The following is a 115,343-nucleotide window of genomic DNA, read 5'->3' as shown; positions in this document are numbered from 1 at the left end:
TTGAATGAAATCATACATCAATTCGAAGTGATATTTTTGGGCAATACCTTTACACATTTTAAAAGCAGTAAACATCATAAATGAGCGCATGTATTTATCGAGTGCTGCACCTAAATCGTCAAGAAGAGCAAGTTGTTGATAACGAGCTTCGGCCTGATCCAGCTTGATTAAGGTTAAACGCATAATCTCATCAGTGAGTACGGTATCTGCCGGATAGTCCTCAAGAAGTTGCATTGCTACTTGCTCATCAAGTTGAGTTGCAAGTACAGCTAAACTTACCGATTTAGTGCCTGTTTTAATTGCATTTTCAGGTAAGACTTTTTCGGCTTTATGCGCATATTTCAATAGGCGTTCAATTTGAGCTGCTAAAGCATCAAACTCTGGACCGCCATATAAACGATTTAAAAAATACTCTGACATGAGCTTGTGCGCTGGCAAATTAAAAAAGTCGTGATGCGTATCTTTCATCCGCTCTTTTAGCCATGTTTGTACATCTTGCAAACGTTGGGCAAGCACAGGATTATCGTGATAATTAAATGTTTTATATTGTTGTAAAAGATCATCAAAAGCAGCGAGTTTAGACATTTAAGGCTCTAATATTGGGCTATTTGCAAAAAATCATAAAAGGCATTGTAACCTTGTACTATGGCGAGTAGATGTAAAAAAAATGATTCATGCGTCAATTTTTAAACAGAATTTTGTCGCAATGACATAATTTGTATAGCAATTCATCATTTAACCGCATAAGTTAAAGATCATCGAAATTAAACAATAAAAGATTAGAGCCGTGGACTATGAGTGAACAACAACCAAAATTTGAGATTCGTGATGAAGAACAGCTTTCAGTCGATTTGATTGAAGCACAATATGCGTTAAAAGAAAGTCGGGGCAAACCCAACGCTAAAAGCACACTGATATTAATGAGTGGTATTGAACTGGCTGGAAAAGGCGAGGCCGTTAAGCAGCTTCGTGAGTGGCTAGATCCACGATATTTACGAGTCAAAGCAGACGCGCCACGTGTGCTGACAGACACAGAAGCATTTTGGCAATCTTACTCGGAGTTTATTCCGACTGAAGGTCAAATCGTGGTGATGTTTGGCAATTGGTATAGTGATTTGCTCGTCACCGCAACGCATGTTTCCGAGCCTTTAGATGATTCTCGCTTTGATGAATATGTTGAAAATATGCGGGCATTTGAACAAGATTTAAAAAATAACTATGTCGATGTGGTTAAAGTCTGGTTCGATCTATCATGGAAATCGCTGCAAAAACGTTTAGATAAAATAGATCCGTCAGAGCAACACTGGCATAAGCTGCATGGTCTAGACTGGCGTAATAAAAAACAATATGACACTTTGCAAAAGTTACGCCGTCGTTTTACCGATGATTGGTACATTATTGATGGCGAAGATGAAAAGCAGCGTGATCAATTTTTTGCTCAATACCTTTTACAACACATGCGTCAACTTCCAGAGCATGAAACTGAAGTTAAAGGAAAATGGCAGCAAGCTAAAATTCCAGAGAGTTTATTAAAACCTTCTAATGAACCACTTGAAAAAGCTGAATATAAAAAAGAGCTGGATAAGCTGAGTAAGAAAATTGCCGATGCCATGCGTTTTGATAAACGTAATGTCGTGATTGCTTTTGAAGGCATGGATGCAGCCGGTAAAGGTGGGGCCATTAAGCGAATCGTTAAAAACTTAGACCCACGTGAATATGATATTCATTGTATTGGTGCACCTGAACGCTTTGAAGCACGACATCCTTACTTATGGCGCTTTTGGAACCGCATTAATGAAGCTGAAAAAATCACGATTTTTGATCGGACTTGGTATGGACGTGTGCTTGTTGAACGTGTCGAAGGTTTTGCTTCACCTTTAGAATGGCAGCGTGCCTATGATGAAATAAACCGCTTTGAAAAAGATTTATTTGATAGTCAAACGATTGTAGTAAAAATTTGGCTAGCGATTAGTAAAGATGAGCAAGAGCAGCGTTTTAAGGCCAGAGAAGAAACACCGCATAAACGTTTTAAAATTACCGCAGAAGATTGGCGTAATCGTGATAAGTGGGATGATTATTTAAAGGCAGCAGCCGATATGTTTGAGCGAACCAGTACTGAATATGCACCTTGGTATATTGTCGCAACCGATGATAAATATACGGCACGTTTAGAAGTGTTGAAGGCCATTTTAAAACAGCTGAGAGCAGACTAAGCTCTCAGCTACAAGGCAAACATTAATTTACAATAGTGCTACGGCTTTTTTGCTGAATACGTTTTGCAAGGTTATAACTATCATTCAGATGAGTTTCTGCTATTTTTTTCATCATGAAATAGCCCAAACTTGCTGCTACAATTTGCCCACCTAGTGGTATAAATTTAGTCACCTGTTTCGTTACGATTTTGCCAAGAAAGCCATTAAATGTTTTTTTAACTGTAGTACGCGCTACTACAAAGCCTGAAAATTCAAAACCGCGTTTACGTAGTTCATCCCAATGAATTGTTTTAGTTTTCGGGTCGTAGACACTCACGTGTTCAGGTGCTAAGCCAAAACGGGAATTGATATCTGGAATAAGGTACGACAAAATTCCCAAATCGACTGCCACGTCAAAAAAAGGAATCGGTACAATTGCCGCTCCTGCTGAGACGTAAGCTCTTTTTTTGATGAGATCATGACACTCATCGCGAATTTGTTCCAGATTTAGGCTAGGATCAATATAGTCAGGAATCTTGTCAATTTTCATAATGTCTACCTGTATAAGTTTCTTGATGGCGTCATTTAAACCAAGTGTAAGTGACACCTAAAGTTAAATTATGCTGTGTTTAAACCAACGTGACATAGTCAGATTCAGTTGTATAGTAATGAATGTTTATGATTTTGTGCATAAATTATGCAAGCAGGATATGAAATAAATGGGGATTCATGTTATTCAAAGTCAACGTATTGATGTGTTGTTGCAAGGTGTATTGACGTCTACATCTCAAGCTTCAACGCATCCATTACAGGTTTTGAAAACCCAGCATTTTATTGTTCCAAGTCCTGCGGTCGAGCAGTGGCTGATACAAAAACTTGCAGAACAACAAGGCATGAGTGCCAATTACCAGTTTCACCAACGGGTACGAGGTTTCCAATGGTTTGCCTATCAGCAAGTTTTAACTGCGCATAAAGAGCAGGTTCGTAAAGCGAACATCCCGCGTTTGATTTTTAAATGGCGGGTGCATCAGGCTTTGCACGAATTTATTCAACCTGACACGATAAGCATCGATACGTCGCATCCTTTACGTTCTATTGTTCAGCGTATTTATGACAGCGCAGATCGACTCGAACAAGGCATAGACAAACAATTAAAAAAACAAAAAATGCTGTATTGGGTCGCTGAGCAGGTTGCTGATCTATTTAGCAACTATATGATTTATCGTGGACAGTGCCAGCGTGGTTGTGAAAATAGTTGTACCTGTCCGGAAAACTGGTTGTCTGCTTGGGGACAGGGCCGAGCACTCGATATTGAAAAATATATTGTGCAAAAAGATGATGAAGTGACTGCTTTTGCATTACATCAAACTGAGGAGCTAGAGCGTTGGCAGCGTTGGTTGTGGCAGCAACATTTTCATGATGACTTTTTGCAAATGCAGCAAATTGACGCGTTGTTTTGGCAAGAGTTAGATCATCCAGACCGTGGTAAGCGTGCTATTTCAAGATTACCTAATCAAGTAGTGATTTTTACATTATTAGATTTGCCGCCAAGCCAGTTACAGTTTTTGCGCCGTTTAGGCCAATATATTGATGTCTTGATTTTGCACTATAACCCTTCACAAGAATATTGGGCCGATAGTGTCGATCCACTGTGGAAGCAGCGTTATGACTTAGGGGTAAAAGAGCGTTTTATTGCGAAAAATCCAAAGGCTACTGATGCTGAAATTAGTGATTTCTTTAATAAATTTACACTCAACTTTAATGCTGAAGCGCGTGAGTCTAGACATCCGCTTTTAACCAGATTGGGTAAACAAGCCCGCGACCACTTTTCGCTATTATCAAATTTGTCCACGGGTGAAGAAGGTAAGTGGGTGGATGCTTTTGTGGATGATTTTCCTGAAAGTTTACTCGGTAAAGTTCAGTCAGATATTTTGCATTTAGTTGAACCTCAAGCTAAGCAATATGAGCTTGTTCCAGACGATGACTCGATTCAGATTCATGTTTGTCATTCGACTTTACGTCAACTTGAAGTTCTAAAAGAGCAATTGATTGGCTGGTTGGCTAAACCGCATGAGCAGCCGCGCCGACCAAACGACATTTTAGTTTTAGTTCCTAATTTGGCCGACATAGAGCCTCTAATTCGAAGTGTATTTCCCGCTACTGCCACTGAGCAAGGTGTACATTTGCCAGTGAAAATTGCAGGTGTTGCATCACTTGATGCACTTAATGCTTGGCGTGCCGTAATTGGGCGTATTCAACTGATGCAGGGCCGTTTTAGCTTTGATGATTTTGCTGACTGGTTAAGCTTGCATGCGACCCAGCAACGTTACGAACTTGAGTATGTTCAGGTCGAGCGGATTTTAAATTTGCTTGCCGATGCGGGTTTTAAACGAGGGCTTGATGCAGAGCATCTCAAGCGCAGTTTGTGTGACGGTGATGATGATTATCGATATAGCTTTAAATTTGCCTTAGAACGATTGGCTCTTGGCATTGCCGTGCCTGTACATGCGACGTTTAATCAGGTGTTGAGTTATGCCAAAGTTCAACCGAGCGATTTCGAGCTGATTGGTACACTCATTCAGATTTATCAGGATTTGAACGAGCGCCGTGATTGGCTGACTCTGCATGAACAAGGAAAAGTCTATACCGTTGAATATTGGCTTCAGGTACTAGGCAAAGATATTGTTGAATTTGAGCAGGTTGGTGTTGCTGCTCTAAAAGCTGTGCGTGAAATTGTTAAAAAACAAGAACGAATGTTGACGCTCGCAAGCTATTACGCCGAGACAGAAACAGGAACTTTGCGCAAAATTACTTTGCCTCTGCCTTATATTATTGAAGAAATTCAACGGACATTAGAAAGCCAAAGTGCACAAGCTGAACCGACAGGGCAAATTACCTTTGCCCAAATTGGACACATTCGGCCGTTACCTTATCGTTTAATGGTCATGCTAAATCTTGATGCCGGACAATTTCCAAACCGCGATACCCATGTTCCATTTGATTTGATGGATGCACTGCGTCAGCAGTTAGGCGATCGCTCTCGACTTGAAGATGATCAAGGTGCTTTTTTAGATGCTTTATTATTAGCCCAAGAAAATTTATGGCTGTTTTATAACGGCTTTGATGTGAACGATGGCGAGGTGCGCGAACCTTCCAGTATTCTTCAAGAGTTTCGTGAACATCTTGCGTTGATTGTGAAAGCTGAAGATGGTGAACCTGAAAGTGTCGTTATTGAAGGAATTGAGATTCCATCACAGTTAAAACAACTCTATCACTTACATGATTTACAGCCCTTCGACCCGAAAGGTTTTACTGTAGAAAAAAGTGTTATTCGCTACCAAGATCACTGGTTTAAGGTCGCTTCACAAATTCAGCAAGTTTCAGGAAGCCGTCAACCTTGGGCGAATACGACCTATCCGCTACAAGCACCTGACATGCTGGTTTTAGAGAGCCAGCATTGGATACAGGATGTGACGTTCCCTGCACGATTATATTTGAAAACTTTAGGGGTAGAAAACTTAGGAAGTGTCGGAGTGCTCGACCAAAATGAACCTTTATTATTAGATGGTTTAGGGCGCTATGCGATCCGACATTTTTTACAACAATCTGAACAGCAAGCACAACCTGAAGTATTAATTGATCAGTTGCCTGTAGGTAAAGTCAAATATAGTGCATGGCAACAAGGTGTGTTTGAGCAAGAATGTTTGCTTGAGCGCCTTCACCGTTATGCACCAGCAGTGACACAAACAACTCAGCGTATTTGGCGAATTGCTAAACAGCTTCATATGAATATTACAATTCCGAAGTCTGAAACTCGGGACTGGGTGAGTATGGAACCTTCAAGCGCTCGGGCAAAAAGACGCGCTAAAGTCTGGTTAGAATATCTACTCTGGTTAGCTTATTTGAATGAGGGAAGTGCAGGAGCTGAAAAGCGCCGTATTGTGGTTTTTAGTGATCAAACTGTGATTTGTAGTGGCGTAAGTTCTGAGCAAGCTCGGCAATATTTGCAGCCATGGTTTAAAATCTGGCGTCATGCACAGCAACAACCATTGGTTTTACCAGCAGCCTTATTATTAAAGCCGCTAGAAAAAGCTAAAGCATATCAGTGGGAAACAACAAATCAGACAGAAAAAGCAAAACTGGATGAGAAGAGCTATGCTGAGCTGCTAAAATACTGGAATGAAACAGGGTCATTTACCACGATGGATATGACTCAAAATGAAGCTTGTAAGTTGCATCAAGACTGGAGCTTTATTTTACAAGAACAAGATGCGCAAGCTTTGCTTCAACATGCTTGTGATGAGTTTGCGTATGATTTGTATCATCCGGTTTTTCAATTTCAACATTCGGAGTAAGGCATGAACTCAAGAGTACAGGTGTCTTATCAACCTATTATTGATATTGAATTTAGTGGCTTGCACTTAATTGAAGCTTCGGCAGGTACAGGAAAAACCTATACCTTATCAAGTTTGATGGTCCGTATCTTTCTTGAAAAATATTTGCCTAGACAAGTCATTGCGACCACGTTTACCCGTGCTGCTGCTGCTGAGTTAAAAAGCCGTATTCGTGCACGTTTGGTTGAAACGTACCGTTATTTAGATGCCAAGCGTAGTTTTACAGAACAAGAATTACTTACGCAGGCAGAGCAAGAACCTGACTTATTACTCCAGCATATTCTAAAGCATTTTGCGACGCGTATTGCCTATGCGTGTGAACGTTTAAAATTGGTTATAGATCAGTTAGACGAGTTATTTGTCGGAACACTCGATAGCTTTAGCCAAAAACTATTACGTGAGTTTGCCTTTGAGAGTGGCAAAATTGAACGCGCTCAAATTACCGATGATGCTAAAACTTATAGTCGACAACTGATTCATGATGTTTTGCGTGAATGGATACAGTCTCAACCTCAGACCGTGATTGATGCGTTGTATCTGGCAGGTGAGTTAAAAAGTGTCGATAGTTTTGTCAAACTTGTTGAAGACTCACTTAACTTTAGTTCTGCTCATTTTAAACTTCCTGAAAAACCAACCATTCAATTTGAAGAACTTACGCAGCTCAAACAATTAGCGACAGAAATTGATATCAGTCTTTTAGAAGCATATTACTTGCTTGATGGAGAGCACTATAAACATGTGAGCGGGACAGTATTTAGAAATAGGGCATTTAATAAACTATTTAGTGAATGTTTGCCACAGCTTCTACAAGTTCTAAAGCAAAGCGACAGCATTTTGGTTTTTGACGGTTCGTTGGCGGTACAGCGAGAACTTGTTTTTAAGTTTTTAGGTCAACTTGCTGATCAGAAAGTTTTTAAGAAATGTCCTGCTGAAATTTCAGATGGTTTCTATCAGCATCCTTGTATTCAGCAGATTCAGAAACTGTTTGGTGTGCTGAAAAACTACGCCGAGCAGTTCGATCAACTTCATATTTATTTAAAAGCCTATTTATGTGTAGAGGTGAAAAAACGTTTACCTCAGGTTTTGCAAAATAAAGGTGAAACTACTTTTTCTCAGCAAATTCGTACACTTTCTGAAGCTTTAAAAGGTGAGCAGGGGCAACGTTTTGCTGTATTTGTGCAGGCTCGATATCCCTTAATTTTGGTTGATGAATTTCAGGACACCAACCAAGATCAAGACGACATGCTGGCGAGCATTTGGCGCCATCCAGAGCGCTACCAAAAAGGCTGCATGATTATGGTGGGCGACCGTAAACAGGCGATTTACGGCTTCCGTGGTGGGGATATGCTCACCTTCTTAAATGCCTATAAAGATATTCAAGCCAAACATGGTCGTGAATATAAGTTAATTCATAACCATCGTTCTGTTGCTGATCTGGTTGATGTGGTCGACGCCTTATTTCAACGACAAATTGATTTTGGTGAAGAAGTTCAATATGACCCAATTCGAGCAGGCACTCGGCCTCATCCTGTACTGATTGAGCAGAACAATCATAATCCTCACCCTTTGCGCTGGTTAATGCTCAAAGATAAAGAAACAGAGGCTCAGCAAGTTGCTTGGAAGATTCGAGATCTACTTAACCAGTCACATGCCGGACAACTATATTTTCAAAAAGATGCGCAGACTCAAACCTTAAACGAAGATGATATTGCGGTATTGTCCCGTAATCATGATGGACTTGATAAAGTTCAATTTGAGCTAGAGCGTTTAGGAATTCGGGTTAACAGACCATCAAAAAGAAGTGTTTTCGATTGCACGATTGCTCAAGACGTTGGTGCTTTGTTGACTGCCATACTTCATCCTTACGATGAGGCAAAAATGAAGCGAGCTTTAATTAGCCGTCTATTTGCCATGGATTTAAAACAACTCTTGCAGCTTGAGCAGACAGCCGAAGGGTTAAGCCAGTTTATGACTGGTTTTGACACGATTAGAGAGTTGTGGTCCACTCAAGGCTTTTTAGTGGCATGGCAACAATGTCTCATCCAGTTTGATATATGGCAAAATTTGGTTGTTGCCCAAAGTAAAGATAATGAACGGGTTGTGGTGAACTTGCGTCATTTAACTGAAATTCTGAGTCAGCATAGTGAAAAATACTCAGGTGCTCAGAACCTTTATCACTGGTATCTCAAACAGTTGCGTTCTCCTCTTGACCGTGATTGGGAGTTAGAACGTAAATTATCGAGTGAAGCTGGTGTTCAGCTCATGACCATTCACCAGTCCAAAGGATTGGAATTTAAGATTGTATTTTTATTAGGTGCAGACAAGCCCTTTCGAGAAAATAATAAAACACTCAATTTTTCGACCCAAGAGGTCGTCAAGCCAGACATAAGTCAGACCTTGACTCAACGTGTCGTTGCGATTGCTGATAAAACTTATTTGAATGAAATTGAACTTAAGCAGCACGAAGAACGAGCGCTCGCTGAACAGAATCGACTTTGGTATGTCGCTTTAACGCGAGCAAGCCACCGCGTCTATGCTGTCCTACAAGATCTTGATGGCAAGTCAGTATCAGGTCTCGCTTTTTGGAAAAATAGAGCTGAACCTTTTCAACACCGTTGCTGTACGGATGAAGTGGTTTTAGAACAGATTCCACAGGCAATTCATTTAGCCAAGCAAACCAGTATTATTGAAATACAAGCACAACGATTCCCTGAACAACGTTTTTATTCGAGAGGGAAAACCAGTTTCAGTTACTTGGCACAGCATTTAAAACATAAGGCTGGCACAGATTTATTGGCCAGCCAGAGCAATGATGCTGTATTAGCAGAAGATGAGTTAGACTTAATCAATACTGCTGAAGCAATCAGTGCTCAGCCGATTGACTGGATAAAGAATAATTTTCCTAGAGGAACGCTTGCCGGTAATTTCTTGCATGAAATATTTGAACATATTGATTTTCAATGTTCAGATGACTGGGTCATAGAAATACGTCGTCGTTTTAAAAATGACTATAGTAGCCTTTGGCAAGATTTACTCAGTAAATATAACGAGAGCTTCCCAGAAGAGGAAGATGCAGAAAATCTGCTTTACCAGTCAGTTGCAGAGTGGTTAAAAGATATTTTGCGAACACCGCTTTCTCAAGGCTTTCGATTAAACCAGCTCCAACAAGATCAGTATTTGTCAGAGTTTCCTTTTTATTTGGCACTCTCAGATCGGGTTTTAGCAATGACACGTATTCAGCAGCTCTTCGCTGAGTATGGGTTGAATATGCCGGAGTTACTTGAGGCTCGTTCAGCGCGTTACCTTAATGGTTCTATCGATTTGGTTTATTTTGATGGTCAGCGTTACCACATTGCCGATTATAAAAGTAATTACTTAGGGGATGATCTTGCAGATTATCGTAGTGATAGCATTGCTCAAAGCATGTCTTTGGCAAGTTACTGGCTACAAGCAGGTTTATATCTCGTTGCGTTACATCGCTATTTGCAAGTCAAAATGCAGGATTACCAGATTGAGCAACACTTAGGTGGGGCAACTTATCTTTATTTACGTGGCATGAATGGTGAAGCAGAGCAGGGGTACTATTATTGGGAACCTAGCGTCGAGTTTATTCTTCGTCTTGATGCCATTTTGGGGTATTTTGCTGAGGATAAAATAGCATGAAAAATGCTGATAAAATGCGTAATCTGAAGATTAACAAATACTTGGCATGTGGATAAGCCTGTCTATAACCATGTGGACAAGCGTGTGGAAAACTAGGTGGATAAGTGTGTGGACAATCTAAATAGCTCTGAACAGGCCGATTTAAGCTGGTTAACAACGTGGAGTAACTTCTTAAATCAGGCTCCATTTACTGAGCAATCGCAAGTGTCAGAAGCCACTTCTTACTTGCGGCAGCTTATTGAAGCGAGCTTACAAGGCGATAGTTGTATCGATATCAGTTCAGAGCAAATTGCAGCACTTGGTCAGCTTGCTATATCTGCCGATCAAGCAACCTCAAAAGTTGCGCCGTGCGTCTACGATGAGCAGGGGTTGGCATTATACCGATATTGGCACCTAGAGCAACGACTTGCAGAACAAATTTGTCGATTAAAGCAACAATTAATTCAACCTGTCTCTTGTGATGACTATTTAGACCTGCTTACCGATGCTCATCAACAGGCAGCTTTACAAATGGTTGCTCGGCAGAGCCTGAGTATTATTACGGGTGGACCGGGTACAGGTAAGACTTATACGCTGGCACGTATCATTGCTGTACTTAGCCAAGCTATTCCACATATTCGTGTGGCGATGGCTGCTCCAACAGGTAAAGCCGCACAGCGCATGCAAGAGGCCTTACAGAACTCGTTTAATGACCCTAAATTGCTTGAGTCTGGATTAGTGAGTGAAGAGCTAAGGAATCAGGGAACACAAACAATTCACCGATTATTGGGGATGGGACATAGCCAGACACCACGGTTTAATCAAAAACAGCCTTTGCCTTATGACGTGATTGTCGTGGATGAAGCTTCCATGCTGGATTTAAATCTGGCTACTCTTTTATTTGAAGCTGTGCCTGAGTCTTGTCGAATTATTTTATTAGGAGATGCAAATCAGCTTGCTTCCGTTGATGTCGGGGCGGTTCTTGCAGATTTGCAGCAAATACAGGCGTTGGCTGATAACCGAGTACAATTACAAACCAGTCGTCGTTTTGCTGAAGGTGCATTGATTGGACAAGTGGCCAAATTTATTCAGGCACAAAGCTATCAACAAGACCATGTAGAGGTTTTGCAGCGGTTTGAAGTTGATATTGTTCAGGTTTCAGAATTAAAGCCCATACTTTTACAAAGAGATATGCCTGATGTTGTTCAGCTTGAATATTTACCAGAAGGGAATCTATTAGACCTAGATACCTATTATCAAAAGCTAATGCTCGGTTTCCAAGGGTATGTACAGAGTCTAAAAAATTATTTAAAAGAAGAGCGCTCGATTGAACAGGTCCAAAATGTAGTAAAAGCATTTGATGACTACCGGATTTTAACCGCGGTTCGGCATGGCCCGTTTGGGTTGCAGCAGTTAAACCAATATGCGCAGCGTTGGTTGCAGCAGCAACTTTCAATAGTGACTCTTGGAGGATGGTACGTGGGTCGTCCTGTAATGATGACTTATAACGATTATCAACTCGGTATTTCAAATGGAGACATTGGTTTGTGCTTTGAGCACAGGACTCAGCCACAGCAGTTTGAAGTATATTTTCCAAGTTTGAATAAATGGGTCGCTGCAAATCGATTACCTAAAAGTATTCAAAATGCGTTCGCTTTAACGATTCATAAATCGCAAGGGTCTGAATTTACACACACTGCTGTCGTTTTAGATCAGGCTGCCAAGAACTTATTAAGCCAAGAACTTATTTACACTGCGATTACACGAGCTAAGAAAGTAGTCAGTCTTTTAGTGCATCAAGAGGCTTTATTACAAGCATTTACAGTTCGTACTACACGAAAAAGCGGTTTAGTTCAAAAAGTTAATCGGTTAGTTCGTTAAGACAAACTTAATATTTTTACCCTTGTAAGAAAAAGCTTACATAGATTCGAGATATTTGCTGCTAGAGTACACCCCGTGTTTTTGAGATTATAAACGCACAACGAGCTTGGCACGGAATGTCGGGCAAAATCGCACAATAATAATAACTTAAGTCGAGAGACTGCGAACTTACAATGAAGTAGGTGTATAAAGAGGAAACTTACAGCCGCTAAGCCTTGTAGTTTTGGGAGAGACTACAGGGCTTTTTTATATTCTACTTTTCACCATATTCCAAAAAGCATTCGCACATTTCGTTTTTAACACTATCTTCACTCTGTTTTTGTCTAAAGATTTAAATCAATAATATCAATATATTTATCTATAATATGATTTCAAAACAGGCATTTTTCCTGTGAATTGTTAAGTTATATGTTATACAGAACTGTACGTTAAAGGTAAAAATGGCTATTTACCAAATATTATACAGACCTGTACGTTTTCACTTACATGATGATAAGAAAAATACTACTTTTCTTCATAATTGGATATGTCACAATACATCACATAAGGAAATAGAAACAAAAACATCGGAAGTGAGTTAAAACAACAAGAAGGATGTGACTAGCATCTCACCAACGACAATAAAAACAGCAATAACACGATAAACAAAAACTACAGCGCAAAAAACCCAAGCAGAAATGCTTGGGTTTTTTATTTGCTTCTACACTAAGTCAGTCTCATGAGAATCACTACCAAATAACGAACGGCGTTGATCTCTCGGTATACGTGGACATTGGGTTGAGATTTGATAGAGCACTTTAGCTAAAGCAGGTAGGTGAGTACCCACTACAGATTTACCAGTTGTTAATAGAGACACACTGATATCTCTTTCAGGGTCAGCCCAGCATAAAATGTTGGAGAACCCTAAATGACCAAATGCTTGTCCTGTCATTGGGCCAAAAAGGCCTACAGGGTTGCTACCTAACATTGGTCCTAAAGCATAGCGCATTGGAATTAACAAAGTACGGTCAATGTTAATGCCTGTGGTTGGCAGTGTTGCTCTGAAAATTGTTTTCTCACTAAAGATTTGCTGACGGCCGTAGCTTCCACCACTTAAAAGCATTTCAAAGAAGCGGCCGGCTTGTTCTGCACTGGTATAGATGTTTCCAGCTGGGCAAATGGTGTCCATAAAACGACTATCGTTAGTCACATCAACTGCAAGTTGTAAACCGCCACCTAACACATGATTCAGGTAGTGATCGGTACCAAGGCGAGGGTGCAGACCTGTTGCACAGTTTAAGGCGACTTCTGAACGGTATTCTGGTTTTAAGCCATAATTGAAATAAGGCATCCCCATTGGTTTTTCGATAGTTTGATGTACAAATTCACGTAAATCCTGCCCAGTCACCCGTTCAATGACTTCTCCTAAAATATAACCTGCCGTAACAGCATGATAGGCAAGGTGATTGCCAGCAGGAGACACAGGTCGGGCAGCATATAAACGTTTTAAAATTTCGTCTTTATCAAATAATAAATCTGGTGTGACATCGCCATCAATATAAGGAATGCCACCACGATGTGCTAATAAATGAAAGATCGTTGCACGGCGCTTACCGTTGACACCATATTCAGGAACATAATAGCTTACAGGATCAAGCAAATTGATTTCGCCTTTTTCATCTAATAGATGAATCAACATGGCTGTAATCATCTTTGATGCTGAAAATAGGCAAACAGGTGTATCAGGTGTTGCAATCAGGGCATTTTCTTGAAGTCCTGCCGGAGAGTTCCCTTGGGCATATCCAATGCTCCGATTCAGCAAAATTTTACCTTGCCTGCGTAAACAAAAGGTAATAAGTGGATAGTTTCCGGTTTTATATAGTGCTTCTATACTGTTCCAGATTTTTTGAATCTGGCGCTCAGTCATTCCACCCTGTTCAGCAGCAACTTCATCTTTTTGTCGAATGACTTGCTCAATATTGTCCGGTACTGGACAAGTGTTGGTTGAAAAAATTTTCACACGTCCCTCGCGCTTCTTTCTTTTTATTCGAGGCTAGTGTGCAGGGTTAAAGTCTTCATGTCAGTGTCTAAAATGACAAGTTACTGAAAACTATTTTGCAATCCACCTATAGATACCTTAAAATAGGCGACTTGCTGTAGTGATGCACGGCAGTCAGTTGCCTCAACTGATTCATATCGTTTACTTTTTTAAGCATCTCGGAGAAATCGAATGGCTTTAACTAATGCAGACCGCGCAGAGATCATTGCTAAATTTGCTCGCGCTGAAAATGACACTGGTTCACCAGAAGTACAAGTAGCTTTATTGACTGCTCAAATCAATGATTTACAAGGTCACTTCAAAGCTCACAAACACGACCACCACAGCCGTCGTGGTTTGATCCGTATGGTTAACCAACGTCGTAAATTGCTCGACTACTTAAATGGTAAAGACCACGGTCGTTACACTGCTTTGATCGGTGCTTTAGGTTTACGTCGTTAATTCGATTTTCACTTTGTTTTCGCTATTTCGCATGTCGCAATGCTTTATCGCTGAAAAGAGAGTTTCACTTAATGTTAGGTTAAGTGATTTTTAGAAGGGGCGCTTGTGCGCTCCTTCTTTGCGTTTAACTTATTTTAAATAATTGATCTAGTGTGATGGCTTCTAAGCTTTGTCATTTATCTACCAATCGGTGTAGTCTGAATGCCAAACCTTAGGGGTCTCACTAGAATAAAATTAGGAAAATACAATACATGTCAATGTTTAATATCGTTCGTAAAGAATTCCAATTCGGTCAACATCAAGTCGTTTTAGAAACGGGTCGCGTTGCACGTCAAGCAAACACAGTTTTAATCACTATGGGTGGCGTAACTGTTTTAGTTGCAGTTGTTGCTCAACCTAAAGCAAAAGCGGGTCAAGACTTCTTCCCGTTAACAGTTAACTATCAAGAAAAACAATATGCAGCTGGTCGTATCCCTGGTGGTTACGGTAAGCGTGAAGGTCGTGCTTCTGAAGCTGAAACTTTAATTTCACGTCTTATTGACCGTCCAATTCGTCCGTTGTTCCCAGAAGGTTACTTCAACGAAATCCAAGTAACAGCAACTGTTGTTTCTTCTGACAAAACTATGGATGCTGACATTGCAGCAATGCTTGGTACATCAGCAGCATTGTCTATTGCTGGTACTCCTTTCCGTGGTCCAATTGGTGGCGCACGTGTTGGTTTAATCAACGGTGAATATGTTCTTAACCCGAACTTCGAACAGTTGAAAGAAAGTGACCTTGACCTTGTGGTTGCTGGTACAGAATCTGCTGTATTGATGGTTGAATCTGAAGCGAAAGAACTTTCAGAAGACCAAATGCTGGGTGCTGTTCTTTTCGGTCATGACGAAATGCAAATCGCAATTCAAGCGATTAAAGAATTTGCTGCCGCTGCTGGTGCTGTTGAGTCAACTTGGGTTGCTCCAACTAAAAACGAAGCTCTTCTTGAGCAATTAAAAGCAGCTTTCGAAGCGAAAATTTCTGAAGCATATACAATTGCGGTTAAACAAGATCGTTACGCAGCACTTGATGCACTTTATGCAGAAGCTGTAGCTCAGTTCGTTCCAGAAAATGATGAAACTGGTATTGCTGATGAAGTAAACGAATTATTCGAAGACCTTAAATACCGTACAGTACGTGACAACATCTTGTCAGGTAAGCCACGTATTGATGGTCGTGATACTAAAACTGTTCGTGCTATCGATGTTCAAGTTGGCGTATTAGATCGTGCACACGGTTCTGCATTATTTACACGTGGTGAAACTCAGGCGTTAGTAACAACAACTTTGGGTAATACTCGTGATGCGTTAATGGTTGATACCCTTGCTGGTACTAAAACTGACAACTTCATGTTGCACTACAACTTCCCTGCATACTCTGTAGGTGAAACAGGCCGTGAATCTGGTCCTAAGCGTCGTGAAATTGGTCACGGTCGTTTAGCACGTCGTGGTGTTCAAGCAGTTCTTCCTGCTGCTGACCGCTTCCCGTATGTAATTCGTATTGTATCTGACATTACTGAATCTAACGGTTCATCTTCAATGGCTTCTGTATGTGGTGCTTCATTATCACTTATGGATGCAGGTGTTCCGCTTAAAGCTCCAGTTGCGGGTATCGCAATGGGCTTAGTGAAAGAAGGCGAGCGTTTCGCAGTACTTTCTGACATCTTGGGTGATGAAGATCACTTAGGTGATATGGACTTTAAAGTAGCAGGTTCTGCAAACGGTATTACTGCGCTTCAAATGGACATCAAGATTGAAGGTATTACCGAAGAAATCATGGAAGTTGCATTAAACCAAGCATTTGCTGGTCGTATGCACATCCTAAACGAAATGAATAAAGTCATTTCACGTGCTCGTGCTGAAATCAGTGCTCATGCTCCGACGTTTGAAGTTATTAACATTAACCCAGACAAGATCCGTGATGTTATTGGTAAAGGCGGTGCAACTATCCGTCAAATTACTGAAGAAACTAAAGCTGCAATTGATATCGAAGACAACGGTACTGTTCGCGTATTTGGTGAAACTAAAGCTGCTGCTAAAGCTGCAATTGCTAAGATTCAAGCAATTACTGCTGAAGTTGAACCAGGTAAGATCTATGACGGTAAAGTAATCCGTATCGTAGAATTCGGTGCGTTTGTAAACATCATGCCGGGTACTGATGGTCTTCTTCACATTTCGCAAATTTCAAATGAACGTATTGCGAACGTAACTGATGTTCTTAAAGAAGGTCAGGAAGTGAAAGTACAAGTTGCTGATGTTGATAATCGTGGTCGTATTAAATTGACTATGAAAGACATTGAACAAGCATAATTGTTCTAGTGACATGAAAAAGTCCGCTTGATGCGGACTTTTTTTATGGCATGATGCAAGTAATACAAAAACAGATCATTGTGGTATGCAGGTTTATTACTTTTATCGCCATCAAGCTGACGGTTATGTCTTTTTAAGCCGTGAACAGCATAATGAACACATTCTGGAGTTTTTCTGGATTGATAGTGTCAGAGCTGATGTGGTGAACCATAACGAAGAATGGCAACAAAAAATTCAGCAGCTTTCAGGCGTGGTTATTAATGAATTTCATATGCGAGATATTGCGAATATTGAGCATCCTTGTGCATTTGATACGCTTGAAGAATATGACCTGCTTATTTTTAGAAAGCTCGTTACACCTGATGATGAAATTAAAAATGGGGAATCCCACGAGAGTGTATTTGGCCTAGCAACTACGCCGATTAGCTTTGTTTTTACCCCTAAAGTTCTGATTAGTGTTCGTGAGCAGGGCAATAAGTCGATTGAAAACTATATTCAACGTCTCGAAAATATTTTATGTAAAACTTTGGAAGAACAAAACAAAACCCGTAAGCTTCCTAATTCACCTGTAGATTTATGTTTACGACTGCTTAATAGTATGGTGGATGGCTACCTTGATATCCGTTCACCTTTGACTAGAAGGGTCGAGCATTGGCAACAGCAATTGCTGCAAGGTAATCGTCGTTTTAAACAATGGCATCAGTTGTTTCATGAAAACATGGCCTTTCAGCAAGTTGAAAATTTATGCGAAGAGCAAATCGAAACCTTACAAGAGTTTCGAGATGAAATTGTAGAAAACTATCATCATGTTATTGGTGAGAAGACGCATAGTTCTCAAGACCTTCTGTTAGTTCGTTTGAATGATTTAATGAGTCATGTCGAACGTATTCAAAAACATACTTTACGTTTACGTAGCGCTATTCAATCAGCGATTGATTTGCATTTCTCGGCAATTGCAAACCAGACCAATGAAAATATGCGTATTCTTGCCATTATTACTGCTGTCTTTGCACCACTTACGCTTTTAACGGGTATTTATGGAATGAACTTTGAGTTTATTCCAGGGCTTAAATCACCAGTAGGTTTCTGGATTATGCTTGGTGTCATGCTGCTCAGTACTGTTTTATTACTGTACTATTTTTATCGACAACATTTGGTCGGCCGCGGTGAAAAAAGTGTGATTGATTTATTGGCTCAACAACATCGCCAAGATCGGATGAATTTGTTCTGGTTTTTGGAGTATGAACCGATTAAGCAGACTTTGAAGGAAGTAGAAAAGATTACTCGATTAAAATAAATTTTTATTTTTATACGACGGAGTCTTCTCATTAATATATCAAATAGTTATAGCTAATTCGTTACTTTGGTTTCGCCCAAAGTAACCAAAGGCATTTGTCATCCTTAGAACCTGTTCACTACCAGCATTTAACTAATTTTATTGCAAAAACAATACTATTTAGATAATTGGCAGGCCAAGGATGACTTTTAGCTCAAGCTATACCTCGGAAAATATGATTTCAAAAAAACTCAATGAAAATGCTTCAACTGTTTTCTAAGTTGTTGCACTTCATCAATCAAATCTAACATTACTGCAACTGCCGCCAAACTTGCGTCAAAGTCACGTTGTAAACGATAAGCTTTACGTGCACGTGCGACATCTCCGCCCATAAACTGGTGTGCTTCAGGTTTATTTTCGACTGATAAAATGTCATATTCAATGAGCTGAAGAATCCAGTCAGGACTTTGGCCACAAGCTTGGGCAAATTGTTGTAAATCAAATGTCGATTGTTCATCAACGACCTCTGCACTAAAGGTATGGCCGTCATATACAATTTCTCGATAGTGAATGGTTGTCATGATCTTGCTCCCTAATGAGATGAACGAGGTTCGAATGAAGCAAATGCTTCTGCCAGTTGCTGATACGCTTCTTTTTCTTTTTCAGAATTTGCAGGCGGGAATACAATATTTAAAATTAAATACAGATGGCCTGGCGTTTTATTTGGTATCCCTTTGTCTTTTAAACGTAGCTGTTGTCCTTGTTTTGCATTTTTAGGTAAATTTACATGTAAAGATCCTGCTGGTGTTTTCACTTCAATACCTTGGCCTAATGCTGCTTCCCATGGAGTTACATCTACAGTCAGATATACGTCACTGCCTTCGACATGAACACGGTCTGTATCTTTATACTGGATTTCAATATAAAGATCGCCGTTAGCACCACCATTAATCCCACTTTGGCCTTGTCCAGTTAAGCGGATTTGCTGACCTTCTTTCATGCCTTTTGGTATTTTTACCTGTAAGGTTTTGCGTTGAACTTCAGGCTCACCATAAGCATTCATGGTTGGAATTTGCAGAGTAATTTGCTGGGTTGAACCATGATAGGCAATATCAAGATCAACCTCTATGCTGGCATGTTGATCTTCACCGCGATAACTACGTTGTTGTCTTTGATATTGTTGTTGGCCACCGCCAAAGCCTGCACCAAAGCGACCAAATAAATCTTCAAAACCGCTAAAGTCTGCTTGTTCACCGCCTGTAAAACCTTGACGATAAAACTGTGCTCCATCAAAGCCCCCTTGTGCAGCACCTTGACCAAAGTTATTAAAACCTTGAGGATGATCTAACATTTGGTCATATTCAGCTTTTTTATCTGCGTTGCTTAATGTGTCATAGGCAACATTAATGGCCTGCATTTTTTCTTCTGCATCTTTTTCTTTGCTGATGTCGGGATGATATTTACGGGCTAATTTTCGATAAGCTTTTTTAATTTCATCAGCAGAGGCTTTGCGTGTAACCCCTAATTCTTCATAATAATTTTTTGCCATAATGTTTTATCACGATGGTGTTGTTTATTTCATTATGAAACGATTTTTAGAGTTTTCAATAAGCTAGATTGTATAAGAGTTGTTCTATTACGAAATAAAGAGGTATAGAAAAATTAGACTATACCTCTAATGAATTAGATGAAACTCTGATATAAGCCGTACAGAGCAATAAGTAGAAGTAATAAACCGCAGAGGCCTAATATTTTTGGATATAAATGACTATTAGAAAGGCGGCGGAAAAAGATATAAACCAAAGATAGTGTGAGGAAGTCTAAAACAATCCATGTCAGCGTAAGTAAGGTTAAACTTAAATTTAATTGAGGGGTAATAGAGACGAATTGCGGAAAGAAAGCCGAGAAAAATATAATATCTTTTGGGTTTGAAATACCGACAAGAAAACCTTTTTTAAAACCACCATTTTGTGCTGAAACTGTTTGTATCGCTTCTGGGTGAGGAGCCTGAATAACTTCTTTGAGAATACTAAAACCCAAATAACCAATATATAGGCAGCCTAAAATACGAATGATATTGAGGTAACTATCATTAACACTTAGTACTCCTTTTAAAACCAGTACTGAAGTAAAAATTAAAACAAGGGATGCTAGGTTTGTACCAAAAATGGTTTCTAGTGCTTTTTTATAGCCCCCTTTAAGTCCAGCGCTTGCAACTAAAATCATGACAGGGCCAGGGGTCGCAATCATGATAACTACACTAAAAATAAAGAGAAAATAATCAAAATAATTCATGGTATTTAGGTATCTTATTTATTAGGCTATAAAGTAGCCTTATATTATCCTATTTAAATTAACATGTTGAAAATTATCATCAAAAAATACAGGTAAATAAAAAGGCGGTATAACCGCCTTTTTATAAAGTTAAAATATTAACTTAAATGTTCACCAAATAACGCTAAAGCTTCTTCAGCGGTAAAGGTATATTGCGTATTACAGAACTGACAGTCCATACGAATTGGGTTCTGCTGTTCTAGAGTTTCATGAACAGCGTCTACACCAATTTGAATCAGGGCATTTGCACAGCGTTCTTTTGAACATGTACAGCCAAATTTTAATGCTTCAATTTCTGGTAAACGAACTTCTTCTTCGTTATATAAACGATATAAGATTTCATTTGCATCTAAATTGGTAAGCTCTTCAGCTTTTAATGTTTCGGTCAACATCGTCAAACGTGGCCATAAATCTTCATCGACCAAGTTTTGCTCTTCTTCATCATGACGTGGTAAGAGTTGAATCAGTAAACCGCCAGAACGCTTATCTGTACTTGCTAACACAATACGAGTTGGAATTTGTGCAGATAAATCATAGTATTGCATCAAGCAACCCGCTAAAGTCACTTGATCAAGCGGCACGATCCCTTGATAACGTTCGCCAAATTCCGGTTCAATGTTAATAAATAAAACTGGATTAACTAAAGCGCCAAGAACTGTACTACTGTCTGTTGCTTCAACAAAGCGAGGGTCGGTTTCATAGTCCGCTAAAGCACGAACCTCTCCTAAATGGTTACATTCAGCCATCGCCCATTTGAAGGTGCCGCTAGCCTGGATTTGCAAGCTGATACGGCCTTTGATTTTTAGTGTACTTGCAAGTAATGCAGTCGCACTCAACATTTCACCTAGCAGAATTTTAACCGCAGGCATATAGTCACGTTGAGCTAAGATAGTTTGTAGGGCTTCTTCTAGATGAACTACTTCTCCACGTACTGGAAAGTTCTCTATATAAAAGCGTTGGCGTAAATCAGACATAATATTCTCCAGGGCCCTAAGCAGAGTATAACTATTTCGTTTTAATCAAGCTCAGGAAATGCAGCTAAGCCGCAAGCCGGACAGGGGCAGCTTTGTGCCCATTGTCCAATTATTTAGGCAATGTGAATAAGTCCTTAATATAGCCATTTTCTGAAATCTCAAGTTATTCTAGATGATCTCTTGTAATGTCGATGCGATTTGGTTGTAAATGACGCTTTAAATTAACATCATGTTTTGATGTAGCCTGTTGCTGCGCATCACTTTCAAACAAATGTTCAAGCTCGGCTAAGGCATTACGATGTGTTTCAAAAATCTTCTGTTCATCAGTATAAATACTTTGCTGCTGTATGAGCAATTTCTCATCATAATCCCGAAAGATTTCGATATTGTTATAGGCTTGTTCATCAGAGATTCCGAGTTCTCTTAAAGCGCGATAAGCCATACCTAATGAAGATAAATACGTTTCACGCCAAATGTATTCAACACCTAAATCTCTTAAAAGATGGACATGGTGGCGGTCACGAGCACGAGCCAACAGCTTTAAGTTTGGATAATTTAATTTAAGATGACGCGCGACATTCATAGAGTCTTCAACATCATCAATCGCTAAAATAAATACTTTAGCTTTTTCAATACCGGCAGAACGCAGTAAATCGGGCTGGGTTACATCGCCATAATAGAGCTTGCCGCCGTAGCGACGAACAAAGTCCACTTGATGAAGATTGTTGTCGATTGCAGTAAAGCCTAAATGCTGTAGGCGGGCAATACGCGCGATGATTTGTCCAAATCGACCAAAGCCAGCAATGATAATCGGATTATCCTGCTGTGGAATTTCATCATACTCAGGTGGACGTTCTTTATTAAACAGGGGAATGATCTGAGTTGCCATAATCCAGTAAATTACTGGAGTAAGTACCATCGACAACGTTACGATCAGCGTCACTGGTTCTAATATAGCTTGAGTTAAAACCTTCTCACTTTTTGCAAGACTCAAAATCACAAAAGCAAATTCTCCGCCTTGTGCCAAGCAAGTACCTAAAAGCAAGCTGTTATTCCAACTGTATTTTTTATAGCGGGCGATGGCGGTCAATATCAGCGTTTTGATGAGCAATAAGCCGACTGCACCACCAATAATAAGCAAAGGCATTTCAATGAGCAGTGACAGCTGTGTAGTCATGCCGACGGTCATAAAGAATAAGCCAAGCAATAAACCTTTAAACGGTGCAATACTCGCTTCAACTTCATGGCGAAATTCTGAATCTGCTAATAATACACCTGTAAGGAATGCACCTAATGTGGTGCTAATTCCTAAAGTATCCATAAGCAAGACAACAGCAAGAATAATAAATAATCCTACTGCTGTAATAAGTTCAGTCGCTCCACTTTTGGCAACAAAGCGGAAGAATGGACGCATCACATAGCGACTAAACAGAAACAGACCCGTAAAGGTTGCAATGATAGCCGCAAAATAAGCCACCCCATGATGGGTTGATTCTGTTCCTGCCAATAATGGAATGATGGCAAGTAAGGGAATAGCCGCTATATCTTGGAAAAGTAAAATGGAAAAAGACTGCTGACCATAAGTCGTATTGAGTTGCTGCTTTTCGGTCAGAAGTTGTAATACAAAAGCGGTAGAAGAAAGCGCAAGGGCAAAACCAATGACAAAGCTGACAGAAAGCTGCTGTTGAAAGAGTAATAGTACGATCAGCATAAGAATAGCCCCACTAATGAGGACTTGCAGACTTCCCATTACAAAAATAGAGTCACGCATTTCCCATAAACGTTGTGGGCGCAACTCTAAACCAATCAGGAACATTAATAAGATAACGCCAAATTCGGCAAGTTCCATAATCGCTTCAGGGTCATGTGCAATATTTAAAACACTAGGACCTAGAAGTATTCCTGTAAATAAATAGCCTAAAACTGTTGCTATCCCTAGGCGTTTGCCAAGAGGGACTAAAATCAGAGAAGCTCCAAGAAAAATTGTTGCTTGCAGTAAGAATGACATTCATTGCCTCGAATGTATTAGTCTCTTTTAAGTGTAAAGCCAAAAAGACTTCTTCACACCATGATATTCAAGCCATCTAATTAAATTCTTGCGGATCAACATCAATTGATAATCTGAGTTGATGCTGGCGCGGCGCATGAACCAATTGTGACCACCATTGCCTTAAGTAAAAATGTAGGCGAGCACGGTCAGCAGATAAAATCACCATGTGGGCGCGGTAGCGCCCAGCTTTACGTTCCATCGGTGCTGGAATCGGACCCCAAATATCAACAATTTCACCTGCAATTTGGCGTAATTGTTCCGCCGCTTCATTTAAAAAATGTAAGGTATAGTCACGATCTTTAGATTCTGCACGTATCAGTACTGCATAACGATAAGGTGGCAGCAATGCGACTTTACGTTCCGCAAGAGTTTGTTTGGCAACCGCCCGATAATCTTTTTCGATGAGCGTGGTGAGTAAAGGGTGATCTGGTCTTAGGGTTTGTAAATAAACATGGCCTTTATGTTCACCACGACCTGCACGACCAGCGACTTGTACAATCAGCTGCGCCGTACGCTCTGGCGCACGGATGTCGACACTAAGTAACCCAGCATCAATATCTAAAATGGCAACTAAAGTGACGTGTGGAAAATGATGGCCTTTTGCCAACATTTGAGTGCCCAGCAAAATTGTTGGTTTGTTTTGATGAATACGGTCATAGATTTTTTGCCAGCTACCGACACGACTGGTGCTGTCACGGTCAACCCGAATCACATCATAGTCTGGAAATAGTTCTTGTAAGTGCTCTTCAACCTTAGCTGTTCCAGCACCTAGGGTTTTTAGGCTTTTTTGCTGGCATTCAGGGCAGTGATCGGGTAAGCGATGAACAGTACCGCAGTGGTGGCAGTGTAAATAAGAATAAGGCTGAGTGTGCAACGTAAAATGTGCATCACAATGTGGACAATTTGCTTGCCACCCACAACTTTCACAGACCAGTACAGGTGCATAGCCACGACGGTTTAAAAAGATTAAAACCTGTTCTTTTCTAGCTAGGGTATTGTTAATCTGTTCTATTAAAGGCTGGCTAATTCCATGCTGTTTTTTGACAATTTTAAGGTCAATCAAATGCATTTTAGGTAAAAGCGCATGGCCTGCACGTTGATTAAGTTGCAGTGAAGTTAATTTACCAGTTTCGACCAAATAATAACTATCTATGCTCGGTGTTGCTGAACCTAAAATAACAGGGCAATTTTGCAAGTGGCCTCGGTACAATGCGACATCACGTGCATGGTAGCGGAAGCCTTCTTGCTGTTTATAAGACAGGTCATGCTCTTCATCTAAAATGATGAGACCTAAACGTGGCAGCGGCGTATAAATGGCTGAGCGTGTTCCTAAAATAATAGATGCTTTGCCCGTCTGAGCCTGTTGCCATGCCTGCAAGCGTTTGGAGTCATTTAAGCCAGAGTGTAATAGAGCAATATCACAGTTAAAACGCGATTTAAAACGAGAAATCGTTTGAGGGGTTAAACCAATTTCTGGGACTAACACCAGTACTTGTTTACCTTGCTTTAGCACTTCGTGCATGATGTGCAGATAAACTTCAGTTTTACCACTTCCTGTTAAACCATCTAATAAAAAGGCTTGGTATTGATGCTGTGCGTTTACGACGTGCTGGGTTGCTTTCTTTTGGTCTTCATTTAGCGTGAGCGGCATTTGTGCCAATTGAACAGGCGATGGGCTAAAGTCGTGCGGTTCAAGCGTACAGTCAACCAGTCCTTTCTTTTGAAGTGCTTTAAGCGTAGCCGTTTCTACACCACTTAAATTAAGAATATTCTCTGTAGTTCCGGCAGGGTGTAATTTTAAAATTTGATACGCGTCTTGTTGCTTAACAGAGCGTTTAAGAAGTGCTTCAACATTATCACATGGTGTGATTTTCCAAAGATGGAACAAAACATCCATCGGTTTGCCCTGACGCAATAACGCGGGTAGGGCAGTTTGCATGACCTCACCAATTGGAAATTGGTAATATTGCGCGGACCATGTCAATAAACTTAAAACTTGTTCATCTAAAATTGGTTCTTCATCTAAAAGGTCAGAAATGGCTTTAAGCTGAAAGGTGCCTGTAAATGATTCACTTGGATCAACTTTTTCAGTAATGATGCCAATCAGGTTTTGGCGCCCAAATGAAATAGCGACGCGTGAGCCTACATGAGCCCGTTCATATTGTGCTTGGGTGAGTGTATAGTCAAAAGTGTCGTACAGATGTACAGGTACGGCTACACGCACACGATAAACAACTGAATCAGGCTTTGGCGTTATGGTCATAGAGGCTCATTTCGTCAATTTTAAAAAACGGCATAGCGTCGTGAAGAGGACTTGGGTATTCTACACAGGCTATAGAATGAATATGAATGATTGCGTAGCATAGATGCAACAGCAGCGACTATTATTTTTGGAAAATTAGAACATTACCATGCCTGCATATCAATTTACTGCCATTGATGCTTCAGGGAAGCAGCAAAAAGGGGTGCTTGAGGGAGACTCAGCGCGCCAGATTCGCCAACAATTACGCGATAAAGCATGGACACCAATTAGTGTTGACCCTGTTGAACAAAAAGATAAACATCAGAGTCAGGGATTATTCCAAAAAAAGTTCAGTGCTTACGATTTGGCACTCATGACCAGACAACTTTCGGTCTTGGTTGCTGCTGCTATTCCACTTGAAGAAGCTTTGCGCGCCGTGAGTAGGCAAAGTGAAAAAACACATGTGCAAAATCTTTTATTATCTGTGCGTTCTCGAGTCTTAGAAGGCCATTCACTCGCACAAGGTATGCAGCAATCTGGACGGTTTCCTGACCTTTATATTGCAACGGTGGCTGCTGGCGAGCGCTCGGGACATTTAGATCTCATTTTAGATCAGCTATCAGACTACACCGAGAACCGGTTTGCCATGCAAAAGAAAGTTCAGGGCGCCATGATTTATCCAATCATTTTAATGCTGATGTCTTTCGGTATTGTGATGGGTTTAATGACTTATGTTGTGCCAGAGATTGTAAAAACTTTTGATCAAAATAAAGATGCTTTACCGTGGATTACAGTCGCTTTAATGAAAGCCAGCGATTTTATTCGACATGCGTGGGTGTTTATTATTCTTTTTGCGGTGGTAGGTGTTATCGCATTCGTTCGGTTTTTAAAAACCACTGCTGGACATTATGCTTTTGATCGATTAACACTCAAATTGCCATTATTCGGTAAACTGTCACGTGGTATTAATGCTGCACGATTTGCCAGTACCTTATCTATTTTGACCCGTTCAGGTGTCCCTTTGGTGGATGCCCTAAAAATTGGTGCTGCTGTGACCAACAACTGGGTCATCCGAGATTCAATTGCCCACGCAGCTGAGCGTGTGACCGAGGGCGGTAACTTGGGTACGCAACTGGAGCGCAGTGGTTATTTCCCACCAATGATGGTACAAATGATTCGAAGTGGAGAGGCATCAGGCGAGCTTGACAGAATGTTAGAACGAGCATCGACCATGCAAGACCGTGAGGTGACGACATTTATTTCAACCTTACTGGCATTACTTGAACCGCTTATGCTGGTTTTAATGGCAAGCATTGTACTGGTTATTGTAATCGCGGTTATGCTGCCAATTGTAAATATGAACAATATGATTTAATAACTTTGATATTAGAGATAATGATGAAGATGGTCATGAAACAAAAAGAGCACGTTAAGGATGCTCAAAAAAACTCAAGCGTAGCTTTCGGACTTGCGGCACGTTCGAGCGGTGCTCGAATGAAGCGTGCCTCAGGCTTTACCCTCATTGAAGTCATGGTCGTGATTGTAATTTTAGGTGTGTTAGCAGCTTTAATCGTACCAAATGTCATGGGGCGTAGTGAAAAAGCTAAAATTGATACGACTCAAATTGCATTAAAGGGTGTGGCGGGTGCTTTAGATCAGTACAAGCTAGATAATGGCCATTTCCCAACCATGCAGGAAGGTGGGCTAGATGCTTTGGTTAACCAGCCAGCTACAGCGAAAAACTGGATGCCAGGTGGCTATGTAAAAGGTGGTTATCCTAAAGATAGTTGGAAAAACGATATTCAATATGTCATTCCTGGGGCAGATGGTCGAGCTTTTGACTTGTACTCATTTGGAGCGGATGGCAAAGAAGGCGGTGAAGGTAATGATGCAGATATTTATTATCAACCTTAATTAAAATGTAATGGAGATTATCAATTCAGTTAAACGGTTAAAATGATAATACGAATTGATAATCTCTCTCAATCAGAAAAATATAATAAATAATTGAAAATTATAAACTAAAATTAATATTGATATTTGAGATTTATAATAAGAATTATTCCCATATTTAATAGTTACAAGAAAGTTAAAATATAGAGAAAAATAAGCTATATATTTAAATGAAAGCTTTGCATAATAAATAAAAAGCACTTTATTCAATTAAAAGGAGAGATTAAATGAAAGCATTTCTCATAGTAGATGAACTGACTCAGTTTCATTGGGTAATGCTCAAATCTGTCCTATTGATTTTGGGTTTATTGCCGATTGCTGAAGTTTCATTAAAGTTATGGCTGAGTACAGAGGGAAGTAGCCAAATCATGATTGGTTTCTTCGCGTTAAGTATTGCGAGTGCATGGTTAATGGTGAGCTTCTTTGCTGCATTAAAAGCGAGCGTGTGGCAAGCTAAACAAATATCTACTCAATATGAGCAATTCCTTTTTAAAGCTTATCGTTATGTACCTATGGTCTTTTTATCGAGTTTAGTTGCATATTTATCTCTGCAATTATCAATCGCTTTTTAATAATATTTTAAAACCAAATTTTTAGATAAAACGTAGACTCAACATCTACGTTTTATTTTTTAACTGGACTTAAAAAACAGGGTGTTTCTTCATTTGTACATATTATATGCTTCAAATCAGCAATTTAAGAAAATGAGAAATATGAAATGGAACAAATCGAGTGGAATGATTTTTTAAAAGTAGAGCTTCGTGTTGGTAAAATTATTCAAGCTGAGGTTTTTGAAAAAGCGCGTAAACCTGCTTATATTTTACATATAGATTTTGGTGAAGAATTGGGTGTGCGTAAATCAAGTGCGCAGATTACCAAGCTTTATCAGCCACAAGATTTGGTGGGTAAATTAGTTGTTGCCGTAGTGAATTTCCCTAAAAAACAAATCGGACCTATCCAGTCGGAATGTTTAGTGACAGGGTTTCATAATGCAGATGGTGATGTCGCACTTTGTATCCCAGAGTTTGAAGTGCCTCTGGGTACAAAGTTGTTGTAAATTAGCGACGAGATTTAAAAGAAACGTCAACTTTACGCGGACGATAAACCCAACCTAAAATCAGCAGTAAGACTGCAAATCCTAAAATTGGATAATCACCTAAACGGTTATAAAGAGTTTGGCCTTGCATGGCTGGTAAATCACCTCTCAAGACAAACTCTTTATCGATAGGTGCTTGTTCAGTGATATGACCATTTTGATCAATAAACGCTGTTACACCTGTGTTGGTTGCACGAATAAACCAGCGGCCATTTTCTTTCGCCCGCATCTGCACCATTTGTAAATGTTGCCAAGGCCCAGCAGTACCCGTAAACCAAGCATCATTCGATACAGTCACCAAGAAGTCGCTATCTTCTGCATTACGTCTTGTCAGGTTTGGGTAAGCCACTTCATAACAAATTGCAGCAGCAAGTGCATGCCCTTTAATTAAGAGGGGCTTCTGGTCACTCTCACCACGTGTAAAACCGCTCATGCTGATATCATTTTGCATGGCTGGTAACACCCAAGAGAGTAAACCTGAAAGAGGGATGTATTCACCAAATGGAACAAGACGCTGCTTTTTATAGAGTCCACTTGAATCACTGCCAGAAGCCATAATACTGTTGTAATACAGTGGGCTACCAACTTGATGTGATTTCGCAACATCCCAGTAGGGAATTCCGGTTACCCAAGCTGTATGGTTCTTTTTCGCTTGTGCATCCATTGCATCCAAAAACGGTTCAATGTCGGTTTGGAAGAGCGGAATTGAAGACTCAGGCCATACAATCAGGTCACGGCCCCATTCAGATTGTGTCAAGCCAGCATAAATTTCTAATGTTCTAACTTGATATTCAGTCAGCCATTTTAAATCTTGTGGAATATTACCTTGAATGAGTGAAACGCTAAGTGGTTTAGCAGTTTTAGGTTTTACAAACTGTATATATGATGCTCCCCATGCACCCAAAACCAATAGGGCAGAAGGGATAACCCAAAAAATACGTTTACGAAGAACTTCGACTAAGGCACATGCTAATACAATGACGACGAAGGAAATTGCATAAATACCAAATAGCGGTGCATAACCATCGAGTAAGCGTTCAGTAAAAGCGTAACCTACAAATAACCATGGGAAACCTGTAAATACCCAAGTTTTTGCCCATTCGAAAACAATCCAGAGCGGGGCAAAAGTAAGTGGTGTTTCAGGGAAGAATCGTCGGTAAACCCATGTCTGAAATGCCGTAAATAGACCCATCACAAGGGCCATAATAGCAATCATACATACGCTTAGAAACGCATTGGTATCGCCATATACATGGATGGAAGTGTAGAGCCAGAAAGCGCCTACAAACCATAAGCCAAAGCCATAGCTCCAACCAATCGCAAAGGCTTGTTTAGCTGAGCGCTTATGTAATGTTGCATAGAGTAGGGCTGGAGATAAAATTGCCAACCACCACCAATAATAAGGTGCCAGTGAAAAACTGAACACGGCACCTGAAAATAAAGCAATGAGTAAAGGAAAAATTAAAGGAAGCTGTTTTTGTTGTTGCGAAGAATCTAACAGCTTTTCAAAGTATGCTCTCATTGACGTACAGCTCGAATCAGATGAATAGTGCGGGCATCTGCTTCAACGATTGTAAATAACCAATTTCCAAGCTCAACAGTTTGACCTTGTAAATCACTTACCAGACCAATCTCTTGAAGCAATAAACCGCCGACAGTTTCTACTTCATCGTCAGAAAAATCAGCATCTAAAACAGTATTGAAATGTTCGATTGGTGTAAGTGCTTGCACCATCCACGCATTTGCTACCGTATGGTCATTGTCAGGAACAATGTACTGAGCATCTTCATCGACCGTGTCGTGCTCATCTTCAATTTCGCCAACGATCTCTTCAAGAATATCTTCGAGCGTAACAAGACCGGCTGTTGAGCCATATTCATCAATCACAATCGCAATGTGAGTCTGAGTATGTTTCAACATGCGTAGAACCTGATCGGAACGCGCACTTTCTGGAACAAATAACGGTTGACGCATAAGAACTCGAATATCAACTTTGGTATTCGGTTCAGTTAGAAACGGCAACAAATCTTTTGCGAGCAAAATCCCGACAACATTGTCTGGCTGATCGGCAGAGAAGACTGGAAAGCGTGAGTGAGCAGACTCAACCAGTACATCAAGAATATCAAGTAATTGATCATCTTCTTGTAAACTGATCATTGCTGTTCGTGGCGTCATGACTTCACGAATTTTTGTAGCTGGAAGGTCAAGAACGCCTTCAAGCATAGCAACAGTATCTGGTTCTAAAAAGCGGCGTGAATTTTGGACTAATTTTAATAATTCATCACGGGTTTCTGGCGCTGTACCTAACCATTTTCGTAAGCCTCGCATTCCCCACGACGGACTTGGTTCCTCTTGCATGATCTTTCCTAAAGACTCAATGTATCAAATGAATACACAGATCATACCGAAGAAAAGATGCTTATGCATCTATAAAACAAGCTAAAAGACAAAACGTATATTGTTATGTAAAAGCCAGTTACAGTTAACAGCTCAGTAATTTGTTTATGCTAAAATGTGAAAATTCTATTTGTTCGAGTTTGTTATGTCAGAGCAACCCATTTCACCTACTGTACAACTCAATACGCGTGGTTTACGTTGTCCGGAACCTGTCATGATGTTGCATCAAGCCATCCGCAAATCTAAGTCTGGGGATGTGGTTGAAGTCTTCGCAACAGATAATTCGACCTCGTGGGATATTCCTAAGTTTTGTATGCATTTAGGACATGAGTTGTTGTTGCAAGAAGAACGCTTAGATGAAAATGGTCATAAAGAATTTCATTACTTAGTGAAGAAAGGTTAATAGAATAATAAGGCTTCTAATAAAGATGATTAGAAGCCATGAGTAATTCAACTTTAATTTGAAATGATAATTTTTTACAAATAAGAATCGTTATATAATTTATAAAATTAAGTATATAAATGACGTATAAAAATGAATGATTATTTTGTGAAAAGAAGCTTATTAATCTGTCTTTGGTTTTTTACTATTGCTGGTTTATTACATTTAGAGATCTCTTGGCTGTCTGAAACTGTTGCTATCATTATTAAATCTATTCTTATTATTTTAGGTTCAATTCTACTCGGTTATAGAAATACATATTTTGCTCCTGAACCAAAGATAAAGATGAGTTTGATCTTGCATACAAGGTTTCTCGGGCTGATGTTAATTCTTGATTTATTATTTGGTAAATCGGTTTGGTACTACGATTTAGCGCGGAACTTTGGTTTTCTTGGCTTATTTTTATTAGGCACATTTATTTTCTATAAAAAGAATTTTAATTTAAACGTAGCAAAAATACCGCCTTTTCAATAAGTGAATACTAATAAAAAAGCCCCGAATAATCGGGGCTTTTTTATTACATATTAGGATAGTTTGGACCACCGCCGCCTTCAGGCGTTACCCACGTAATGTTTTGAGATGGGTCTTTAATATCACAGGTCTTACAGTGAACACAGTTCGCTGCGTTAATCTGAAAGCGTTTAGAACCATCATCATTTTCCATGATTTCGTAAACACCAGCAGGGCAATAGCGCTGTGCAGGCTCATCCCATTTCGGTAAGTTCACATTCACTGGAATTGAAGGATCAGTAAGCTTCAAGTGAGCTGGCTGGTTTTCTTCATGTACAGTGTTTGAGATAAATACTGAAGACAAACGGTCAAATGTAAGTTTGCCATCCGGTTTTGGATAGTTTGGCTTAAAGCTTGTTGCATCAACAGTTTTCAATGCAGCAAAGTCTTGCTTCAAGTCATGTAAAGTGAATGGCACTTTAAAGACATTCTGGTCGATAAAGTTAAATGCACCACCCATCCATTGACCAAATTTATGCATCGCTGGGCCAAAGTTACGAGAGTTATAAAGTTCTTCTTTTAACCAGCTGTTGTTAAATTTGTCAGTGTATGAAGTCAATTCTTTAACGAATAAGTCTTCGCCTTCAGTAACACGTGCAATCGCAAGATCACCGCCTTTTTCTACACCCGCAGCAATCGCTTCAAATACAGCTTCACCACATAACATGCCTGATTTCATGGCAGTGTGTGAGCCTTTGATTTTTGCAAAGTTTAAGAAACCTGCATCATCACCAATCAAGCAACCGCCCGGGAAAGTTAATTTAGGAAGAGAGTTGAAACCGCCTTTCACTACCGCACGTGCGCCGTAAGAAATACGTTTACCACCTTCTAAATACTGTTTAATTAGTGGGTGAGTTTTCCAGCGCTGCATTTCCATAAATGGATACATGTGTGGATTTTCATAAGACAAGTCCACAATCATGCCCAAAGTAACTTGGTTGTTTTCAGCGTGGTATAACCACCAGCCACCTGAAGAAGCTGTTTCTGCTAAAGGCCAACCTGCACCGTGCATGACTAAGCCCGGTTTATGTTTTGCTGGGTCAATTTCCCAAAGCTCTTTAATCCCGATACCGTAGTGCTGAGGATCAGCATCTTTATCAAGGTTGTATTTCGCAATTAGGCGTTTTCCTAAGTGACCACGGCAACCTTCAGCGAAGAGGGTATATTTAGCGTGAAGCTCATAGCCTGGAGTAAAGTTATGCGTTGGTTCGCCATCTTTACCAATACCCATGTCACCTGTTTGAATACCTTTTACAGTACCGTCTTCATGGTAAAGCACTTCAGATGCAGCAAAGCCAGGGAAGATCGAAACTTCTAGCTCTTCAGCTTTTTGACCTAACCAGCGAACCACGTTACCTAAAGAGATCACGTAGTTACCGTCGTTGTGCATGGTTTTAGGAACCATCCAGTGAGGAACTTCTTTTGAGGTGGTGTCTGAAAGTAAGAAGAATGTTTTGTCTTCAGTTACAGGGACATTAAGAGGCGCGCCTTCATCTTTCCAGTTCGGGAAAAGTTCATTGATGGCACGTGGCTCAAGCACAGCACCAGACAAGATATGCGCACCTACTTCAGAGCCTTTTTCAACTACACAAACAGAAAGATCGGGTAAGTTTTTTTCAATCGCTAATTGACGGATCTTAATCGCAGCAGATAGACCTGCAGGTCCTGCACCTACGATGACAACGTCAAACTCCATCGATTCACGTTCGATGTGTTCCATGTAGGACTCCTCAATACTTAAAGGTGGCAACCGTCATATTCAGATAATTCGGTGCTGCCGTGAGTGTTTTAATCCATAGGCGCAAATATGCTATTGTGCCGTTTATCGTTTGGGCTAGTATAGTTTTAAACCATGATCTAGCCAATTGGCTGAGTCGTAACATTTTTTCGTCAGCAAGGCATAAACTATGGTAAATCAAAATAATTCACCATCGGATATGGGAAAAATACCGTTATCTGATGATAAAAACTTAATGAACATTGCACAATACTTAAAAGGTGTACAGCAAAGTCACAAAAGGTCAATTCCACCTTTAGAGCAGTGGCATCCAAAGCATTGCGGCAAAATGGATTTGACAGTGAAATCCAATGGAGAATGGTGGCACGAAGGTCAATTAATCAAGCGCCAAGCTCTATTAGATCTGTTTACCAAAGTCCTATGGAAAGAAGAAGGCAAATTCTACCTGAAAACCCCTGTAGAACAAATTGAAATCGAAGTTGAAGATGAACCTTTATTAGTCAATCAGGCAGATCAGGTCGAAATTTCAGGTGAGCAGTTTTTACAACTGACCACCACTAACCAAGATGTAATTTTGGTTGATGCAGAACATCCTATTTTTATGCGTGAATATGCAGGAGAGTTGCGTCCTTATGTGCATGTCCGTTTTGGGATTAATGCGCTGATTCAACGTCAGGCTTTCTATCATTTGGTGAACTATGGAACACTAATTGAAAACGATAAAGGTGAAACCATTTTAGAGCTAAAAAGTGGTAATTTGCTCTTGCAATTAGGCACTTGAGGTTTAAGCTTTAGGGAGTGAAATTTTCTGACACTTCAGTACAGCTATGACCGCCATACAACCTTTATTTTCCGAGCTAGAACCTATGCCTAAAGCATCAGCAGATGCCCCAATTGGTATTTTTGATTCGGGAATTGGAGGGATGTCAGTTGCAGCAGAAATTGCCAAATATTTACCAAATGAACGTATTGTGTATTATGCCGATACTGCCTACGTTCCTTATGGACCACGCTCTGATGAAGAAATCAGAGAACTCACGGCTCGAGCAGTCGATTGGCTATATCGTCAAGGTTGTAAAATTGCAGTCGTAGCTTGCAATACGGCTTCCGCATTTAGCCTTGATCATTTGCGTGAGCATTATGGAGAACACTTTCCAATTGTTGGATTGGTTCCAGCATTAAAACCTGCTGTATTACAGACTCGTTCTAAAGTGGTTGCTGTTTTGGCAACGCCTGCTACTTTTCGCGGCCAGCTTATTAAAGATGTAGTCGAGAAGTTTGCTGTTCCGGCGGGCGTTAAGGTGATGACTTTAACCAGCCTTGAACTTGTTCCCTGTGTCGAGGCAGGCCAGCAAATGGGTGAGGCATGTTTAAAGGCATTAAAAGAAGTTTTACAGCCCGCCGCTGAACAAGGTGCCGACTATTTAGTGCTCGGTTGCACGCATTATCCTTTCTTAAATCAAGCAATTCATCATCTTTTTGATAACCAATTCACACTGGTTGATTCTGGATTGGCAGTTGCCCGACAAACAGCCCGTATTTTAATAAAAAATGAGTTATTATGTGACCAAATAGGTCAGAATGTTGCACGTATTGAATGTTATGTCAGCGGTAATAATGCTGAGGCACTGCAACCTGTTTTACAACATATGATTCCACAAGAGTTAACTTGGACACTTCATAATCTGAACTGATCTTTTAGCATTATTTAGAAACTAGTGTTTTTTAGATTTATTATTTTATTTGGGGCGGTTCATGATCTTGGCTGATATTAAGTCACGGACAGATCATGGGGCGAAAGGGTATTGTTATGCTCGATACACGCTATCAGATTTTTATTTCAACATCCGGCCGCGATATGCAGCCAGAGCGGATGGTTCTGTCTCAAACCTTGGTAGGGATGGGCTTCTTTGCTTGGGGATTAGAACAACGAACACCCCTAACCACTACGCTTGCTCGTCGACAAATTGATGAATGTGATTATGTAATCCTACTTTTAGGCAGCCAGTATGGAGAGCAGTCGATTTCTGGTGTGAGTTATTTATCTTTAGAATATGAATATGCGTTAAGTCAGGCTAAACCTATTATTGTGTTCATGCATGAGCAGCCCGAAAGTCGTGAAATACGTTTACAAGAAACACATCCACAGCTTAAAGATAAATTTCTCGCATTTAGAAAAAAGTTACTACTTGATGTAAATCATATTTTTTACTTTAAAACTCCACGTGAACTAGAGTTGGCTATCCGTTTAAATATGCCTTTAATGGTTGAACAGCATATGGGACAAGGTTGGGTTCCTGCTCATCAGGCTCATCACTTAGAAGATGAAATTAAGTTATTAAAAAATAAAATTTTACAGTTAGAACAGCAATTAACAGAGTCATCAGCTCAAGTAAACGAAGTTGCTCCCCAAGATATTTTTGCATTTGAATATCAAATTCAAGCATTTCAGGATGGGAATTTTAAAGAGCTTAAACGACAACGACAAATGACTTGGTCGCAGTTGTTAAGTATATTGGCAAAGCAGTTTGAAACAGCTACTCCAGAAGAGAATTTTGGGACATGTTTAAATGAATATTTGAATCAGGCTGGCCTAGAAGATGCTCGTCAGGAGTTACCTCGTGCTCATGCTGTCGCCTGCGCTCAGATTAACCATAAGGCATTGTTTCGGATAAAAAAGCAAATGCAGTCACAGGGCTGGATTGTTCCAACTCAGACTGAACAATCCGATAGCTTATGGAAAGTCACAGCTAAAGCTCAAAAGTTATTACTTAGCTATAAATGGAATCATCGGGGCATTCGATTAAAAGCTTAGAGCGATTCAATTTATATATGACAATAAAAGCTGTTACATTAGTGACATAAGATGAATTGAAAGGCATTTACACATGTCGTTTGAACAAAAACCGAAAGTTACTGTCATTTTAGCGAATTTAGGTACACCGGATGAGGCCACTGTTCCTGCGGTTCGCCGTTTTCTAAAGCAGTTTTTATCTGATTCACGTGTAATTGAAATACCGAAATTCATTTGGTGGATTATTTTAAATCTGTTTGTTTTACCTTTTCGCCCAAAAAGGGTAGCACATGCCTATGCTTCGGTATGGTCAAAAGATTCGCCCATGCGTGAAATTGTGTTTGAGCAAACTCAACGTATTCAGGCTTATTTGCAGCGAGAAAATAATCAGTTTGATTTAACCGTGATACCGGCGATGACCTACGGTAATCCAGGTATTGACGCAGTTTTAGAAAAACTGGCCGCTAACCCGCAAGAGCATGTCATTTTATTGCCTTTATTTCCTCAATATTCAGCCACCTCTACAGCACCGTTATATGATGCTTTTGCCAAATGGATTCCAGCCCAGCGAAACTTGCCGGGTCTAACGATTATTAAAGACTACTATCAGCATCCAATGTTTATTCAGGCTTTGGCAGAAAGTGTTCTAGTTTACCAAGAGCAGCATGGTAAGCCTGAAAAACTGTTGATGTCATTTCATGGTATTCCACAGCCTTATGCAGACAAAGGCGATCCTTATGCAGACCGTTGTCGCATTACTGCAAAGTTAGTCGCTGAAGCCTTACATTTGAAAGATGATGAATGGGCGATTAGCTTCCAGTCACGTTTTGGGAAACAAGAGTGGGTTAAACCTTATACAGACCAACTTTTGCAAGATTGGGCGAAGCAAGGCGTTAACTCAGTACAGGTATTAAGCCCAGCTTTTTCTGCTGACTGTTTAGAGACACTTGAAGAATTAGCCATCCAAAATGCTGAGTTGTTTCAAGAGGCGGGTGGTGGTAGCTATGCTTATATTCCTGCTTTAAATAGCGATCAAGCTCATATTGATTTGCTTGCAGGGTTAGTTCAGGCTAATCTTGATGCCCTTACTTATACCTTAGCCCACCGTTAATTGCGTTTTAGCCAGAGGTTCTTATGCTGCAAGTCAAAATTGTTCCAGTTACTGCATTTGCCCAAAATTGTTCTCTTGTTTGGGACAGTGAAACCAAAGAAGCAGTTTTGATTGATGCTGGCGGTGACGCTTCAGTTTTGAAGAAAGAAGTTGAAGCCTTAGGTTTAAAGGTGAAAGCTCTTTGGCTCACTCATGGGCATTTAGACCATGCAGGAGCAGTGGGTGAACTTGCTAAAGAATGGAGCGTTCCAGTTATTGGTCCCCATAAAGAAGATCAGTTTTGGCTAGATATGATTCAGGAAGTTTCAGCACGTTATGGCTTTCCAATTCCACAGCCTGTTAAAGTCGATCAATGGCTTGAAGGCGGTGAAGTGCTAAAACTGGGTGAAGATGAGTTTGAGGTGCGTTTTGCGCCGGGTCATACACCCGGACATGTTATTTTCTATAATAAAAATCATGGCTTGCTTTGGACTGGTGATGTCTTGTTTAAAGGTTCGATTGGAAGAACAGACTTTCCGCGTGGAAACCATGATCAGTTGATTGAATCGATTAAACGAGAGTGTTTTAGTTTGCCAGATGATACTCAGTTTATTTCTGGACATGGTCCAATGAGTACCATTGGCTATGAAAAACAATTTAACCCGTTTGTTGCAGGTAAAGCAGGTTAATCCTCGTAATCATCTTCATTTTGACTACCCTTGTTATGCTGAGGCGCATCTTGGGTAGGCAGTCTATATTCATCATTTGCCCAAGCACCTAAATCAATTAATTTACAGCGTTCAGAGCAAAATGGACGAAATTCATTACCTTCCCAAACACTTGGTTCACCACAACGTGGGCAGGGGAATGTACGTGGCATAAAGCGATATCCTCAAAGTGAAGAGAAATAGATTAGGCAAAAGTCAGGTGACTTGTTAGACTTATGCCGATTTTTATTTAGTTTGATGTGATTATGCAGATTCGTCAATTTCAAGCACAACGTATGCAAGCGCCTCGCGATTTTACCCCAATTGAAAATACCCCGATTTGTGTAGAAATTGGAGCGGGCAAGGGTAAACATGCTTTGCTTTTTAGCGGGCAACAGCCGCAGCACACATTGTATGCAATTGAACGAACCCGAGAAAAATTCTTGGCAATGCAAAAACAGCACGGTCTGGAACCAAGAGATAATTTAATCCCTGTACATGCAGATGCTTTACCGTGGGTGGTACATGCACTACATCCTGCTCAAGTTGAACATTTCTTTATTCTCTATCCAAACCCAGAACCCCATAATCCAGCACAGCGCTGGTTGAATATGCCATTTTTTGAGTTCTTAATCTCTCGTCTGCAAACAGGTGGAACCATTACTTTGGCAAGTAATATTCCTGAATATATTGAAGAAGCTGAACAACAATTAATTAATGTCTGGAAGCTGCCTTACCAAAAAGAAAAAATTGCTCAAACATCTGCACGTACTCATTTTGAAATTAAGTATTTAGAACGTGGAGAACTTTGCCAACAGCTTGTGATCACTAAACCTGAAGGTTACAGCACACGTTTTGATGAGTTTACCCCATTACAAGGTCAAGTGCATGGCGAATAAGCGGGTTGCCATTATTGGTGCGGGTCCGGCTGGTTTAATGGCAGCTGAGGTGTTGAGCCAATATGCTTATGATATTGATGTATACGAGCAAAAACCTTCAGCTGCACGTAAGTTTCTGATGGCAGGGAAAACGGGGTTAAACATCTCACATGCTGAACCATTAGCGCAGTTTATTGAGCGCTATGACCATGCAGAATGGCTCAAACCGTGGGTTGAAAAGTGGGATGCAGTCTGGATTCAAAACTGGATGAAAAATCTGGGAATTGAATCTTACGTTGGTACTTCAGGCCGTATTTTTCCTGTCGAAATGAAAGCAGCACCTTTACTGCGTGCTTGGCTAAAACGTTTGGCAGAACAGCAGGTTAAATTCTTTTATCGTCATCGTTGTATTAATTTACAAGGCACAACGGTGACTTTAGAAAACCAAAATAATCAAAGCACTGAAACCTTTACCCAGCAATACGATGCAGTAGTATTGGCTTGTGGCGCTGTGTCGTGGTCACAATTGGGCAGTGATGGTGCTTGGCAGCAATGGGTTGATCAATCTGATATTGAGCCTTTCCAGCCAAGTAATGCAGGTGTACTTCACACTTGGTCAGTTTTTATGGAAAGCTGTTTTGGTGAACCTTTAAAACGTATCAATGCATGGGTTGAACCCAGCCAAGTTACTCATGGTGATATTGTGATTACTCACTATGGGTTAGAAAGTGGTGTTATTTATAAACTCGGACGTGCTTTACGAGAACAACAAAAACAAGGGCAAAGCTTAAATTTGTTTTTAGATTTATTGCCTGATGTAGAGTTGTCACAGTTAGTTAAAAAATTACAGGCTAGCAAAAAACAATCGCTCACCAATATCTGGCGTAAAGCAGGCTTAGACACAGCCAAGATTAACTTAATTCGAGAAGTGGTCGATAAAGCACTATGGAACCAACCAGAGGCTATGGCTCAGCAAATTAAAGCACTTCAAATTAAGTTAGATGGCTTTAGACCCATCGAAGAAGCGATTAGTTGTGCGGGAGGCATTAAGCAAGAAGCGCTATCCGAAAGTTTAAATCTCAAACAAATGTCAGGTGTATTTTGCTGCGGTGAAATGCTGGATTGGGATGCGCCTACAGGCGGTTATTTGCTTACGGCATGCTTTGCTACAGGGCGAGCAGCTGGCGAAGGTGTGCATTCATTTTTAAAGAAATAACAGGATAATTTGGTGCTATGTTTGATATGTGAAAAGTGCTATTTTTGAGCGATCAATAATAATAGGATTTACGAGAACATGTCTCAAGCATCACCAGTTTATCAAGGAAGTTGTTTATGTCAGGGTATTCGCTATGAAATTAAGGGCGATATCGGAGATATTATTCAATGTCACTGTCAACGCTGCCGAAAAGCTAATGGAACAGCATTTGCAACAAATGCTCCTGTTAAAAGTACAGATTTTAAAATTACCCAAGGTGAAGACCTTGTCAAAAAATTTGCTGTGAACGGGGTATATCGTTGGTTTTGTAGCGAATGTGGTTCACCTTTGATTAGTTCTCGTGATGCGCAGCCTGAATTATATCGCTTAAGAATTGGGACACTTGATACACCACTAGACCAAAAGCCGACAATGCATATTTTTGCTGCTTCTAAGGCGGAATGGGAAAGTATTTGTGACGATTTACCACAATTTGCTGAACGTCCATGATTTTAAAAAGTATGTTTAAATCAAATTTTAGATGATCTAATATACTTAAAACAGGGAGATGGCATTCCTCCCTTGAAAAACCGCCATATTGGCTAATGATGCCTACGTTACCCTCATGTATTTATATCGCTGGGTACGTAGGTTATTGCGTACTCTGCTTATTTTTGGAGTACGCTGTGTCATATTTCCCTTCATTATTTTTTGCTCTTTTAGCGTCTATCTAAAGGGGTGGTCCTATGTATTACTCTCTACTTTCAATTGCTTTAGGCTCAGTTCTAGGGGCATGGTTACGTTGGTTTTTAGGTTTAAAACTCAACCCGATTTATCCGCAAATTCCATTTGGTACAGTGACTGTTAATTTGGTCGGTGGTTTTATTATTGGTTTTGCAATTGCTTATTTTGCTCAAAGTGATTTAAGTCCGAACTATAAGCTTTTTGTGATTACTGGTTTTTGTGGTGCTTTAACTACCTTTTCAACGTTCTCGATTGAGATCGTCACTTTATTACAAAGTGGTAAGTTGGGAATGGCGATGTTGGGGATCTCCATCCATTTAATTGGATCATTAATTTTTACGTGTTTGGGTTTGGCGACTTATCATTGGGTAGCGGGGCATTGAGTTTTTATATTTAAGAATTGACCATGATTTCAAGTTGTGAGAACTCATCGAAGTTGAGTGTTGGGTAGGATTTTCACGACGGAGTCTTATCGTTGAGTTATCTAATGGAAGCAGCTAATTAAGTTACTTTGGTTTTGCCCAAAGTAACCAAAGGCATCTGTCATTCGCAGAACCTGTTCACTGAATCCATTTATCTTATGCTTTGCAAAAACGATCTTTTATTGACACCACGCAGGCTGCGAATGACGTTATCGCGTATCAAATGTAAGGGGCTAATAAAATAATTAAGAAAAATAAGGCATTCACTATCGTGACAGACGGCATGGATGCCGTCGTTTCGCTGTGCTACATGGATGTAGCATCAGCGGGACAAAGGGTTTTGTCACTTTTGCCTCAAAAGTGAGGCATTGCCTATTAATAGGCTTTAGAAAATCTCATAATTTGAGGCTATGCTAAAAAATGATTAAGCTTTTTCAGTTAAAGCCTGACCTTCAAACTTCACACCATCCCAACCATTTTGCATAAACTGACGAATATTTTGATGATCAGTTCCTTCTGGGGTAGCTAATACAGATGCGTAGTGTTCTGCAAATAAACTTAAAGTTTGTGCTTGGTCTAAACCTTGTAACTTGGCAAAAGAGAAAACTTTTGCACTGCCTTGATTTTCAGTAGCAGCATTATGCTGTGCACCATTTTGAAAAGCCGTTGGAGTATGTTGGTAACGTGCTTCAATATGAGCTAAAACGTCTGAAAATTTTGCTGTGCCTGCTTGTAATTGGGCAAGTAACTCTTGTGCCATAATCTTAAACTTCCTATCAAATGGGGCTTAAGCATAGCATTGAATACATGCTTTGAAAGCTTGGCAATTATAAAAATTGAGGAGTTATTGAAAAAAATCAGAAGAGTTTTTAGACAACTTGTGGATAAGTTTTCTTTTATACACAGTTTAGAAATGATGAAAAAATACACATAAAAAAAGAAGCCTAAGTGGAGGAGATAGTCTTAGGCTTCCAATGTTTTAAGTGTATTGGTCAAATCTTAACGCAAGATTAACTCTTACGATTAAAGCGAGCGAAACGTTTATTGAAGCTTGCTACACGGCCTTCGTTGCTTGCTTGACGTACTTCACCTGTGTAAAAAGGGTGTGATGCACTTGAAATATCAAGAGTGACATAAGGGTAGACTTTCCCTTGATATTCTTTAGTTTGTTTAGACTGAAGAGTACTACCAATTAAGAAGTACACGTCTGCATTGGTGTCATGAAATAACACTTGTTGATAAGCAGGATGAATATCTTTACGCATGAGAGATTGTCCTAAATTATTTTTGATTAAAGAAATGTTATAACATAACAATTAAAAAGTCAATGTAACCCATAAAAGGCTACACTGATCAGTAAATTAAGTTAGTTAGAAGGTGGTACAAGCTCTTCAAATAGATCGTTTAGATTGTCATGAACTTTTAAGTGAATCAGGTTCCAGTAATGCCCTGAAATGGTTCTGTTGACCATTAAAGTATCTGGTGATGGTTTAAAGACATCCCAATACTTCAAAGATTTTTTCACAAGTAACATGCCATCATGATGTGATGAGTTCTCTGCAAAATTATAAGTGGTGGTAAGCGGACGTAATAATACTTCAATCCAGAGTTTATATAGATCACTCGGGAATTTGCCTTTTTCAGCAAGTGAATGTAGTTCAAATAATTCTGTTTCGATTAGCTCAATATTTTCATGGCGAGCTGCATTTACTAAGCGTTTAAAGTGCTGCACGATTTCATTTGAGAGCGTTTTAACACTGCCATAGTCATAAATAATGACACTGCCATCTTGGCGGAAAGCAAAGTTACCCGGATGAGGGTCACAGTGGAAACGTTTTAAAAAGAACATTTCCTGACCTAAAGCACGAATCAAGCGGCGTCCAATGGTATTTCGAATTTCGATAGGCCAAGCGCTGGCAGTTTCAATGCTGTCACCTTGTTCGAGACTCAAGGTTAAAATACGTCTTGAAGAGTAATCTTTATAAACAGTCGGGATGATAATTTTGTCATCTAATTGGCTATGAAATGTTTTGAAAACTTCAAGGTTTTGAGCCTCGATTTCATAGTTAAGCTCTGCTGACAGACTATCTTGAATCTCTGCAAAAAGCTGATCTTGTAGCTTTTTATCAATTTTAAGCACACCCATTAAACGAAGTGCCAAACGTACTTGTTTTAAGTCACTTTCACAGGCTTCATCAACACCCGGATATTGCACTTTAACCACAACTTGTTCGCCACTTGGCAGAACAGCTTTGTGAACTTGCCCAATCGATGCAGCAGCAAAAGGTTCTTGTTCAAAAGATTTAAAGGCAACATTCAGCGGTTTTCCAAGCTCACGTTCCACTTGTTGTTGAATAGCGGCAAAGGGCATAGGTGGAGCTTGGCGCTGTAACTTAGAAATTGCTTTAGCGACCTCGGGTGGAAAAATATCTTTATATTGTGATGCAATTTGGCCGACTTTCATGACGGCACCTTTCATTTCACCTAAGGTGTCGGCAATTTGCAAACCAATATCCTGAAATAACTTGGTTTTTGAAGCCAGCTTTTGCTCTTCATCTGCGGTCAAGTTTCGAATCGAGTTAGAAACGGTTTTCGTTGCAATGCTCGCGGTCATTCCTGCAAGTTTCATAAATCGTTTGCCGGGTGAACTTGCATTCTTTGCCATATCTTCGATACCTCATTGACTACAACATAATATTGCCTAGTTTTGATCATAGGTGACAAAGCTTAAAAAGCCTATATGAAATTGTTTATCTCATGTAAGAAAATTTTCGAAAAACAAAATGTTATTTTTATAGTAAAAAATATGAAAAGCTTGTGAAAATCTATTTCATAAACAAAGCTTTAATATCTATAAAGTGCCTGTTTTTTTGGTGGTAATGTGAATAACAGGTTAAATAAAAATAGAGATAACAAAAGTTATGACAAGTTTAAGTTCGGCCCATGGGCGGTCTCAGGCGGTTCCTTTATCTGTGTTTGAGCAGACAAAAGATGCGCATATTATTCGTTCTGATGAAGAAGCAATTGAGCTTGCCAAACAACTTGCTCAAGAGTTTGCACAAGAAGCATCTGAGCGAGACAGAGAGCGCCGTTTACCTCTAAACGAAATTCAACAGTTCTCACAAAGTGGCTTATGGGCTATTACGGTTCCCAAGCAATTTGGTGGTGCCCAAGTAAAATATCGAACCTTGGCTGAGGTCATCAAAACAATTGCGAGTGTTGATCCATCTCTTGCACAGCTTCCCCAAAACCATTTAGCTTTTATTGAACATTTACGCCTTGATGCAGGCCCAGAACAACAAAAGTTTTTCTTTAACTTAGTGTTGAGGGGGATTCGTTTTGGCAATGCCTTTTCAGAAAAGCATAGCAAAACGGTAGCTGACCTCACTACCACATTACGAAAGACCGAGCACGGTTATGAAATTAATGGCAAGAAGTTTTTTGCAACAGGTGCATTGCTTGCGCATTGGGTTCCAATTGTCGCTGTAAATGAACAGGGGCAGCCTTACGCAGCATTAGTTCCTCGGGAAACTTCAGGGGTGAATATTATTAATGACTGGTCTGGCTTTGGACAACGAACTACGGCCAGTGGTACCGTTGAACTTAATCAAGTTCCAGTACGTGAAGAATATCTAATTCCGATTTATCAGGCTTTCGAACGTCCTACTCCAGCAGGTGCAATTTCACAATTTATTCAAGCTGCTGTCGATGCTGGTATTGCACGTGGCGCAATTGAAGAAACAATTCACTATGTCAAAAATCATAGCCGTGCATGGGTCGATTCAGGTTTAGAAAAAGCGAGTGATGATCCCTATACGATTGCAAATATTGGTGATTTAAAAATTAAGCTGCGTGCGGCAGAAGCGGTATTAGATTTAGCAGGAGATGCGATCGATCAGGCGATTGCTGACACGACAGAAGAGCATGTAAACCAAGCGACATTACTGGTTGCTGAAGCAAAAGTACTCACTACAGAAGTTGCGATTTTAGCAGCGAATAAGCTTTTTGAGTTGTCTGGAACACGGTCAACCTTGTCTGAGCTTAATCTGGACCGTCATTGGCGTAATGCTCGCACTCACACTTTGCATGATCCAGTGCGTTGGAAATATCACATTGTCGGTAATTACTACCTCAATGGCATCCATCCACCTCGTCATGCATGGAGCTAAAGTGAATAAAAAATAAGATTAGGAGAAAAAAGATGACGATTACCCAAATTGAATTAGAAGAACTGTCTGTTGGCGCTGATTATGAAAAGGTCGCAAGTAGATTTCGCCCAGTTTTTGAAAAAATTGCCCAAGGTGCAATTCAACGGGAAAAAGAACGAATATTGCCTTTTGAACCGATTCAGTGGTTAAAAGAACTCAAGTTAGGTGCGGTACGTGTTCCGGTTAAATATGGTGGAGATGGGGTGTCATTACCGCAACTTTTCCAGCTTTTAGCAGAGTTAGCACAAGCAGACTCGAATATTGTGCAAGCTTTGCGTGGACACTTCGCTTTTGTTGAAGACCGCTTAGTTGCCCATAAAGAGCATTCGCAGGAGGTTTGGTTTCAGCGTTTTGTACAAGGTGATTTAGTTGGGAATGCATGGACTGAAGTTGGAAATGTGCAAATCGGTGATGTCGTTACCCGAGTAACCAAAGATGCTTCGGGTAACCTGATAGTGAATGGTGAGAAGTACTATTCAACCGGAAGTATCTTTGCAGACTGGATCGATTTATTTGCCTACGATGAAGTAAATGACCGCCACGTGATTGCTGCTATTTATCGTCATGAAACAGGCGTGAGTGTGATTGATGATTGGGATGGCTTTGGTCAAAAGACAACGGGTAGTGGTACTTTAAAAGTACATCAGGTACATTTGCCAGCCTCGCATCTCATTCCATTTGACCAGCGTTTTAAATATCAAACCGCTTTTTATCAAGTCGTCCATCTTGCAACTTTAACGGGTATTGCACATGCGGCAGTAGAAACTTTTAGTCAGGAGATTCGTGAGCGAAAACGTATTTTTAGTCATGGTAATGGCGACCTTGTTCGTCACGATCCACAAGTTTTACAGGTGGTGGGTAAAGCCTCTGCTCAAGCTTATGGAAGTCTAGCAATTACGATTAAAACAGCTGAAGCATTGCAGAAGGCTTATGAAAGTCACTTTAGTGAGTTAGAGGTAAAAGAACATCAGTTTAACGTAGATGCAGAGCTTGAGTCGGCGCAAGGACAGGTGGTGATTTCTAATTTGGTACTCGATTTAACCAGCCAATTATTTAATGCTTTAGGCGCATCGGCAAGTAGTCAGGTCAAACAACTCGACCGTTTCTGGCGTAATGCTCGAACGGTGTCTTCACATAATCCGCTCATCTATAAAGAAAAAGTGATTGGTGATTGGGAAGTGAACCGGACCGATTTACCGTTTGTCTGGCAAATTGGAGCAAGCCCGCGGGCAAAGTCTGCATAGTGAAAAAAAGCCGATATTTATCGGCTTTTTTATTAGGTTTGACTTAAACGTTTAGTGTTTAAATAAAGCCTTGAAAGTAATAAAACACAAGCAATGCTTAAACCAATAATCAAGCCTAGCCACACACCAGCTACACCCCAATGGGTATAACGTGCTAAATAAAGTCCGATAGGGAACGCAATCACCCAATATGCCATAAGCGTAATCCACATCGGTGCTTGGGTATCTTGCATACCTCTTAAACAGCCTGCGGCACTCACTTGCAATGCATCCATCAACTGATAACCCATTGCAAACCAGAGTAAATACATGGCAACAGGAACCACATCTATATCTTGAGTATAAACCGAGACAATTTGTTCACGACCTAGGGCAATAAAAGACATGGTCAATAAGGCAAAAAATATTGCTGTGCTTAGACCAATTTTTTGCACTTGGTACATTGAAGCCCAGTTCTTTTCACCATAATAGGTTCCCACGCGAATAGTTAAGGCAATCGCAAGTGAAAGCGGAATCATAAACAGCACAGAGGTGACTGAAATTGCGACTTGATGTGCTGCAATAAATACTTCACCCAGTGGACTAAGCACCAATGCACCTGTACTAAAAATACTCACTTCAAAGAACACGGCTAAACCGATGGGTAGGCCAAGCTGTAAGATTCTTTTTACCCAAGTCAGGTTAATTTTATCGAATCTGCTAAAAATCGACGTGTTTCGGTAAGCTGAAGCTTTATAAATATAGCCAGCTAAAGTAATTAGCATGAGCCACTGTAAAATGGATGTTGCAAAACCACAGCCTGCACTACCTAAAGCAGGTATTGGTCCTAAGCCATGCATAAAAATCATGTTTAGAGGGATTAAAACCACTAAGGCCAGTAAGCTAATGACCGTTACAGGACGTGGATGGCCTAAAGCCTCTGAATAACCGCGTAGGGCTGCGTACATGGTCACAGCAGGCATACCTAAGCCAATCGCATGTAAGAACAAACTTGCTTTAGGCTGTAAGCTCTCCGGTACGCCAAACACATGCAAGAAAAACGGCATGAGCTGCAAAATGAGCATAGCCATTACGCCTAAAATGATGGCGACCCATAACGATTGACGGACAATGACAGGAATTTGTTCTGTATTTCTTGCGCCCTTTGCTTCAGCGACCAAAGGTGTAGTCGCAATCATAATGCCACTGAACAGGAGCATGACTGGAATCCATAAGCCCACACCTACCGCAATTGCTGCTAAATCGGTTGCAGATAAATGCCCAGCCATAATAGTGTCAATTAACCCAAATCCCGCTTGAGCAAACTGGGTAATTAAAATCGGTAGCATTAAGTGGAAGAGTTGTTTTAATTCAGACCGAAAAGATGTGACATTCGACACAAAAGGTACTCTTTTTAAATATAAAAATGAAGCTAACGTTGCAAAGTGAGTAACACACCGACAAAGATGATCACGCCCCCAAGAAACCGTTGCCATGTAACAGGTGTCTTTTCTGTACCTAACCAACCAAAATGGTCAAGCAACATTGAAATGAGCAATTGCCCAAAAACGACTAGCCCTGTAAAGGTTAAAAAACCAAGTTTAGGTGCAGTATAAATGCTCATGCTAATTGCATAAACCCCAAGGAATCCTCCTGTCCAAAGAAGCCATGGAATATTTGATATTTCACTTAAAGAGGGCTTTTCGGCACTTTGGAAAAAAACCATAACGGCTAAAACAATAGTACCTATGAAAAATGATAATAAAGCTGCCTGCAAGGGTGAGTGTAGTTGCTCGCGCAGTTGAGCATTGATTGCAGTCTGAAAAGCCATGGCAACACCGATTCCCATAGCTAGAGGTAAGATCAGGAAAAGTTGACTAGAGAATTTCATCATTTTTATCAATATTTAAGTATGTTTAAAAACAGTCTAAAGCAATTAAGGTATGTTTTCATAAGCCCATTGATGCAGTCATGTTAAAATAGAAATATTGTGTAAATTGGACCTGCTCCTTGGCCGTATTAAATCCTGCTTCTGTTCCTTTATCTTTATATATCCATATGCCTTGGTGCGTGCGTAAATGTCCATATTGTGACTTTAACTCGCATGCCGTACCAGATGGAGCGCTTTCGGCAGAACTCGAGCAAACCTATTTAAAAGCATTAGTGGCCGACTTTGAAACTCAAGTTGAGATGGCTCAGGGACGTTCAATTCATAGTGTATTTATTGGTGGCGGAACGCCTTCACTTATTTCTGCTAAAGGCTATGCGTGGCTGTTTGAACAGCTTAAGTCATTGCTCAAATTTGAAGATGGCTGTGAAATCACCCTAGAGGCAAATCCCGGAACACTAGAACATGACCCGTTTGCAGGCTATTTAGACGCAGGTATTAACCGTTTATCGATTGGTGTGCAGACTTTTAATACAGAGCACTTGCAAAAACTGGGGCGTATTCATTCAGCCAACAATGCTATGGATGCAATTGAGCAGGCACGACAAGCAGGCTTTAAGCGAGTTAATGTCGATTTAATGCATGGCCTACCTGAGCAAACCCTAGGACAAGCGCTTTATGATTTAAAGGTCGCTGTAGAGCATGGCGCGACACATATCAGTTGGTATCAACTTACTATTGAGCCAAATACCGTATTTTTCCGAACTCAGCCTATTTTACCTCAAGATGAAGTGTTAGAAGATATTCAAGAGCAAGGCGAAGCATATTTAAAAGCAAATGGCTTTGTAAACTATGAAGTGTCGGCTTGGCGTAAAGAACAACCTTCAGCCCATAATTTAAATTACTGGGAATTTGGTGATTACCTTGCAATTGGTGCAGGAGCACATGGCAAAGTAACCCGACCAGATGGCGTGTATCGTTTCCAAAAGACTCGTTTACCGAAAGACTATTTGGTTAAGGTTCCAGCCGAACATTTGCAAATGAAAAAGATTGAAGTAGAAGAGCTACCTTTTGAATTTATGATGAATGCTTTGCGTCTAAATGACGGGGTAAAAGCTGAATTATATGAACAGCGTACAGGCTTAAGCTTAGATCATTTAAATGAGGTACTCACTTCACTTCGAGCTAGAAAGCTACTGGTAGAGGATAGTTCTCGTTTGGCTTGTACAGAGCAGGGGCATATTTTCTTGAACTCAGTACTAGAAGAGTTCTTGTGATAAAGCAAAGTCAAAGCCGCATTATCAAATGCGGCTTTTTTGATTTTAGCGAGTGGTGTAGCCACCATTTGCAAAAATTGTTTGACCGGTAATCCACCAACCATCTGTCACTAAAAATCGAACTAGAGGTTCAATATCTTCAATTTTGGTAAGCCCACCTAAAGCTGAGGCTGATTTGTGGTAAGCAACTGCCTCGGCAGATTCCTGCCCATAAAAGAATGGTGTATCCATTGGTCCGGGTGCAACAGCAGTCACAGAAATCTGACGATCACCAAATTCTTTTGATGCAGCGCGAGTGTAATGCTCAACAGGTGCTTTTAAGCCTTCATAAGTTGAATAGAGTCCAGTGTAGGCTGCTAGAAGAGAAGTCACGATTGAACAGATCTTGCCGCCATCATTTAAATGACGACCCGCCGATTGAATAAAGAAGTAGGCAATTTTTGAGTTGATATCGCTCATGCTATCAAACTCTTGTTCTGTGGTGTCTAAAAAAGATTTCTTTAAAACCTTTCCAACTGTATTAATGGCAATATCAATTCCGCCAAAATGCTGCTTAGTATCTAAGAAGAGTTTTTCAATATTATCAATATCAGTTAAGTCTGCTTGAATTAAAACAGCGTCTACACCGAATGCTCTTACATCTGCGAGCGTCTGTTCAGCATCTGCTTGAGTTTCAGCGCTATTGTAGTGAATCGCGATTTTGGCGCCTTGTTCTGCAAATTTACGGCTAATCAGTCCACCTAAGTTTTTTGCACCGCCTGTAATCAATACAACTTTATCTTTAAGAGTATGAGTTGTCATGATGGTTGTTCCTATGCTGACTTGTTTTAATGTGTTTTTAGTCTAGATTGGCGGTAATTTTTGATCAATTATGCTAGTTTGGTTTAACTATTCAAAAAATACGAACAATTAAATGGATCGGTTGCAGCAATTTTTTATTTTTACAGAAGTCGCTAAACGACAAAGCTTTAGTGAAGTGGCGAATCAGCTTGATTTGCCTCGTTCGACAGTGACGAGCGCAATTCAACAGCTAGAAACTCACTATGGAGTACGCTTATTTCATCGTACTACGCGTAAAGTAAGCCTTACCCAAGATGGACAACGAATATTACCTGAGTGTCAAAATCTATTATTTGATTATGAACAGCTCGAACAGCTTATACAGGCACAAAAGCAGCATTATCGTGGCACGCTAAAAATTTCAATGCCCAGCCGAATCGTGCATCAAGTGATTATTCCTGAACTTCCCGATTTTTATAGTCGCTATCCAGATATCCATTTACAACTTCATAGCTCTGATGACATTACTGATTTAATCGAGAAAGGAATTGATTGTGTTGTTCGGGTGGGGCAGCTAGATAATAGTAGTTTAATCGCGAAATTTGTTGGTAACTTGATTATGGTGAACTGTGCAAGTGCTGACTATTTAGAACAGTACGGTATTCCTGAACAATTAGAAGATCTATCTCAACACAAACTTATTAACTATGCAGGAGCGGTAGGAGAGAAACAGGGCGTATTTTTATATCAAGATGGAGCTGTGATGATGGATAGTGCTTTAAGCGTAAATAATACGGAAGCCTATATTGCAGCAGCTAGTGCAGGTTTAGGAATTATTCAACTTCCATACTACGATGTTCAGGATAAAATCGAGCAGGGAACTTTAGTTGAAGTACTAAGTGCCTATACCGCTCAATCACTTCCACTTAATATTTTATATCCGAATAGAAGTTATATTCCTAAACGTTTGGAAATCTTTATGGAATGGACTAGGGATGTTCTATATAAGAAGTGCATCGTCATCTTTTAGTCATAAAACTAAAATACATTAACAATAAAAAAAGCCTCTCGCAGTGAGAGGCTTTTTAGAATTTGGTGGGTCGTCCGCGACTCGAACGCGGGACCAACGGATTAAAAGTCCGCTGCTCTACCAACTGAGCTAACGACCCAAATAGGTTCAAAACAGATAAGTGGTGGGTCGTCCGCGACTCGAACGCGGGACCAACGGATTAAAAGTCCGCTGCTCTACCAACTGAGCTAACGACCCGTATCGTTTTGATGTCGCGTATTTTAGCAAGTTATTCAACTAACACAAGAGGAAATTTAAAAACATTTGCATGATTGCCTATAAAAAGCACGATTTCCTCTTGTTTAGCTAAAAAATGAACTAAAAACGGTATTTATATGCCTGAATGTTGTCAAAAATTTCAGTTGTGATGTCACAGTAACTGCTTTCACCAGGCAATAAAGCGAGTAAACGTTCAGAAGTTTTGCTTGGATTAAACGCATCTTCCTTCAATTTATTCTTTTGGTACTTAAAAGTACCTGTGGTTTCAACTTTAGCTTGTATACGTAAAAACACTGGTACCGCATAAGCAGGTAAGCATTTTTTAAATACAGTCACCATTTCTGTTAAATCAGCGTCATTTAACTCGGCACCATCAGCAAGTGTGATTGCTGCCATACCTGCACGACCATTGGTATTTGGAATTTCTACACCATAAACCACAGCTTCAGCGATCTTGTCATATTCACACACCATGTTTTCAACTTCGGTGGTAGATACATTTTCGCCTTTCCAGCGGAAGGTATCACCTAAGCGGTCAACAAACTGAGCGTGACGGAAACCAATATTACGAACAAGATCACCTGTGTTGAAATATGAGTCACCTTTTTTAAAGACATCTTGCATAATCACAGATTTATTCTTTTCTGGGTCGGTATAACCATCAAATGGAGAGCGACTGGTAATTTTGCCTACCAATAAACCGACTTCACCTGCTTTAACTTTTTTACACCAGCCATTTTTATCGCGTATTGGTTCGTTTTTCTCTTTATCAAACTCAATAATTGCGTATGGCGTAGGGGAGAAGCCTACTGTGTTGTCAAAGTTGAAAATATTACTAAAGCCAACGTTACCTTCACTTGAGGCATAAAGCTCAAGAACTTCTTCAACACCAAAACGCTGTTTGAATTTATCCCAGATGTTTGGACGCATGCCGTTACCAATCATTTTGGTTACACGGTGAGCGCGGTCAAACTCTGTAGTTGGAGCATCCATCAAGTAACGGCAAAGTTCACCTACATAACCGATTGCAGACGCATTAAAATTCTGAACATCTTTCCAGAATGCACTGGTCGAATATTTACGTCGAATGGCAAGGGTAGAGCTTCCTGCAATCACACCACACCAGCAAACAACCACGCCTGTTGCATGATACAGCGGTAAAGTGACATACATCACATCATCTGGACCAAGGTTTAAAATGTGGCCATAAGTGCCATATGCGAGTGTCCAGCGGCTATGTTTAAAAATAACTGCTTTTGGTAAGCCCGTTGTACCCGAAGTATAAATATAAAACAGGCCATCATTTCCATGAACGGAATGTGTGGTTGATGGATTGAATTTCGGGAATTGATCAATTTCTATTGCAAGATTGGCATAACCTTGAGGTGCTGTTCCTGCATTTTGACGAGTAGTCTGATCTGCAAACCAGTGAAAACGGTCTTTAGGAACGTTTAAGTCTTGACGAATTTCATCAATTGCAGCACGAACTTCTTCACCCGCAATGACTGCAATTGGTTTTACAAGATTGATACTATGAGCGAGAACTTTACCGACTTGAGATGTATTTACAAGCGCAATAGTTACCCCAATTTTAGCTAAGCCCACAATAGTGGCAATAAGCTCAGAACGGTTCTCAACCATTACGGCAATCACATCACCTTTACGTGCGCCGAGAGATAAATAATAGTGAGAAATCTGGTTAGCCCATTCATTTAAAGCTTCGTATGAGTAACTTTGATCTTCAAATAATAAAGCAATACCTTTCGGATTTCGCTTAACAGCTTTCTCAAAAGCTACACCTAATCCAGTTGGTGTATTTGCTGTTCTTAAATAAGCCTGTTTAAGACCATTCAGGATATGGGGTACTTTGGGAATGAAGCTAGGAAGTCTAGTGGCAACATCCCCAAGCGTAATGATATCGGTCTGTGTTGTCTGGCTCATATCAATCCTATTTATTTTTCGATCAATCCAAAAAAGGTTGCGTTGGCAAAAGTACAGTATTTTTCATGGTTCACCATGCTTTTAAAACTTTTCTTCTAGTGCAATCAACCTAATTGGTTAAAAATAACAAAAAAAACCTAGTCATCGAAATGACTAGGTTTGTTTAAATTAGCTGCAATTGAGCAAATGATTTACTCCGCTACAGGATTTGCTTTCTTTGGTGGACGGCCGCGAGGGCGACGAGGACGACTTGGTTTGTCCTTGTCAGCTTTAGAATCTTCTGATTCACTCTCGGCAGAAGCTTCAGTTGGCTCTACAGCTTGTTCTGTAGCTGCTTTGGCTTTTGCAGCTGCTTTTGGCTGTTTTGCAACCGGAGCTTCTACTACAGTTGTCTCTGGTGTCTCTTCTACATTAGCTGCTACTTCAGTTTCCTGATCAAGCTCAAGCGGTTGTTGTTTTGATTCAACAGGTGCTTGTGTTTCAGTAGTAGGAGTAACAACGGCTTCTTCTACAGTCTCAGCTACAGGGGCAGCTTCTTCTGGTGCAGAATGTTGTTGTTTAACTTGCTCAAAAGCTTGTTCAGCTGCAAGTTTCGCTAAACGACGGCGTTCACGCGGATCATTAGCAACACGTGGTGTCGCTTCTTTTGGTGGCGTCAATGGAAGTACTGGCGCAGGTTCTGCTTCTTGTGAAGGCTTATTGCTTGGAAGCTCGGCATCACGAGTAACAGGCTTTTTGTCTTCAGCTTCAGCTGCGACTTCAGTCACTAGAGTACTTGCATATTGCTCTGCAAATTTCTGCAATGCACGATTGAATGTTGGAACTAAACCAAACTGTTCAATCAGTACTGTGCAGTCTTCACCGTAAACATGACGGATCAAGCTGCCAATTGTATATTGCGCCAACGTTGGAATTTGCGATGGGGCAATTGATGGTGTAACAGCTTTAGCTCGTTTTGCGTTGCGTTGTTCACGGCGACGCATACGAGGATCATTACTCGCACGTTGAATTTGCGGTTGAGTTTTCTCAGCCTTTGGTTGAGGAGCTTCTGCTTCAGCAGTTACTGTCTCTTCCACAGCAGCAACAGGTGCTGGAGCTGATTCTTGAGTAGCTTCAACAACAGGTGCTTTTTCAGTGCGTTCAACAGGTTGCTCAGGCGTTAAAGCAATAATTTCGCTTTGTGCTTGATCAACATTGATGACTAAGGCTGTATTCATGACTTCATGCTGTGGAGCATCAATCAAATCAACCTTAATTTGTTTTTCATCAACAACTGCTGGTGCTGGCGTATTTTGATTTTCATTTAATACGCTTGGATCGCGGTGGCGATTCGGGCGGTTTGGACGTTGTTGATTATTACGGTCACGACGCGGTACAGCATGTTCAGCTTGTTGCCCATCATTTTGATGTTGCGCATGCGGCTGATCTTGTTGTTGACGCTTTTGTTGACGTTTTAATTCACGTTGCTCTTGGCGTGATAACTGTACAACTTCTTCATGAACCTGTTGTTGCTGTGGTTCTTGATTGTGGTGATGTTGATGTTGTTCACGTTGCTCTTTGTGCTTACGTTTTTTGTTGTTTGGACGCTGCTGTTGTACTTTATCGTCTTTTTCAAGATTCTCACGTGCTTCCTGCTTAACAGGAGATTGAGAAATATAAGCATTGTTAGATGGAGCCGAAGTAACTTCAGCAACTGCTGGTGCTACAACTTGTCCAAACTGCCCACGGCTAACAGCGCCAGTATTCACCATTTGTTCAATTGCGGCAGCAGCATTTTGTGCTGAGCGAGATTGATCAACTGTTTGAGCTTGTTTTTGAACAAAAAGGTTTTCTAACCATGCACATGGGCTTGCTGCTTTTTGAGCGCTTGCCTGAGCAGCAGGTTGAGCCGCTTGATTTGCTTTCTTTTGGTTGGCTGCGTTATTGGCAGCAGGGGCTGCATGAGTATGGCCATGATCGGCTTCTTCTAAATGCCATTCAGAAGATTCATAACCTAACTCTTTTTCACTTGAACGAGTTGCTTCAGTACGTTCGTAGCTAGATGGTGCAAACCCATCTGGATTGTACTGAATTTCGTAGTGAGGTGTTTCTAAGTGTGGGTGAGGCAAAACAGTCACACGAACACTAGAAGTTTGTTCTAAATAAACAAGACTATGACGTTTTTCATTGAGTAAGAATGCTGCAATTTCAACAGGTACTTCTACTTGTACTTCACCATGACGTTCACGAAGCGCGATCTCTTCTACTTTACGCATAATAGAAAGCGAAAGTGAGCGTAAGTCACGAACCATGCCTGTACCATGACAGCGTGGGCACACATAACCTGTTGCTTCTTCAAGAGATGGACGTAAGCGTTGACGGCTCATTTCCATTAAGCCAAAACGAGAAAGTTGTCCAAACTGAATACGTGCGCGATCGCTTTGTGTTGCTTCACGAAGTTTTGCTTCAACCATACGTTGGTTGCGCTCTTTAGTCATATCGATGAAGTCGATTACAACTAAACCACCAATGTCACGAAGACGAAGTTGGCGAGCAATTTCTTCTGCTGCTTCTAAGTTAGTATTCAGCGCAGTTTCTTCAACGTCATGTCCACGAGTCGATTTCGCAGAGTTAATATCGATTGAAACTAAAGCTTCAGTCTGGTCAATCACAATTGAACCGCCAGAAGGAAGTTTTACTTCACGTTCATAAGCAGTTTGAATTTGGCTTTCAATACCAAAATGAGCAAATAATGGCTCATTTAAAGTATAAGTTTTAAGTTTGTCTAATTGACGAGGCATCACTGCTTTAACAAAGTTATAAGCTTCGTTATAAGCCTGTTCGCTATCAATTAAGATTTCTGCAACATCATCACGTAAATAATCGCGGATAGCACGAGTAACAACACCAGCTTCTTGATGAACTAGCATTGGAGAAGGACCAGAGCTCGCTGTACCTTGGATTTGAGTCCAAAGATCAAGCAAATGCTGTAAGTCTAACTGTAATTCTTCTTGGGTACGGCCAATACCAGCGGTACGTACAATAACGCTCATACCACGTGGTAAATTTAAAGAAGCTAGAATTTCTTTTAATTCTTCACGTACAGAACCTGAAATTTGACGACTAATACCGCCGCCTTTCGGGTTGTTTGGCATAAGAACCAAATAACGTCCTGCAAGTGAAATAAAGGTAGAAAGGGCCGCACCTTTATTTCCACGTTCTTCTTTTTCGACTTGAACAAGTAATTCAGTACCTTCAGTGATAAGTTCACGAATGTTTGAAGTTTGTCGTGGGTCTGCTTGGAAATAACTGTTAGCAATTTCGCGCATAGACAAGAAGCCTTGACGGCCTGCGCCGTATTCAACAAAAACAGCTTCTAAAGATGGTTCTACGCGGGTTACATGGCCTTTATAGATATTGGATTTTTTCTGTTCTCGGGTACGATTCTCTAAATCAAAATCGTAAAGACGATTACCAGTGATAAGTGCAACGCGGACTTCTTCTGCGTGAGTTGCATTAATCAACATACGTTTCATGGGTGTGACACCTAATAGTGACCCACACAAACATATCGCACAAACTTAAAGGTTCTGAACGAACATCGAACATGACGGATCATTTCCCAGATCTCAAAATATTTGTGGTCTGAGTCATCTGTTACCGGCTACATTTAGCCTTAGCTTCGATTCTCGTCTGTGATGTAGGCAATACTGCTTCAACCTTTAAATCGGACTTCCTTAGTGCTTCACTGGCGGGTGAGCGGTGCATTGGTTAATGACTTTCACTGTCATTGGGCGCGAAGTGACTTCTTTTTGGAAGTTTGATACGGAATGCTCATCGTATCGGTGCTTTCGGCAGTTCCAATGCATCAACGCTTTAGCCTGAAGGCAACATTAAGGAGCGATTTGTCTGATGTGTATCAGTTTACGTTCCATAACCAACTAGAGTTGGTAACATATTTTTTTGAACAAACTGAATTAAACGCAACAGTTTGTCATTTTGCCGATATAATAAGCCTTCGGCGTCGGCATAATTCTTTAGGACCAATCCGAGCTGGTGATGAAAGCATCATTTTGATTGAGGTTTCAATCAGGGAAATTCCCTATTAGATGTTCACTTACGGCGGTATCCGTGCGCTGACTATATCAAACCTTGCAGCATCTGCCTATGGGCTAAGCTTAGATTTCTTGTGAAAAAACTAAGCTAATCGGTCATTTATTAATCAAATTTAGCAAAATTTCAGGTTTAAATATTAGTATGAATTCTACACAGCAATGGCAAAGTGTCACTTGGTTTGAGGTGGATGAACATCAAGCAGGACAGCGAATTGATAATTTCCTGTTTTCGCGTTTAAAGGGTGTACCTAAGAGTCGTATTTATCGTTTGATTCGTGAAGGTCAGGTTCGAGTAAACAAAAAACGTATTAAAGCTGAGACCAAATTAGAGATTGGAGATCAGATTCGTGTTGCACCTATTCGCTATGAACAAAAGGATGAAACCGCTGCTCCTGTGAGTGATAGTGTAGCACAAAGCCTACTCAGCCGTGTGGTCTATGAAGATGAAGGCCTGTTAGTCATAAATAAACCATCAGGTATTGCTGTACATGGTGGTAGTGGTGTGGCGTATGGTTTGATTGAGGCTTTGCGCGCAGCGACAGGTAAAAAATATTTAGAACTAATCCACCGCATTGACCGTGACACTTCTGGTCTGGTCATGATTAGCAAGAAACGTAGTACTTTAAAGCTGCTACAAGATATGTTGCGTGAGCACAAAATTCGTAAGACTTATGCGGCGATTGTAAAAGGTCAGGTGAGTCTCGATAAACAACTCATTGATGCACCTTTATTTCGTTATGAGTTAGCCAATGGCGAGCGTCGTGTACGGGTGTCTAAAGAAGGTAAACCGAGTAAAACCGAATGGGTTGTTGCAGAGCGTTTTAAAAATGCCACTTTGGTTCATGCATCGCCGTTATCAGGTCGTACCCATCAAATTCGTGTACATGGTTTAAGTATTGGACATCCGTTAGTGGGTGATGATAAATATGGACACACCACTGAGTACGCAGGTCCGCAGGCACGACGTTTATGTTTACACGCGATGCGTTTAGATATTCCGGGTTATCCACCGATTGAAGCGCCGTTACCAGAAGACATGACCCAGTTATTAAAGGCTTTGAGAGTAGCAAAATGAGTCTGAAAACCGAATTAGTTATTTTTGACTGGGATGGAACTTTATATAACTCTGTTGGCCAGATTGTTGCCAGCTTACAACATGCAGCAGAGCAACATGAACTGCCTCTAAGCGATGAAGCCGCAAAAAGTATTATCGGTTTAGGCTTGCCTGAGGTGATGCAGACCTTATTTCCAGAAGCGCCAGAATTGCATGACTCGATCTTAAAGGCATATGGTGATCACTATATCGCGAACTCGACTAGTGATGCATGGTTTGAGGGTATTTCTGAACTACTCCATGATTTAAAAGCCCAAGGTTTAAAACTTGCAGTTGCGACGGGTAAAAATCGCCGTGGGTTAGACCGTGTAATCGCAAAAACACAAAGTACTCATCTTTTTGATGTGACTCGGGCAGCCAACGAAACACGTTCAAAACCAGATCCGCTCATGCTGCAAGAAATCTTAACAGCCACTGGAGTGAGTGTTGAGCAAGCAGTCATGATTGGTGACAGCAGCTATGATCTTGAGATGGCACAGCGTTTAGGGATGCCGCGTATTGGTGTTGGCTATGGCGTACATTCGGTTGACGTTCTGCAAAAGTTCCAACCTTTAACGATTGCTAAAGATGTACAAGAGCTTCACAGCTTTTTGAGAGGGTATGCTCAGTTATCTACTGTAGATGTCGCTTAAATTGAAATAGTATTAAAGAGGGAATACGTTCCCTCTTTTTTTAAGCTGAATAACAAAACAATAAGAAGAGAAAAATGAGCCGTTCAATTCGTCTATTAAATCTTTTACAACAGCTCCGTGAAGCCCGTTACCCAATCACAGCACAAGTCTTGGCTGAAAGCCTAAACATTAGTGTTCGAAGTGTCTATCGAGATATTGATAGCTTACGTGAGCAAGGTGTAAGAATTGATGCCTCAGCAGGCTTGGGTTTTCAGCTTAAAGAAGACATCTTATTACCACCGGTTACTTTTAATGAGAATGAAGCCGAAGCTCTATTTTTAGCTTTAGAGTGGTTGAAAGACGTTCCAGATCAGGCAATGAAATCGGCAGCCGTTTCAATCTATTCTAAACTTTATGCAGTTCTACCTGAGCACCGGAAATATTTGATCGATGACATGACGCTAGGCGTTACACATTACTGGCATCCGGTTGATGAAGCTTTAGTAGAACAAGTACGTTTAGCGATTCGTAAACAAGTAAAAATAAAAGTCGATTATTGCGATGAACAAAAACGGTTAAGTGAACGTTCACTTTGGCCTTTTGCTTTAGGGTATTTACATGACAAAGTTGTACTTGCTGCTTGGTGTGAATTACGGCAGGCATTTCGCCATTTTCGGATAGATCGTATCCATGACTTGCAAATGAGTGAGGAAATATATCCTGAATTTAAAAAACATCTGTTTCAAAGATGGTGGAAACAAGAAATGCAAAGGACTACTGACAAAAACTGACAAAAGTTATTTGTAAACTAGGAACTACGATAAACAAGGAGCAATAAGAATGAGCCTTAAACTTTATACTAACAAAGAGTCACGTGGTGTAGTTATTGACTGGCTTTTGGTCGAGTTAGGTGTTGAATGTGAACGAATTGAAGTCGCATATAAGACCGAGATGAAATCGCCTGAATATCTAAAACTTAATCCTTTTGGAAAAGTACCGGTATTGGTAGATGGCGATGTCGTGATTTATGAGTTGGGTGCAATCTGTGCATATCTAGCCGACAAGTTTAGTGATAAAGGTTTGGCACCAGCCTTGAATGATCCGAAACGTGGTTTGTACTATCGTTGGTTATTTGTGATGGCGGGCCCTTGGGAAGCTGCGGGTGTTGATAAAGCTTTAGGAATAGAAGTATCACCTGAGCAAAAAATGTTTGTTGGCTATGGCGATTACAACGATGCTTATCAAGCTTTAGTTCAGGGATTGAGTGAAGCGAATCCGTATGTATGTGGTGAGCAATTTACCGCAGCAGATGTAAGTGTTGGAGCAATGCTTTTATGGCAGTTAAAAATGAATGCGATTGAGTCACATCCTGCTATTACCCGTTATGTTGAAACGATCAAACAGCGTGAAGGCTTAAAACAAAGTACTATGGGGCAACTGCTGTAAACCTAATATTCTTAAAAGTCACCCAAAGGGGTGGCTTTTTTGTTTTCAAATAAAGGTTTTAATTGGTAAGAAAACCAGCAGCAACGTTAATGCAGATCGCTAAAATGGTGGTATTAAATCCAAAAGACAACACAGCGTGAAATAAGTTTAAAAGACGCATGTGCTTGGTGGTAATTGACACATCCGCAGTTTGAGCAGAAGTACCAATAATATAACTAAAATATAGAAAATCAGGATAAGTTGGCTGCTTTGTGCCAGGGAAATCTAACCCTCCATTTTCTTCATTTCTAGATAAAGCTATATAAAAATCATGAGCATAATGTAGAGCAAAAACGGTATGCATAAAAAGCCATGCAGACACAATGGTGAGTAAAGCTAAAGCCACATGGCCTAACTTTGCAGAACTGTCGGAAGGGAGCTGTGACAGTTGAATTAGAATAGCAACCAGACACATGATTAATGCCAATAAAACAATCAGCATAATGACCCATTTGCTTTCATCTTGTTTTTTAGCTTGCTGTTGCATTTGTGAATGGTCGGCACTTTTCATGAGTTGCCAAACATGGAGTAAATATATGCTAACGGAAGCATTCCAGCTGACTAATAAAATAGTTGACCACTTCCATGATGTTAACCATGTCAAAATACCGGCTGTGACAATACCTATGAATAAAGCAATAAAGAAATGTGGGCGGTTTTGTACACTACGTCCTAGATGTTGAAATACGCCAACCATTTTCCTAGTCTCCTTTATTACACGAAATATATTATTTTTTATTAAATGGTGAAAATAATATATGGTTTTATATAGATTTTATTTCAATTCTTTTCATTTATATTCATGAGATATTTAATTTTACCTATTAGGTAAAATAGGACATTACCGTGGATTAAACTGTTTATAAAAAGTATAAAATAAATAAAAGGAATATTTATTTATACTTTTTTATAAAGATGATCTTATTAATCATGCGCTTAATAATAAAATTATTCGTAATAATTAAGCGTGGTTTAAGTTTTTATCTAAATGAAATACTTTAGTGAGCTGGTCAATGAATTTTTGAACGCCTAAAGACTGTGAGTTTTTACGATAGTTTACGAATAAATCAAGTGTTGGTAAGTCGACATCAAGTGGACGAACTATCGTGTTTTTGATGCCTAAAGGCGCAACATAGGCAGGTAAAATTGTACAGCCTAATCCAGAACCAAGAGAGTTAATGTTGAACAATATGCTATCTGCTTTTTGAACAATATTCAGTTCGATGTTATGAGTTTTAGCGAAATCTAAAATGGTGTTATGTAAGGTTTGTGATTGTTCGGCTGCCGGGATAATAAAGTCAATACCTTGTAAGGCATGGACTGGGATTCGATCATATTGAGCAAGTGGATGATTTTTAGGAAGTAAGAAAATCAGGGGTTCAGTTAAAACAAATTGGCTTTGTATTTCATCACTATCTGTATTTTCACGAGTAAACGTAATGTCCAGCTCTCCTTTTTTTAAGGCTTTAAGCTGTTCAGTATTGTTTAAATTAGATAATTCAATGGTGAGGTCTGGGTGTTGTAGTCGCAGATTAGGAAGTACATAAGGGAAAATTTTCATTTCTGCGATGGGAACGAAACCGATACGTAACAATTGCTGTTTAGCCTTAGAAACTTGTCGTGCCATAGCGACCGCTTTTTCAGCCTGAGCGAGGGTGAGTCGAGCATGTTCTAAAAATACTTCGCCTTCTTCTGTTAACTCAACTTTGCGTTTTGTGCGGTTTAAAAGTCGTACACCAACGTCTTCTTCTAAATCTTTAATTTGTTGGCTAAGAGAGGGCTGTGCGGTAAAAAGTTTAAGAGCGGCTTTACTAAAATTTAATTCTTCAGCAACGGTAATGAAATATCGGAGATGGCGTAGTTCCATAAGACTAATCCAAAAAATGTCTTACTATGATTTAAGTGAAGTATAAAGCATAAATAGATATAGCGTGAAGGTGATTTAGGTATTTATAAAATAAATGGAATTTTAATTTTCATTAAAGATTTAATATGGGAATATAAGCTCAAATAATTCATAAAATATATTAATAATTAAATAATAAATACATTATTTATAATTAATCAAAGAATTTTTTAAAGGATTTAAATATTCATTTAAGAAATTCTCATATTATGCAAAAACTAGAATAATAAAATAAATTTATAACCTAGAGGTCACTAAGATCTACCCAAATCTAATTGTTACTAAATATATTGTTTTCATTGCAGAGAAGAATCTTAAGTTAAAAATTACGGGCGACAAAGATGAAATAGACAGGTTCTATGGCGGCTTTTCGTCATCTTCTAATTGTTATGTTATACAAGAAGTCTTAGTAAGAATGGTAATTACTGACGCATAAACTCAACACATCTAAGTGTTTTTTATGGCACTCTAATTTAACTTAGGTTGGCTATGACCACGATAAAATGGATATTTATATGATAAATAAGTGTAAGTGCCATAGCTTAATTTGTTTTAATCGTTAAGATAGAAACCTGATCACATCCATTCTGCTGATGCTAAAACATAGAAAAGCCCATGAAAGACAAGCCGACATTAACATATCAATTGCCGACTCAGTCCTGTTGGACGCATACATGGATAAAACCTCCTTTTTGTCATCCCGAGTCTGGGCATGAAACGGATACACGTTTTTATAATCAACAACCTAAATCACCTGCTCGTGGCTCAAAAGAGTTATTGCGTTGGTTGGTTACGCGTGAGTCTTTTACATGGAAAGTGGATATTCAAAATGAATATGAAACCCGTGTAAATACGGCTGTAGCTTTGCCGCAAAATCGACCTCAGGCAGATCTGGATGATTGGCAAGTCTGGTTTGTTGGGCATGCAACAGTATTGGTTCAGATTGGTCCTTATAACTTTATTACCGACCCAGTGTGGTGTGATTATGCAAGTCCTTCACAAGGGCGTGGCCCACGCCGTGTATGCCCGGCAGGTTTTGCACTAGAACAATTACCGACGATTCATGGAGTTTTGCTCAGCCATAATCATTATGACCATATGGACTTGGCGACACTTGAATGGCTACATAAAAAATTCGCAATGCCAATTTACACTGGACTCGGGAATGGTTTTTATCTACCTAAAGAGTTTCATGTCATTGAGATGGATTGGTGGCAAGAAATTCCTTATCACGAATTAAGAATAATCTATACACCTGCACAGCATGGTTCAGGTCGTGGTTTACGCGACCAGAATAAGGCACTTTGGGGCGGCTTTTCGGTTGTGGCTAAAACAGGTCATTGTTTCTTTGCGGGTGATACCGGTTATGCGGGTCATTTTAAGCAAATACATGCCCGTTATGGCGCACCGCGAGTTGCCTTACTTCCAATAGGTGCGTATGAGCCACGTGAACTGATGAGCTATGTTCATATGAACCCGCAAGATGCGCTACATGCGCACTTTGATTTACAGGCTCATCGTTCTATTGCGATTCATTATCGAACTTTCCAGTTGACTGATGAAGACCGAGAAGATCCAGAGCATGCTCTAGCACAGGCAATTAAAGCTTCGTCAAAGCTTGCAAATCCTTTTTATTGCATTCGGGAAGGGCATAAACTGACTGTTTAAAAGACGATGCTTGATATTAAAAAAGCCAGTTCAAATTGAACTGGCTTTTTACCATTTTGAGTTAAATTAAGCTAAGTCAAAACGGTCAAGATTCATGACTTTAGTCCATGCAGCAACAAAGTCTTGAACAAATTTTTCTTTACCGTCTGCCTGAGCATAAACTTCGGCTAATGCACGTAAGATTGAGTTTGAACCGAAGACTAAATCATTACGTGTTGCGGTAAATTTTACTGCGCCTGTTTTACGATCTTTGCCTTCAAATACTTCGCTTGTTGAGTCAACAGGTGCCCATACAGTTGACATGTCGAGTAAGTTCGTAAAGAAGTCTGTGCTTAGTACACCAACTTGCTGAGTAAATACACCGTGTTGTGAGCCATCCCAGTTGGTGCCTAGTACACGTAAGCCACCAATCAATGCAGTTAACTCTGGTGCAGTCAAATTCAGTTGTTGTGCTTTATCAATTAATAATGCCTCAGTTGTTGCGCTGACACCCTCTTTTTTCCAGTTTCTAAAACCATCGGCAAGGCCGAGGAGTAATTGGAAAGATTCGACATCAGTTTGACTTTGTAATGCATCAACACGACCAGGAGCAAATGGAACGCTAATATTGAAACCTGCCGCTTGAGCAGCTTGCTCTACACCAACGTTACCTGCAAGCACGATTAAATCAGCTAATGATAATTGAGTAGATGCTTTGAGTTCTTCAATTTTAGTTAAAGTCTCAACTGCTTTTTTATTTACGTCCCATTCACGTTGTGGTGATAAAGCAATACGTGCTCCGTTTGCACCGCCACGCTTGTCTCCACCACGGAAAGTTGATGCCGAAGCCCAACCAAGGGAAACTAGCTCACCAGCAGATAGTCCTAATGCAACAATTTTTGCTTTTGCATCATCTATGCTAGCAGCAGACGGTATAGCGCTGGCAGCAGGTAATGGGTCTTGCCAGATTAAATCTTCAGCCGGAACCTCAGGACCTAAATAACGTGCTTTTGGCCCCATATCACGGTGAGTTAATTTGAACCAAGCGCGAGCAAAAGCATTGGCAAATGCTTGTGGATCGTTAAGGAAACGACGAGAGATCTTTTCAAACTCAGGATCAAAACGTAAGGTCAAATCTGTAGTAAGCATTGTTGGCTTACGTTTAACTGATGGGTCGAATGGATCTGGAATGATAGCCTCAGCATCTGCTGCTACCCATTGAATTGCACCAGCAGGTGAACGCTCTTGTACCCACTCGTATTTGAATAGGTTTTCAAAGAAGTAGTTGCTCCATTGAGTTGGCGTTTGTGACCAAATTACTTCTAAACCTGAGGTGATTGCATCTTTACCCACACCAGTGCCAAAACTGTTTGACCAGCCAAAGCCCATTTGTTCAATTGAAGCTCCCTCAGGATCAGCCTGAACATGGTCAGCAGAGGCAGCGCCGTGAGTTTTACCTAAAGTATGGCCACCTGCGATTAAGGCAACAATTTCTTCATCATCCATTGCCATATTGCCGAAAGTCGCGCGAATAAATGGTGCAGCTGATTTAGGGTCACCGCTGGCTTGTGGGCCTTCAGGGTTTACATAAATTAGACCCATTTCGGTTGCAGCTAGATTGCTGCCTTCCAATGCTTCAGAGTTGCGATGAGCTAACCATTCTTTTTCATCGCCCCAGTTTACATCGTTGTCTGGTTCCCAAACATCTTCACGACCTGCACCAAAACCGAAGGTGCGGAAACCCGAAGATTCAAGTGCGATGTTTCCAGCAAGAATAAATAAATCTGCCCACGATATTTTTTGACCGTATTTTTGTTTAACTGGCCATAATAAGCGGCGCGCTTTATCTAAGCTTGCATTGTCAGGCCAACTATTTAATGGCGCAAAACGTTGTTGACCACGACCAGCACCACCACGACCATCGCCCATGCGATATGTACCGGCAGCATGCCACGCTAAACGAATAAATAAGCCTGTATAATTTCCCCAGTCGGCTGGCCACCAATCTTGAGAATCGGTTAATACATTTTTGATATCAGCTTTGAGGGTGTAGTAGTCGAGTTTTTTAAATTCTTGACGGTAATTAAATTCTTTACCAAGTGGGTTAGAGCGTTCTGAATGTTGGTTGAGTAGGTCGACGCGTAGTTGTTTTGGCCACCAATGTAAACTAGGCGTGCCACCACCGACCGTTACCTCTGGTTTTGATTTATGGCCTGAAAAAGGGCATTTTGATTCGTCTGACATGGTTATATTCTCTCTGGGTAATAATTATTGAGCTCTTCGTAAAAATGTTAGGGCTCATTTTCCTGGACTTCTGGTTTAAAAACTCATGTTTACTAAATAAAGAAATGGGAGAACAAATGGTGAGGGAAACCGTTTAAAAAGTCTTTTCACTGAGATGTCGGCCATTATTTTTTATTTAATAATGCATCAGATTCCTTTACTTGTTATTCCTCCAATTTACTGCATGAAGGTTAAAAAACAAGAGGAAAAATAAGATGAAACTTGTAAATAACGATGCATAGAATTACCTCTTCAATTGTTGGAACAACGTAAGATCTTTTAATAACGCTCTGTAAATATACTAGGAGTAGAAGTCTTATTTTTCAAATGGATTAAACTGTCAATATTAATTTAAAAAACCGATTATATGTTTATTTAAAAGATTAAGATGGCGGCAATAGTGAGATGAAATTTTTTATATTTAGTTGTAGTAGACGTGATCTCAAATGAATAAAGGAGAGCATTGCTCTCCTTTATTGTTTATATATTAAACATTTACGATTCGATTCGATTTAACCATATCCGCTAAACCGTGAGTTTTAAAATAGTACTCAAGCCAACTTTTCACGATGAGTGGATTATTCATTTTCATGACATCTTCCAGCAATTTTTGTGCATCTGTCATAGGGACATGACAAATTGCTTTTCTTACTCGCAAAATGTTACTCGAACTCATTGAAAGGGTATTAAAGCCCATTGCCATGAGCAAAATTGCCGATAACGGATCACCTGCCATTTCACCACAAATACTGATAGGTTTTTTGTATTCATGACATTCTTTAACTAAGCGGGTTAGCGCACGTAGAATGGATGGGTGGAAATGCGAGTAAACGTTGGCCACATGTGGATTATTACGGTCAACTGCAAGTAAATACTGAGTTAAGTCATTTGAACCGACCGAGAAGAAATCGACGAGTTCAGCAAACTCATCAATTTGTAGCAGTACGCTCGGCACCTCAACCATAATTCCAATTTTTGGTTTGGTAATTTTAACTTGCTCTTCTTCTTGCACTGCAATCCAGTCACGCTCAAGTAAATAAAGTACTTCTTCGACTTCACTGACTGTAGTGACCATTGGCAATAAAATATGCAAATTATTTAGACCAATACTGGCTTTGAGCATGGCGCGAATTTGCGAAGAAAAAATCTCGGGATGATCGAGCGTGAAACGAATACCACGCCAGCCTAATGCCGAGTTTTCTTCTTCAATACTGAAATACGGCAAGTCTTTATCAGCACCAATATCCAGAGTTCGCATCACCACAGGTTTGTTGGCGAAATGGCTCAACTGTTGACGGTAGATTGCGCGTTGTTCTTCTTCACCCGGGAAACGTTCCCGTAGCATGAATGGAATTTCACTTCGGTATAGACCAACACCTTGAGCACCGCGTTGTACTCCACGGACTACATCAATCATGAGGCCCGTATTCACATAGAGCTGAACAGACACACCATCTGGAGTAATCGCTTCTTTAGTCTCGTATTGTTTGAGATCTTTTGCGATTTGCTCATCTTCTTTTTGAATTTCCTTATAACGTTGGCGTAAACGACGTGGAGGATTAACAAAAACACGGCCCTGATAGGCGTCTACAATCATTTCTGCATCATCAAGTGTGTTCACTGGCAGTTCAGTTACACCAACTACGGTCGGAATACCTAATGCACGAGCCACAATCACCATATGTGAGTTGGCTGCACCTTCTGATGTCACAATCGCTGCAATATTGTCTACTGGCAACTCTACAAGTGCTGCAGTACTAATCTCTTCACCAATTAAAATACTGTCTGGACTCAGGTCACGATGGCTAGAGTCTTCTTCTTGCAAAGAGGCTAAAATACGTCGCCCTAAATCTTTAAGGTCGGAAACTCGTTCACGAAGATAGTCATCTTCCATTTGTGCAAAAAGGGCAGTGTGTTTTTCAATGACACGACGTACTGCACCTTGTGCCCAATGTCCATCACGAATCAGTTCTTTAATTTCTGCAGGTAATGCATTTTCATCTAGCATTCTTAAGAAAACACTAAATAAAGCGCGCTCTTCGGCCATGAGAGAATCATGCATTTTTTCATCTAAAGAACGAATCTCTGAACGAACTGATGAAATGGCTTGATCTAAAATTCGAAGTTCATCGCTAATATCTTCTGCTTCACGATCAGGCACAGAACCCAAATCGGCAGGCGGATATAAAATAATAGCGCGACCTAAAGCAACACCGCCTGCACCTGAAGCGCCTTGAAAGGTTTTGTAGGCAGGTCCATTACTCGGCTTACGAAATACGTCAATATTACCCACTGCATGAGCATGAGCAATAACGCCAGAAAGCTGGGCACACAGCGTAACTAAAAAAGACTCGGCAGCTTCACTAAAATCTTGAGGAAGTTTGTTTTGGACAACCAAAACACCCATAACCTTACGACGGTACATGACAGGTACGCCGAGGAAAGAGTTATAAATTTCTTCGCCTGTTTCAGGTAAATACAAGAAACGCTCATGTTTTGGCGCATTGTCAAGGTTAACGATTTCTTCACGTTGCCCGACCAGACCAACCAAGCCTTCACCGAGTTGCAAAGATACGTGGCCTACAGATTCTGGATTTAAGCCTTTAGAGGCCATCAATACATAGCGCTGGTTACGTTCATCGAGTAAATAAATAGAGCAAACATCCACTTTCATGGCCTCAGCAACCTGATTAACCATGATGTCTAATGATTCATGCAAACTGACGGACGCATTAACCTCTTGGACAATGCGCCGTAGAGTGTCGAGTTGCATGTTTGACATGGATGTATACTCCAGTATTTTTTTAGACTATGAATGTATTTATAACAGCACTTTTAATAAAAATCATTTGCTAGATAAATGATTTTTAGGGTAATTGTTGCATCGGCAACTGTGTACACAACTCCACCATGGCTTTACGATAAACATCACGCTTGAAGTTCACCACTTGTCCAAGAGGATACCAATAGCTAACCCACTGCCATTCATCGAATTCGGGCGGGTCGGAAAGGTTTAACTGAATATTTTTTGCAGGCGCAGTTAACTTCAGTAAAAACCATTTTTGTTTCTGTCCGATACATACGGGGTCAGAGTCTGACCGAATGTACCGATGTGGCAAACGATAACGCAGCCATCCTTTGGTTTGCGCAATAATCTGGACATGTTCGGGCAATAAGCCGATTTCTTCTCTCAGTTCTCGAAAAAGTGCCTGTTCAGGGGTTTCTCCAAACTGGATGCCTCCTTGTGGAAATTGCCAAGCATTGTGACCAATGCGCTTTGCCCATAAAACCTGTCCATCATCGTTTGCCAAAATGATCCCGACATTCGGTCGGAAACCTTCTGAATCGATCATTTGGCTACCTAAATATTGTCTATATCGTTGACTTTAATCGCGGGGACAAACACTTTTTTATGTCCAGCTCGAAAAGATCAAAGTAAAATGTTTAAATTGCTACGATCTTAACGAATTTCTATCGACTAGCGGAGATAGATTTACATTTTTTTTCTTAAATTTCAGTTTAAACGAGAATTTTCATGAAACTGGCGTTGTTTGATTTAGACCATACCTTGTTAAATACCGATTCAGACCATTCTTGGGGTGAATTTTTAGTCAATGAAGGTTTGGTTGATCCGGTTCATCATCGTCAGATGAATGATAAATTTTATGAAGATTACAAAGCAGGCCAACTTGACCCGTATGCTTATAATGAATTTGTTTTTGGATTTTTAACGCAACATGACAATGACTACTTAACTGAGCTCCACCAATTGTTCATGCAAAAAGTCATTCGTCCGCAAATGCGTCCAAAAGGTTTTGACGCAATCAAAAAACATCAAGATTTAGGCCATACCATTGTGGGTATTACGGCAACAAGTGATTTTATTACTGCACCGATTTTTCGTGAATTTGGGATTACTGAAATTTTAGCCACCAATGCTGAAGTGGCTGACGGAAAATATACAGGTAAAGTTGCTGGTTTAGCGTGTTATCAAAAAGGCAAACTTGCACGTCTAGATGCATGGTTGGAAGGCCGTAACGTGTCTGAGTCTTGGGCGTATTCCGATTCAATTAATGACCGTTTTTTACTTGAATATGCAACGCATGCAATTGCAGTAAATCCTGATGATCGCCTTGAAAAACTGGCTCAAGAACACAATTGGGACATTCAGGACTGGTCGATTTAAAATTGTGGAGTTGGAAGAACAATTTGAAAAGTTTTGAGGTCTTCCAACTCTTAACTATATTTAAAATCATTTTTTAATATTTCTTATAAATCTTAGCTAAAAAAAGATATTGCTATGATTAATAAAATAAATTTTATCTTGGTAAAGATTTCAGAATATAAAAAAATTTAATTTAAAAATGAGGGAATAATGTCAAAAACAACACCAATTAAATTACCAAAACAACTTTGGAATGATGAAAGTATTGATTTAACACGTCATAGCTATCAGGGGAAACTACTAAATAAAAGCGAAGGCTTCAAATTAGGTAAGGCTCAACGTAAAAAAGTTCCACGTGAACACCTATCAAAGCTTTCTGAACGACCAAAAGGTACAACTGCCTTAACGGTCTATGATTGGAGTAACCAAGGACGTTTAGAAAAGCTCAAGCCGATTCGTGCAAAACGGATGAGTGTTTCTCCATTTACATTTTATCGTGGCATGCCTTCTTTGATGCTATTTAACCAAGCGTGGGAGCAGGCAAATTCAGGGTTGTTTCAACAGATTTGTGGTGATTGTCATTTAAGTAATTTTGGTGGTTTTGCAAGTCCAGAACGTAACCTGTTATTTGGAATTAATGATTTTGATGAAACTTTAGTTGCCCCATTTGAATGGGATGTAAAGCGCTTAGCAACCAGTTTTGTGATCGCGGCGCGTGATATTCATCTTGCAGAGAAAGTCGGGTTAAAAGCAATTAAAATAATGCTGAATAGTTATCGTCAGCACTTATTAGAAATTACAGAACTTTCACCACTCCAAGTTTGGTATGAAAAAGTTGATGCCAGTACATTATTAGAAAATACTGAGTGTCGAAAACTAAGAAAGAAACGCGAGAAGCATCTTGATTCAGCACAGAAAAGAACGGCGTACTCTGTTTTGCCGAAGCTTACCCAGCAAGATCAAGATACAGGATTTCGTCATTTTGTGGATGATGCGCCGTTATTATGGCATCCAAGTGCAAATGAGCCATTTGCTAAAGATGTGGATGTATTCTTTCAACAATACCGTGATTCTTTGAAATACGATCGCCAAGTGCTTTTTGATCGTTATCAACGTACAGATGTAGCTTTGAAAGTGGTGGGTGTCGGAAGTGTTGGTACACGATCAGCGATTGCATTATTTCAGGATGCAGATCGGGAACCGTTAATTTTACAAATGAAAGAAGCGAATCCATCAATTCTCAGCCCGTTATTTGTAGACAAGGTAAATCACGAAGGTGAGCGTGTAGTGCATGGTCAGCAGCTCATGCAGGCTGCAAGTGATATATTTCTTGGGTTCTCTTCCATATCAAATCAACATTTTCATGTACGTCAGTTACGTGATATGAAAATTTCGGTTGATCTTAGTGACATGGATGATGAGTATTTCTATGAGTATGCCGAAAGTTGTGGTTTAGCATTGGCTCATGCCCATGCTAAATCTGGAAATGCAGATGTACTTATGGGATACCTTGGCGAAGGTAATACGATAGTAGAAGTATTACAAACGTATGCAGAAGAATATGCGGAACGTAATCTAAATGACTATGACCAATTTATGAATGAAGTTGCAGATGGTAAGATTCAGCTCGCTGGAGATGATGCACTTTAATAATAAGTATGCTGCTACAGATGACAGGAAATAATTCGAAAGGTTAGAGAAAAAATGTTTAGTAAAATTATGTCTGGTTTGGGTCTTCAAGGTGTGACGGTAGAAACTGTTTTACAGAACCCAAGCTTGCAAGCAGGCAGCACATTGCATGGGGAAATTAGCTTTAAAGGTGGGTCATCTGATAAAGAGATTAATGGTCTTTATTTGCAATTGGTGACGATGGCAGAAGTCGAATCTGGTGATCATGAGTTTAACCAGCCTCTAGTTTTACAAGAGTGGTTAGTGAACTCTCGATTCCTCTTGCCGGCACATCAAGCGCATTCTTTCCCTTTTAGTATTCAACTACCATTTGAGACACCGATTACAGAGGTTGCTTGTCGAAGAAATGGTGCACGTGTTTGGATTCAAACCCATATGGATGTTGATTGGGGATTAGATGCAACTGATCGTGATTATCTAAAGGTTCTGCCAACTCCAGCCATGCAAATATTTCTACAGGCTATGCAGCGATGTGGCTTTGTTTTATCGACAGTAGATGTAGAAAAAGGGCAGCTTACTGCGCGAAATTTTAGATCAACGATTGGTTGTTACCAAGAGCTTGAATTTGTCTCTTCACATATGTTTAGCGGATTTAATGAGGTTGAAGTTTCTTTCGTTGCTGAACCTAACCAAACTCACGTTATGCTTGAAGTAGACCGCCATTTTCGATCAGATCAGCTATTAACGATGACGATTCCACATCATATGCTTGATGAAAACCAAATGGTGCAACAAATTCGAAGCCTCTTAAAGCTTGGATAAATTAAATTAGAGTAGATGCTTAAATAAGAGTCTTTTATGCATCCTGCATCATTTTAATCAACTCCTGCATGGCTCTAGATTGAGTACGTGCAGGATGCCAAACCATACCTAATTGACGATTCATCTCAACATTTAAATCAAGCTGCTGCATATCCTGATTCAACAGAGTTTTTGGTAAAACTGACCAACCCAAACCAATTGACACCAACATACGAATAGACTCAAGAGGGTTATTGCTCATGGTGATTTTTGGTTTAAGTCCTTGTTTTTCAAACTCAGCTAAAGTGATTTGAGCAGTATAAGTTTGTGCAGCAGGTAATAAGCTTGGATATTCAATTAAATCTTGTAAGGTAAGATTCTTCTTTTGTGCCAGCGGATGAAAAGGGGCAGCAACAAAAACTAAAGGATCATTCCAAATTGTAATGTAGTTAAGACGCTCATCTCCTGAAGGAGGAAGCGTTAAAAATGCTAGTTCTAAATCACCAGCCAATACTTGTTCATGGGCTTGCTCTGAATCAACAAAATGCACATCTAAGGTAACTTGAGGGAATTGCTGAACAAAATGCTTAAGTGGTGCGGGTAAATGGTGCAAACCAATATGGTGACTCGTACCGACTTTTAAGCGGCCTTGTACCTGAGTTTGTTCATGGCTCAGCGTATGGTGAATATCACCCAGCTCATTTAACCAGTTTTTAACTTTAGGAAGTAATGAATGTGCAGCATGAGTTGCCTGAACACCACGCCCTGCAGATTCAAATAGTTTTACGCCAAAATATTCTTCTAAGCTGTGAATTCGTTTGGTAACAGCAGGTTGAGTAATAAATAACTGATCTGCTGCCACAGAGATAGACCCTGTTTCCATAACTTTTACAAAAGCTTCAAAGGCTGCAAGATTCATAATACAACTCAACTTGGAATAGAAAAATCGAGGGGCTAAAGTTGCCGAGCCAAAATCGTATCATGCTTGCAGCAAAACGAGTGAGAAAGTTGTGAATTACCGCACTAATCTTAGCCTAAGCCGTTGTTTCTTTTTCAGCTAAGGCTGATACGCGGCGATCTTTAGCAGCCCAAACTTTTTCATGGAAGAAAAAAGCAAAAGCTTGTACGGTTGGTTCAAGCATACTTAATGTTAAAGCCATCCAGATATTACCTGTTACAAAGTATGCGACTAGCATTGCGACAGTAATATGCATAATGTAATAGCTTAAGGTTTTCTTTAAGGTACGTTGATTATTTATAACGAATTTTTGGATATTAGCCATGATCATTCTCTTTAGCCACTTTAGATATTTTTAGTATAGGCATTAGAGTATAAGATTAAAAATTGATTATGCAAATGATAATCATTAACAAAAACGATTTATTAAATTTGAAGTACCTTGCGGAAATCATAATTTATTCCAAAAAGTTTTCTAATTTATAAAAATGATAAATTAGATTTATGTGAAACTCTGGCTATAATCGAATAAAGATCAGAATTACCCAGTCCAATGGAGCAAGACGACATGGCAGGCAAAACTTTATATGACAAATTGTGGGATGACCACGTTGTTTCACAGCGTGATGATGGCTCATGTTTACTATACATTGACCGTCATTTATTGCATGAAGTGACAAGTCCACAAGCATTTGAAGGTTTGCAACTTGCGGATCGTCAACCATGGCGTTTAAGTGCAAACGTTGCTACACCAGACCACAACGTTCCAACATCTAAAAAGGAACGTGACCAAGGCATCGCTGGTATTGAAGATGATACATCTCGTATTCAAGTTCAAACCTTAGATGACAACTGTAAAGCCTTTAATATTGTTGAGTTTAGTATTAATGATATTCGTCAGGGGATTGTGCATGTAGTTGGGCCTGAACAGGGCTTAACTTTACCGGGCATGACGGTCGTATGTGGCGATTCACATACAGCAACTCACGGTGCTTTTGGTTGCTTGGCGCATGGTATTGGGACATCTGAAGTTGAACATGTGTTAGCAACACAATGCTTGATTCAGAAAAAATCTAAAAACATGTTAGTTCGTGTAGATGGCGTATTGGGTAAAGGCGTAACACCAAAAGATGTTGTCTTGGCGATTATCGGTAAAATTGGTACTGCTGGTGGTACAGGCTATGCAATCGAATTCGGCGGCCAAGTTTTCCGTGATATGTCGATTGAAGGGCGTATGACGGTATGTAACATGGCGATTGAAGCAGGTGCTCGTGTCGGTATGGTTGCAGTTGATGACAAAACTATTGAATACGTGAAAGGCCGTAGCTACGCACCAAAAGGCGAGCAATGGGAACAAGCAGTTGCTTACTGGAACACATTGCATTCAGATGAAGATGCTGTGTTTGATGCTGTAGTTGAGTTAAATGGCGCAGAAATTGAACCACAAGTATCTTGGGGAACTTCACCAGAAATGGTTATTCCAGTTACTGAAGCTGTGCCAACTTTAGAACAAGCGAAAGATGACGTTCAACGTAATGATTGGACACGTGCTTATCAATATATGGGTTTAAATGCGGGTCAAGCATTAGCTGATATTCAGCTTGATCGTGTCTTTATTGGTTCTTGTACGAACTCTCGTATTGAAGACATCCGTGCTGCGGCTGAGGTGGTTAAGGGTCGTAAAGTGGCATCCACCATTAAGCAAGCCATGATTGTTCCGGGTTCTGGTTTAGTGAAACAACAAGCTGAAAAAGAAGGATTAGATAAAATCTTCTTGGAAGCAGGCTTTGAATGGCGTGAGCCGGGTTGTTCAATGTGTTTAGCAATGAATGCAGATAAGTTACAACCAGGTGAACACTGTGCATCGACATCAAACCGTAACTTTGAAGGCCGTCAAGGCAATGGTGGTCGTACTCACTTGGTGAGCCCAGCAATGGCGGCAGCGGCTGCAATCGCTGGTCACTTCGTTGATGTTCGTTCATTTTAATTCGATCTGGAGCAAACCATGAAAGCTTATACAGTTGAACAAGGTATCGTTGCACCATTAGATCGTGCCAATGTTGATACAGATTTAATTATTCCAAAACAGTTTTTAAAGTCGATTAAACGCACTGGTTTTGGCGATAATTTATTTGATGAACTTCGTTATTTAGATGAAGGTTATCCAGGACAGGACAATTCAGTACGTCCAAAAAATCCGGATTTCGTTTTAAACCAGCCTCGTTATCAAGGAGCAACTGTTTTAATTGCTCGTACTAACTTTGGTTGTGGTTCAAGCCGTGAGCATGCACCTTGGGCATTAAATGAATATGGATTCCGTACGGTTATTGCACCAAGCTTTGCTGATATTTTCTTTAATAACTGTTTTAAAAATGGCATGTTACCTGTCATTTTGCCAGAAGAAACAGTTGAGCAGTTATTTAAAGAATGTGCTTCTAATGAGGGATATCAATTAACAATTGATTTAGCAACTCAAGAAGTACGTACTCCAACAGGTGAAGCATTTAAATTTGAAGTTGATCCATTTCGTAAGCACTGCTTGTTAAATGGATTGGATGATATTGGTTTAACTCTTCAAAATGCGGACGCAATTCGCGCTTATGAAGATAAAACTAAACAAGTTCGTCCTTGGGTATTCCAAGAGTTGAATTAACCTTTCGGTACATTTTAAACATAGCCATGGCGTAGCGTTCAAACTCTTGCTAACATGCTAAAGCATAAAAACACCTTAGAATTATGCACTAGATGAGGATTGGGCTTGAACAATGAAGAGGAACGTTACTCATAGCTTTTTGTTGAGCCTGTGCGCAATAACACTCAGTGCTTGTCAAAGCACTTACAATGTAGTGGATACTGTCCGCATTAAGCAGGCTGAACAAGAAAATTTGGGGCAGAATGCAGCAATATATTGTTCGGGCGCGAAGAGTTGTGAATTTGAACGACTAAATGATATTACTGTAGTGGATGCGCAAACACGAAGAATTAGTAATCAGGCAATTCATCAAGGGATTGTGAGATTACAAGGTTCAGTGCTTAGTCAAACTAACAGCTTATATTTATCTGTGCCTGCTAAACAATATGAAGTGGTGATTCGTTTCTATCCGATCTCTCCGGATCGTGCAGAAACATTTCATGTGATTCACCAGTTTAATGCTAACCATCGCTATACATTTAAAATGTACCGGGACAAATCTAACCGTTCGGGTAGTTTGCTGAATGTTTCTGTACCAGATCCATTATGTGTCGATTTAGAACAAGATGGGCATGTCATCCGCCGTTTTTGTCGACCATTTGATGTTACAACGGGACTAGGTGAATTCCTTGAGCAGAAAAAACTAACACCGCGGTAGTTGTAGCACTGCTTGTCTTTGGAAAATGGAAAAAGTTCATGTCTAAACAGATTTTAATTTTAGCTGGTGATGGTATTGGTCCTGAAATTGTTGGGGCAGCAGAAAAAGTATTAAATACAGTAAATGAAAAATTTAATTTATTGTTAACTTGGGAACATGGCTTATTAGGCGGCGCGGCAATTGATGCGCATGGTGAACCGTACCCAGCAGTAACAAGTGAACAAGCAAAAAAAGCTGATGCAATTTTATTAGGTGCGGTAGGCGGACCAAAATGGGACACCATTGAGCGTTCTATTCGCCCTGAACGTGGTCTTTTAAAAATTCGTAGCGAACTTAACTTGTTTGCTAACTTGCGCCCAGCGATTTTATATCCGCAATTAGCAGATGCTTCTAGCTTAAAGCCTGAAATTGTTGCTGGCTTAGATATTTTAATTGTTCGTGAATTGACTGGTGGTATCTATTTCGGTCAACCACGTGGTATTCGTGAACTTGAAAACGGTGAAAAGCAAGGTTATAACACCGATGTTTACTCTGAAAGCGAAATTAAGCGTATTGCAAAAGTAGCTTTTGAACTTGCAGGCTTACGTGGTGGAAAGGTTTGTTCTGTAGATAAAGCTAACGTTTTGGAAGTTACAGAGCTTTGGAAGCAAACAGTCACTGATTTACAGCAAGCAAATTATTCAAATATTCAGCTTTCACATATGTATGTCGATAATGCTGCAATGCAACTTGTACGTGCGCCGAAGCAGTTCGACGTGATCGTAACGGGTAACTTATTTGGCGACATCTTATCTGATGAAGCAGCAATGCTTACAGGTTCAATCGGCATGTTGCCATCAGCATCTTTAGATGAAAATGGCAAAGGTATGTATGAGCCTTGCCATGGTTCTGCACCTGATATTGCGGGTCAAAATGTGGCGAACCCATTAGCAACTATTCTTTCTGTTGCAATGATGCTTCGTTATACATTCCGTGAAGAAGCTGCTGCAAAAGCAATTGAAGATGCAGTAGGTCAAGTGCTTGATCAAGGTTTGCGTACAGCAGATATTATGTCTGAAGGTATGACAAAAGTAGGTACGGCTGAAATGGGTGAGGCTGTTGTAGCTGCTCTTGCTTAAAAGCTCATTACAAAAAAACGCAGCGTTGAGCTGCGTTTTTTGTGCCAATGTTTTAGCAGGCTTTACCCTCATATAAGATTGACTCGGCAATGTCATTTTTAAGCTGAAAAATCACTTTGCAATTGAAATTAATATCATAAGAATTGCCGCTCAGATTTCCTGATTGGACAGGAATAGAACTTCCTCTCATATCAACATTACTCACCATCGGAATTGGAATGCTTAAAGGGCGCAATATTGTATAGATGAGCTGATTGGATGTTTTTTGCGGTGTATTGGCGACTTGAAAACCAAGACTACGTAGGTTGATATCTTGTTGAATGGTCGCCGAGGATTTACCTAAAAAGCCTTTTAAATATTCCTGTAAATCTACGGATTGACGTGGGTGGCTAGCACAACCGTTAAGAAAAATAATGATGAAAGATAATAAGCCAATTTGGCAGCGGGTATATATGTTCATTTTTCTCACTATATAAAATTATATTTATTATTAAAGAACAATAGGTTGGATTTGGAGGCTTGTAAAGTAAAAAAGGAGGATTATGATAAATGGAAGGTAAATTTGTCTATCGATTTATCAATTAAATTTGAACCACTTTAATAATAATTTTATAGAAAACTTAAGGAAGAAAAGCATGAGAAAAATAGTTTTTGCTTTTTTATGCGGCTTTAGCATGACTGTAGTGTATGCAGATAACTGTGATAGTGCCCGTAATACTTACGATGATATTTACTGTACAAATAAAATTTATGCGAGTGCTGATGCGGATCTGAATAAGAACTATCAAGCACTGCGAGTAAAGTTAAACACTACGCAGAAAAATATTCTCAAGAAGTCTCAGCTTGCATGGATACGTCAACGTGACGCAGAGTGTACAGATTCAAATAGAAATAGTGTAGACGTGCAATGTCGTTTACAGACAACGCAAGAAAGAAACCATTGGCTGCAAGAAAGATTGCGTGAATGCCAAACGGTGGGATGTAAAACCAGTCGCTTAAATGAATAAATGACGCAATAAAAAAGCCACATCATGAAGTGGCTTTTTTGCATTCACTAATTAGCGAGCACGGTACGTAATACGACCTTTAGTTAAGTCGTATGGAGTCATTTCGACTTTTACACTGTCACCAGTAAGAATACGAATATAGTGTTTACGCATTTTACCAGAAATGTGTGCAATAACTTCGTGACCGTTTTCAAGACGTACACGGAACATCGTATTAGGAAGCGTTTCGGTGACAACGCCTTCGAACTCAATGAGTTCCTCTTTATTGGCCATAGCCTACCTGATGATCAAATTGGAAAGGCGCAAATTATAGTCAATTTTTTTAAAAAAAACAAGATAGACACACTTCTGCTAAAGCATCTGGTTAAAGTATGACTAATAAAAAAAGATGTAATTTTTTTCACAAAAGAAGTGTAATTCTGTTGTCAGTTTGGTCAATCAACGCTAATCTAAAATCATAGTTATTAGGGACTGTTAATTGCATAAAGGTCAACAGCCCTAAATATCAATGAAGTATCTACATGGAAGGGCACTGCGTGGGTCAGCTAACAGATGCATCAGTTGTATTACGCTTTGGCTACCAAGCGATTCGTCGTGCGGGTTTGCCAACAGAAGAAATATTAACCAAAGCGGGAGTTGCTTTAAATCAGGTCGATACCAATGCACGTACACCGTTAAGTGCACAGTACGCCTTTTGGACTGCCGCTCAGGAAGTCAGTAAAGATCCAGATATCGGTCTGCATTTAGGTGAACATTTGCCCTTGTATCGAGGGCAGGTGATTGAACATCTATTTATTAGTAGTGAAACTTTTGGTGAAGGTCTAAAACGGGCCTTAGCTTATCAGCGACTGATTAGTGATGCATTTGATGCAAAACTTGTAGTTGAAGAAGGGCGTTGTTATTTAACCAATGGTGAACAAATTGGTGCTGACAATCTCGTTAATCGCCATTTCTCTGAATGTGCAATTTCGGGCGTGCTTAGATTTTTTAAGTTCATTACTGAAGGGCAATTTCATCCTATCTTCATCGATTTTAATTTTAGTGAAGGAGCTTCTGAGGATGAATATTTCCGTGTATTTGGCTGCCCGGTTAGCTTAGGTCAGAAAGAGACACGTTTATATTTTGACCCAGCTATTTTGGATTTCCAGCTTTGGCAGGCAGAGCCTGAGTTATTACAATTGCATGAGCAGCTCGCAATTGAAAAATTGCAGGAATTGGCTCGTTATGATCTGGTGGGTGAAGTTCGCCGTGCGATTGGTTCAACGCTTGAAAGCGGAGAAACAACCTTAGAGACGGTTGCTGCCCAGTTGAATATTACCCCACGTCGCTTACGTACTCAGCTAAGCGAGGCGAATACCAGTTTTCAACAAATACTTTCTGACTATCGTTGTCGTTTAGCTAAAAAGCTTCTGGCAAATACCAATGAGAGTGTTGAACGTATTGTGTATTTAACAGGTTTCTCTGAACCAAGTACGTTCTATCGTGCATTTAAGCGTTGGACGAATGAAACACCTGTGGAATACCGCAAGCGTAAACAGCATCGCTAGATAAGTATATGTAAAGTTGGCTAAGCTTACTCAGGTAAGTTTAGCCAATGTGGCCCAAGTGGTGGCTGCGGCAAATCAAACTGCTCAGGATAATTACACTGAATAAAATAAAGGCCATCGGGTGGAGCAGTTACCCCAGCTGCCTTACGATCCTGCGCTGCAAACATTGCATCGATATGATCAATCTCATACATACCTTGACCAATTTCGAGTAAGCAACCGACAATATTACGCACCATGTGATGTAAAAAACCATCTGCTTGAATATCTAAAACTAAATAGCGTCCATGTTCAAATAAACGGCAATGTTTTACATGACGAATAGGCTGGTTTGACTGGCATGCTGCTGCGCGGAAAGTTTCAAAGTTATGCGTTCCTTCGAACTTACTGGCAGCTTTAATCATCTTTTGCACATCTAGCTTTTGGTAAATGTGCGTAACTTGCTTATGTAATAGTGCTGGGCGATGCGGTGCGTTATAGATGATATAGCGGTAACGTCGAGCAGTCGCTTTAAAACGGGCATGAAAATTTTCATCCATCAGTTTAATCCACTGAATGGAAATATCTTTAGGTAGTTGGCTATTTGCCCCTCTTAACCACCCCGTTTCTGGACGAATAGCGTTTGTGTCGAAGTGCGCCACCATATTTGTTGCATGTACTCCCGCATCAGTACGCCCCGCACCGTGAAGTGCAATGGGTTCATCTGCAATTTTACTAAGTACACGCTCGATCGTTTCCTGAACGCTGGCAACGCCTGGCTGTTGTGTTTGCCAACCTCGGTATTGAACTCCGCTAAATTCAATACCGACTGCATAACGTTGCATAGCTTTACCTCTATTTAATGCAAATTTTCATTCCAATGGCTTAGCCATTGTTCTGGGGTTGGGTATTTTAAATAGATTTGAAGTGCTTTTGCATAGAGATCTGCATGACTATGTGCATCACTAATGACAATTTTTGCAGTTTTAGCCCAGGCACTAATCGCATAACGTTGATCAATACCACCGAATGTCACCTGAGTCGTAAGAATTGGAACGCAGCCACGTGCGTAAAGCTCATCTAATGTTGCGAGTAATTCTTGGTTTACTGCAATATTGCCAGTACCAAAACCTTGTAACACTAAAAAGTGTGGTGGCGCAGGAAGTAAGTGACGTAATTGCTGTACTAAGTGCTGTGTTGCAATCGGTTGCATCATCCAGTTTAAAATCTGGAAGGAAGCAGCTCGTTCAATTTGAGCATCTTGTACGATCAATTCATTTTGCTGAGGTGTAAACTCAGCTTCACTAATTAACCCTGAGAATGCATCGAGTTCAGTCGTATGCGTTTTTAATGCAGTTTGCGCATGGAATACTTGATGGTGGAATGCGAGATAAGCTCCTACAGGTAGAACAATCACTTGTTCTAATGCAAGATATAAGTTTTCAATTGCATCCGTAAATTCACGGGTATTATCACCTTGAATATTAAGTAACGGATATTGGCTACCGGTAATCACAATATGACAGCTTTGGCCTAAAAAGCGAGCTAAGGTTGCAGCCGCATAACTGAGCGTGTCTGTACCATGAATAACAACGAAATGCTGGTAACCTTCAAGTTGTAGTTGTTGTATGCGTTGAATCAGGCGTAACCAGTCAGGTGCCGTACATGCACTGCTATCAACAATATTGGGTGCGGCAAAGCAGTCAACTGTTAAGTGTGGGGGAATCACTTTTTCAAGTTGAGGCAAGAATTGCTCATAAGGCATAGGAGCTAGAGGTTCACCAATGCAACCAAAAGTACCACCCATATAAAATAAGGCTATTTTTTTCATATTTTTTGCAGGCATAAAAAAGCAGTCATCTCTGACTGCTTATGGTAAATCGAACAGTTCTAAGAAGCTATGAGATTAAGTAAGTTTTTCGCGCGTTGTTGTTGTTCTGTGTTGAATTTTTGCTCATTGCTTGCCAATAAGGCTTGGGCTGCTGGGTAAGCGCCTAACTTGATATATTGCTCAGCCAGTTTTAAATCGAGTTCATTTTCATCTAACTGTTTTAATTCTGGAAAAGCTTCTACAAGGGGATCTTTAGTTTGATTTGGGGTAGTTTCTTCGCCTACTAGGTCTACAAGGTTTTGAGTTTCAATCTCTGGTGCTGTAACTAATGCAGGCTCGTCTAGCGAAAACTCAATAGGTGCTATTGAATTCGAGTCTAATGGCGCTTGTTCTACCAATTTAAGCTCATATAATGATGAGATCTGTTCATTAGGTTTTACTTCTGGATCTTCATGGGTTAATTCAAGATTAAAATCCAAAGCATTGGTGTTCTCTTGAGCTGCTGGTGCCGCTATTGTCTGGTTTTTTTCCTCAGATTCATGCAGAGGTGCCAAGTCAAAAGAAAACTCTAGGTCAGCTAGCTCATTTGTTTCTTGAGATGGCGATAACTCTGATTTCTGTGTTTGTTGGCTGGTACTTTCGGTAGTCGTGGTTTGCTCAAATGAAAAATTAAACTCTAAAGGTTCAACTTCAACAGCAGGTTCTTGCTTTACAGGGGTATAGTCTTGCTGCAATTCATCAAAAGAAGTTTCAGAAGAACTTGTTGTTAATTGGTCAAACTGAGCTGTTGCATCAGATGTATTTTTTTGCTCTTGGTATGTTTGAGCTTGAGGAAAATCGATCGCATCTGGTTGTCTTGATGACTCATATTCTTTTTGTCTGGCTTCCGCTTGAATGGCTATTTCATTGAGCGCTAAGCTACGAATATGGCTAATCAGTTGAGTTATTGCAAACTCATCTTTTTGTGCAATATGAATCTCAAGTAGCAATAAATAAAGTTCGTGTTGCGTATTATCTTTTTTGAGCGCCTGATTGACTTGAGCTTCAGCGGCTGAGAATTGTTTTTCTCGAATAAGTAGCTGAATCTTCTGACGAACAGCGTCTGGAATAGGACTGCTTTGTGGAGTAGAGGGAATAGATTCATCAACTACATTTACTTTAGTTTTTTCACGCGAGTTTTTAGTTGATTTAGAGTTCGTTTTTTTATTGGTTTTTCTATTTATTGTTTTAGGGGAATTCGACTCTTGCTTTTGGCTATTTTCGCGTTTTTTTAAAATGACAGCGACCACGAGCAATATGATGAATGGAATCACATATAACATTACTTTCCCCTTAAAAAATAAATATTTGCAATATAAAGCGAGCTGACTCTGGTTTTAACTTAATGCTTTTGCTTATGAGTCTGTTGCTGTGCTTGTAACTGCTGTTGTAACTCTGCCAAACGTGCATTCAGAAGTTGAATACGTTGGTCTTTTAAACGTAAAGTTTGATTTAGTTTGGTTACATTCCTTTGTAATGTAACGGTTTTTTCTCTTGTTGTCATAACTTTTACTGCTAACTCAGTATTGTTTTGACTTTGTTGTGTGCTCTTTTTAGCACTTCCATGCGTAGAATTTTGACTGTTTTCAGCCACAATACTCATTTCGGCTTGCTGTAAACGGTATTTTGCTTTGCCAGAAGTTGATTTTGCAGTATGTGCGATATCTGTTTTTGACTTGTTTTGCTGAGGTTTAGCTGCAGGAGAGTGAGCTAGGTTAAGTGCGATTCCCTGACGCAAACGATTTACATCACCTTGAATAAAAGCATGTCGGTTTTGTGTTTGAATATCATGCATGACTTTCGCAACAGGTTGTTTTGTTTTCGCGGCAATACGATTAGCAATGCTCCATAAAGACTCATTTCGCTGTACCACATATTTACCTGATGATGCTGGTCCTTTGTAGGAACTTAACGATTGTTTCTTCGCAGGATTTTGGTTAAGCGCTTTTTGAGGTACAGATTTCTTTTGCGCTGTTAAATTTTTGACCGGAGTTTTTGGTGAATTATTTGTAGGTGTCTTAGCGCTGGTTGGTTTAATTTCTGTCTGATCGGGGGTAGTAGCTGTTGTAACTTGTTGGGTAAGTTGAGTAGAAGAATTTGCACTAAGTGTATTGGATGAATTTGTGTTTATTGCTGGAGCAGTTCCAACGTTAATATTAAGACTGTGTTCACCATTTGAATTATTTGTAGTTGAGGCCGAAGTTGGTGATGCATATCGAGTACTTTCTGGCAGATTTAGAGCAATGTCTTTTTCATTGACAATAAACTGAGGTGACAAAGTATTTTCGTTATTTTCAGTCTTTTTTATAGAAGAAGGCTTAATTACGGTTTTGATATGCTGCAAACGTGTAGCAGAACCTTCACTAATTTTTACTACAATATTTAGTTCAGGATCAATCACAGGGCGAGATGAGGTAATCACAATAACCCCTGAGCCTTGACCGTTTTGGCGTGTATAAAAATTAAGATTTCCGGGCGGCTGATGAGTTACGCCTAACGCGCTTAAATCTTCAGGAGTCGCTAGACTGACTTGTAGATTGGCGTTGGGGTCAGCTTGTTGAAAATTCATTTCGGCATATAACAAATCGCCAGGTGCGGACTGAATTTGTATAGGGTCTAATGTAATCGCATAAATAGAAGGCGAAGACATAATGGTGAAAATGGCAATTTTTAATTTGTTATAAACAGTCATCTCAATCCATGACCTAATAAGTCGTAAAGTCATTCAAAATTATACAATAATGAAATGTAAATAAATTGTAAAATTTTCACAAACCAGTTACGAAAAAGCCGATCTAATGTGATCGGCTTTTTATTTTGACTGAATAATTCAAATCAAATTATGAGCTTTTGTATTCAACTAAAATACGTAACATGCGACGTAAAGGCTCAGCAGCACCCCAAAGTAACTGGTCACCGACTGTAAATGCACCTAGATACTCTTTACCCATGTTGAGTTTACGTAGACGACCTACAGGCACAGTTAAGGTACCAGTTACAGCAACAGGTGTAAGGTCAGTCATAGACGCTTCACGAGTGTTTGGTACAACTTTCGCCCATTGGCTTGAAGTACGAATCATATCTTCGATTTCATCAAGTGGTACATCTTTTTTCAACTTGATAGTAAGTGCCTGAGAGTGGCAACGCATCGCACCAATACGGACACAGTGGCCGTCGATAGGAACAATTTGTGAGTTACCCAAGATCTTGTTGGTTTCAACTTGACCTTTCCACTCTTCCTTTGATTGACCACTTTCAAGTTGCTTATCAATATAAGGAATCAATGAGCCAGCTAATGGCACACCAAAGTTAGCAGAAGGGAAACCTTCACCACGTTGTAACTCGGCAACTTGACGATCAATATCCAAAATTGCAGATTTAGGATCATCTAACAATGTTTTAGTATTGTTGTATAAGTAGCCCATACCAGTTAGTAGCTCACGCATGTTTTGTGCGCCAGCGCCTGATGCTGCTTGATAAGTCATAGCAGTCATCCACTCCACCAAATTATTTTGGAAAAGTGAACCTACACCCATCAACATAAGCGATACTGTACAGTTACCACCTACGAAAGTTTTGGTGCCGTTAACCAAGCCGTCTTTAATAACGTTAAGGTTTACTGGGTCAAGAACGATGATCGCATCATCTGACATACGTAAAGTTGAAGCTGCGTCAATCCAGTAGCCATCCCAACCAGTCGCTTTTAACTGTGGGAAAACTTCAGACGTATAGTCACCACCTTGACAGGTAATAATGACATCCATTTGCTTCAGACTATTAATGTCTGTAGCTTCCATAAGTGCTGGGGCAGTCTTACCACCAAATGAAGGAGCTTCACCACCTGCATTACTGGTAGAGAAATAAAATGGCTCAATATGAGCAAAATCATTCTCTTCAACCATACGTTGCATAAGGACGGAACCGACCATCCCGCGCCAACCGACCAGACCTACTTTCATGTCATTTTGCCTCGGTGCGTTAAAATTGTTAGGGGGAGTTGAGTGTATCAAAAGTGTCCACAACTGCAAGCGTTACAGAAACAAAACACCATCTTTATTGAGTAGAATATCTTGTTTATGTTACATACAAAATTGATAAAGATGACAAAAACTTTAAAAAACAAATCATCTTAAAAGAGAAAATTCAATGATTTATATCGAAGTTCTAGCTGGTCTGGTGATTTGGTTAAGTTTCTGGTCACTTATTCCTCGTGATGAGTGGTGGTTTCGTGGTGCCGACTTCCCTCGGTTGCAGATTCTATTTGTTGGTCTTTTAGCCTTTGTAGGCATGCTGTTTTGGCCAACCGAATGGAATCTCTGGCGTGAAGTCGTGCTAGCTGTGCTCATTGCTGCCATTGCTTATCAGCTTAAAATGATTTTGCCCTATACCTTGTTTTGGAAAAAACAGGTTAAACAGGTGAAGACATCTCAATTAGATCCACAAAAGCAGATTTCCTTAATTGTATCGAATGTGCTCACTCCTAATGATAAATATCATTTATTGCTTGAACAGATCAGGACATTAAAACCAGATTTACTGCTTACATTGGAAAGCGATAAGACATGGGAAAATGCTTTAAGAGAGATTGAAAGTGACTATCCTTATCGCGTTCCTGTACCCTTAGATAACCTCTACGGCATGCATTTATATAGCCGTCTACCTTTATCAAATACTGAAGTTAAATTTATTCTCAGTGATGAAATTCCCTCTATTCATACCACTGTGACTTTACGGTCTGGTATGCCGGTTCAACTCTATTGTTTGCATCCTAAGCCCCCTAGTCCAACTGAGGCGAAGGATTCGACTTTACGCGATGCTGAACTTTTAATTGTGGGTGACCAAATTAAAGATCTAGATGAAAGCTGTATTGTGATGGGTGATTTAAACGATGTAGCGTGGTCACGTACTACACGGTTATTTCAACGAATTAGTGGATTGCTTGACCCGCGTGTTGGGCGACATTTTATTAATACTTTTCATGCGGACTATCCTTTATTGCGCTGGTCTTTAGACCATATTTTCCATAGTACAGACTTCGGTTTAGTGAAGATGCAGCGTTTACCTCATATTGGATCTGATCATTTTCCTGTCTATGTGGTTTTGCAGACTGGTCGAATATTTGAGCATATTCAAGAGGAATTGGAACAAACTCAAGATGATGAAGAAGAGGCACAAAGAGCCATCCAAGAAGGGATTGCAAAGGCTGAGGCTGAAGAAAAAGTAGTAACTGATAAAATTGCACAGCCTTATAAATAAAAAGAATATAAAAAGCGGTGTAAGCAATATCGTACAAAGATTTGAGTCTAGGGCGAATAGGCAGAGTGTTATAAAAACCTTATTCTACATTCATCGGCACACGGAACCGGGAATGGATAGTCCCACGTAAGGATACACAACGCTGATATGGAATAGCATCACGGATCAGATGTTGGAACGGAAACGATAAAAATAATTATTAACCTGAAAGCACAACCTCATTTACCCGAGTTTTGCAGGACGCAGAACTCGGGTTGATATTTTTATATACCTTATAAAATTTATTGCAAATCACATAAATATTTCCAAGATTATCTTATTTTTAAAATCTATTTAATTCGCGTTAAGCCTTCATAAATTTTCATGTACATGTGCGCAATTTTTAATGAAAAAAGATACAAAAATTTTTTTATCTAAGTTTCTGTTTTTATAGATTATTGATGAATAAATATAGGCTTTGATTTATTTAAAGATAAATTGGGGTTGTTTAATTAATAAATCTCAATAGAATGTGCCGATCGTTGACATGTTGGATCGTCAACAGGCATTGTTTTTTACTTCGCCGGATCGGCGGGTTGTGATTTGTTTGTACATTTAAATTTCTGTTTGGAAATTACTGTACATGTTGAGGTTTCACTCTTAGTTAGTGTTCTTCTCCCTCTCATATTTGATACTTTGCGGTGCATAAGGATTGTCTTATGAAGAATTTTAAATTTAGCCTTGCTTGGCAAATTTTAATTGCTTTAATCCTAGGGATAGTTGTCGGGGCTGTTTTACATAACCAGCCTGAAATCAGAGACAGTATTGTGAATAATGTTCTTACCCCACTTGGTAAGATCTTTATTAGCCTGATTAAAATGATTGTTATTCCAATCGTTTTCTCTACCTTGATTTTAGGTATTGCAGGTGTTGGCAGTACGAAAAGTTTAGGGCGACTTGGTTTTAAAACCATTCTCTATTTTGAAATTATTACGACTATTGCTATTTTGGTTGGCTTGGTTGCAGCAAATATTTTCCACCCAGGCTCAGGCATTGATATGTCTCAGTTGGTGCAGTCGGATATTTCTCAATATAAGCATACAACTGAAGAAGTTCAGTCTCAGTCACATGGTTTAATTCAAACAATATTATCGCTTATCCCAACGAACATTATTAGTTCAATGGCGCATGGCGAAATGTTACCTGTGATTTTCTTTGCTGTGCTATTTGGTATTGGTTTATCTTCTTTACCAGCAACCACTAAAGACCCATTACTAAACGTATTTCATGCAGTTTCAGAAACGATGTTCCGCGTAACGCACATCATCATGAAATATGCACCAGTGGGTGTATTTGGTTTAATCGCTGTAACTGTTGCAAACTTCGGTTTTGCTTCACTTATTCCATTAGGTAAATTAGTTGTATTGGTTTACGGTGCAATCTTCTTCTTTGCATTTGTTGTGCTTGGTTTGACTGCAAAAATGTTTGGAATCAACATCTTTATCTTGTTTAAGATTTTAAAAGATGAATTGATTTTGGCATATTCAACTGCAAGCTCGGAAACAGTATTACCGCGTATTATGCAAAAAATGGAAGCTTACGGTGCGCCAAAAGCAATTTCCAGCTTTGTGATTCCAACTGGTTATTCATTTAACCTTGATGGTTCTACGCTTTACCAAAGTATCGCGGCAATCTTTATTGCACAGCTTTACGGTATTGAAATGTCAATCAGCCAACAAGTTATTTTGGTTGTAACATTAATGATTACTTCTAAAGGTATTGCTGGTGTTCCTGGCGTATCATTTGTTGTGTTATTAGCGACATTAGGTAGTGTTGGTATTCCTGTAGAAGGTTTAGCATTTATTGCTGGTGTTGACCGTATTATGGATATGGCTCGTACAGCGTTGAACGTTGTTGGTAATGCACTTGCTGTACTAGTAATCAGTAAATGGGAAAAACAATACGACTCTGAAAAAGCTGCCGCTTATGAAGCAACATTTAAATAAGATGGCTTTCTTTTAGTTGTAAAAAACCCGCGAATATCGCGGGTTTTTTATTGGGTTATTTCAAAACGCGTTGGTATAGTTCTAGTGTTTGATCACACATATCTTTTAAGCTAAACATAGTGACAGGAGCAACGATTTGAGGTTGTTCAATATGATTTTTTACAGTCTCTATTAAAGCTTTTTCATTTTCTACTTCAACAAGACCTTGCGGATAGACATTCGATAAAATCTCGGCAACACCGCCCCGGTTCCAACCAACCACTGGCGTACCCACTGAAAGCGCTTCTAAGGCTGTTCTACCGAATGTTTCTGCCTGATTGGATAGAGATAGCACAATATTGCTAAAAGCCAGCCATTCGCGAATATCAGAGCGATGGCCTACGAAGGTAATTTTATCTGCGAGCCCTTTGCTTTGAATGGTGCTTTGCAACTCACTTAAATAGGCCTGTTTTTTAGCATCGGCACCACCCACAACAACAGCATGTAGTTGAGGATATTGCGTCTGAAGTTGTTGCATCAGTTCAATTAAACTTTCATGCCCTTTTAAACGCGTAATACGACCAGGTAAGCAAAGTAAAAACTTATTTTCAAGCTCAGGAAAGTCATTAAAAACTTGATTAAACCATTGTGCTGAAGGCTGGTAATTATGCGGAAAAGCAGCTGGGTCAATCCCTCGATAAATCCGCACAATATCTTGCGGTGGACAGTTTTTATAATGGTCAGTGATGTATTTAACCACGCTGTCAGAAACAGCAATCACTTTTTCAGCTTGAGTCATAATGGCACTATAACGATTAACCGAATAGAAACCATGTACAGTGCTAATGAGGTGAGGGCGTTTGTTTGCAGGTATTTTTCTTAAGGCAAAGTGAGTAAGCCAAGCTGGTACACGAGAGCGCACATGAACAATATCAGGTTGATGCTGTTCAATAAGCTCGCGTAAAGGACGAATTTGCCACAAGCTCGACAATGATTTTTTATGAATAGGCAGCGTTAAGTGCGTAGAACCTTCAGCTTTAAGTTGTGAAACCAAACGCCCACCATTAGACACAACCAGAGATTGATGGCCCTGCGCAACCAGTGCACGTGCAATTTCCAGTGTGCCGCGTTCTACGCCACCGCTATTAAGTTCTGGGAGAAGTTGCATCACTTTCATTGTTTTTTGCCTTTAGGTTGTAGCAAAGTGGGGGCTTGCGGTTTATTCATTCAATAGATGGAGTTTACTCCTTACTTTTGTTTTGGCAAAAGTAACAAAACCAATTGTTGGACTAACGACCCATCCCTGATGTCGTAGTCCAACAGGCGACATCCATGTCGCCTTCGCACGATAGTACATACTGGAGTTTATTTAGATATTTATAACTATAGTGCGGTAATTATTGAAGGTTTCAGTAAATCTCTTCATATCCCTCAGGACGTGTCTTAAATCGGCGGTGGAACCACATATATTGAGTCGGTGCGATGCGAAGTTGATTTTCAATAATTTTATTAACTCGAGTTGCATCATCCACTTCGTCTTCACTTGGCATATTGTCTACCGCAGGTTCAATCAGAACATGATATTTCGGGTTCTTAATATCTCCATGGCGATAAAAATATAAAGGAACAGCAACTGCCTTAGAGATTTTTAGTAAACGACGATGAGCAGTTACTGTGGCCGCTGGCACACCAAAGAAGGGTGCCATCACCCCTTGCTTGAGTCCAAAGTCTTGATCGGGGCTATACCAAATGGCATCGCCATCTTTAAGGTGACGAATTAAACCACGCATATCATCATGGTCGATTTGTGCTTTATAAATGGTGCCACGGCAACGATAAATCAGCATATCGAGCAATGGGTTATTTTGAGGTCGATAGACAACATCTGGTTCAAAATACTGAGCACAAACATAGCCGCCAGCATCAAGAAGCGTGCTGTGAGTCCCCAGTAATAAAACACCTTTGCCCTGAGCCTGAGCATTGGTAATGTGTTCTAAGCCTTCAATGGTGACACGGTTTTTAAACCAGTAAGGTTTATACCATGCGTTTAATGTCTCAAAAATACCCAGCATCATATCTACAAAAACTTGCTTAGCTTGTTGCTGTACTTTTTCAGTTGACCATTCGGGAAAGCAGACTTCTAAATTACGAATAGTCGTTTTTCGGCGAGATTTTAAATATTTCCAAGCAAGATTTGCTAAGCCATGAGCCAGACGCCACTGAATTGCCCATGGTAAAATAGCCAAAAGCATTAAAAAAACAATGGCAATCCAAATACCCCAATATTTAGGTAATAAAAAGGACCATTGAAATTCACCGGGCGTATAAGTCTGCTTTTGGCTCATAACGATATAAAGAATTCAAAATTAAAACTGGCAAAAGTGTATCACGAACTGAATTTAACGTCGTAATACACTGTTGAATTGAGCGGTTAAGATGAGGAAGTAAAATGCGGTTATCGGCGATTTTCTAAAAGAATACGAACTGCAAGTCCAGCTAGCACTGTTCCCATAAGCCAGCGTTGTATATTTGCCCAAAGAGGTTTCTGTTGAAGAAAAAGGGCAATGCTACCCGCAGAAAGCACAATCAGCGCATTTACGGAGACGCTAACAAAAATTTGAATAGTACCGAGCTGGATGGATTGCCATAAAATACTGCCTTGCTGTGGATGAATAAACTGTGGCAATAACGATAAATACATAATCGCAATTTTAGGATTAAGTAGATTTGTAGCAAAACCCATTAAAAATAGTTTAGCTGGGGAGTCTACCGATAATTGTTTTACATCAAAAATTGGGGATGCATTGGGACGTAGTGCTTTCCATGCTAGCCAGAGTAAATAAATTGCCCCTGCAATGCGTATAGTGTCATAAGCATAAGGGACTGCGATAATAAGCGCTGTAATCCCGAAAGAAGCACAAAGCATATAAAATACGAAGCCAACGCCAACACCAGCGAGTGAAATAAATCCCGCCGTTTTTCCTTGGCAAATTGAACGAGAAATAAGGTAAATCATGTTTGGGCCAGGGGTAAGCACCATTGCCAAGCAGATTAATCCGAATGCTAAAATTTGAGAAAGATCTAGCATAAAAAATACTCGAATATTATTATATGGGTAGATATAACATAATTATTTTTATAAGTCTTATATTCAATTAGAGCTATATTTTAAACTATTAAGGCTGACTACATTTAATCACTCATCATGTATTTTTCATAGATTTTTAGCTTTCAAATTTATAGATATTCTATAAAAAGCCCCCTTAATTTAAGGAGGCTTTTTTGTTATTTAAATTGTAGGAAAGAACACAAATTAATTTCCTTTACTCATTTGCTCAAGTTCATCCCAACGCTCTAATTTTTCAAGTAATACCTCTTCAATTTCTGCGAGACGCTGACTTGCTTTAGTTGCTTCATCGGCATTACTGACAAACCACGAACCATCTGCCAGCTTGTCAGAAAGCTCTGCTTGTTCAACTTCTAGTTTCTCGATTTCGGCAGGAAGTTGCTCAAGTTCACGTTGGTCTTTATAGCTCAGTTTGACCTTTTTAACGTTACTTTGTGCAGCGGCTTTTTCAGCTTCGGCTTTTGCCTGAGCTTTTTTAACATCAGACTTTTGGTCTACGACTTTATCATCTGGACGTTGCTGCAAATAGTCTTGGTAGCCACCAATATATTCTGCAATATTACCTTTACCATCAAAGACCCAAGTCGATGTTACGACGTTGTCCATAAATGCACGGTCATGCGAAATAAGTAATAGGGTACCTTTATATTCAGAAAGCATCTCTTCAAGTAGCTCAAGAGTCACCATATCCAAGTCATTGGTTGGTTCGTCCATCACAATTAGGTTCGATGGTTTAAGCAGTAATTTAGCAAGCAAGATACGGTTACGCTCACCACCAGAAAGGGCTTTTACAGGTGTACGTGCGCGTTCAGGTGAAAACAAGAAATCTTGTAAATAGCTGTAGATATGACGGCGGTTGCCATTTACATCAACGAAGTCAGAGCCTTCTGAAACGTTTGCCATTACTGTTTTTTCAAGGTCTAAGGCATTACGTAATTGATCAAAATAAGCAACTTCTAACTGTGTACCTGTCTTAACAGAACCACCGTGCTCGATTTCACCTAAAATGGCTTTAATTAAAGTCGTTTTACCAACACCGTTATCACCGACTAGGCCAATACGGTCGCCACGCATAACAAGCGTAGAGAAATCTTTAATCAGTGGTTTGTCGTCATAAGATACGCTTAAGTGCTCGATATCAAATACTAATTTACCAGAGCGATTTGCTTCTTGAGTCGCCATACTCACTTTGCCTTGTTGTGAACGGCGAGCTTTCGACTCTTCACGTAAAGCTTTTAAGGCGCGCACACGACCTTCATTACGCGTACGACGAGCTTTAATCCCTTGGCGAATCCAAGCCTCTTCTTCAGCTAACTTTTTATCAAATAAAGCATTTTGTTTCTCTTCTGCTTCCATTTGCTGAGCTTTAAGCTCTAAATAACGTGAATAGTTGCCTTCGTAGCCACGTAGGATGCCACGGTCAAGTTCAACAATTCGAGTTGCAATGCTATCTACAAAAGAACGGTCATGCGAAATAAATAGAAGCGTTAAATTATTTTGATCGAGTAGGAATTTTTCTAGCCACTCAATACTTTCAACATCTAAATGGTTCGTCGGTTCGTCTAGAAGTAATACGTCTGGCTGTGTTAAAAGAGCACGAGCGAGTAAAACACGGCGTTTACGTCCACCTGAAAGATCTGCCAAATCTGCATTTGGATCGAGTCCCATTTTACTTAACAGGGCATTGACCTTGTTTTCGAGTGCCCAGCCGTCGAGTTGGTCGAGCTTATGCTGTAGGTTGCCCATACGGTCACAAGCTTCCATATCTCCCAGCATACAAGCATCAGTTGCTTCATGATAAGCTCTGAGTACTTCGGCAGCTTCGCCTGCGCCATCAGCTACAATGTCAGCAACCTTACCTGAATCCATTGGAACGTCTTGGGCTAACATTGAAACAGTTAAACCATTTTGAATAGAAACTTCACCAGAATCCGGTAATAGGCTTCCCTCGATCAGTTTAAGTAAAGTAGACTTACCTTCACCATTACGACCAATTAAACAGACTCGTTCGCCACGTTCTAGATTAAAGTTCGCGCCATCGAGCAGGGCAGGTCCGCCAAAAGCAAGTTGGACATCCCTTAGGGTAATATAGGCCATAATGTTTTCCAGAATCTCAAATGAGGATTTAAATGACTAAACCACCATATCATGATGATCAAGCGTCATTTTCCGCACCCATTGAAGATTTGCAAGTGCGAATTACATTTTTGGATGATTTAGTTGAACAATTAAATCAACAACTCGCTATTCAAACTCAAGAAATAGCTGATTTGAAAAAACAAATGCAATTTCTTTATCAACGTGTTGAATCGTCGGATTTGTCAGAAGGCATTGCACCTTTTGATCCATTAACGAATAAACCTCCCCACTATTAATAAAAAGGCAAGTTCGATACTTGCCTTTTTATTGGGGAATATTTTCCAATTTTGTTTAAAAACCTTGTAAGACGATCTTACCTTTTGTTGTACCACTTTCAATTTGCTGATGAACTCGTTTTAAATTTTTAGCATTAATTGGACTTATAACTTCTGTCACAGTCGTCTTAATTTTTCCTTCATCAACTAGCTTGCTGACTTCATTTAATAGTTCACTTTGTTTTGCCATATCTTCGGTCTGGAACATTGAACGTGTAAACATAAATTCCCAATGTACAGATACAGACTTGGTTTTAAACGGTTTAATATCTAACTGTTCAGGATCATCAATAAGCCCAAAACGGCCTTGCGGTGCAATCAACTCGACAATATCTGCTAAATGCTGATCTGTTTGAGTGGTTGAGAACACATATAAAGGTGCAGTTAAACCTAATTGCTTGATTTGGGCTGCTAAGGGTTGACGGTGATCTAACACATAATCTGCTCCAAGTTGCTTAATCCAGTCTTGAGTTTCTGCTCGTGAAGCTGTTGCAATAATTGTTAGGTTTGTCAGCTGTTTAAGAAGTTGAATAGTGATTGAGCCAACACCACCAGCTCCACCAATTACTAATATTGTTGTGTTTTCTGGCGCGTTCTTTGGCACTTGTAGACGATCAAATAACATCTCCCAAGCCGTGATTGCAGTTAAAGGGAGAGCTGCAGCCTCGGTTGCTTCTAAAGTTTTTGGTTTATGGCCAACAATACGTTCATTAACGAGCTGTAATTCGCTATTACTACCTTGACGATTAAGAGCACCTGCATACCAAACAATATCGCCAATCTTAAATTGTGAAACTTTATCTCCAATCGCTTCAACTACACCTACTGCGTCCCAGCCAAGCGTTTTCCACTGATTATTCTCAGGGCTTACATTCTTTCGAATTTTAGTATCTACCGGATTTACTGAGACAGCTTGTACACGAACAAGTAAATCATGTCCTTCAGCAATAGGAGCATCGAGTTCAATATCAACGAGTGCTTCTGGCGATGTAATGGAACCAGCTTTTTGATATGCCACAGCTTTCATAATTATCCTTCCTCTTGTTGAGAGTTTGATCATAACGTAAGCTTAAAATAAGTGACTACAGACAAATAACGCTCATAGTGTCAAAAAGGATACTGTAAAATGGCAAAAGCAAGACACTCAAGTTTTGATTGCTCTCCGGGTTGTTCAGTGGAGGCAGCGATTAGCTTGATTGATGGGAAATGGAAATGCGTCATTCTTTGGCATTTATTTAATGAAGGCACCTTGAGGTTTAACGAAATTCGAAAGCGTGTTCCGAGTATTACCCAAAGAATGCTGACAAATCAGCTACGTGAATTGGAACAAGATGGAATTATTCATCGGGAAGTCTATCCTCAGGTACCACCTAAAGTAGAATACTGCCTGACTGATTTGGGGCAAAGTCTTGAAAAAATTCTGTTTGCTTTAAAACAATGGGGGGATGCTCATATTGACCAGTTTGGAAAGCTGACACTTGTTGATGGACATCCGAATCCTTAATGATATTTGAGTCCACTCATTGCAATTTGCATGGTGAAATCTGACTATTTTGAAGCTTGCCCCTGTATTGGGCATTATTTTTATGATGAAACTTGCGTTTTCTGGTCAGCTTATGCAACTCTAATAAAAGAGATTAATAGGTTTTGCTATGGACAATATGGGAATTTGGGTTACCGTTATCATTGTTCTTTTCGTACTAGGCTCCATTTTTGGTTTAAGAGTGAGCCCACGTGAAAAGGCACTTGGTATTATGCGTGATAAAGCTCGTAAAATGGGTTTACACCCACGTGTAATCGTTGCACCTGAATGGACACATGTCCCAATGGCGACTGAAAAGCGTGCCAGCATGGTTGCTTATTATAGTGTATTGATTCCCGATGCCCGTTTATCTTTAATGCGTGCTCGCGTTATAGACGGCAAATTAAAAGTGGTTCAGGGTGATGAGAAATTTAATGATTCTCCCATTGCATTAAAAGGGATTTATGCTATTGATATGCAGGCAAACTGTGTAGGGCTTTATTGGGATGAGGAATCAGACCTGAGAGCAACACAATTAGATGAGATGAAGGCTTATCTGTTGAACTTGGCTAAAGCCTGATTTTTAAATTTATTGGTATAGGAATAACATTTTATATGGCGAATACCTCGCGCTCTGCATCTCAAAGCACAGCATCTACTGCACCTGCTGCACATAAACGTGCCTTAGTGATTGTGGAGTCGCCTGCCAAAGCGAAAACCATCAATAAATATCTGGGTTCGCAATACATTGTAAAGTCTTCTGTAGGTCACGTGCGTGATTTGCCAACAGGTGGCAGTAAATCAACTGAGAAAAAGCCGGCTGCCCGGACGAAACTCACTGAAGTAGAAAAAGAACAAAAAGCCAGTCAGGCTTTAGTTAATCGTATGGGGGTTGATCCTGAACATGGTTGGGAAGCTCATTACGAAGTTCTGCCAGGTAAGGAAAATGTTGTTGCTGAACTAAAAAAACTCGCCAAAGATGCCGATGCAATCTATCTCGCAACGGACTTGGATAGAGAAGGGGAAGCCATTGCTTGGCACCTAAGAGAAGTTATTGGTGGTGATGACAGTCGTTATCATCGCGTGGTATTTAACGAAATTACTAAAAATGCCATTCAAGAAGCATTTAAACAACCTACGCGTCTAGATTTAAACCGAGTTAATGCACAGCAAGCACGCCGTTTCTTAGACCGTGTTGTTGGCTTTATGGTTTCACCATTACTTTGGGAAAAGATTGCCCGTGGTTTATCGGCAGGTCGTGTACAGTCTGTAGCGGTGAAACTGGTTGTAGAGCGTGAAAGAGAAATTCGTGCTTTTATTCCGGAAGAATACTGGCAAGTTTTTGCAGACACGCAAGCCAAGAAAGATGACATTCGTCTTGAAGCAGTTAAGCAAGCTGGTAAAACCCTTAAACTGAAAAATAAAGCTGAAACTGATGCTTTATTGGATGTTTTAAAAGGTGCTGAATATAAAGTTGCACAGCGTGAAGATAAACCGACTAAGGTAAATCCAAGTGCACCGTATATCACTTCAACACTGCAACAAGCTGCAAGTACACGTTTAGGTTTTTCTGTAAAGAAAACCATGATGCTGGCACAGCGTCTATATGAAGCAGGTTTTATTACTTATATGCGTACTGACTCAACGTTCTTGAGTGATGATGCAGTAAGCATGGTACGTGCCCATATTGAAAGCCAATTTGGTGAGAAATATTTACCGGCAAAGCCAAACCGCTATGGGAACAAAGCAGGTGCTCAAGAAGCCCATGAAGCGATTCGTCCTTCAAATGTTGCACTTACAGGTGATCAACTTGCGGGTGTAGAGCGTGATGCTCAGCGTTTATATGATTTGATCTGGCGTCAGTTTGTTGCATGTCAAATGACTCCAGCAGAATATTTATCTTCAACTTTAACGGTTGAAGCTGCAAATGTTGAATTGAAGGCAAAAGGCCGTACGCTTGTATTTGATGGTTTTACACGAGTGCGTGGTGCTAACAAGTCTGATGACGATATTATTTTGCCTGCAATTAAAGTAGGTGAAATTTTAAAATTAGAGAAGTTAGACCCAAGTCAGCACTTTACTAAACCACCTGCACGTTTTACTGAAGCTTCTTTGGTTAAAGAACTCGAAAAACGTAGTATTGGTCGTCCTTCGACTTATGCAGCGATTATTTCTACAATTCAAGAACGTGGCTACGTTAAGTTAGAAAACCGTCGTCTTTTCGCCGAAAAAATGGGTGAAATTGTCACGGATCGACTTGATGAAAGTTTCAATAACTTGATGAACTATGCCTTTACAGCAGACCTTGAAGGGCAGCTCGATAAAGTTGCAACAGGTGAGCGTAACTGGAAAGAGTTACTTGATACTTTCTACGGTGACTTTAAGAAACGTCTGACCAATGCTCAGGGCGAGCACGGCATGCGCCGTAACCAACCGGTTGAAGTACCAGCGGTACATTGTCCTGAATGTTCACGTCCAATGCAGATTCGTACAGGTACAACAGGCGTGTTCTTAGGTTGTTCTGGGTATAACTTACCACCTAAAGAGCGTTGTAAAGGTACTTTGAACTTAACACCTGTTGAGTCTTTAGCTGCCCTGTCTGATGATGATGGTGCTGAAACCGCAGATTTGATGTCAAAACATCGTTGTGAAAAATGTGGCACAGCCATGGATAGCTACGTGATTGATGGTGGTCGTAAACTGCATGTATGTGGTAACAACCCTGACTGTGACGGTTTTGAGCTTGAAGAAGGCGAGTTCAAGATTAAAGGCTACGATGGACCAACCATTCCGTGTGATAAATGTGATGGTGAAATGCAGCTTAAAACTGGCCGTTTTGGTCCGTATTTCGCTTGTACAAGCTGTGACAATACTCGTAAGGTCTTGAAAAGCGGTCAGCCTGCACCTCCACGTGTAGAACCGATCAAGATGGAACATTTGCGCTCAACAAAGCATGATGACTATTTCGTGTTGCGTGATGGTGCTGCTGGTTTATTCTTGGCTGCAAGTAAATTCCCGAAAATTCGTGAAACACGTGCTCCAAAAGTTGCGGAATTGCGTAGTGTTGCTGCTCAGCTTGATCCTAAATATCAATTTATTTTACAAGCACCAGACGTAGACCCTGAAGGTAATCCGACAGTTGTGAAATTCAGTCGTAAGAATCAATCACAATATGTAGGTTCAGAAACTCCAGAAGGTAAACAAACTAAATGGAGCCTAATTTATCAAAATGGTAAATGGGTTGAGGGCTAATTAAGTCCACAATAAAAAAATGCTAGCTCAGCTAGCATTTTTTTATATCTAAAACAATAAAAGAAAATTTTAAATGTATGGGGAAAAAGAATGTGGAAAAACATTCGAGTTTTATGTTTGTTAATTATTTTATTGATTGTTGCTGTTCAGGCATGGCGAGATCAAAACCAAGACTGGAATCAACCTATTGTGGTTGTTTTACATCCTATTAATGCAGATGGTTTTCAGACAACGCAGAGCTATATTCATCAGTTGCAATACACTGATTTTGAGAGAATAAGAAATTATTTGGCAGAATGGTCGCAGCATTATCATGGTCAATCGGGAAACTTTGTAATTCGTTTAGGTCAGCCATTACAGCAACGACCTCCTGAGGTTCCTCAAAATGCCAATATCTTTCATGTGATGTGGTGGAGTTTAAAGTTTCGTTTTTATGCATGGCGCCATCAACAACCTGAAGACAATGGGGCATCACTTAAACTTTATTTAAATTATTACGATCCCAATTATCAAAAAGTTTTGATCCATTCGACTGCTTTGGAAAAAGGTCGTATTGGGAGTGTGAATTTATTTGCGACCAAAACACAAGCTTCTCAAAATCAGGTCGTGATTGTTCATGAGCTATTACATGGCTTTGGGGCACAAGACAAATATGATTTAAAAACTGGTCAACCGCTTTATCCTCTAGGTTACGCGCACCCTGAAAAAGTGCCTTTATATCCGCAAACAAATGCTGAAATCATGGGTGGTCGAACACCATTATCTGAGCAGAGCAGTAAAATGCCGAATGGTTTACATGAAACAATCATAGGTTTACCTACAGCTCAAGAAATTGGTTGGGTGAAATAAAATTGTGGATAAATACTGCTTTATCCACATTAATTGATAAGAAACGATGCAGATCTTATACAGACAAAAAATGTGAAGTGGATCACTATTATTAGGTGGATGAAATTCTAATACCTGATAATAAGAGTGGCCATGATGAAAACTGTCGGTAATGATTTGGTGCGTAATCAGTTACATGCTGATCGTAAGTGGTATTTGATATTAGGCTTTGTGCTTATTGGCTTTGGTCTAATTTTGTTTAGTTCATTACCATTTGCGACCTTTTCTGTGGTTTTTTTATTTGGAATACTCATGATGGTCGGAGGTGTTTTACATCTTGTCGCGGCCATTAGTGTATTTAAAGGTGCAAGCCGCTGGTTATGGGCACTCTTTGGCGTGCTTTATCTAATGGCAGGTTATTACGCTTTTTCTACTCCCGTAACGACTGCAGTAGTTCTGACGAGCTTATTATCAATAGCACTGATTATTGCCGGAGCTATACGTACAGTAAATGCGATTTTACTTAAACCAATTACTGGGTGGGGTTGGACCTTATTTTCAGGATTATTAACACTCGCTACAGGTATTTTGATTTTGGTTTCTAAAGATTCACCTTTTTGGGTGTTAGGCATGTTCCTTGCCATAGATATCTTATTTCAAGGAATTAATTTTCTAGGTCTGGCTTCTGCGATTAAGCATCTGCCATCTAGTTCAAAAACAGTATCTTAAATAATATTGTTGAATCAAAGAGCACTTTAGGTGCTCTTTTTGTTTATAGGGCGGGCAGACGCATCTGGGGTTGGGTCTGTTAAACTATGTTTTGGTGTTTTAGCGATATGTGTTATGAGTCTTGCAAAATTAATTAATGAACTAAATGCTCAGCAAAAAAAAGCAGCCACGACGTCTGCGCAGAACTGTTTAGTTTTAGCAGGTGCTGGCTGTGGCAAGACTAAGACGATTGTTGCCCGTGCTGCTTATTTAATTGATCAAGGCTTACCAGCAAACCAAATTCAGATTTTAACATTCACCCGACGTGCTGCGAGTGAGATTGTTGCAAGAGTAGAGCAGCATGTAGGAGCACAGGCAAAGGGTCTAAGAGCTTCAACTTTTCATACTTTTTGTATGTATTTACTGCGCCGTAATCCACAAGCTTTTGGCTTAAATCAATTTAGTATTATTGATCGTGATGATCAGTTGCTGATGTTCCGTTTATTAAGAGGTAAAGACAAAGATAATGTTTTACCTAAAGCGGCAGAGCTGTGTGATCTATATTCCTATGCAAGAAATACTCAATCTAAGCTTTCTGAAGCATTAATCAAACAGCTTCCAGATGCATATGAGCATAAAACTCAAATTGCTGAGTTGATGAAAACTTATGAGCAGCGCAAAAGAGAGCGTAATTTTTTAGATTACGATGATATCCTGTCGATTGTGGCGGTGCATTTACAAAACTCAGAAGCGCTCACCAATTGGGTTGCAGGTTTTTGTCAGGCATTACTAGTTGATGAAATGCAAGATACAAACCCTTTGCAATGGGCTTTGTTGCAGCCCTTAATTGGTAAAGTGAAGTTGTTTTGCGTGGGTGATGACGCTCAGTCCATTTATGGCTTTCGTGGCGCAGACTTTGAAAATATCCATTCTTTTAAAGAACGAATACCCGATGCAGAAGTACTTACACTGGCTTTAAATTATCGCTCGACTCAAGAAATCTTAGATTTATCGAACTGGCTGTTGGCACATAGCCCAATTGATTATCAAAAACAGCTACAAGCACATCGTGGCCAAGGGCAAAAGCCACAGCTACATTTGTTTGGTAATGAGTTTGAAGAAGCAAACTGGATTGCACAAGATTTAATAACGCGCCATCAACAAGGTGCAAACTGGCATGACCATATGGTGTTAGTTCGTTCTGGCTATAGTGCCCGATACCTAGAAGGGGCTTTTATTGCGGCGGAAATACCTTATCGTTTTATTGGTGGGGTAAAGCTTCTTGAGTCGGCCCATGTAAAGGATGTGCTCAGTCTCTTACGTATTGTGAGTAACCCTCACGATGATTTGGCTTGGATGCGCTTTCTAACTTTGTGGGATGGGATCGGTGATGTTGGTGCTAGTAAGTTAGCCCAAGAGCTGATGGGAATTGTTGATGTCGAGGAGCGCTGTCAGCGACTTGAACGCCATGGCAAGGTACCTCTACAAGCGATTTTAATTTTAAAACAGCTAGATGTATTACAGCAGCATGTCGAGGCAAGTATTGGCTTGGCTCTCGATGCTTTAGGTGAACAGCTAGAGCAAAATTATAAAACTAAAGATTGGTCGCGTCGTTTAAAAGACTTTGATTTGGTTAAGCAACTTGCACGCAAACATGCGTCATTAGGTGAATTCCTCGAAGAATATGTTCTTGAACCTATTTCAGTTTCTGAAATTGAAAAAGCTGCTGATCAAGATTTGGTAACTTTAATTACGATTCATTCAGCTAAGGGTGCCGAACAGAAAGTTTGTTATGTACCTCACGTATCGCCAAATCAATATCCTTATGCAAGGGCACAGGGTGATTTTGATGATGTTGAGGAAGAACGCCGTGTGCTATATGTTGCCTTAACGCGTGCTGAAAATGAATTAATCTTGACGAAGCAAAATCTTAATACATGGTCGCAAGACACTTATGATGAGCAAGGTCGTAAAGTTGAGAGTTATTTCTTAAATGATCTGCCTGCACACTTGGTTCAAGCAAAAATTCATAGGCAAGTACCTCAGCAATTTACTAAAAAACAATGGAACAGATCTCCTGCAGTAAATTTAGGTTTTGGTATCGATCTGGACTAAACTACTGTATAAGACGCTGTGATTACTTAAATGTATATTGGCCCTCCCTTTTATTGCCAATTAAGGTTAGAAAATGAAAATATTAGTTCGTAATTTAGATCGTGCTGTAAGTGAAGCTGAAGTTTTAGAGTTGTTTAAGGCATATGGTAAAGTTGATACATGTGTTCTGGTGACTGATAAAGACACAGGTAAATCGAAAGGCTTTGGTTTTGTTGAAATGCCGAATCCACGTGAAGCGATTAAGGCAATTAAAGGCTTAAATACGCTTAAAGTGAAAGGCTATGGAATTCGAGTTAAAGCAGCCGAAGAATAAGTTTTTCTGATGAAAAGACAATTTTTAGCTCTCTCGATTGTAACGCCGAATGGTACTCGTATTGCTGAAGGTATAAAAACACTTGAAGTGCGTTCATGGATACCTACGCAGTTACCAGTGAAAGATCTATTAATTGTCGAAAACCAGAACTTTCTGGTTAAAGATACTGATGAGGAGGAAGGAGTTGCTGTCGCTTTAGTTGATGTCGACTCAGTTCATACTTGGCGAAATGACGAGGTCAATTTAGCCTGTGCATCTGCTTGGAGTGAAGACTATTTTGCTTGGGTCTTAAGTAATGTTCGTCCTATAAAACAGCCAGTGAAAATTTTAGCTAAACGTAAAATTTATCAAGTTGAGCTGGATTTACCATAAATAACGTTGATTTTATCAATGGAGTCGTTAAGCTAAGAATAGCTATTGCAATGGCGATTTTAGAACAGGAAAGTTTAGTTATGTCACGTGTTGCTCGTTATCATGCCGATCGTACCAATCAGAAGCTCTATTTTGCACGTCTAGCGTGTCAACAGGCAGAGCAGACCGATCATGTGCAGCAGGTACAAGCTTACCGTGAAGCAGCTGTATTTCATTTACATGGCGCAATGTTAGCGTTCTTACAAGAATTGGTACGTTATTACCGTTTAAATGATTTGCAACCCACCTTAAAATCTATTGAGGAACATATGGCGGCAAAAGGACAGGTTTCCCCTGAAGTGTCCGTTTTGCAGCAATTGGCAAAAGATGGTTTTGTTGCAGAGTTAAAACGAGCTTATCGTATGTGCCAATACGCCCCAGAACCAAAAGAACCGACTCCTGAAGAAGAAACTTCTTCTAACCTTATTATTAAAGTGACACAAGGGCCTCAGTCTTGGTTGCCAGATGTTAAAATCTTGCGTGAATGGCACCGAGAATTAAGTCATTTAATTGATGGTTTTCGTAACGAAATGGTCGAGTTCTAAAATTAAACTGCCTAGATGCTTGAAATTTCGACTAGGTGTGCCTATATAAATAAGACAAGAGATGCAAAGTGCAAGGGTGCTTTGCCACCATGTTGAAACATGGAGGAAGTATATGTCTATACAGCAATTGAAAGAGTTATTTGGAAATCAAGAAGCAGTGTTGGAATTAGTTCAACTCGAAGGTGGTGAACTCGCCTTGCGTAATGCAGGTTCTGAGAATGAACCCTTGGTTAAAATTCAATTTAGCGATGAAGTCAAAGCAATCTTGGGTGAGCAGACTCCAGTTGTTGCTCAGCATATGATTCAGGCTGCATTGTTTGGACTGCTGGAAAAGCAGGTAAACGAGTGGCAGGCTGAGGTATTAGACGAACAGCCTAAATTCTTGAGTTAAAAAAAGCGTACTCTTGAGTACGCTTTTTATATGGGTTAATGAATTGTTGACTGATGAGCAAGCTCGATCTGATTTAAGATGTGGTGACTCATATTCTTTGCCATTTCTTCTTTTGCATAGAACACTTCGCCAATATTTTCATCACGGATAACCGCTGCTTCTTCTTTGCTTTCTGCGCAAATTAACACCTGAATCTGAGAATTTAATTGCTTGGCAATGGTCACAATACGGTGGATATCTAAAATATCCATAGGTGAGATTACCAAGAGTCGTGCATGCATGATATGTGCTTGAATTAAAACACTTGGTTCAGTAGCAACACCACTCACAGCAGCAATATTTGCATTACGTAGTTTTTCTACGATTTCACGATTCTCTTCAGCAATAACGACCTTAATATTCTCATTAATTAGATTTTCAGTGATGCGTCTTCCTACACCGCCATATCCCACAATTACGACCTGATCACGTAAGTAAGCTTGATCAACTTCATCGGGTAACATTGCCAATGGGTCACCACTACGTTCAAGCAGTCGAGCTAAGTGAGAGCGTTCACGAATCCAGCGTTGTACAGGTTCAATTGCTGAGAAGATGAAAGAGTTAAGCGTAATTGAAAATAAAGCGCCCGCTAGAATTAGATTCTGAGCTTCTAAGCTTAATAGGCCTAAAGAAACACCAAGTGTTGCTAAAATAAATGAAAACTCACCAATCTGTGCAAGGCTTGCCCCGACTGTTAAAGCTGTATTGATTGGATAGCGGAAGAATAAAACCAATGCCATTGCAGCAAGTGTCTTACCCACCATAATAATCGCGATAACAGCTAAAATATGGAGCGGACTCTCAACAAGAATGTGGGGATCAAACAGCATACCCACAGAAACGAAAAATAAAATCGAGAAAATTTCACGTAGTGGAAGAGTCTCTTCCTCTGCACGATGGCTAAAGTCTGATTCTTTAACGACCATACCTGCAAAGAATGCCCCTAAAGCCATTGAAACCCCAAAGATGGCATAAGAACCGTAAGCAATCGAAACAGCAGCAGCGACGACAGTCAGCGTAAATAGCTCTCGTGACCCTAAACGAGCAACAAATTGCATAATAATAGGTACAACGCGCTTGCCTACAATGAGCATAAAGGCAATAAAGCCAATCACCTTTAATAAGGTTATCCCAAGGGTTAACCAGATATTACCGTCTGCACCTGCTGGTGCTTTTCCACCGAGTAAAACAGCTGTAGCCGGAAGAAGTACTAAAACCAGTACCATCACTAAATCTTCGACTAACAACCAACCCACAGCAATTTTGCCGTTAACTGAGTCTAAAAGACCTCGGTCTCCTAATGCTTTTAATAATACAACTGTACTCGCACACGATAGACTTAAGCCAAAAACGAGTGCAGACCCGAAACTCCATCCCCATAGCATTGAAACGCCAATACCAAGTAAGGTTGCAACAGCGATCTGTAAAATTGCGCCAGGTAAGGCAATACGACGAACTAGTAATAAGTCTTTTAATGAAAAGTGCATCCCTACACCAAACATCAGGAACATGACCCCGAGTTCTGCAAGCTGGTTGGCAAGGTGGATATCTGCTTCTATACCAGGTGTATTTGGGCTAATAATAATTCCGGCAATTAAATAGCCGATAAGAGGGGGGAGTCGTAATCGGGCTGCAATATAGCCAAAAATGAGGGCAACGCCGAAACCAACAGCAAGTAAAATAATTAAATCTACGTCATGCGGCACTAAAAACTCCTTTTACGTGAGTTAGGCTAAAAACAAGCATAAAAAATGCCAAGGCGGAATGTAGAGAAAGTTTAACAAAAAGGTAGGTATAAAAAAAATGCAAAAAAAAACGACTTCATAAAGAAGTCGTTTTTTTCGAGGCTAAAATTATTTGATTTTAGCTTCTTTGAAAATCACGTGTTGACGGATTTTTGGATCAAATTTTTTGATTTCCATTTTTTCCGGCATAGTACGTTTGTTTTTAGTCGTGGTATAGAAGTAACCTGTACCAGCTGAAGAAACGAGGCGAATCTTATCACGCATTGCTCAGACTCCTTAGATCTTTTGACCTTGAGCACGAAGGTCTGCAACAACCTTTTCGATACCCAATTTGTCAATAATACGCATACCTTTAGTGGTTAAACGAAGACGTACAAAACGTTTTTCGCTTTCTAACCAGAAACGGTGGTGGTGCAGGTTCGGCTCGAACCGGCGCTTGGTTTTGTTGTTGGCGTGTGAGACGTTGTTACCAACGACTGGACGCTTGCCGGTAACTTGGCAAACCTTAGACATGGTGTAACTCCATTGATTCAGCCAACAGCAAATCTGTGGCCAGTCATACTAAATGTAAACGGATGAATTCATTCAAGGGGCGTTTTATACCAAAAATACGATTAAAAGACAAGCGAAATTGGTAAAAACGAGGCATGATTTAGTATAACAGATCATGCCTTGATCAGTTAGCGCAACAAGGTTTTCGAAATGAATCGATGAATCGGCTTATTGAACGGTGGAAGAATGTATTTAAGGCTATAAAGTTTTGGATTTGACATCACCGAACGCTCATGAGAAAGACTAAAAAAGCCCTCTGGTCCGTGATATTTACCCATACCTGATGCGCCAATTCCGCCAAACGGTAAATCATCTTGTGCAACATGGGTAATCACCATGTTAATTCCAAAATGCCCTGAATGGGTGTGCTGTGCAATATAGTCAGCACGCGCTTGATCATAGTCAAAATAATACATCGCTAAAGGACGTGGACGACTATTAATGAATTCGATGACTTCTTCTATTTGGTCATATTCTAAAATCGGTAGAATAGGCCCGAAGATTTCATTTTGCATAATATCCATTGCGGTCGTCACGCCAGTGACTAAAGTCGGTGCAATTTTACGGACATCATCTAAAATTTCATTTTGAGGATTAATTTCAACAATACGTGCGCCTTGATCACGGGCATTTTCAAGATAACCTTGAATGCGATTGTACTGTTTATCATTAATAATAGAGGTGTAGTCTTGGTTGTTGCGGAAATGAGGATACATTCCAGCCACAATCAATTTAAAGTTTTCGATGAACTCGGCAGTTTTGCCTCGTGGTAAGAAAATATGATCTGGTGCAACACAAGTTTGTCCTGCATTCCACAATTTACCTACAGCAATACGTTGAGCCACATCTTTCATGTCCATTGATGCATGTACTAGAGCAGGAGATTTTCCGCCTAACTCAAGAATCACTGGAACTAGGTTTTGAGCTGCGGCTGCCATTACTGTTTTACCAACAGAAGTTGAGCCTGTAAAAATCATTTTGTCGAAAGGCAAATGACTAAACGCATCTGAAATAACGCCACCACCATTTACCACAGCAACTAATTCTTGTGGGAATGCTTCTGCCAATGCACTTTCAAGGACTCTTCCAAAATTTGGTGAGGCGCTAGAAATTTTGATCATGGCGTGGTTGCCCGCAGCTAGTGCGCAGATTAGTGGCCCAACTGAAAGTAATAATGGGTAATTCCATGGTGTAATAATACCAATCACACCCATAGGCTGATATTGTACCCAACCTTTTGCTGGCTGATGTAATACACTGATGTGGCGTTTTGATGGTTTCATCCACGCAGTCAGATGTTTACTGTAATACTTGATTTGTTCCAAACTCGTGAGTAGTTCACCAATTTTTGTTTCCATAACTGCACGATTGCCATAATCAAGGTTAATTGCTTCGGCAATCTGATCTTGATATTTTACCAAGACTCTTTTAAGACGAGCTAAACGATCAATACGCTCTTTAGCAGTGGGTACCGGATGACGTAAATAAGCGAGCTTTTGTTGTTCAAGCAAATCATGTAAATGCTTAACATCATAAGGAAGCTGAGTCTCTGGATTTGTTTTTGTTTGACTGTTCATCGGTACTTACCAAATATACTGATATACTTATTTTTTAGAGTAAATACTCTAAATAGTCAAGTCGGTTTATGTGCTTAAGTCTTAACCATGTGAATTATTAAAGGTTATTAAAATGTCTCTACCTAAAGCTCTGAAGACAAAAGACCGGATTTTACAAATCAGTTTGCAGCTTTTTAACGAGCGAGGTGAACGGTCGGTTACAACCAATCATATTGCTGCGGAGTTAGGTATTAGCCCTGGAAACTTGTATTACCATTTTCGGAATAAGCATGAAATTATTAAAGAATTAATGTACCAATATCAGGTTGAGACTTTGGAAATGCTTTCTTTACCTGAAGACAGACCATTAACGACCAATGACAAAATCAACTATTTTCAAGTGTTAAGTGGTCAACTTTGGAGTTACCGTTTTATCCATCGTGATGTCTATCATTTAGTTGAAAGTAACGAAGACTTTAAAAAGATTTATCCGCGTTTTGCGGGGCAGGTCATGCAGCAAGGGCAAAAAATTTATCAAGCCTTTGTCGATGCTGGTCTTATGAAAATGACACCATCTGAAATTGAAGCGCTCATTATTAACTTATGGATTGTATTAACAAACTGGACAAACTTTTTATATATGTCTGGTCACATTAGTGACAATAACCATTTAGAAGAAAAGTGGGTTTGGCAGGCATTACGTCAAATGGTTTTCCTTGAAGGTCCTTATCTTATGGGGGAAAGCCGAGCAACTTACGAGCAGTTGCTTGATTCACTGGGGCCTTCTGATCTATTCGCCAGCTTGTCGTCGTTAAAAGATGAATAGTTGTACTTGCCTATTTAGAGCGCTAGAATACTCGGCTTATTAAAAATTTGACTCAATTAAGTGATATTAACCAAATGAATATGACCACTGCCAATACAGCCCGTTTACTGATTACTTGTGAAGACAAGCCTGGGATCGTACAGGCTGTATCGAGCTTTTTGTACCACCAAGGTGCAAACATTACCGCGCTTGATCAGTATGCGACGGAAGCTCAGGGTGGACGTTATTTCATGCGTGTTGAGTTTGAACTTGACCATTTACAGTCACGTAAAGATGCATTAATTCAAACATTTGCTGCCAACGTTGCTGAGCGTTATGGCATGCAATGGCGTCTTGCTTTCGTAAACGAAATTAAAAAGGTTGGTATTTTAGTTTCTAAAGTCGACCATGCTTTACTTGAGTTATTGTGGCGTCATGCACGTGGTTCGTTACCTTGTGAAATTACACACGTGATTTCTAACCACGAAGACTTACGTGAATCTGTTGAGAACTTCGGTATTCCATTTACTGTAATTAAAGTAACTAAAGACAATAAAGCTGAAGCTTATGCACAAATTGATGAAATGATGCAGGGCAATAACTTATTAGTTCTTGCACGCTACATGCAGATTTTAAGCGAAGATTTTGTTGCGAAATGGGAAATGAAAATCATCAATATCCACCATTCTTTCTTGCCAGCTTTCGTGGGTGCTAACCCATATAAACAAGCTTATGAAAAAGGTGTGAAGTTGATTGGTGCGACAGCTCACTATGTGACTGCTGATTTAGACCAAGGTCCAATTATTGAGCAAGACGTTGAGCGTGTAAGCCATGACTATAATGTTGAGCAACTTCGTGAGCTAGGTGAAGATGTTGAGCGTAATGTATTAGCTCGCGCAGTAAAATGGCATTTAGAAGACCGTATTATTGTTGATGGTAACAAGACAGTTGTTTTTTAAATAACGCTTATTTAAAAAAAGCACGCTTCAGGCGTGTTTTTTTATATCAAAAAAAATATTGAAATGATATAACATAACAATATTGAGTGAGTTTATGGTAGGATTCGATCTCTTCATAGTGAAATTAATCTAACTATATAAGCTAGATTAAACACTTTGTGAACAAGAGATACGCGTTCATGTAACTATGAGAAAACAAAAGCAAAGACACTCAACTGATACAAATTAGTGATATTGAGCAAATGTTTTTCTCAAAAAATAGTTGCAAATGAAAACACTTCTCATTTATTATTGTGGCACTTTATTGTTCTATCCGATGTTTGAAATCGTTTCTACAAATAGAAATCTGAAATCATCATCCATTAGGTAATTAGATTCTTATGAGTCAATCTTCCGCAGCCTTAAACTCTCCCAATCCGATGAAAAAGAAAGTCATCACGGCACTAATTGCGGTTGCAATTGGTCATATCGGGGTCTTATGGGCGGTCAGCCATATTAAGCCTGCTGAATTAAAGCCAATCGAGAAGAAGCCTTTACAGGTACGTTTCGTAAAAATTCAAGAGCAACCAAAACCACTACCTCCTAAGCCAAAGGAGCCGCCTAAAAAGCCGGAACCTAAAAAAGAGGTAAAAGAAGTTAAAGTTGTTGAAAAACCTGTGACACCACCTAAAAAAGTGGAAAAAATTCAACAGGTGAAAAAAGCTGAAACACCAAAAGAAACAGTAAAGACAGAACCTAAAGTTGAAACCAAAGTGGTAACGACAACTGTTACTGAAAAAGTTATTGAAAAACCAAAACCAGTGGTACAAGAAGCGCCTAAAGCTCAACCTGCCCCAGATCCATCACCGAAACGCGTTTCAATTGGTGGTTCGGGTGTACAGTGGAGCCGCTCACCACGTTTAACAGTTTCTTCAAAAGATTTACAAGGCGAAGCACGCTCTGTCATGGTACTTATTGAAGCCGATGAAAAAGGCAAAATTATTAATGTACGAGTGACTAGAAGTAGTGGTATTTCAAGTCTAGATGACAAAGTAGTCCGTGCTGTTCGCGGTGCGAAATTTAAACCTTATATGGAAAATGGTGTTGCTTATCCAATTAAAGCAGAGCAACCCTTTGATTTAACCCCTTAAATGAATTTGAGTCCCAACGGCTAACCTTAATCAGGAGTTCAATATGAACTTTTCAATCTATTGGCAACATGCAGATGCAGTGAGTAAAACCCTGTATTTCATCTTATTGGCAATGTCGATTGCTACCTGGACAGTTTTCATCTTACGTTTGATGGGGACTCGCCAGCTAAAACAACAAGCTTATGCTCAACTTTCTCAGGCTATCACTTCGCTAAAAGCAAAGTTACAACCGTTGAGTTTTGAACAGCGTAAAGCGGTTGCAGAGCAGGCATTACTTCGTCAGATTTCTGCTGAAAAAGCCAATGCTGATAAAGGTATTTCTGTTTTAGGAACGATTGCTTCAATTGCACCATTCGTGGGTTTGTTTGGTACGGTATGGGGTATTTTCCATGCACTTGTTGCGGTAGGTAAAAGTGGACAAGCAGGTTTGGCTCAAGTGGCTACACCAGTAGGTGAAGCACTTATTATGACGGGTCTTGGTCTTGCAGTTGCGATTCCTGCGGTATTGGCTTATAACATTTGTGTACGTGCAAATCGTGGTCTTGCTCATGACTTACAAGATCAAGCACATAGCTTGTTAATTGACACGATGTTGCAGCAAGACTCAACTGTAAAGTCTGATGTAAAAACTGCACAGCAAAGTTACGTTGGAGGTCAAGCTTAATGGCTTTTCAATTGGGTGAAGACCACGATAGTGGCATGAATGAGATGAACCTCATTCCGCTAATCGACATTATGTTGGTGTTAATGATCATCTTTTTGGTCACAGCAACAGTTGCCAACCCATCGATTCCATTAACGCTTCCTAAAACAACTGCTGAAATTATTGATCCACCACCAAAAGCTATTACGATTAGTATCAATGCAAATGGTGAAGTGGCTTGGGATACTCAAGTAATTAGCCTAGATGAGCTTCAAAAACGTTTTCAAGAAGCAGGTCAAGGTGATGTTAAACCAACAGTTCAACTTCGTGCTGATAAAGAGTCGAAGTACGATACTGTTGCTCAGGTAATGTCTCGCGCCAGTGAAGCCGGACTGAGCGATATTGCCTTTGTAAGTGAAAACTAAAATTTAGTTTACTCAATAAAAAAGCAACCAAACTGGTTGCTTTTTTATTGCTCTGATTTATTGATCTTTCATCAGATGCTGGAATTTACTATATAGCTTGAGCAGCTTTGGTGGAATCGCAAAGTTGCAATAACCTTGTGAAGGATTCTTTGCATAGTAATTCTGATGATATTCTTCTGCTGGATAGAATGTCGGAACAGGGGACAGCTCAGTCACAATATCAAGATCGTCATTTTTTAGAGTCTGAATCGTGTGTTCCGCTGCCTGCTTTTGCTCTTCATTATAATAGTAAATAACAGAGCGGTATTGTGTGCCGATATCATTACCTTGGCGATTTAAAGTCGTTGGATCATGAGTCGCAAAGAACACGTCGAGTAACTGGGAGTAAGTTACTTGCTCTTCATCAAAGTCGACTAAGATCACCTCAGCGTGCTGGGTGTCTCCTTGACATACTTGCTCGTAGGTAGGGTTAGTGGTGTGTCCACCTGCATAACCACTAGTTACTTTTTCTACACCGCGTATTTGTAAAAATACAGCTTCGACGCACCAAAAACAGCCGCCGCCAAATAATGCCTGTTGCATTGTTTTTCCCTCTATTTCCTGCCTATTACAATAGGGTTTATGTATTTAAAATACAAAGTAAAGCATGTATAAAAAAGTAAAGAAAAGTGCATTACTTATTTCATTTAGCTTTAGGTA

104 protein-coding genes, 2 tRNA genes and 1 riboswitch (2 of these 107 running past the window's edge) are annotated in these 115,343 nt (G+C 40.0%); of the genes, 58 read left to right on the top strand and 48 right to left on the bottom strand.

Going from position 1 to position 115,343, the window contains the following annotated elements:
• A protein-coding gene (locus RMB06_RS12720) for an FFLEELY motif protein (protein ID WP_005079311.1) crosses the window boundary here: on the bottom strand, positions 1-585 show its 5' portion. It extends 123 nt beyond the left edge of the window; 585 of the gene's 708 nt are visible here — the first part of the coding sequence; the start codon lies at positions 583-585; its stop codon lies off the left edge, out of view.
• A gap of 209 nt (positions 586-794) precedes the next feature.
• On the opposite strand from RMB06_RS12720, the gene RMB06_RS12715 reads away from it, so the two are divergent.
• Complete coding sequence (locus tag RMB06_RS12715) at positions 795-2,213, top strand: polyphosphate--AMP phosphotransferase (RefSeq protein WP_005065911.1); 1,419 nt, start codon at positions 795-797, stop codon at positions 2,211-2,213.
• A gap of 22 nt (positions 2,214-2,235) precedes the next feature.
• On the opposite strand, the gene RMB06_RS12710 is transcribed toward RMB06_RS12715, so the two are convergent.
• Entirely contained in the window at positions 2,236-2,742 is a 507-nt protein-coding gene (locus RMB06_RS12710) for a hypothetical protein (RefSeq protein WP_005079307.1), read from the bottom strand.
• Positions 2,743-2,911: 169 nt separating this feature from the next.
• Here RMB06_RS12710 and RMB06_RS12705 point away from each other — a divergent pair, with 169 nt between their 5' ends.
• From RMB06_RS12705 to recD, 3 genes are all read left to right on the top strand, one after another.
• Complete coding sequence (locus tag RMB06_RS12705; RefSeq protein WP_311079733.1) at positions 2,912-6,547, top strand: exodeoxyribonuclease V subunit gamma; 3,636 nt, start codon at positions 2,912-2,914, stop codon at positions 6,545-6,547.
• Positions 6,548-6,550: 3 nt separating this feature from the next.
• Positions 6,551-10,249 (top strand): UvrD-helicase domain-containing protein, encoded by a 3,699-nt coding sequence (locus tag RMB06_RS12700; protein WP_311079731.1) that lies wholly within the window; start codon positions 6,551-6,553, stop codon positions 10,247-10,249.
• Between the two features lie 108 nt (positions 10,250-10,357).
• A complete protein-coding gene (recD, locus tag RMB06_RS12695) occupies positions 10,358-12,109 on the top strand; it encodes an exodeoxyribonuclease V subunit alpha (RefSeq protein ID WP_311079729.1) in 1,752 nt (583 codons plus the stop codon).
• A gap of 700 nt (positions 12,110-12,809) precedes the next feature.
• On the opposite strand, the gene RMB06_RS12690 is transcribed toward recD, so the two are convergent.
• Positions 12,810-14,108, bottom strand: a complete 1,299-nt coding sequence (locus RMB06_RS12690) for a serine hydrolase domain-containing protein (protein WP_311079727.1) — start codon at positions 14,106-14,108, stop codon at positions 12,810-12,812.
• Between the two features lie 210 nt (positions 14,109-14,318).
• Between RMB06_RS12690 and rpsO the strand changes: the two genes are divergently transcribed.
• The 3 genes from rpsO (at position 14,319) to RMB06_RS12675 (ending at position 18,230) form a co-directional block, all read left to right on the top strand.
• Positions 14,319-14,588, top strand: coding sequence for a 30S ribosomal protein S15 (gene rpsO, locus RMB06_RS12685; RefSeq protein WP_002114951.1), 270 nt, complete (start codon positions 14,319-14,321; stop codon positions 14,586-14,588).
• A 257-nt stretch (positions 14,589-14,845) separates the two neighbouring features.
• Positions 14,846-16,933, top strand: a complete 2,088-nt coding sequence (gene pnp / locus RMB06_RS12680; RefSeq protein ID WP_170814194.1) for a polyribonucleotide nucleotidyltransferase — start codon at positions 14,846-14,848, stop codon at positions 16,931-16,933.
• Positions 16,934-17,018: 85 nt separating this feature from the next.
• Positions 17,019-18,230 carry a magnesium transporter CorA family protein gene (locus RMB06_RS12675; RefSeq protein WP_270906789.1) on the top strand — a complete coding sequence of 404 codons (1,212 nt, stop codon included), beginning with the start codon at positions 17,019-17,021 and terminating at the stop codon, positions 18,228-18,230.
• A gap of 230 nt (positions 18,231-18,460) precedes the next feature.
• Here RMB06_RS12675 and RMB06_RS12670 read toward each other — a convergent pair whose 3' ends face one another.
• From RMB06_RS12670 to RMB06_RS12645, 6 genes are all read right to left on the bottom strand, one after another.
• The gene (locus tag RMB06_RS12670) at positions 18,461-18,790 is read right to left on the bottom strand and encodes a chaperone modulator CbpM (protein ID WP_311079726.1); all 330 of its coding nucleotides are present in this window, start codon (positions 18,788-18,790) and stop codon (positions 18,461-18,463) included.
• A gap of 11 nt (positions 18,791-18,801) precedes the next feature.
• The gene (locus RMB06_RS12665; RefSeq protein WP_311079725.1) at positions 18,802-19,758 is read right to left on the bottom strand and encodes a DnaJ C-terminal domain-containing protein; all 957 of its coding nucleotides are present in this window, start codon (positions 19,756-19,758) and stop codon (positions 18,802-18,804) included.
• 134 nt (positions 19,759-19,892) lie between these two features.
• On the bottom strand, positions 19,893-20,504 hold the full coding sequence (locus RMB06_RS12660; protein WP_130119394.1) for a LysE family translocator: 612 nt from the start codon (positions 20,502-20,504) through the stop codon (positions 19,893-19,895).
• Positions 20,505-20,641: 137 nt separating this feature from the next.
• A complete protein-coding gene (locus tag RMB06_RS12655; RefSeq protein ID WP_002114728.1) occupies positions 20,642-21,517 on the bottom strand; it encodes an Hsp33 family molecular chaperone HslO in 876 nt (291 codons plus the stop codon).
• A 163-nt stretch (positions 21,518-21,680) separates the two neighbouring features.
• A complete protein-coding gene (locus RMB06_RS12650) occupies positions 21,681-23,525 on the bottom strand; it encodes a monovalent cation:proton antiporter-2 (CPA2) family protein (protein ID WP_311079723.1) in 1,845 nt (614 codons plus the stop codon).
• A 76-nt stretch (positions 23,526-23,601) separates the two neighbouring features.
• Positions 23,602-25,830 (bottom strand): primosomal protein N', encoded by a 2,229-nt coding sequence (locus RMB06_RS12645; protein WP_311079721.1) that lies wholly within the window; start codon positions 25,828-25,830, stop codon positions 23,602-23,604.
• Between the two features lie 148 nt (positions 25,831-25,978).
• Between RMB06_RS12645 and gspF the strand changes: the two genes are divergently transcribed.
• The 4 genes from gspF to RMB06_RS12625 all read left to right on the top strand — a co-directional run bounded on the left by gspF (position 25,979) and on the right by RMB06_RS12625 (position 28,819).
• On the top strand, positions 25,979-27,184 hold the full coding sequence (gspF, locus tag RMB06_RS12640; protein WP_005065941.1) for a type II secretion system inner membrane protein GspF: 1,206 nt from the start codon (positions 25,979-25,981) through the stop codon (positions 27,182-27,184).
• 23 nt (positions 27,185-27,207) lie between these two features.
• The gene (gene gspG, locus RMB06_RS12635; protein ID WP_017402575.1) at positions 27,208-27,723 is read left to right on the top strand and encodes a type II secretion system major pseudopilin GspG; all 516 of its coding nucleotides are present in this window, start codon (positions 27,208-27,210) and stop codon (positions 27,721-27,723) included.
• 266 nt (positions 27,724-27,989) lie between these two features.
• On the top strand, positions 27,990-28,334 hold the full coding sequence (locus RMB06_RS12630; protein WP_311079719.1) for a hypothetical protein: 345 nt from the start codon (positions 27,990-27,992) through the stop codon (positions 28,332-28,334).
• 146 nt (positions 28,335-28,480) lie between these two features.
• Positions 28,481-28,819: a tRNA-binding protein gene (locus RMB06_RS12625; protein WP_005804172.1), complete on the top strand. Its 339-nt coding sequence runs from the start codon at positions 28,481-28,483 to the stop codon at positions 28,817-28,819.
• A gap of 1 nt (position 28,820) precedes the next feature.
• Here RMB06_RS12625 and lnt read toward each other — a convergent pair whose 3' ends face one another.
• Positions 28,821-30,380 carry an apolipoprotein N-acyltransferase gene (gene lnt, locus RMB06_RS12620; protein WP_068930422.1) on the bottom strand — a complete coding sequence of 520 codons (1,560 nt, stop codon included), beginning with the start codon at positions 30,378-30,380 and terminating at the stop codon, positions 28,821-28,823.
• Entirely contained in the window at positions 30,377-31,216 is an 840-nt protein-coding gene (locus RMB06_RS12615) for an HlyC/CorC family transporter (RefSeq protein ID WP_002114976.1), read from the bottom strand. Before RMB06_RS12615 ends, lnt begins: the two co-directional genes overlap by 4 nt.
• 184 nt (positions 31,217-31,400) lie before the next feature.
• On the opposite strand from RMB06_RS12615, the gene tusA reads away from it, so the two are divergent.
• Positions 31,401-31,658 carry a sulfurtransferase TusA gene (tusA, locus tag RMB06_RS12610; RefSeq protein WP_002053527.1) on the top strand — a complete coding sequence of 86 codons (258 nt, stop codon included), beginning with the start codon at positions 31,401-31,403 and terminating at the stop codon, positions 31,656-31,658.
• A gap of 132 nt (positions 31,659-31,790) precedes the next feature.
• Positions 31,791-32,171 (top strand): hypothetical protein, encoded by a 381-nt coding sequence (locus RMB06_RS12605; RefSeq protein ID WP_311079717.1) that lies wholly within the window; start codon positions 31,791-31,793, stop codon positions 32,169-32,171.
• 43 nt (positions 32,172-32,214) lie between these two features.
• Here RMB06_RS12605 and RMB06_RS12600 read toward each other — a convergent pair whose 3' ends face one another.
• Entirely contained in the window at positions 32,215-33,927 is a 1,713-nt protein-coding gene (locus RMB06_RS12600) for an electron transfer flavoprotein-ubiquinone oxidoreductase (RefSeq protein WP_005804177.1), read from the bottom strand.
• Positions 33,928-34,114: 187 nt separating this feature from the next.
• Between RMB06_RS12600 and RMB06_RS12595 the strand changes: the two genes are divergently transcribed.
• The 5 genes from RMB06_RS12595 to RMB06_RS12575 all read left to right on the top strand — a co-directional run bounded on the left by RMB06_RS12595 (position 34,115) and on the right by RMB06_RS12575 (position 38,518).
• Complete coding sequence (locus tag RMB06_RS12595; RefSeq protein WP_002114653.1) at positions 34,115-34,726, top strand: DUF1285 domain-containing protein; 612 nt, start codon at positions 34,115-34,117, stop codon at positions 34,724-34,726.
• Positions 34,727-34,772: 46 nt separating this feature from the next.
• Entirely contained in the window at positions 34,773-35,639 is an 867-nt protein-coding gene (murI, locus tag RMB06_RS12590) for a glutamate racemase (RefSeq protein ID WP_005804179.1), read from the top strand.
• 116 nt (positions 35,640-35,755) lie between these two features.
• Entirely contained in the window at positions 35,756-36,760 is a 1,005-nt protein-coding gene (locus RMB06_RS12585; protein WP_068565251.1) for a DUF4062 domain-containing protein, read from the top strand.
• Between the two features lie 73 nt (positions 36,761-36,833).
• Positions 36,834-37,850 (top strand): ferrochelatase, encoded by a 1,017-nt coding sequence (gene hemH, locus RMB06_RS12580; protein ID WP_119030090.1) that lies wholly within the window; start codon positions 36,834-36,836, stop codon positions 37,848-37,850.
• A gap of 23 nt (positions 37,851-37,873) precedes the next feature.
• Complete coding sequence (locus RMB06_RS12575; protein ID WP_017385667.1) at positions 37,874-38,518, top strand: MBL fold metallo-hydrolase; 645 nt, start codon at positions 37,874-37,876, stop codon at positions 38,516-38,518.
• Here the strand turns inward: RMB06_RS12575 and RMB06_RS12570 are convergent.
• Positions 38,515-38,709, bottom strand: coding sequence for a DNA gyrase inhibitor YacG (locus RMB06_RS12570; RefSeq protein ID WP_002114956.1), 195 nt, complete (start codon positions 38,707-38,709; stop codon positions 38,515-38,517). The two genes, RMB06_RS12575 and RMB06_RS12570, sit on opposite strands and share 4 nt — an antisense overlap.
• Before the next feature lie 87 nt (positions 38,710-38,796).
• Between RMB06_RS12570 and RMB06_RS12565 the strand changes: the two genes are divergently transcribed.
• The 4 genes from RMB06_RS12565 (at position 38,797) to crcB (ending at position 41,736) form a co-directional block, all read left to right on the top strand.
• Positions 38,797-39,435, top strand: coding sequence for an SAM-dependent methyltransferase (locus RMB06_RS12565; RefSeq protein ID WP_080612970.1), 639 nt, complete (start codon positions 38,797-38,799; stop codon positions 39,433-39,435).
• Complete coding sequence (locus RMB06_RS12560; protein ID WP_311079716.1) at positions 39,425-40,630, top strand: TIGR03862 family flavoprotein; 1,206 nt, start codon at positions 39,425-39,427, stop codon at positions 40,628-40,630. The genes RMB06_RS12565 and RMB06_RS12560 overlap by 11 nt, the downstream gene beginning before the upstream one ends.
• 78 nt (positions 40,631-40,708) lie before the next feature.
• Complete coding sequence (locus RMB06_RS12555) at positions 40,709-41,119, top strand: GFA family protein (RefSeq protein ID WP_032005120.1); 411 nt, start codon at positions 40,709-40,711, stop codon at positions 41,117-41,119.
• A 45-nt stretch (positions 41,120-41,164) separates the two neighbouring features.
• Positions 41,165-41,231, top strand: a riboswitch (Fluoride riboswitch).
• 124 nt (positions 41,232-41,355) lie between these two features.
• Positions 41,356-41,736, top strand: coding sequence for a fluoride efflux transporter CrcB (gene crcB / locus RMB06_RS12550; protein ID WP_311079715.1), 381 nt, complete (start codon positions 41,356-41,358; stop codon positions 41,734-41,736).
• 463 nt (positions 41,737-42,199) lie between these two features.
• On the opposite strand, the gene RMB06_RS12545 is transcribed toward crcB, so the two are convergent.
• From RMB06_RS12545 to RMB06_RS12535, 3 genes are all read right to left on the bottom strand, one after another.
• Positions 42,200-42,535, bottom strand: a complete 336-nt coding sequence (locus RMB06_RS12545; RefSeq protein WP_057077264.1) for a HopJ type III effector protein — start codon at positions 42,533-42,535, stop codon at positions 42,200-42,202.
• A 250-nt stretch (positions 42,536-42,785) separates the two neighbouring features.
• Positions 42,786-43,040 (bottom strand): type B 50S ribosomal protein L31, encoded by a 255-nt coding sequence (locus RMB06_RS12540; protein ID WP_002114896.1) that lies wholly within the window; start codon positions 43,038-43,040, stop codon positions 42,786-42,788.
• A gap of 101 nt (positions 43,041-43,141) precedes the next feature.
• Positions 43,142-44,440: an AarF/ABC1/UbiB kinase family protein gene (locus RMB06_RS12535; RefSeq protein ID WP_068612539.1), complete on the bottom strand. Its 1,299-nt coding sequence runs from the start codon at positions 44,438-44,440 to the stop codon at positions 43,142-43,144.
• Between the two features lie 256 nt (positions 44,441-44,696).
• On the opposite strand from RMB06_RS12535, the gene RMB06_RS12530 reads away from it, so the two are divergent.
• Both RMB06_RS12530 and RMB06_RS12525 read left to right on the top strand, forming a co-directional pair.
• Complete coding sequence (locus RMB06_RS12530) at positions 44,697-45,944, top strand: SfnB family sulfur acquisition oxidoreductase (protein WP_044101310.1); 1,248 nt, start codon at positions 44,697-44,699, stop codon at positions 45,942-45,944.
• Between the two features lie 32 nt (positions 45,945-45,976).
• Positions 45,977-47,227 (top strand): acyl-CoA dehydrogenase family protein, encoded by a 1,251-nt coding sequence (locus RMB06_RS12525; RefSeq protein WP_199992545.1) that lies wholly within the window; start codon positions 45,977-45,979, stop codon positions 47,225-47,227.
• Positions 47,228-47,259: 32 nt separating this feature from the next.
• On the opposite strand, the gene abeM is transcribed toward RMB06_RS12525, so the two are convergent.
• Both abeM and RMB06_RS12515 read right to left on the bottom strand, forming a co-directional pair.
• Complete coding sequence (gene abeM, locus RMB06_RS12520; RefSeq protein WP_017385674.1) at positions 47,260-48,606, bottom strand: multidrug efflux MATE transporter AbeM; 1,347 nt, start codon at positions 48,604-48,606, stop codon at positions 47,260-47,262.
• 32 nt (positions 48,607-48,638) lie between these two features.
• Positions 48,639-49,100, bottom strand: coding sequence for a DMT family transporter (locus RMB06_RS12515; protein WP_005065993.1), 462 nt, complete (start codon positions 49,098-49,100; stop codon positions 48,639-48,641).
• 116 nt (positions 49,101-49,216) lie between these two features.
• On the opposite strand from RMB06_RS12515, the gene hemW reads away from it, so the two are divergent.
• The gene (gene hemW, locus RMB06_RS12510; protein WP_284091256.1) at positions 49,217-50,371 is read left to right on the top strand and encodes a radical SAM family heme chaperone HemW; all 1,155 of its coding nucleotides are present in this window, start codon (positions 49,217-49,219) and stop codon (positions 50,369-50,371) included.
• A gap of 45 nt (positions 50,372-50,416) precedes the next feature.
• Here hemW and RMB06_RS12505 read toward each other — a convergent pair whose 3' ends face one another.
• Positions 50,417-51,172, bottom strand: coding sequence for an SDR family oxidoreductase (locus tag RMB06_RS12505; protein ID WP_032035403.1), 756 nt, complete (start codon positions 51,170-51,172; stop codon positions 50,417-50,419).
• Positions 51,173-51,284: 112 nt separating this feature from the next.
• On the opposite strand from RMB06_RS12505, the gene RMB06_RS12500 reads away from it, so the two are divergent.
• Positions 51,285-52,181, top strand: coding sequence for a LysR family transcriptional regulator (locus RMB06_RS12500; protein WP_141315613.1), 897 nt, complete (start codon positions 51,285-51,287; stop codon positions 52,179-52,181).
• Positions 52,182-52,244: 63 nt separating this feature from the next.
• Here RMB06_RS12500 and RMB06_RS12495 read toward each other — a convergent pair.
• The 4 genes from RMB06_RS12495 to RMB06_RS12480 all read right to left on the bottom strand — a co-directional run bounded on the left by RMB06_RS12495 (position 52,245) and on the right by RMB06_RS12480 (position 57,895).
• Positions 52,245-52,320: transfer RNA gene (locus RMB06_RS12495), tRNA-Lys, on the bottom strand.
• 22 nt (positions 52,321-52,342) lie between these two features.
• Positions 52,343-52,418: transfer RNA gene (locus tag RMB06_RS12490), tRNA-Lys, on the bottom strand.
• Positions 52,419-52,538: 120 nt separating this feature from the next.
• Entirely contained in the window at positions 52,539-54,380 is a 1,842-nt protein-coding gene (locus RMB06_RS12485; protein ID WP_311079709.1) for a long-chain-acyl-CoA synthetase, read from the bottom strand.
• Positions 54,381-54,571: 191 nt separating this feature from the next.
• Positions 54,572-57,895, bottom strand: coding sequence for an Rne/Rng family ribonuclease (locus tag RMB06_RS12480; protein WP_311079708.1), 3,324 nt, complete (start codon positions 57,893-57,895; stop codon positions 54,572-54,574).
• Positions 57,896-58,616: 721 nt separating this feature from the next.
• Here RMB06_RS12480 and RMB06_RS12475 point away from each other — a divergent pair.
• The 4 genes from RMB06_RS12475 to RMB06_RS12460 all read left to right on the top strand — a co-directional run bounded on the left by RMB06_RS12475 (position 58,617) and on the right by RMB06_RS12460 (position 61,645).
• Positions 58,617-59,549 (top strand): RluA family pseudouridine synthase, encoded by a 933-nt coding sequence (locus RMB06_RS12475; RefSeq protein WP_069031528.1) that lies wholly within the window; start codon positions 58,617-58,619, stop codon positions 59,547-59,549.
• Positions 59,546-60,220 carry an HAD-IA family hydrolase gene (locus tag RMB06_RS12470; protein WP_086400302.1) on the top strand — a complete coding sequence of 225 codons (675 nt, stop codon included), beginning with the start codon at positions 59,546-59,548 and terminating at the stop codon, positions 60,218-60,220. The genes RMB06_RS12475 and RMB06_RS12470 overlap by 4 nt, the downstream gene beginning before the upstream one ends.
• 74 nt (positions 60,221-60,294) lie before the next feature.
• Complete coding sequence (locus RMB06_RS12465) at positions 60,295-60,990, top strand: YafY family protein (protein WP_002114898.1); 696 nt, start codon at positions 60,295-60,297, stop codon at positions 60,988-60,990.
• 49 nt (positions 60,991-61,039) lie between these two features.
• Complete coding sequence (locus tag RMB06_RS12460; RefSeq protein WP_005079230.1) at positions 61,040-61,645, top strand: glutathione S-transferase family protein; 606 nt, start codon at positions 61,040-61,042, stop codon at positions 61,643-61,645.
• 58 nt (positions 61,646-61,703) lie between these two features.
• Here the strand turns inward: RMB06_RS12460 and RMB06_RS12455 are convergent, their stop codons facing one another.
• Both RMB06_RS12455 and hcaR read right to left on the bottom strand, forming a co-directional pair.
• Complete coding sequence (locus tag RMB06_RS12455) at positions 61,704-62,381, bottom strand: DUF1345 domain-containing protein (RefSeq protein WP_005066012.1); 678 nt, start codon at positions 62,379-62,381, stop codon at positions 61,704-61,706.
• A gap of 264 nt (positions 62,382-62,645) precedes the next feature.
• Positions 62,646-63,551: a DNA-binding transcriptional regulator HcaR gene (hcaR, locus tag RMB06_RS12450; protein ID WP_005066014.1), complete on the bottom strand. Its 906-nt coding sequence runs from the start codon at positions 63,549-63,551 to the stop codon at positions 62,646-62,648.
• A 654-nt stretch (positions 63,552-64,205) separates the two neighbouring features.
• Here hcaR and RMB06_RS12445 point away from each other — a divergent pair.
• Entirely contained in the window at positions 64,206-65,258 is a 1,053-nt protein-coding gene (locus RMB06_RS12445; RefSeq protein WP_005066015.1) for an MBL fold metallo-hydrolase, read from the top strand.
• A gap of 66 nt (positions 65,259-65,324) precedes the next feature.
• On the opposite strand, the gene katG is transcribed toward RMB06_RS12445, so the two are convergent.
• The 3 genes from katG to RMB06_RS12430 form a co-directional block, all read right to left on the bottom strand.
• On the bottom strand, positions 65,325-67,481 hold the full coding sequence (gene katG, locus RMB06_RS12440) for a catalase/peroxidase HPI (protein WP_311079707.1): 2,157 nt from the start codon (positions 67,479-67,481) through the stop codon (positions 65,325-65,327).
• Between the two features lie 526 nt (positions 67,482-68,007).
• Positions 68,008-70,302: a phosphoenolpyruvate--protein phosphotransferase gene (ptsP, locus tag RMB06_RS12435; RefSeq protein ID WP_032042099.1), complete on the bottom strand. Its 2,295-nt coding sequence runs from the start codon at positions 70,300-70,302 to the stop codon at positions 68,008-68,010.
• A gap of 85 nt (positions 70,303-70,387) precedes the next feature.
• Complete coding sequence (locus tag RMB06_RS12430) at positions 70,388-70,873, bottom strand: RNA pyrophosphohydrolase (RefSeq protein WP_000567255.1); 486 nt, start codon at positions 70,871-70,873, stop codon at positions 70,388-70,390.
• Between the two features lie 182 nt (positions 70,874-71,055).
• Here RMB06_RS12430 and RMB06_RS12425 point away from each other — a divergent pair, with 182 nt between their 5' ends.
• The 3 genes from RMB06_RS12425 to RMB06_RS12415 all read left to right on the top strand — a co-directional run bounded on the left by RMB06_RS12425 (position 71,056) and on the right by RMB06_RS12415 (position 74,136).
• Positions 71,056-71,706: an HAD family phosphatase gene (locus RMB06_RS12425; RefSeq protein ID WP_002115098.1), complete on the top strand. Its 651-nt coding sequence runs from the start codon at positions 71,056-71,058 to the stop codon at positions 71,704-71,706.
• A gap of 189 nt (positions 71,707-71,895) precedes the next feature.
• On the top strand, positions 71,896-73,335 hold the full coding sequence (locus tag RMB06_RS12420; RefSeq protein ID WP_311079703.1) for a DUF2252 domain-containing protein: 1,440 nt from the start codon (positions 71,896-71,898) through the stop codon (positions 73,333-73,335).
• Between the two features lie 54 nt (positions 73,336-73,389).
• Complete coding sequence (locus RMB06_RS12415) at positions 73,390-74,136, top strand: sporulation protein (protein ID WP_017385688.1); 747 nt, start codon at positions 73,390-73,392, stop codon at positions 74,134-74,136.
• A gap of 34 nt (positions 74,137-74,170) precedes the next feature.
• On the opposite strand, the gene RMB06_RS12410 is transcribed toward RMB06_RS12415, so the two are convergent.
• Together RMB06_RS12410 and RMB06_RS12405 are read right to left on the bottom strand one after the other, a co-directional pair.
• Positions 74,171-75,034 (bottom strand): LysR family transcriptional regulator, encoded by an 864-nt coding sequence (locus RMB06_RS12410; RefSeq protein WP_005066023.1) that lies wholly within the window; start codon positions 75,032-75,034, stop codon positions 74,171-74,173.
• Positions 75,035-75,149: 115 nt separating this feature from the next.
• On the bottom strand, positions 75,150-75,404 hold the full coding sequence (locus RMB06_RS12405) for a DUF2061 domain-containing protein (RefSeq protein ID WP_017482004.1): 255 nt from the start codon (positions 75,402-75,404) through the stop codon (positions 75,150-75,152).
• A 237-nt stretch (positions 75,405-75,641) separates the two neighbouring features.
• Between RMB06_RS12405 and leuC the strand changes: the two genes are divergently transcribed.
• The 4 genes from leuC (at position 75,642) to leuB (ending at position 79,541) form a co-directional block, all read left to right on the top strand.
• Positions 75,642-77,060, top strand: a complete 1,419-nt coding sequence (gene leuC, locus RMB06_RS12400) for a 3-isopropylmalate dehydratase large subunit (RefSeq protein WP_002115007.1) — start codon at positions 75,642-75,644, stop codon at positions 77,058-77,060.
• Between the two features lie 18 nt (positions 77,061-77,078).
• Entirely contained in the window at positions 77,079-77,726 is a 648-nt protein-coding gene (leuD, locus tag RMB06_RS12395; RefSeq protein ID WP_311079699.1) for a 3-isopropylmalate dehydratase small subunit, read from the top strand.
• A 112-nt stretch (positions 77,727-77,838) separates the two neighbouring features.
• Positions 77,839-78,423 carry a hypothetical protein gene (locus tag RMB06_RS12390; protein WP_005066026.1) on the top strand — a complete coding sequence of 195 codons (585 nt, stop codon included), beginning with the start codon at positions 77,839-77,841 and terminating at the stop codon, positions 78,421-78,423.
• 38 nt (positions 78,424-78,461) lie between these two features.
• The gene (gene leuB, locus RMB06_RS12385) at positions 78,462-79,541 is read left to right on the top strand and encodes a 3-isopropylmalate dehydrogenase (RefSeq protein ID WP_311079698.1); all 1,080 of its coding nucleotides are present in this window, start codon (positions 78,462-78,464) and stop codon (positions 79,539-79,541) included.
• Between the two features lie 52 nt (positions 79,542-79,593).
• On the opposite strand, the gene RMB06_RS12380 is transcribed toward leuB, so the two are convergent.
• Entirely contained in the window at positions 79,594-80,001 is a 408-nt protein-coding gene (locus tag RMB06_RS12380; protein ID WP_213385079.1) for a hypothetical protein, read from the bottom strand.
• 175 nt (positions 80,002-80,176) lie between these two features.
• Between RMB06_RS12380 and RMB06_RS12375 the strand changes: the two genes are divergently transcribed.
• Entirely contained in the window at positions 80,177-80,548 is a 372-nt protein-coding gene (locus RMB06_RS12375) for a lysozyme inhibitor LprI family protein (RefSeq protein WP_311079695.1), read from the top strand.
• Positions 80,549-80,599: 51 nt separating this feature from the next.
• Here RMB06_RS12375 and infA read toward each other — a convergent pair whose 3' ends face one another.
• Complete coding sequence (gene infA, locus RMB06_RS12370) at positions 80,600-80,821, bottom strand: translation initiation factor IF-1 (RefSeq protein WP_001284370.1); 222 nt, start codon at positions 80,819-80,821, stop codon at positions 80,600-80,602.
• Positions 80,822-81,084: 263 nt separating this feature from the next.
• Here infA and RMB06_RS12365 point away from each other — a divergent pair, with 263 nt between their 5' ends.
• Positions 81,085-82,095, top strand: a complete 1,011-nt coding sequence (locus tag RMB06_RS12365) for an AraC family transcriptional regulator (RefSeq protein ID WP_005066032.1) — start codon at positions 81,085-81,087, stop codon at positions 82,093-82,095.
• 26 nt (positions 82,096-82,121) lie between these two features.
• Here the strand turns inward: RMB06_RS12365 and truA are convergent, their stop codons facing one another.
• The 5 genes from truA to asd form a co-directional block, all read right to left on the bottom strand.
• Positions 82,122-82,919, bottom strand: a complete 798-nt coding sequence (gene truA / locus RMB06_RS12360; protein ID WP_199992558.1) for a tRNA pseudouridine(38-40) synthase TruA — start codon at positions 82,917-82,919, stop codon at positions 82,122-82,124.
• 14 nt (positions 82,920-82,933) lie between these two features.
• The gene (locus RMB06_RS12355) at positions 82,934-83,905 is read right to left on the bottom strand and encodes an asparaginase (protein ID WP_199977390.1); all 972 of its coding nucleotides are present in this window, start codon (positions 83,903-83,905) and stop codon (positions 82,934-82,936) included.
• Positions 83,906-83,964: 59 nt separating this feature from the next.
• Positions 83,965-85,227 carry a hypothetical protein gene (locus tag RMB06_RS12350; protein ID WP_311079693.1) on the bottom strand — a complete coding sequence of 421 codons (1,263 nt, stop codon included), beginning with the start codon at positions 85,225-85,227 and terminating at the stop codon, positions 83,965-83,967.
• 59 nt (positions 85,228-85,286) lie between these two features.
• A complete protein-coding gene (locus RMB06_RS12345; protein WP_270906769.1) occupies positions 85,287-86,636 on the bottom strand; it encodes a FimV family protein in 1,350 nt (449 codons plus the stop codon).
• A gap of 148 nt (positions 86,637-86,784) precedes the next feature.
• Entirely contained in the window at positions 86,785-87,903 is a 1,119-nt protein-coding gene (gene asd, locus RMB06_RS12340) for an aspartate-semialdehyde dehydrogenase (RefSeq protein WP_005066045.1), read from the bottom strand.
• A gap of 187 nt (positions 87,904-88,090) precedes the next feature.
• On the opposite strand from asd, the gene RMB06_RS12335 reads away from it, so the two are divergent.
• Both RMB06_RS12335 and gltP read left to right on the top strand, forming a co-directional pair.
• The gene (locus RMB06_RS12335) at positions 88,091-89,200 is read left to right on the top strand and encodes an endonuclease/exonuclease/phosphatase family protein (protein WP_311079690.1); all 1,110 of its coding nucleotides are present in this window, start codon (positions 88,091-88,093) and stop codon (positions 89,198-89,200) included.
• A 698-nt stretch (positions 89,201-89,898) separates the two neighbouring features.
• The gene (gltP, locus tag RMB06_RS12330) at positions 89,899-91,185 is read left to right on the top strand and encodes a glutamate/aspartate:proton symporter GltP (RefSeq protein WP_033849512.1); all 1,287 of its coding nucleotides are present in this window, start codon (positions 89,899-89,901) and stop codon (positions 91,183-91,185) included.
• A gap of 55 nt (positions 91,186-91,240) precedes the next feature.
• On the opposite strand, the gene RMB06_RS12325 is transcribed toward gltP, so the two are convergent.
• The 4 genes from RMB06_RS12325 to RMB06_RS12310 form a co-directional block, all read right to left on the bottom strand.
• Complete coding sequence (locus RMB06_RS12325) at positions 91,241-92,341, bottom strand: glycosyltransferase family 4 protein (RefSeq protein WP_311079687.1); 1,101 nt, start codon at positions 92,339-92,341, stop codon at positions 91,241-91,243.
• 232 nt (positions 92,342-92,573) lie between these two features.
• Positions 92,574-93,509: a lauroyl acyltransferase gene (locus RMB06_RS12320; protein ID WP_126645030.1), complete on the bottom strand. Its 936-nt coding sequence runs from the start codon at positions 93,507-93,509 to the stop codon at positions 92,574-92,576.
• Between the two features lie 110 nt (positions 93,510-93,619).
• Positions 93,620-94,252 (bottom strand): LysE family translocator, encoded by a 633-nt coding sequence (locus RMB06_RS12315; protein ID WP_057070037.1) that lies wholly within the window; start codon positions 94,250-94,252, stop codon positions 93,620-93,622.
• Positions 94,253-94,477: 225 nt separating this feature from the next.
• Positions 94,478-96,388, bottom strand: a complete 1,911-nt coding sequence (locus tag RMB06_RS12310) for an ATP-binding cassette domain-containing protein (RefSeq protein ID WP_002114959.1) — start codon at positions 96,386-96,388, stop codon at positions 94,478-94,480.
• A gap of 32 nt (positions 96,389-96,420) precedes the next feature.
• Here RMB06_RS12310 and RMB06_RS12305 point away from each other — a divergent pair, with 32 nt between their 5' ends.
• A complete protein-coding gene (locus RMB06_RS12305) occupies positions 96,421-96,666 on the top strand; it encodes a SlyX family protein (RefSeq protein ID WP_002115104.1) in 246 nt (81 codons plus the stop codon).
• Between the two features lie 55 nt (positions 96,667-96,721).
• Here RMB06_RS12305 and RMB06_RS12300 read toward each other — a convergent pair whose 3' ends face one another.
• The gene (locus RMB06_RS12300) at positions 96,722-97,732 is read right to left on the bottom strand and encodes a zinc-binding alcohol dehydrogenase family protein (RefSeq protein ID WP_213688917.1); all 1,011 of its coding nucleotides are present in this window, start codon (positions 97,730-97,732) and stop codon (positions 96,722-96,724) included.
• A 99-nt stretch (positions 97,733-97,831) separates the two neighbouring features.
• Between RMB06_RS12300 and RMB06_RS12295 the strand changes: the two genes are divergently transcribed.
• From RMB06_RS12295 to RMB06_RS12250, 10 genes are all read left to right on the top strand, one after another.
• Positions 97,832-98,209 carry a helix-turn-helix domain-containing protein gene (locus tag RMB06_RS12295; RefSeq protein WP_032035382.1) on the top strand — a complete coding sequence of 126 codons (378 nt, stop codon included), beginning with the start codon at positions 97,832-97,834 and terminating at the stop codon, positions 98,207-98,209.
• Between the two features lie 148 nt (positions 98,210-98,357).
• Complete coding sequence (locus tag RMB06_RS12290; RefSeq protein ID WP_004842579.1) at positions 98,358-98,807, top strand: hypothetical protein; 450 nt, start codon at positions 98,358-98,360, stop codon at positions 98,805-98,807.
• A 35-nt stretch (positions 98,808-98,842) separates the two neighbouring features.
• Positions 98,843-101,479 (top strand): type I DNA topoisomerase, encoded by a 2,637-nt coding sequence (topA, locus tag RMB06_RS12285; protein ID WP_213688916.1) that lies wholly within the window; start codon positions 98,843-98,845, stop codon positions 101,477-101,479.
• A gap of 90 nt (positions 101,480-101,569) precedes the next feature.
• Entirely contained in the window at positions 101,570-102,328 is a 759-nt protein-coding gene (locus RMB06_RS12280; protein ID WP_213688915.1) for a hypothetical protein, read from the top strand.
• Between the two features lie 126 nt (positions 102,329-102,454).
• Positions 102,455-103,036 carry an HdeD family acid-resistance protein gene (locus RMB06_RS12275; protein ID WP_014208303.1) on the top strand — a complete coding sequence of 194 codons (582 nt, stop codon included), beginning with the start codon at positions 102,455-102,457 and terminating at the stop codon, positions 103,034-103,036.
• 114 nt (positions 103,037-103,150) lie between these two features.
• Positions 103,151-105,130, top strand: coding sequence for an ATP-dependent helicase (locus RMB06_RS12270; RefSeq protein WP_057076904.1), 1,980 nt, complete (start codon positions 103,151-103,153; stop codon positions 105,128-105,130).
• A gap of 73 nt (positions 105,131-105,203) precedes the next feature.
• On the top strand, positions 105,204-105,443 hold the full coding sequence (locus RMB06_RS12265) for an RNA-binding protein (protein ID WP_002115113.1): 240 nt from the start codon (positions 105,204-105,206) through the stop codon (positions 105,441-105,443).
• Positions 105,444-105,452: 9 nt separating this feature from the next.
• Positions 105,453-105,815: an ASCH domain-containing protein gene (locus RMB06_RS12260; RefSeq protein ID WP_311079683.1), complete on the top strand. Its 363-nt coding sequence runs from the start codon at positions 105,453-105,455 to the stop codon at positions 105,813-105,815.
• Between the two features lie 80 nt (positions 105,816-105,895).
• The gene (locus RMB06_RS12255; RefSeq protein WP_005066079.1) at positions 105,896-106,399 is read left to right on the top strand and encodes a DUF6586 family protein; all 504 of its coding nucleotides are present in this window, start codon (positions 105,896-105,898) and stop codon (positions 106,397-106,399) included.
• A 112-nt stretch (positions 106,400-106,511) separates the two neighbouring features.
• Entirely contained in the window at positions 106,512-106,790 is a 279-nt protein-coding gene (locus RMB06_RS12250; RefSeq protein WP_002114792.1) for a hypothetical protein, read from the top strand.
• A 35-nt stretch (positions 106,791-106,825) separates the two neighbouring features.
• Here the strand turns inward: RMB06_RS12250 and RMB06_RS12245 are convergent, their stop codons facing one another.
• The 4 genes from RMB06_RS12245 to RMB06_RS12230 form a co-directional block, all read right to left on the bottom strand.
• Positions 106,826-108,535 carry a cation:proton antiporter gene (locus RMB06_RS12245; protein ID WP_311079682.1) on the bottom strand — a complete coding sequence of 570 codons (1,710 nt, stop codon included), beginning with the start codon at positions 108,533-108,535 and terminating at the stop codon, positions 106,826-106,828.
• Positions 108,536-108,682: 147 nt separating this feature from the next.
• On the bottom strand, positions 108,683-108,838 hold the full coding sequence (gene rpmG / locus RMB06_RS12240; protein WP_001205031.1) for a 50S ribosomal protein L33: 156 nt from the start codon (positions 108,836-108,838) through the stop codon (positions 108,683-108,685).
• A 12-nt stretch (positions 108,839-108,850) separates the two neighbouring features.
• A complete protein-coding gene (rpmB, locus tag RMB06_RS12235; protein ID WP_000048256.1) occupies positions 108,851-109,087 on the bottom strand; it encodes a 50S ribosomal protein L28 in 237 nt (78 codons plus the stop codon).
• Between the two features lie 167 nt (positions 109,088-109,254).
• Positions 109,255-110,703 carry a coniferyl aldehyde dehydrogenase gene (locus RMB06_RS12230; protein WP_002115149.1) on the bottom strand — a complete coding sequence of 483 codons (1,449 nt, stop codon included), beginning with the start codon at positions 110,701-110,703 and terminating at the stop codon, positions 109,255-109,257.
• Positions 110,704-110,815: 112 nt separating this feature from the next.
• On the opposite strand from RMB06_RS12230, the gene RMB06_RS12225 reads away from it, so the two are divergent.
• From RMB06_RS12225 to RMB06_RS12205, 5 genes are all read left to right on the top strand, one after another.
• Positions 110,816-111,508, top strand: coding sequence for a TetR/AcrR family transcriptional regulator (locus tag RMB06_RS12225; protein WP_002114968.1), 693 nt, complete (start codon positions 110,816-110,818; stop codon positions 111,506-111,508).
• A gap of 74 nt (positions 111,509-111,582) precedes the next feature.
• A complete protein-coding gene (purU, locus tag RMB06_RS12220) occupies positions 111,583-112,446 on the top strand; it encodes a formyltetrahydrofolate deformylase (protein ID WP_311079680.1) in 864 nt (287 codons plus the stop codon).
• Positions 112,447-112,826: 380 nt separating this feature from the next.
• Entirely contained in the window at positions 112,827-113,576 is a 750-nt protein-coding gene (locus RMB06_RS12215; RefSeq protein WP_002114938.1) for an energy transducer TonB, read from the top strand.
• Between the two features lie 43 nt (positions 113,577-113,619).
• Positions 113,620-114,240, top strand: a complete 621-nt coding sequence (locus RMB06_RS12210) for a MotA/TolQ/ExbB proton channel family protein (RefSeq protein ID WP_001011664.1) — start codon at positions 113,620-113,622, stop codon at positions 114,238-114,240.
• Positions 114,240-114,644 carry a biopolymer transporter ExbD gene (locus RMB06_RS12205; RefSeq protein WP_000885432.1) on the top strand — a complete coding sequence of 135 codons (405 nt, stop codon included), beginning with the start codon at positions 114,240-114,242 and terminating at the stop codon, positions 114,642-114,644. The genes RMB06_RS12210 and RMB06_RS12205 overlap by 1 nt, the downstream gene beginning before the upstream one ends.
• A 57-nt stretch (positions 114,645-114,701) precedes the next feature.
• On the opposite strand, the gene msrA is transcribed toward RMB06_RS12205, so the two are convergent.
• A complete protein-coding gene (gene msrA / locus RMB06_RS12200; protein WP_004794799.1) occupies positions 114,702-115,226 on the bottom strand; it encodes a peptide-methionine (S)-S-oxide reductase MsrA in 525 nt (174 codons plus the stop codon).
• A gap of 100 nt (positions 115,227-115,326) precedes the next feature.
• Positions 115,327-115,343 carry the 3' end of a DUF4105 domain-containing protein gene (locus RMB06_RS12195; RefSeq protein WP_311079674.1) on the bottom strand. It continues 1,039 nt past the right edge of the window, so 17 of the gene's 1,056 nt are visible here — the last part of the coding sequence; its start codon lies off the right edge, out of view; its stop codon occupies positions 115,327-115,329.

This window comes from Acinetobacter sp. V104_13 (assembly GCF_031798995.1).
Taxonomy (GTDB): domain Bacteria; phylum Pseudomonadota; class Gammaproteobacteria; order Pseudomonadales; family Moraxellaceae; genus Acinetobacter; species Acinetobacter pittii.
This window is presented reverse-complemented; position numbering and strand designations above follow the sequence as displayed.

What these genes read in the sequence shown, in the direction of transcription:
- RMB06_RS12715 (WP_005065911.1), top strand. Translation starts at nt 795, where the DNA reads ATGAGTGAACAACAACCAAAATTTGAGATTCGTGATGAAGAACAGCTT.
- RMB06_RS12710 (WP_005079307.1), bottom strand. Translation starts at nt 2,742, where the DNA reads ATGAAAATTGACAAGATTCCTGACTATATTGATCCTAGCCTAAATCTG.
- RMB06_RS12705 (WP_311079733.1), top strand. Translation starts at nt 2,912, where the DNA reads ATGGGGATTCATGTTATTCAAAGTCAACGTATTGATGTGTTGTTGCAA.
- RMB06_RS12700 (WP_311079731.1), top strand. Translation starts at nt 6,551, where the DNA reads ATGAACTCAAGAGTACAGGTGTCTTATCAACCTATTATTGATATTGAA.
- rpsO (WP_002114951.1), top strand. Translation starts at nt 14,319, where the DNA reads ATGGCTTTAACTAATGCAGACCGCGCAGAGATCATTGCTAAATTTGCT.
- pnp (WP_170814194.1), top strand. Translation starts at nt 14,846, where the DNA reads ATGTTTAATATCGTTCGTAAAGAATTCCAATTCGGTCAACATCAAGTC.
- RMB06_RS12675 (WP_270906789.1), top strand. Translation starts at nt 17,019, where the DNA reads ATGCAGGTTTATTACTTTTATCGCCATCAAGCTGACGGTTATGTCTTT.
- RMB06_RS12670 (WP_311079726.1), bottom strand. Translation starts at nt 18,790, where the DNA reads ATGACAACCATTCACTATCGAGAAATTGTATATGACGGCCATACCTTT.
- RMB06_RS12665 (WP_311079725.1), bottom strand. Translation starts at nt 19,758, where the DNA reads ATGGCAAAAAATTATTATGAAGAATTAGGGGTTACACGCAAAGCCTCT.
- RMB06_RS12660 (WP_130119394.1), bottom strand. Translation starts at nt 20,504, where the DNA reads ATGAATTATTTTGATTATTTTCTCTTTATTTTTAGTGTAGTTATCATG.
- RMB06_RS12655 (WP_002114728.1), bottom strand. Translation starts at nt 21,517, where the DNA reads ATGTCTGATTTACGCCAACGCTTTTATATAGAGAACTTTCCAGTACGT.
- RMB06_RS12650 (WP_311079723.1), bottom strand. Translation starts at nt 23,525, where the DNA reads ATGTCATTCTTACTGCAAGCAACAATTTTTCTTGGAGCTTCTCTGATT.
- RMB06_RS12645 (WP_311079721.1), bottom strand. Translation starts at nt 25,830, where the DNA reads ATGACCATAACGCCAAAGCCTGATTCAGTTGTTTATCGTGTGCGTGTA.
- gspF (WP_005065941.1), top strand. Translation starts at nt 25,979, where the DNA reads ATGCCTGCATATCAATTTACTGCCATTGATGCTTCAGGGAAGCAGCAA.
- gspG (WP_017402575.1), top strand. Translation starts at nt 27,208, where the DNA reads ATGAAGATGGTCATGAAACAAAAAGAGCACGTTAAGGATGCTCAAAAA.
- RMB06_RS12630 (WP_311079719.1), top strand. Translation starts at nt 27,990, where the DNA reads ATGAAAGCATTTCTCATAGTAGATGAACTGACTCAGTTTCATTGGGTA.
- RMB06_RS12625 (WP_005804172.1), top strand. Translation starts at nt 28,481, where the DNA reads ATGGAACAAATCGAGTGGAATGATTTTTTAAAAGTAGAGCTTCGTGTT.
- lnt (WP_068930422.1), bottom strand. Translation starts at nt 30,380, where the DNA reads ATGAGAGCATACTTTGAAAAGCTGTTAGATTCTTCGCAACAACAAAAA.
- RMB06_RS12615 (WP_002114976.1), bottom strand. Translation starts at nt 31,216, where the DNA reads ATGCAAGAGGAACCAAGTCCGTCGTGGGGAATGCGAGGCTTACGAAAA.
- tusA (WP_002053527.1), top strand. Translation starts at nt 31,401, where the DNA reads ATGTCAGAGCAACCCATTTCACCTACTGTACAACTCAATACGCGTGGT.
- RMB06_RS12605 (WP_311079717.1), top strand. Translation starts at nt 31,791, where the DNA reads ATGAATGATTATTTTGTGAAAAGAAGCTTATTAATCTGTCTTTGGTTT.
- RMB06_RS12600 (WP_005804177.1), bottom strand. Translation starts at nt 33,927, where the DNA reads ATGGAACACATCGAACGTGAATCGATGGAGTTTGACGTTGTCATCGTA.
- RMB06_RS12595 (WP_002114653.1), top strand. Translation starts at nt 34,115, where the DNA reads ATGGTAAATCAAAATAATTCACCATCGGATATGGGAAAAATACCGTTA.
- murI (WP_005804179.1), top strand. Translation starts at nt 34,773, where the DNA reads ATGACCGCCATACAACCTTTATTTTCCGAGCTAGAACCTATGCCTAAA.
- RMB06_RS12585 (WP_068565251.1), top strand. Translation starts at nt 35,756, where the DNA reads ATGCTCGATACACGCTATCAGATTTTTATTTCAACATCCGGCCGCGAT.
- hemH (WP_119030090.1), top strand. Translation starts at nt 36,834, where the DNA reads ATGTCGTTTGAACAAAAACCGAAAGTTACTGTCATTTTAGCGAATTTA.
- RMB06_RS12575 (WP_017385667.1), top strand. Translation starts at nt 37,874, where the DNA reads ATGCTGCAAGTCAAAATTGTTCCAGTTACTGCATTTGCCCAAAATTGT.
- RMB06_RS12570 (WP_002114956.1), bottom strand. Translation starts at nt 38,709, where the DNA reads ATGCCACGTACATTCCCCTGCCCACGTTGTGGTGAACCAAGTGTTTGG.
- RMB06_RS12560 (WP_311079716.1), top strand. Translation starts at nt 39,425, where the DNA reads ATGGCGAATAAGCGGGTTGCCATTATTGGTGCGGGTCCGGCTGGTTTA.
- RMB06_RS12555 (WP_032005120.1), top strand. Translation starts at nt 40,709, where the DNA reads ATGTCTCAAGCATCACCAGTTTATCAAGGAAGTTGTTTATGTCAGGGT.
- crcB (WP_311079715.1), top strand. Translation starts at nt 41,356, where the DNA reads ATGTATTACTCTCTACTTTCAATTGCTTTAGGCTCAGTTCTAGGGGCA.
- RMB06_RS12545 (WP_057077264.1), bottom strand. Translation starts at nt 42,535, where the DNA reads ATGGCACAAGAGTTACTTGCCCAATTACAAGCAGGCACAGCAAAATTT.
- RMB06_RS12540 (WP_002114896.1), bottom strand. Translation starts at nt 43,040, where the DNA reads ATGCGTAAAGATATTCATCCTGCTTATCAACAAGTGTTATTTCATGAC.
- RMB06_RS12535 (WP_068612539.1), bottom strand. Translation starts at nt 44,440, where the DNA reads ATGGCAAAGAATGCAAGTTCACCCGGCAAACGATTTATGAAACTTGCA.
- RMB06_RS12530 (WP_044101310.1), top strand. Translation starts at nt 44,697, where the DNA reads ATGACAAGTTTAAGTTCGGCCCATGGGCGGTCTCAGGCGGTTCCTTTA.
- RMB06_RS12525 (WP_199992545.1), top strand. Translation starts at nt 45,977, where the DNA reads ATGACGATTACCCAAATTGAATTAGAAGAACTGTCTGTTGGCGCTGAT.
- RMB06_RS12515 (WP_005065993.1), bottom strand. Translation starts at nt 49,100, where the DNA reads ATGATGAAATTCTCTAGTCAACTTTTCCTGATCTTACCTCTAGCTATG.
- RMB06_RS12505 (WP_032035403.1), bottom strand. Translation starts at nt 51,172, where the DNA reads ATGACAACTCATACTCTTAAAGATAAAGTTGTATTGATTACAGGCGGT.
- RMB06_RS12500 (WP_141315613.1), top strand. Translation starts at nt 51,285, where the DNA reads ATGGATCGGTTGCAGCAATTTTTTATTTTTACAGAAGTCGCTAAACGA.
- RMB06_RS12485 (WP_311079709.1), bottom strand. Translation starts at nt 54,380, where the DNA reads ATGAGCCAGACAACACAGACCGATATCATTACGCTTGGGGATGTTGCC.
- RMB06_RS12480 (WP_311079708.1), bottom strand. Translation starts at nt 57,895, where the DNA reads ATGAAACGTATGTTGATTAATGCAACTCACGCAGAAGAAGTCCGCGTT.
- RMB06_RS12475 (WP_069031528.1), top strand. Translation starts at nt 58,617, where the DNA reads ATGAATTCTACACAGCAATGGCAAAGTGTCACTTGGTTTGAGGTGGAT.
- RMB06_RS12470 (WP_086400302.1), top strand. Translation starts at nt 59,546, where the DNA reads ATGAGTCTGAAAACCGAATTAGTTATTTTTGACTGGGATGGAACTTTA.
- RMB06_RS12465 (WP_002114898.1), top strand. Translation starts at nt 60,295, where the DNA reads ATGAGCCGTTCAATTCGTCTATTAAATCTTTTACAACAGCTCCGTGAA.
- RMB06_RS12460 (WP_005079230.1), top strand. Translation starts at nt 61,040, where the DNA reads ATGAGCCTTAAACTTTATACTAACAAAGAGTCACGTGGTGTAGTTATT.
- RMB06_RS12455 (WP_005066012.1), bottom strand. Translation starts at nt 62,381, where the DNA reads ATGGTTGGCGTATTTCAACATCTAGGACGTAGTGTACAAAACCGCCCA.
- hcaR (WP_005066014.1), bottom strand. Translation starts at nt 63,551, where the DNA reads ATGGAACTACGCCATCTCCGATATTTCATTACCGTTGCTGAAGAATTA.
- RMB06_RS12445 (WP_005066015.1), top strand. Translation starts at nt 64,206, where the DNA reads ATGAAAGACAAGCCGACATTAACATATCAATTGCCGACTCAGTCCTGT.
- katG (WP_311079707.1), bottom strand. Translation starts at nt 67,481, where the DNA reads ATGTCAGACGAATCAAAATGCCCTTTTTCAGGCCATAAATCAAAACCA.
- ptsP (WP_032042099.1), bottom strand. Translation starts at nt 70,302, where the DNA reads ATGTCAAACATGCAACTCGACACTCTACGGCGCATTGTCCAAGAGGTT.
- RMB06_RS12430 (WP_000567255.1), bottom strand. Translation starts at nt 70,873, where the DNA reads ATGATCGATTCAGAAGGTTTCCGACCGAATGTCGGGATCATTTTGGCA.
- RMB06_RS12425 (WP_002115098.1), top strand. Translation starts at nt 71,056, where the DNA reads ATGAAACTGGCGTTGTTTGATTTAGACCATACCTTGTTAAATACCGAT.
- RMB06_RS12420 (WP_311079703.1), top strand. Translation starts at nt 71,896, where the DNA reads ATGTCAAAAACAACACCAATTAAATTACCAAAACAACTTTGGAATGAT.
- RMB06_RS12415 (WP_017385688.1), top strand. Translation starts at nt 73,390, where the DNA reads ATGTTTAGTAAAATTATGTCTGGTTTGGGTCTTCAAGGTGTGACGGTA.
- RMB06_RS12410 (WP_005066023.1), bottom strand. Translation starts at nt 75,034, where the DNA reads ATGAATCTTGCAGCCTTTGAAGCTTTTGTAAAAGTTATGGAAACAGGG.
- RMB06_RS12405 (WP_017482004.1), bottom strand. Translation starts at nt 75,404, where the DNA reads ATGATCATGGCTAATATCCAAAAATTCGTTATAAATAATCAACGTACC.
- leuC (WP_002115007.1), top strand. Translation starts at nt 75,642, where the DNA reads ATGGCAGGCAAAACTTTATATGACAAATTGTGGGATGACCACGTTGTT.
- leuD (WP_311079699.1), top strand. Translation starts at nt 77,079, where the DNA reads ATGAAAGCTTATACAGTTGAACAAGGTATCGTTGCACCATTAGATCGT.
- RMB06_RS12390 (WP_005066026.1), top strand. Translation starts at nt 77,839, where the DNA reads ATGAAGAGGAACGTTACTCATAGCTTTTTGTTGAGCCTGTGCGCAATA.
- leuB (WP_311079698.1), top strand. Translation starts at nt 78,462, where the DNA reads ATGTCTAAACAGATTTTAATTTTAGCTGGTGATGGTATTGGTCCTGAA.
- RMB06_RS12380 (WP_213385079.1), bottom strand. Translation starts at nt 80,001, where the DNA reads ATGAACATATATACCCGCTGCCAAATTGGCTTATTATCTTTCATCATT.
- RMB06_RS12375 (WP_311079695.1), top strand. Translation starts at nt 80,177, where the DNA reads ATGAGAAAAATAGTTTTTGCTTTTTTATGCGGCTTTAGCATGACTGTA.
- infA (WP_001284370.1), bottom strand. Translation starts at nt 80,821, where the DNA reads ATGGCCAATAAAGAGGAACTCATTGAGTTCGAAGGCGTTGTCACCGAA.
- truA (WP_199992558.1), bottom strand. Translation starts at nt 82,919, where the DNA reads ATGCAACGTTATGCAGTCGGTATTGAATTTAGCGGAGTTCAATACCGA.
- RMB06_RS12355 (WP_199977390.1), bottom strand. Translation starts at nt 83,905, where the DNA reads ATGAAAAAAATAGCCTTATTTTATATGGGTGGTACTTTTGGTTGCATT.
- RMB06_RS12350 (WP_311079693.1), bottom strand. Translation starts at nt 85,227, where the DNA reads ATGTTATATGTGATTCCATTCATCATATTGCTCGTGGTCGCTGTCATT.
- RMB06_RS12345 (WP_270906769.1), bottom strand. Translation starts at nt 86,636, where the DNA reads ATGACTGTTTATAACAAATTAAAAATTGCCATTTTCACCATTATGTCT.
- asd (WP_005066045.1), bottom strand. Translation starts at nt 87,903, where the DNA reads ATGAAAGTAGGTCTGGTCGGTTGGCGCGGGATGGTCGGTTCCGTCCTT.
- RMB06_RS12335 (WP_311079690.1), top strand. Translation starts at nt 88,091, where the DNA reads ATGATTTATATCGAAGTTCTAGCTGGTCTGGTGATTTGGTTAAGTTTC.
- gltP (WP_033849512.1), top strand. Translation starts at nt 89,899, where the DNA reads ATGAAGAATTTTAAATTTAGCCTTGCTTGGCAAATTTTAATTGCTTTA.
- RMB06_RS12325 (WP_311079687.1), bottom strand. Translation starts at nt 92,341, where the DNA reads ATGAAAGTGATGCAACTTCTCCCAGAACTTAATAGCGGTGGCGTAGAA.
- RMB06_RS12320 (WP_126645030.1), bottom strand. Translation starts at nt 93,509, where the DNA reads ATGAGCCAAAAGCAGACTTATACGCCCGGTGAATTTCAATGGTCCTTT.
- RMB06_RS12315 (WP_057070037.1), bottom strand. Translation starts at nt 94,252, where the DNA reads ATGCTAGATCTTTCTCAAATTTTAGCATTCGGATTAATCTGCTTGGCA.
- RMB06_RS12310 (WP_002114959.1), bottom strand. Translation starts at nt 96,388, where the DNA reads ATGGCCTATATTACCCTAAGGGATGTCCAACTTGCTTTTGGCGGACCT.
- RMB06_RS12305 (WP_002115104.1), top strand. Translation starts at nt 96,421, where the DNA reads ATGACTAAACCACCATATCATGATGATCAAGCGTCATTTTCCGCACCC.
- RMB06_RS12300 (WP_213688917.1), bottom strand. Translation starts at nt 97,732, where the DNA reads ATGAAAGCTGTGGCATATCAAAAAGCTGGTTCCATTACATCGCCAGAA.
- RMB06_RS12295 (WP_032035382.1), top strand. Translation starts at nt 97,832, where the DNA reads ATGGCAAAAGCAAGACACTCAAGTTTTGATTGCTCTCCGGGTTGTTCA.
- RMB06_RS12290 (WP_004842579.1), top strand. Translation starts at nt 98,358, where the DNA reads ATGGACAATATGGGAATTTGGGTTACCGTTATCATTGTTCTTTTCGTA.
- topA (WP_213688916.1), top strand. Translation starts at nt 98,843, where the DNA reads ATGGCGAATACCTCGCGCTCTGCATCTCAAAGCACAGCATCTACTGCA.
- RMB06_RS12280 (WP_213688915.1), top strand. Translation starts at nt 101,570, where the DNA reads ATGTGGAAAAACATTCGAGTTTTATGTTTGTTAATTATTTTATTGATT.
- RMB06_RS12270 (WP_057076904.1), top strand. Translation starts at nt 103,151, where the DNA reads ATGAGTCTTGCAAAATTAATTAATGAACTAAATGCTCAGCAAAAAAAA.
- RMB06_RS12265 (WP_002115113.1), top strand. Translation starts at nt 105,204, where the DNA reads ATGAAAATATTAGTTCGTAATTTAGATCGTGCTGTAAGTGAAGCTGAA.
- RMB06_RS12260 (WP_311079683.1), top strand. Translation starts at nt 105,453, where the DNA reads ATGAAAAGACAATTTTTAGCTCTCTCGATTGTAACGCCGAATGGTACT.
- RMB06_RS12255 (WP_005066079.1), top strand. Translation starts at nt 105,896, where the DNA reads ATGTCACGTGTTGCTCGTTATCATGCCGATCGTACCAATCAGAAGCTC.
- RMB06_RS12250 (WP_002114792.1), top strand. Translation starts at nt 106,512, where the DNA reads ATGTCTATACAGCAATTGAAAGAGTTATTTGGAAATCAAGAAGCAGTG.
- rpmG (WP_001205031.1), bottom strand. Translation starts at nt 108,838, where the DNA reads ATGCGTGATAAGATTCGCCTCGTTTCTTCAGCTGGTACAGGTTACTTC.
- rpmB (WP_000048256.1), bottom strand. Translation starts at nt 109,087, where the DNA reads ATGTCTAAGGTTTGCCAAGTTACCGGCAAGCGTCCAGTCGTTGGTAAC.
- RMB06_RS12230 (WP_002115149.1), bottom strand. Translation starts at nt 110,703, where the DNA reads ATGAACAGTCAAACAAAAACAAATCCAGAGACTCAGCTTCCTTATGAT.
- RMB06_RS12225 (WP_002114968.1), top strand. Translation starts at nt 110,816, where the DNA reads ATGTCTCTACCTAAAGCTCTGAAGACAAAAGACCGGATTTTACAAATC.
- purU (WP_311079680.1), top strand. Translation starts at nt 111,583, where the DNA reads ATGAATATGACCACTGCCAATACAGCCCGTTTACTGATTACTTGTGAA.
- RMB06_RS12215 (WP_002114938.1), top strand. Translation starts at nt 112,827, where the DNA reads ATGAGTCAATCTTCCGCAGCCTTAAACTCTCCCAATCCGATGAAAAAG.
- RMB06_RS12210 (WP_001011664.1), top strand. Translation starts at nt 113,620, where the DNA reads ATGAACTTTTCAATCTATTGGCAACATGCAGATGCAGTGAGTAAAACC.
- RMB06_RS12205 (WP_000885432.1), top strand. Translation starts at nt 114,240, where the DNA reads ATGGCTTTTCAATTGGGTGAAGACCACGATAGTGGCATGAATGAGATG.
- msrA (WP_004794799.1), bottom strand. Translation starts at nt 115,226, where the DNA reads ATGCAACAGGCATTATTTGGCGGCGGCTGTTTTTGGTGCGTCGAAGCT.